Source organism: uncultured Sphingobacterium sp., from assembly GCF_964277905.1.
GTDB classification, from domain to species: domain Bacteria; phylum Bacteroidota; class Bacteroidia; order Sphingobacteriales; family Sphingobacteriaceae; genus Sphingobacterium; species Sphingobacterium siyangense.
Map to the genome: position 1 here is coordinate 1 of NZ_CAXYKD010000035.1, position 113,899 is coordinate 113,899.

Below are 113,899 nucleotides of genomic sequence, written 5' to 3' on the forward strand. Positions count from 1 at the left end.
AGACTGGCTTTAAATCCTCCATAACAAGCTTTTTATCTTTCTCAGTTACATAGCGCATACTTGTTCTGATTTGGTGAACAATACACAACTGGATCTTTGTTTTTGGAAAAATAGCTTCTATGGCCTCGGGAAACCCTTTTAGACCATCAATACAAGCTATAAGGATGTCTTCAACACCACGTTGCTTTAGATCCGTAAGAACTGAAAGCCAGAACTTAGCTCCCTCATTTTCTGAGCTATAAAGACCGATCAGATCTTTTCTACCATCCATGCCAACTCCCAGTATGTTATAAATAGCTCTTGATTCAACAGTTCCATTCTGGCGAACTTTAATGTGCATGCAATCCAGGAAAACAAAGGGATAAACAGCTTCAAGAGGCCTGCTACGCCACTCATTTACCGCTGGAAGTACACTTTCGGTAATACGTGATATTTCTGTGGCAGAGATCTCCATTGCATACATTTCGCGGATAAACTCACTTATCGCCCGTGTGCTCATTCCTTTGGCATACATGCTCAATACGTGTCCCTCAAGCTGTTCAGTAATGATTAATTGTCTTTTAGGTACTACTTTCGGCTCAAACGTGCCGGATCTATCACGACCTGTTTCCAGTTCAAATGTCCCAGTATTAAGGCCTCGGACAGTCTTTTTTGTGTTACCATTTCGCCGGTTACTATTGCCCGACGCTTTCTCTTCGTTCAAATGGTTTTCCAGTTCTCCATCCATCATTGATTCCAACAGATGCTTCATTAACGGCGCTAGGACGCCATCGTTGGGAGACAAACTTTTACCTTCGTAAAGACCTTGCATGGCTTCTCCCTTGAAGCGTTCAAAGTCGAATGGGTCTTTTTCTTTCATGACCGTGTCGTTTGAATAATTGAATATAAATAATCTTATTGAATTATTCCTCTGACACAGTTTACGTTACAGTCTCAAGTGTTCATATATTCATTATTCTTGAAATTCTTTATTCATAACCCAAGATTAGTTTAAAACATAGAATATCATAGGTCTGATAAATTTTGATGAGAGAAAAAGATATTCTTGACTTCCTCAGGTGCAGGCTCCATTTTATACCATTCTAGACTATTTGTGTTACTATCAACCAAACCTGTCCGGGCCAAATTGTCTAGAAAGACTTTTTTACCTCTAATCCTTACATGAGTAATAAAAGCTTCTTCGAATTGCAAATGTTCGTCAACTGTCTGCGGCAGCAGTGCAACATTACTTCCCTCATAATCAGTTCTAACACTTGGATAAATAATTCCATGTACACGACCTGTTTTAAAGATACTTTCTGCGTATGCAGCACTAATTTTATAATCAGCATCTGTTGTTATTTTCGGCTTAGCAAATTCCTCAGAGTAAAATTCTAAAATCGAAATAAGTATTTGCACATTCTCTTCTGGCATATTTTCACGAAAAAGTTTTAAATGAAACTGATATGCTTTTTCAATTTCAGGAGTATTAGCAATTCTATCTCTTTTGAATACCATTTCTGAAAGGTGCATATTTTTAATAATTTGCCATCTACTAATAGTTATTAAGATATCTTTATCCACCATTCCTTTTTCTTTGCCTCGAAGAACTTCTTCTGTTTCGGCAAGCGCCACTATTCTCGGAAGTTGAATAGGGCTACTAATAACAGCACCATAAAAAATAGAAGATCCTGGCGCGTTGGCTCTACCGAACGTCTTAATATTTTCAATATCAGTCCTATAGGATAGTTCATTTTTTGATGTAAAAATTTCATTTTTCCTATTTATCCTGACGCGTTCTATAAAATTCCCCGCCCTTACTTCGGTTACAACCACTGGTAGAAGAATTTCTCTATTTATAATATTGATAATCTCATTATAGGAAATAGCTCCTAAATCCATTTCTTTAAGTTTTTGCAAATTTCTTCTTATCTCATTAAGATCTATATTTTTCATAATAATGACTTCTCAATTCTTATACGCAATTTTCAACTGAAACACTTTTTTTAAGAATGGGATTAGATTTATTCTACAAAGATATTTTCCTTTACCCAAGATTGACGTTTACTCATGGTCGAAACGGCTTCATGCAACTTAAATGTGTAAAATATCTCATACCAGTACAAAGTTTGTTCAATGCCCTAAGATTTCCTGAAACTGAGTAAACATATCTATACCTTTTTCCATCTGTCTCTCATAGAAACTTCTACTTTCGTAATAATTTTTCCCTATATATCTTTCAAAATTAAAGGTGCCAATTTCTATTTCTGTAAGATCAATATTATAAGAGCTTGATTTCGATGGAGCCAGATCTCCACCCCAAATCAATCCAACTGTAAATTTATTATCCATAGCGGCCAAGTCATTAATATTTAGCTTTAAAGAAAACTGTCTCCTCAACGGTTTCCCAAAATGTAGTTGCTCAAACAAACTACTATCAAATCTTGAAGAATCATCTCTAAATAGTCCGCCACTATTAATTACATTGTACCTAAGATTTTTTTCAGAAATTAATGGAGAAAGATTGAATATCAATGTATCAAAATTCAAAATGTAGTACTTTCCATTATATGATATGTTATTAAAGCGAATCCCTCCTACTACATTTGGAAATTTCACTGATTTAAATAACGCGTCAACCAAATAGTGAGGAGCTGGTTTCGACTGCCCATCTAGTCTTATATAATACGAATTGTTCCATTGATGAGGCTTGTTTTCACTTTCAGCTACTTCAATTATATAGATACATTCGGTTTCAGAAAGATTGATTGGCTTAATTGAAATACCTGTAGGCATATAAGATACCTTTTGAATAATCTTATTAATCAACAGATCCTTGTCAGCTTTAAAGCAAGGGGTTAAATCGCCTTGACAAATTAATTTGCCATTGTTTTTTTTCATTTGCGGCGCGCCCCAAATTATTACCCCTCCAGTCGAATTGAGAAACGATGAGGCTACTTTAGTGATACTTGATTCCAGCACATCCATAAATTCTTTTTTTGCTATTTGACCGCTTTTAAATTCTAGATTATCAGTTTCTTCCCGATCTTCCACAAAATACTCTCTGATATCCTCAATAACTAATTCAAGGAGAGGCTTTCCGAAAATTTCATTACATAAATTGTTCATAAACTCTATTTTTAATACTCGATCTGTTGGATCAGTTCACCATCAAGTACGCCATCCCGTTTTTCTATAAATGCGCGAATCGTGCCCTTAAGGTGTACCGATGTTCCCACGGCCGTAATCATAAACATCTGGTTCCCCTTTTCTGAGATTTCGTCAATATCTACACTAAGCCCAATAATAGCATCCGCACGAATTGCCTGTGCACGTTGCTTGAGCGTTTCGGTAACACGCTTGTACATTTCCTGCATCTTCTTCTCATAGCTGGTAGAGCGACCTCCAAAGAAATCGACATAGCTCGCCCCTATATCGCTAAAGACAGTGGTGCCGATAACAACATTGGCAGCTATTGGATCATTATAGCGTGAAATCTCCCTCCCTTCGATGGAATTGGTCGTGGTTACTATCATGGCATTATACTTTTCAATCGGGCAAGGTTAATACCCAAGCCTAATATACATTATTTATGCTGAATTAATATGTTTACAGATATTAACTTTCAAGATTATTACAAACTGTAAGGCTAAGGTAATGGTTTGAAAGTAGGTTTGGTTACGGGAAACCGTAGCTGATTTATTCGACCCTGTTAATAAGACAATAAAATAAAAAAAGCCCCCCTTATAACCGTTAAGGGAGGCAATTTTGGCTAGATGTCCGCTTGGGCTAGATGTTAACCGGCTTTGGGCATTCATCTACTGTAAAGATCGTAAGATTAGATGAGATAATTGTTGTTCATTTCTTATAAAATGTTGTTCAAAAATTCCATTCAAATTATAATTCAATTCCAAGAGGCTATTTCACTTCATCAAATATTATTGTCGTTCTCACGAACACTCCAGATCAACCCACTCTTCGATAATGATAACCGTCTTTTATCAAAAAGTTCTTCCATGATCACCCACACCTGATCCGTCAATGTAAAATATTTTTTGGTGCTTAGATCATCTATAGTTAGAAATCCGGTAACAGAAAACTTTTTGACAGCTAGTACTCCATTTTCAACATCCAGGAATAATTTTCTATCCGTTGAATAATCAAGCGTAACATTCTTTAAAACCTCTCTCCTTTTGGTAAGCTCAGAAGCAAATTTTAGCATATACGGTTTTAAGTTAACTTCTCTTCCAGAAGCATCACGAAGTGTAAATAAATAGGCCGCACCTATCAAAGGATCAAAATGAACAATTTTATCTCCAAAAGTTATACTGGTTATATTAGCACGAGAGCGTGTGATGTTTAAACGAATATCCAAGGTTCCAAACTCTATGTCTTTTTTGTAATCCGTATCACTTTCTCCGGCTTCCCAAAGCTTAACTAGCTTTATACCTTTGTGTTCAGCATACTTTACGGTATCTTTAGTAAATCCTGATTTGCATACAATTATTCCTTTTTCTATACCCAAGTCAAGCATAGTTTCAGATAATTTCATAACAATATCCTTATTTGCTTTCTCTTTGCAGTATTTACATTCAATCGCAGTGCGAATGCTTTTCGAACCATTTAATTGCTCAGTCAAGACATCAATCTGATGCATTACACCGGATTTTCCTTTTAGCTTACATGCATTACCGTAACCTAAGACCTTGATACCATATTGCGCACCGAGGGATTCATATACGTATTTAGTAATGGCTTCATAGTCTTTCCAGTTTATTTCGGATGACTTAGACATAACTAGTTTTTAAGTTTCATTGATTATATAAAATGTAAAATTCATGTAATTGAATTAAATCGACATTGAAACCTATGCATTTTGTTCAGTCCAATAGCTAAATCATATTTTTATTTCCGATTTCTATTAATCCAACCATTGTATATTGCCAATTCTAACTCAGCTATAGAATCAAATGATTCTTTACTCATCCTAACTTTGGCAAATTCAATAAATCGTTTATAGGTTTCGACATTATCCAGTTCCGTCCATTTAAATAAGAATTTATATTTTAATGCCTGTTGAATCATTCGATCGACGGGAAAGTGAGGGGGTGGATATCGCAAATACCCCAATGTCCATAAATATTTAAGATAAAGGTTCAAGAGTTTTTGAGCGACACCGAAATTAATGTTCAGTCCAATATCGTCCTGACACCTCAGCGATAAAATATTTTGGATGTGCTGCTCATCTGAAACCACTTTATCATATTGATGAGCCAAATCTTCAATCTGTTTCCTCAATTCACGTTTTCGTTGATCTTTATTTGTATGGCCTTTATATACTTTTGCTCTCTGGAAAGATGCTTGTATGGTCATGATCCATACCTGATCAAGGTTAAATTGTTTTTGGATATCTTTTAAATTCATAAGTGGGGTATAATAACGCTTTCTTAGATTATTATTTGTCTTTAATAGATCCTAGCCTTTGACACGACAGGCATATATCCCATAACAACCTTTAATTACAATCAAATATTTTGAATCTTATAAAGCTGATCTATATCCTCTCGATTATTTAGGATGAGTCTTTCGACCAATAAAACTGTTCGCTTAGCGATCTGATATATCTCATCAAATCTTTGTTTTATATAGTCATCATCTTTATAACTATTAAAATCAAAATAAATACTAGTGATATTATACACTTTCCATGGTGTCATAGGATCTAAGCAAATCAAGCCATTCTTTGTAAATAATTGATGAATAAATTGATTCAATTCTTTATTAAAATCAGAAACACCTACAAGAAATACAATCCTTCTCTCTTCTTTTTCCATTGATATTTCGAATAAAAATGGTTCTTTTCCTTTCCATGCACGACTAGTAGTATTTTTGATAGGTTTCATGATCTTGGTAATAGGAGAAGTCGTAAATCTACTGAAACTATAATACTCAGACCCTCTTACGTAATTGGGAACATTTTGTTCTAGAAGCAGGTTAAACTGATGGGTGATATAATTGACGTCCGAATTGATATTTTCCTTTACAAAATCGAATACATCCTTGTATTGATTGTACAATTGCGCAGCAAGTAGGTTCTCAGGGTTTGTTTTCATTAAGGTAGCTTGAATTGCTTTTAAGTAATCTTCTATATATATTCTACTATGAACATTAATGTTAATTGTTTTATCTGTCAAAATATGATTCAAATGTTTGGCTATGGTAGCATAAGAATAGATCTTATACTCATTATTTGATATTGTTAATTTACCACCAGGCGTAAGAAAAACAAAAAACCGGTTTGAGATATGAAGAAAATGTTGATCGACATACTCTCGGTAATTTGTTAATTGATCAGAATGCTCACCACTATCAAACTTATTTTCGATAGCGACGATCAAATCATCAAATTGAATAAATAGATCAATATTATTAATAGACTCTCGCTTTATCCATTTGAAAGCACCGCGTTTAGAAAGCACTTCTTTTGGGATAAGATCTCCTAAAACTTTATCTAGAAATAGAGTACCAAGACCATGCTTTTCATTTGGGTTCAACAGCCAGGCAATAAAATTAGAATGTCGTATCTCATATCTATCTAATTTTAAAATTTGGAAAATATTCGGCCGCTGCAACAATGCTTTTAATTTTTGAAAATGTTCATCTTTTTCCAATTCCAGTAACTTTTCTGTAATTGTATGCATAAAAAATATCTAGGGTTAGTTTATAGCTTTATTTTTTCTCTTTCTCCGCCAGACGCTTATACCAGCTGTTATCGCATTCATAGGCTTTGTTACTTTCTTCGCAATGAGTAAAGAAAGTTTATTAAAAAATATATATTTCCATTATCCAAAAGCATACTGGAACTGAAAAGAAACGCAAATTTCAATCAACATAAATTTAAAACATAAATGCGTCTTCAATGTAAAGGAGCAAATTGTTAATTGTAGATGAATATGTTTCTTCCAATGCCTTCCGAGAGCTCTTATAGCCCCACAAATTGTCTTTTGATGAAACATTTGAAAACTCTCTTGTTTCCTTTTTATTCGATTTTATTATTGTACATGTAAGTGCTGTAATTGCATTCCATTTTCCTTTTGGAAAGATAAAAGAATTGATATTCCCTCCAACCATTCCAACTCCAGCTGAAATTTCCGTTCCAAATCCAGCGCCGTAAGATGATAGATTAATTATTATATTAAATTTACCCTCTTTTGGTGTGAGTTTATCATTAATCAAAACATTCGGAAATGCTCTTTTTACATCAGATATTATTGCTGATAAAATTTGTTTTGAATCTGTATCTGATTTGAGTTTTTCAGGGTTTACCCTCCTATCTTTTATAATTAAAAATACCGTGTCATTAGTAGATACATCATTACGAACAGCAAAATTCACTGCTGGTGGCTTCCATTCATAAAGTTTCTGAGACAATACATTTCCTATTGTAAATGTAAATGCAATAAAAAATAAAAATACTCTTATCATTTTAAAAGTGTTAGCCATATACTATTGGTAGATAAATATTTAGACAAAATTACTAGATTGCGATATCCTTAGTTTTAATAAAATCAGCTATCGGATCATTATAGCGTGAAATCTCCTTCCCTTCGATGGAATTGGTCATGGTTACTATCATGGCATTATACTTTTCAATCGGGTAAGGTTAATACCCAAGCCTAATATACATTATTTATGCTGAATTAATATGTTTACAGATATTAACTTTCAAGATTATTACAAACTGTAAGGCTAAGGTATAGGTTTGAAAGTAGGATTGGTTACGGGAAACCGTAGCTGATTTATTCAACGGTTTTACTAAGACAATAAAATAAACAAAAAGCCCCCCTTATAATCGTTAAGGGAGGCAATTTTGGCTAGATGTCCGCTTGGGCTAGATGTTAACCGGCTTTGGGCATTCATCTAATGTAAAGATCGTGAGATTAGTTGAGATAATTGTTGTTCATTTCTTATAAAATGTTGTTCAAAAATTCCATTCTAATTATAATTCAATTCCAAGAGGCTATTTCACTTCATCATATATTATTATCTGTCTTACGAAAATTCCAGATCAACCCACTCTTCGACAATGACAACCGTCTTTTATCAAAAAGCTTATCTATTATAACCCACACCTGATCTGTCAACGTAAAATATTTTTTGGTGCTTAAATCATCTATAGTTAGAAATCCGGTAACAGAACACTTTTTGACAGCTAGTACTCTATGCTCAACAGCTAGAAATAATTTTTTTTAAAACCAAACAGGATTCGCCCCTCCCAGACTCAAGGTTTTTTTATTCCTTTTATATCCTTTTTCATCGAATATCGTCCTTTATCCACTTTAATTCCCCACGTTGGATCAGGACTATATACTTTTGCACGTGATCATCGGTCAATAAGCCATTGTCTTCAAGGTGGTAATTGAACTGCTTAGTGAAGGTGTCATACTGAATACTTCCTACATAAGCATTATTGAGATAAATATGCCAAAGGCTGTATTTCTTGGCCCGAACTTCCACTACTTGGCGTTTTCCATGATGATAAAACAACTCAGGCACATCCGTATCAAAGCGAAGTATAAGGGCGTCAATGCACGCTTCCTTGATGTCATCGGCGAGTACACCGAATGCCAATTGCCACACTCCCTGAGATCGAGATTTATATCTTGCTTCCGAACTGGTTTTGACAGCTCTTCTTCGAGTTTTAGTAAATAAGATCGACCAACATAAACTTTTCAATATCAAATCCACGATCTGAAATTCAAATGGCCTGTAATCTTCAAGATTTTTTAATGAAATGATCTGCAATGGAGCCCTTAATGTAAAACGTCCAATGCTAATGGACTGCCGGCAAGCTCTATTGTGACGATTGGGCATTACGATTCACTTTCATAAACAAATCTTCGTATGTAGTTTTCCAGATCGGTAAGTTCAAAAGGTTTTGCTAAAAAACCTTCGGCCCCACATTCCAAAGAGATTCTTCTTCCGTCGATATGACCTGACATCATAATCACGGGCAGCTTATCATATTTAGCTGAACTCTTGAGATCACGCAGTATCATGTCACCATTCCGTGCATGCATATGAATATCCAAAAAGAGTATATCTGCATCTATAGTATCCAACACTTCCGTCAGGACTAAACTGTTTGCTACAGATATAACAATCGTATCCTGATTCTCTAACACCAAGGAAAATACATTTAGTATTTCTTTATCATCATCGCACACTACTATTGTCTTTTTCATCTTACGTTTTTAAGAAATATTTTTTCATCACTCATCACTTATTAAAAAATGGATCTTAGGCATAAGATCCACCTTCCTTGATTGTTGATTGGCCATTAATAAGCTTTTGCATTGAGATGGTTCTCTGCTAGGGAAGTTAAATCAGATGTGTCGTCTGTCGATTGCTTTTTCATCGAGCCATTTTCAGAGTTTTCACTTGTGGTACTCTTAGTTGTTGTTGCCATGTTCAGTAAGTTTATCGCCCTAAAGCTTTTTAAAATTGAACGTCCATCGAACAGATTTGGTTCTACTTCAAACGTCATTACCTATACTTCACGTGTATATTCAGACGAAGACGTATAAAAACATCGCTTTGTGGTGAAACTCATTTTGTTGTCAAAACAATGGGTGTAGCATCTTTAAATTTGATCATGTCAATAAACTTTAATATAATTGTTTAGTATAGAGGGACGTTAATCAAATTCAGCTTTGCAAATTAAAAAAGCGAGCAAAAGCCTGGTCTAATAATCCAGACTGTATACCCGCTTCAAAATAATCTGCCTTGTGCAAGTGCAAAAAATAAGCTACCTTCTCGATTGCCTATTTCTTTTTTTTACGGAAAACATTTTCCGTTACCTCTTTAGAGGAGCCATCTTTTTCCTTTTGATAAGAAGATTGTGCTTTCTCTTTGGTGCTTTTTTCCTTTTTAATGTCTTTACTCATGATGTATGGATTTTATAAAGTGATGGTCCTTTTACTTTCAATAGCTATGATTGATCGGAAGGAATAATATTAAGCTGAATCGTATTTGCTCTTCGAAGTACGCAAGCTGCTAATTGTTGAACTGAAAATTTCCGAAAGGTATATATCGTGGAGAATTTAAAGATAAAACAAGTGTATTTATCATATTGGATCTACTGAATGGGTTAAGATGAATAGTAGATCGCAGTAATAAATATACGCATAATAATTGACAAACAGGCATCACGTTTTTTAAAGACACTAACGAACAGGTTCATTCTTATAATCCTCCATCTTAAGCCGGGCCATTAAATAACTTATAGTGGATTCTGCGCCTTGATTGATGTTGATCGTGTGCTCTTCCAGACCGTCAAAACATCCACCGGTAACAGGATTATAAACAATCTGCCGAATATGATTCCGTCCCAAAAACCATTCAAATACGATTCGTATATTTCTCTTATACTGCTCATCTCTTGTGAACTTATAAAACCTATCTAGCGCAATAATGGTATAGGCAACGTCAATGGGCTGCTCCCCGCCCCTAGTTTTGGTTGCCGGCTGGCCCCGTTGTGACCATCCTTTGTTGGAAATCACGTGAACCTCATTGTCAACAATAATCTTGCTCAACAAGAAATCAAAAGATTGATAAGCGATGTCGCTATATCTGCTATCTCCGGTGGCCTCATAGGCAATCAACATGGCTTCGGGAATTACACTATTGCCATAGGTCATATATGATTCATACCATTGCCAATCTGCGGTGCTCTCATGTTCAAACATGGCTGCCAATCGATCGGCAAGTACTTGGATTATAGCTTTATAATTTTTGCCCTTCATAAAACTCAGTCCCTTAATCGTGAAGGCCATCGATCTTGTCGAAAAATACACTAAAGCATGTTTGGAGGCTCGCGCCATAAGTTCTATTGCAAGCTTAACTATTCTTTCCGGCAAAAGATTGGCCATGCCCACCACTTCGCCTAGAGCCCAGACTGCTCGACCGTTGGCATCTTCAAGATTCTCCTGCTGGTTTTGTATCGTGAAATTACCGTAGATATCTACATAATTCAGAAACGTGCCGTCCTCTTGCATACAATGACCTATAAAATCCAGATATTTCTGTATCAGACCAAGGTCTTCGTAGGTTTCGTACAATCTATAGTGATGTAACATGGCTATGAGCGCTCTTGCATTGTCATCCAAAGCATAACCGCTTGAAAGGTCCGGCGTGGAAATATCAGCAAATTGAACAAATCCACGCTCATCGGACATCCGAAAAATATGGTCCAGATTGATCGGTGGAATGGAGTAGATCATTTTCCCTTTTTTATCTATAAGAAGCTCAAAAAGATATACATGAGCTATAGCAACGTTTTGCCAGGAAGTCTTGACCATCTTCTCAAGGTTAACATGATGAATCTTCCTTAATTGAAGTTCATCATCCAAAATATGATTGACAGCAGCTGCGAGCTGATCAGAAGCTTGAAAATCTATTATGGTGCCCATATCTTCCTTTAAAACCTCTTTCACATGAGGGATTGGCGTAGAGATGATGGGGCATCCGGAGCTAAGCGCATAAGAAAACGTACCGCTAACGGCCTGTAGCGGATCTTTTGACGTAAAAAGGTACACATCGGTTATAGATAGATAGGCTAATAAGTCTTCCGTGGAAAGAAATTCATTAATAAAACGCACATGAGCTGAAATACCGAATTCATCAACTATTGCCTCAAGCTCGTTTCTATACGACTCTCCTCCAATTCGCAGCAGGTTGGGGTGTGTCATTCCTAAAACAAGGAATATCACATTTGGGTTTTGTTCGATAATAGATGGAAGTGCATAAAGTGTGGTTTCTATACTCTTGCTTGGCCCCAGCAAACCAAATGTACTGAGGACTTTCTTGCCCACTAGGTTAAAATACTCAAGAATGGCATGTTTATCCTTAGCCGGGGCTAAATGGGTGCCGTGCGCAATTACAGTTATTTTACTGGTAGGAATTTTGTAATTATGAATAAGGATATCGGCAGATCCCTGGGTCATCACGATGATTTGCGAGCAATGATAAGCAATGGCAGATACATGTTCGAGCATAGTGCGATCAGGTGCTGGTAACACTGTATGGAAAGTGACAACAGTAGCAAGTTGTGCTACATTGAGATCCGAAAGAAATGATATGAATTTAGCCTCCTGACCAAGGAAGAGACCAAACTCATGTTCGACACAAATTAATTTAATATCCAGATCACACAGGATATTTTGAAGGATATTATCGAATGAAAGCGGATTTAAAATATCTAGCTTCCCCAATGGGCCATCATCTTGCGATGTATTATTATCTACAATCGGTATGGGAATTAGCCGGTACGACTCTTCAAATTTACTCGCGATAGCATTTATCAGATCTGTTGTATAGGTTGCAATACCGCAGGCGCGTGGAGGAAAAGTGGAAAGGAACGCAACTCCTTTTTTTGTCTTTGAAATCATGTTGGATTTTTTAAGTGAAGTCCTTGCATACGATCTTCTTGTATCTTTGACAAGGTGCTACACGTAGGGAGGTTTATAAATGTACGAAAATAAAATGAGAGAAATGCTAACTGGAATGTTATATCTGAAAAACTATTAATGATATGTTAAACTCTGAATATCAACACCTTTTTATCCGTATTTGTCAAATTGCCTTCTAACGAAGCGTTATAAAGAATAGCAACGGCTTGCTCATTCGGTAAGTAATCAAAATAACGGAATAGCATTTCCAGTTTATCTTTTGGAGTTTGTTCTATACCATAATCCTCATTCATTGCTTTGAACACAAGTGGCACAAATTCCCTAAGGCCTGATGTAGCGATGAATTCAGCTGTATCTTTATTGATAGATTCTACCGACTTATAATTTTCTAGGATAATATCTGCTCGGACCTTTTGCTGAATCAATTCGCCATCCAATAGATCATCCTGCTTCTCCATTGGAACACGAGCAACCTCTTTAAGATGTACTGGTGTCCCCACGACAGTAATCATAAACATCTGGCTCCCTTTTCCTGAAATTTCGTCGATATCTACACTAAGCCCAATAATAGCATCAGCACGAATTGCCTGCGCACGCTGCTTGAGCGTTTCGGTAACACGCTTGTACATTTCCTGCATCTTCTTCTCATAGCTGGTAGAGCGACCGCCAAAGAAATCAACATAGCTCGCTCCTATATCGCTAAAGACAGTGGTGCCGATGACTACATTGGCAGCTATTGGAATATTGGAATTGGTCGTGGTTACTATCTTGGCATTATACTTTTCAATCGGGCAAGGTTAATACCCAAGCCTAATATACATTATTTATGCTGAATTAATATGTTTACAGATATTAACTTTCAAGATTATTACAAACTGTAAGGCTAAGGTATTGGTTTGAAAGTAGGATTGGTTACGGGAAACCGTAGCGCCGTACCGTATGTTAAAAATGATTCTGATGAAGGTCACTTTAGGTTGCAATTAAAGCTATTCATTAGGCATTATTGCTTTCAAAGAAAACTATAGCTATATTCGGGACCACCTTATTAAAGACAGGCAACCAGAAAAGTAATTTGATAGAAGTTTTTCATTTCATTTATAAATATGTGATATGGCTGACAAGGTCGTAATATTACTTCTAACTATTATTTGCCTTTACTACTTTTTTAAAACTAAATTATTATTCAATTATGAACCCGAGCTTACAAGGCTTTTCACCAAAAAACTGGTTAAATATTCCAACTGAAAAAGGCATAGATAGAAGCCTCTATAATTATGAAATAGATTCCTGAGAATGCTAAAAATATTTTAAAGCTAGAGAACCTTTGGCATTAGAATATTTGCTCAAGCTCCTGGACACGGACAAATAACAAAAGCCTAGACCAAAAATCTAGGCTTTTGTTATTTTAGTCAAGTCGTGGATCTCTTTCGTTTACGAATTTAATTGTTTTTAAAATGTAATTGCTTGAAGTCCCGCAGCTGCCAACAGCTTGAGCAGAAATAGTGATATTTTCAGACCATCCCATTGGAACGCTACCTGTTGTAGACAATTTAATAGATGTTGCAGAAAGTTTAGTCCAAGTTACATTAGGATTGTATGTTACTGACCAATTATAATCCGTATTACCATTTAATGCCAAGGTATAAGTTTGCGATTCCCCTAATTGAAGTACCGCATTTCCGCTAATTGAACCTTTTGCTACAATACCAATTTCAATATCTTTATCAAATGTTTTACCATTAGATGTCGATCTCAACTTAACAAGACCATTTGCTGTACCTATTCTAGTTATTTTCCACTGGTTATTTCCAAGTGAAGATAAAGTTGCAATACCTGAAGCATTCTCAAGTGTTATGGTACCTGGATTTGTGACACTAAATGTGCCCTCATTACATATTTGGGATGGCCCCGTGAAAGTTGCCTCTGGAAGTGTACTATTATTAAGCACAAAATTTGTGGAACCACCATTATACCAATCTGTCCATCCGTTATTATTATCAGGATGCGGGTATCCTTCTTTATAATATCTCCATTTCGCTAGAACTTCAATTTTAGGATTTGTTGTAGTCACAGTGTTTGCTGGTATTGTAAAATCTTTCACAATAAAATTTGAAAAAGTTGGCAATGACCAATCTGCACTCGAAAATGTAATAGGATCTAAGATATTTACCTCTTGGTTATTTTTGTAGTAAAATAACTTTACTTCACCTTTAACTGGTAAACTTCCCCAAGGATTCTGAACTGGCTTACTCAGCATGACTGAAACACGCATTGTTGTGGGGGCGCCATAATTTAACAAAACTTCATTATTTACCACCTGCACATAACTATATGACACTGATTCTAATCTGACCATCTGGGAAAATCCAAATTTGCAGATTATGAGAAGTAAAACTGATAATATTAAATTCTTATTTTTCATGTTTTCCAGTTTTAGCATATCTCAAATCAGGTCCAAACTTATCCATATCCATAGAAAAATTGAGATAGTCTATGTTTAGGGTATGGGTCTTAGGATTGTAGTAAATACTGTCTTTAGGTATGTTCAGTATTTTCGATGTTGTAGAGTAAACAAAATCCTTTCCGAATTCTTCTCCATCAATTAAAATAGTCTCTTCTTTAGGTTTAACAGACTCTTCTTTCTTACACGCGCCAAAGCCTAGCCCTAGCAGCGCTATAAACATTAAATATCTTTTCACTTGGTAATATAATTAGCTGATAAGGTAAGTAAAATTGAGAGGAGAGTGTAGTTGATCGGGTAGTTCTACACAAAAGTGTGGGGAAGAAAAGAAAAAGCCTAGACTAATAGCCTAGACTTAACAGTTTAATTTATATAATATCCTAAAGCAGCCCAAGAAGGCGGCAATATTGAATTACCATTGTTGGCATAATTGAACAAAATATCCCATCCCAACGAAGGAATAAGTGAAAAATTAGCTTGGCTATAAAAATGATTAATTAAATTGTTGTTGAAAACATAGCTTAAATATGAATTCATTGCTTGCTCTGGTGTTTCACCAACAGTATTAACGTTTCTAATAACGCTCAAAGCTACAGCAAATTGATATTCGAATTCAACGATCTGCTGGGATGGTGAATTTATTGAACTGATCGAAGACACGTCCAATATCTGATTGAAAGTGTAATGAACTGGTCCGTCATCGTGAGGTTCTGGGTCACCCTCTGGTGTTCCTTGTTCTTGTCCTCCTCCTGCGCCATTTCCAGCGCCACCCCCGGTACCCGGAACTTTCGAAATACAACTTTGATAATTGCTTGATGCAGATGTGTTTCCAGAGTGTGCGTCAGACAAAAAATTAGCAATACATCCTTTAATGGAATTACTTTGTGCATTTGCACTGTTGGATTGCGCAAATAGAAATAGCGCAAACAAGATTAAAATTTTTCGCATAATTTGTTATTAGGTAATATATATTTAACTGAATATATAAAAAATATTTCAAATTATTGATTTTTGTTAAAACTATTTTAACTCTCATCCGCAGTAAGCGCAGCGCCCCGAATACTTTAATCGGAGTGTTGTGCTTTGCCGTTTGGTTAATGAAAGTTTTTAAATAAAAGTTTAGTTCAAAGTAATAACTCTGATAAGGATAAAGAAATCAACAAATTGGAAACTGAACTTAATGATGCTAAAAGAGAAATTGATGAAATAAAAAAAGAGATAGTTTTATTAAAAAAGTGAACAAAAAGCATCCCCCTTTTTAATCGCTAAGTGAGGCAATGTTGGCTACATGCTTTGTCGCCGAATTCTAACCGGCTTGGAGCATTCCTCTCTTATAAAGAGAGGTAGATTATTTGAGATAATAGTTATTAATTTTATCCAAAAACTTGCTAAAATTCGAACTTCTATATTTTTTTATGAAGGAATAAGATTTGTATTGCAAATGCTGGCTATTTAGTCATAGACAGTGAAGAAAATAAAAATATTGGGCTATTCTATTTTTCGGATTCCGCTCTAGAAACCAAAAGAGGAATAAAAATATCTCATTTATTAAAGTATGGAAGTAAATTTTTTATTTTTTTTAATTTTTATAATTAAATATTAACATGCAAATTAAACCATACTAACTTTTTAATATAAACAATATGAATATGAAAAAAATTCTAATCACTTTAAGTTTGATGTTATTCTGCTTAATGTCATTTGGTCAGAGAGTTATTGTTGATAATTCTGAACCGGTTCCTGATAATCCAGATGTCTATGCGCAGGATAAAGATGCTTATGACATGGGGTATAGATTAGGTAAGATGTATGCTATAAAGATTGATTTAGACAATTACAAATGGGCGTGTAATAGTACTGCTGAGTCAAGAAATCAATACCCGTCCGAACAAGCTTTTTATGAAAATAAATTATTGGGTATCGTAGCAGGATGGATGGATAATAGAGTTCCAATTTCAAATACAACTTACATGGATGTAAAGAGTATAATGAGACAGTCTCATACATTTAAATGGGTTGTTACTGTGGATAATATCTATGGGATTAGAGTGGCGAAATATTGGCTTCCTTAATTGGAATATTACTTTAAGATCGAGTCTGGTAACTCGGCCTTTTTTTCCTCCCATCCTGGCGCATCTAAAAATATTAGACATAAACAACAAGTAAATCAATTAGTAACGTAAATTGGAAAAGTCCAATTCCAGCTGTCGGAAAAATGGGTACTTATAATGTACTTGTGTACCCACTGCAGTAATAATAAATAGCTGGCTCCCCTTTCCTGAGATTGCGTCGATATCTACACTAAGCCCAATAATAGCATCAGCCCGATTTGCCTGTCCACGTTTCTTGAGCATTTCGGGAACGCGCTTGTACATTTCCTGCATCTTCTTCTCATAGCTGGTAGAGCGACCACCAAAGAAATCGACATAGCTCGCGCCTATATCGCTAAAGACAGTGGTGCCGGTGACAACATTGGCAGCTGTTGGATCATTATAGCGTGAAATCTCCCTCCCTTCGATGGAATTGGTCGTGGTATGCTGAATTAATTGTTTACAGATATTAACTTTCAAGATTATTACAAACTGTAAGGCTAAGGTATTAGTTTGAAAGTAGGATTGGTTACGGGAAACCGTAGCTGATTTATTCGACCCTGTTAATAAGACAATAAAATAAAAAAAGCCCCCTTATAACCGTTAAGGGAGTCAATTTTGGCTAGATGTTCGCTTTACAATCCCGCTAGAAATCGAACGATAAACTACATTGCTGGAGAGTTTCATTGACTGGCATATACTGGAACAACTTATCCCTCTTGGACTGATTCCTTTCACGAGCAAGGTTAATGATGCTACATGTGGCGGAATTCAGGAACGACTGTTTCTATCCATTCCTCTCCCATGTATTCTACAACTTCATTATAATTGTCCTCTTTCGGCGAGACCATTGTAAAATTTTGGTGCCAGGTCCCTTCCAAATCCATATGCTGATAAATATAAAATACATCGCTATTTGAAAGCTTGACGAAGTAACTTGTCAATTCATCTTCTTTAATTTCTGTAATGTGCAATGAATCTTTTTCAAGTTCTTTATAAATTAGTTTATTCCAACTTCTCCATCCATCAAATTCAGGAGCATCTGTATATATAAAATTCGTCGAATCGAACAGCAGGTATAAACCATCCAAATCAAACACAACCTTAAGCCCATAATTTCCTTCTTCAAAAGTGTAATAGATATTTTTCAGATTTCTTGTCATATTATTTATTTTCTAATTCGACACGGCAATGTTGGCTAAATGCTCACTTTGTCGTCTAATTTAAACCAGCGTTGGGCATTCATCTATTGTAAAGATCGTTTGATTATTTGAGACAACGGTTGTTCATTTTATTGAACAACCTGCTAAAACTCGAGCTTCTATTCTTTTTTTCAAAAAAAAGAATAACATTTGTACTGCGAATACTGGAAATAATTGGTCAATCCACCAAAGCAGGATACATTGAAAACTACATGAAGATTAATTATCCTTCGCACCATTTTCATAATGATAATGCTCTTGATTTGCCGAAGTAAATTGTTGGATAAAACGGGGTTCCATTTGAGCTTGTTTTTTCACATTGAAAAAATCATTAAATAATGCCCAGTCGTACAGGCCTTCATCAATTGGATATACTATTAAAACTCCACTTGAAAAACCGCCCTCCTTCTCCATGAAAAACCCAAATTGTATCTAACATATTGCTTATTTTTTTAAAATTACCCTGGAAATCTTGTATGCAGGACAGTCCGACCTGGACTCTTTTCTATCTGCTCAAAATCATCTATTTTTCTACAATTATTGAAAATAACCATTTCGATGTGCTCACATTCGTTTACGTCCTTGACAGATTGTAAATTTCTGCCGTAGTCGATACGTAATGTTCTTAGATTTTTGAGCTTCTCGATACCTTCCAAACTTTGCACATTAGTATGATGGACCAATATTTCTTCCACATTGGGAAAAGCATCCACAATCGATTCTATAGATTTACCTGTAGGGTTGAAATACCATAATGTAATATGCTTTACCGAATTACTGTGATTTTCGAATTTAATACCCTTATTAAAATCCAAAATATGGACTTCTTCAAGCCTCGCAAATTTACTTAAATCGATGGTTCCCTTTGTCGATTTCCCATTGCAATAGAGTTGTCTTACCTCCAATACATTCTTAGGCAGCTCAATATCCAATAGGGATTCTGAAAAGCTAATTTTTTGAATCTTAAAATGCTGTAATTGCTCAAACAAAACAGTTTCAAGAGCTTTACCCTTATAACGATCTATTGTTAATGTTTTTAAATTTCTCTTATTGAAGGGCAACCTTCCATCATACAATGCAGGAAATACTCGTTATAGCCAGGAGGATCATCACGTCGCAGGTACTTTTCAAATTCGTGCCAATTTTCTGGTTTATAACGCTCCACGATAGCCATTACCTCTTCAAAGCTACTGATTGATAAATACTCTTCTCCTTTAAATTGACAAAGAAATAACTGGTGCATCTTTTACTATTTTATCGGCTCTAAACTTACCAAATTTCCATTGAAATAAATGTGATGGCCTAAATATTTCCGCCATTGATTTCTGTTGTAGAGCGACCACCAAATGCTATCGCCTTTTATAAAAAGAACGGCTTTGAACGAGCAGTTCAAACAGAGCCTATGTGGATCTATAAAGGTAATGATCACTGAGAGATAAGGTAGCCTGCCCAAATTCAGGCATTTGTAAAGACTGAAATGCAGGTTTATATCAATGCACAGCTTGGCGCGAATCTTGCGATAGAAGCCAATATGGTAGGAACTAACCCTGGAACTGGAGTGAAGAACTGGGATCCTAATTGTAAATAAATTCAGATGCGAAAAGAACAAATAACAGCGCAGTTAAAAGAGTATTATCCGGAGGGTCTTACCCTCGACGATATCATGGCTTATTCCGCTTCAGAAGCTTACAGTAACCGGAAACGATGTATTGAATCAGCCTGGTCAGACCGCGAGCAATGGGAACAATTAAAAAAGTCCCTTACCGACCTGTCTGCTGAAATCTGGGACTACTCCTTCTTAGGAGGAAGCCCTTCATATCACTTTTCCTTCCGCCTTGAGCAGAATGAAGACATTTTATACTCTTTATTTGTTAGTGTTATTTTACCCTATTTTGCGATCAGGATAATGAGCCTGTCCAATCGGGAAAAATCATTTAGCCCTGTAAGCGACACTGATATTCAGGTATTTGAAAATCTGAAAAAGAAAGTACAACATGTTTTCCCCAAGCATCTGATAATTAAAGATGATAGGTTGCTACAAACAAAGGTTGATATCTTCGAGGCAGATGGGGAAAACCCTCCATCAATACAGCACCTTTTATTCTCGACGATAGAAACATAGTTACAGCAATACTATTCCGCAGTATTTAGGAAGCCTTGAGATCCTCCCAGACTCAAGTTTTTTTTATTCCTTTTATATTTTTTTTCATCGAATATCGTCCTTTATCCACTTTAATTCCCCGCGTTTGATCAGGACCATATATTTTTGCACCTGATCATCGGTCAATAAAAGAATGGAATTTCTACTGTGACTTTTATTAAAAAAACAGCAGATAACATCGATTTGGCAAAATCTAGTAACTTTATAAAAGCCCGCAATATTTTATTTTCGCAGCATTGACCTTCGAGATATCGAATTCTTTGGAACAGGAAATAGAAAGTGTGACTACTTCCGCTTTGCGCCACTTTCCCTTTAGAAGAGAGCAAATAAGCGCCAAATAATCTTAAAAGGTAATTTCCGTCTACAAAAATCTTTCTTAAAAAGATTTGGAACAATAAATACAGAAGAACCACACCGAAATAACCAATTTAAAATAAGAAATTAAAATTCGATCAATTTTCCCTAATTTGACAAAAAAACGCATATGCCAAATATCTACATTATCTCTGGGTGCAATGGAGCCGGAAAAACAACCGCTAGTTACACCGTGTTACCGGAGATATTAGATTGCAGGGAATTTGTAAATGCCGACAACATAGCAGCAGGTATTTCTCCTTTCAACCCGCAAAGCGTAGCTGTATCAGCTGGACGAATTATGTTGGAGCGTATAGCGGAATTGATGAAGACTAGAGCTGATTTTGCATTTGAAACAACGCTTTCGACTCGAAGCTATAAAAATTTAGTAACCGATGCTCAAAAAATAGGCTATTTAGTCACTGTACTCTATTTTTGGCTCGACTCGCCTTCACTGGCCATTCAACGTGTGAAAAAAAGAGTAGAAAACGGGGGACACAATATTCCATCTGATGTGATAGAAAGACGATATCATCGTGGTTTAGAAAACCTGTTTAACATTTATATTCCGATATGTGATCGATGGCTGGTTTTTGATAACATGGATCTAATACCCGAAATAATTGCTCAAGGTGATAAATTTGGAGAATTCGTTTCAAATAGCGAAATTTGGTCAACACTAAAATCGAAATACCATAATGAACGATAAGGTAAATATTGAAAATATCAATCTTGCTGAACGAATTCGTTTAGGAGTGCAAAAGGCTTTACGAAAATTGGCAGAAGAAAGTGCTGCAAAGGGTGAGAGTTTGGTGGTAAAAGTTGATGGAAAAATACAAGAAGTACCTGCAAAGGAACTACTTATGAATTTACCAAAATAGTTTCTTCTGTAAACTATTTAACTAGGCCCCCGGCTATATGCCAAAAAATCTTTAATTCCTTAACGCGTATATTTATTATCTGGAGTTTCTCTTCTGTCTCTTGATTAAAATAGCCTTACCACTGCATATAAATCTCTGATATATCATACCGAGTGGTTTCATGCTTCACTGCTTTTAGATAGACCATCTATTCCTTGGCAAAAATTCCAGTCGGACTTTGACTTCGCCTGCATGTACCCCGAAATCTAAAGCGCTATTCCGTCCCTGTGGTAAATCGATAAAGTTTTCAATGCACCACCATGCTTCGTAATTTGGGGTAACTTTTGACCACACACGTCACATTCGAACTTTCTATCCTTTTTCATCGAATATCGTCCTTTATCCACTTTAATTCCCCACGTTGTATCAGGGCTATATACTTTTGCACGTGATCATAAGTCAATAAGCAATTGTATTCAAGGCTTTCTCAACTTCAAAAAATCTCAATTCCTTGTCAATAGCTAGTGGTATCTCCATAAAAATTCCGATAGCTTCAGATTCCTCATTTAATGGCGCATCCACTAAATTATAACAAGTGACTTGGCAAAACAGCTCCACTTTCGTATCTTCGATACAGCTACGACAAGTCGCCGCGCCAATTACCTACAAGCATAACACGACACATCAAGAAAACACAATTGCATTTATGACACCGACAGAAAAACTGACATCCATTTTGACAGAACAATATATTTCAGAAGATGACGACGAATATAAAGTAGAACTAAAAGAAGGTTTGACCAACCAACAGATTGACGAATTAGCCAAACGACTGCCGACAGGACAAATTCCGCCAGAGATAAGAGAATTGCTACAATTTGCAAGCGGTTTTGCATTATCACTTCCTGACAATTTTGTAATTGCAGACTTGAGAAACAAACAAATTCAGAGCGGATTTGCGTGGGGCAAATTCGGGCCGAACATTGACAAAGCAAAACGACACGAAACGGAATTAATGTGGGGAATTGAGAAGCCAATTAAAAAAGGATTTTTATCAAAACTATTTGGACGATAATGATAACAGAATAACACCTTTAATAAAATACATAATTGGATTAATTAGAAAATCTAGTCCCTGGAAACCGGGATTTCAAAATGGACGTGCTGTGAAATGTGGATACACCTCCCCCCTATCATTCAGTGATGGTGATTTAAAATTAGATAATTAAAGTGATAAAACTGACTGCAAATGACCGACAATATCGAACAATTTTTTAATGCATATCTGACCAGAGATGTAAGTTCTGTTTACACAGAAGATGTTCCAAAGGAAATGATGGCATCCGAGGTAAACGAAGATGGCTGGTACGAATGGAAGCTTATTCCTGGATCATTAAGTAATGATGATTACAAAAAAGTGGCTGCAGAATTTGGCACTTCGTTACCCGTTAGCTTTATTGAATGGCATAAGAGCTATTTCTTTGCCGACTGTGATTGTTCAATCGTCAGACTACCTCACTCCTTGCCTTCTCAACCGTTAGCTGAAATAACAGCTAATCTGGATTGGTACCTAGCTGAACAACTCATCCCACTTGGCCTGATCCCGTTTGCGAATGAAGGTAATGATACAGGGCCGCTGGTATTTGATACGAGAGGCTCCGTCGAAACAAATGATTATCCGATCAGAGTCTACGACCATGAATATGATGGTGATCTCGACGGACTGAGCGAAATTATCTTTTCGTCATTCAACAAGATGTTGGCATGCTTAACCCATTTTTTAAACGAAACTAATACAAGAAAAAATTTTGAAGTGATCGCTGACTTTTATACTATCGACCCAAACGGTGCTGGGTCTACGGGTCAATCATATTGGGAAAGCTGGATAGCAATGGGCCGGGCGAACTTTGAAGAATTTGGATATTAAAGTCAGAACACCGGAAATGAACCAGTATAAATAATATGAAGGAAACTCTTTTGGTATTGGATTTGGACGAAACATTGCTGTACGCTACAAAAGATAAACTGGAACAGCGGGAAGACTTTGTTGTAGGGCCTTATTATGTATATGTTCGTCCAAATTTAGACTATTTTTTATCAGAAATGGCTGGAGATTTTAAACTTGCGATTTGGAGCTCTGCGGATGATGCTTACGTGCATGAGCTCGTTGATAAAATAAAACCAGACGCTGTCGATTTTGAATTTATCTGGGGACGATCTCGCACAACAAAAAAACGGATCAGTGTGACTGATGAATATTATTACGTAAAAAGGTTATCCAAAGTAAAACGCAAAGGCTTCTTATTGGAAAGAACGCTTATAATAGACGACACCGCTGAAAAATCAATGCTGAACTATGGCAATGCAATCCAAATAGCTGAATTTACAGGGAACGCCAACGATGATGAGTTACTCCTATTGGCTTCTTACCTAAAACAATTAAAGAATGTACGGAATGTCAGACAAATCGACAAAAGATATTGGAGGAATCAAGATTTGCCGACATAGATGATTATAATAACGATCGGGGTTCATGAAGTAAAATCTAAAAACAGGAAAATGCAAATTATTAGAATAACCACGACTTCACTCTGCTGCATTTTGGCGGGCTTTATTTCTTCAGTTTTCATAAAATGGGATTGGTCATTTATTCTTATTCCGACATTAATATCATTAGCCGTATCATTAAGCAATCTTGATAGGATCAGCTTTCCCAAGAAATTGATAGGCATACTCCTACATTGGTTTTTGAGTATTGTTATCTTTATCATCACGATTGGCATCACTGTATTTATTCTTTCTCCGATGGGAATGCATGCGATGTATATTGGTTCGGCTTTAGCTGCCATACTATTTGCACTTATTACAAATATAAACTTGACTTTTCCAAAGTTCTGGCTGTCAATGGTGGTTATATTCGTATTGTCTTTATTAGTATGGCCGATAGCAGATTATATGCACGCCCATCCAACATTTAAATTCGCAGCATTAAATGGGCGTGAGAATATCATCACGATATGGTGCTCACTTGTTGGATTTGGAGTTGCGTTGGGTATACATCATAGGAAATACAATTCGGATGCCAACTCATGACTACAATAAATTGATTAATTTTAGAAAAAGTCATGGTATATGTCTGATTTCATAGCGCAGCTTCATTATAGAACAACACAAGAAGGCGGAAGAGAGACGCCTGCTTTCTCTAAATATAGACCACAGATCAAATTTGATTTTGATGAAATGCAAACATCAGGTGAACAAATATTTATCGATAAAGATATAGTGTATCCCGGAGAGGAAGTCAAAGCGGCGATTCGATTAGCGGCTGTCCTATATTTTAGAGGAAGACTTGCCGAAGGTATGTTATTTGAATTTCGAGAAGGCCCCCGTGTGATCGGTATAGGAAAGATCTTGCAAATATTGAATGATACATTGAAAACAGACGATGGCAGTACTATTGACAAAGATAATTAAAAATGAAAATTCATATCATTAGCGACCTACATAGAGAATTTGGATACAATGATATAAATCTACGGATAGCTGATGTTCTTGTTTTGGCCGGAGATACTGATCTAGGGGTGAAAGGGATCAGCTGGCTCAAATCACTTTCTTTGGATATACCGATCATCTATGTGCTGGGCAATCACGAGTATTATAAAGGAGCCTATCCGAAAACACTAATTAAGATCAAGGATGCTGCGAGCAATTCAAATATCCATGTGCTGGAAAATGAATCTTTGGAGGTAGACCACGTTTGTTTCCATGGCTGCACACTCTGGACTGATTTTTCCTTAAAGGGCAATCCAGCTGCATATGGATCGCTATGCCAAAGCCGTATGAATGATTATAAGAAGATCAGATTAGGTGACAATTATGCCAAATTAAGAAGCATCGATACTTTTAGAGTCCACCAAACTTCGAGGCAATGGCTGACGGAAAGTCTTCGTGTCAGTAAAGCGCAACATAACATCGTAGTGACGCATCATGCTCCAAGCATTCGATCCTTACCAATGAAGTATTTGGACGATCCGATCAGCGCTGCCTACGTCTCGGATATGGAAGACTTTATAATAAAGCATCAGCCCTCCTATTGGATCCATGGCCATATACATACTCCTGCAAATTATAAAATCGGTAATACTGAAATTATATGCAATCCACACGGCTATATCAATGAACCATATAATGGATTTAATAAGAATCTTGTCATAGAGATATGAACAAAAAATAAAAATGAGTATGGAACAAATCGAAGTCCTATGGCAGGGAAAAGTTAATAAATTTCCATATCGGATATATACATCCGCAACGAAAAACGACGTCGAAACGATGAAGGATTTTGAGGAACTAAGTCTTATGACACGTCATCACGACGGGTACATTTTGGTTACCTGGAAATGTTGACAAGGTAATCTTTATTCCTATAGATAATTCAGCATGTCAATAAGATTTTTTATTATGAAGTTTACTAAAATATTAGTTTTACTCTTTCTCTTTATTGATTTTTCAGTTGGTTTTGCACAGAAAAAAATAACTGTAAAAACAGCCAAAGAGTATTGGTTTTCTGATAGATTATCAGACAGCCTCTCGGAAAAGAAAATACCCGATCCAAGCCAAGGCTTTCCTATACAGGCATTTTTACTACAGAAAGATAGATTATATTATCAACCGGCGATAGGTGACGACCTGATTCCCGTTTCTTTAACACCTGTGAAAGGCTCGGATAAATTATATCTTAATATCGGCGAAACAATGACAAGTAACCATATGTCTGATTATTCATCAGATGGAAAGGATTTCTTATTAACAAAAAGGGCAAATGAAATGCTTCTAACTGTTAATGATAAAAGTGGAAACACTGTAGAGTCTATCAAATTTATAAGACCTACAGATTTCATGATGAATAAAGACGTATCAGAAATTTACTTTGCACATTTGATAAACGGTACTTATAGATTAGGCGACTCAAATGATGAGGTCTCATTTGATATGGACGGAAATTTAAAGTGGATTAACGGTTTCTCAAAATGGAATGTTATTAGAGCTGCGGGAAAGATAAAACCTCGGGTAAATAGTCCCCATGCGTTTATAGTCCTTCAAACCTCAGGTGTTAAGCAAAAGGAATCATTTGTTGTCATCTTTGACGAACTTATTAAAACAATGAATTTCTTTAAATATAATATTCTTAAAGATGGATCCTACAGTTTAGAAAAGGAACCCTATTATATATTGAAACAACGTTAGTTTATCCTATTTCCAGTAACACTTTAAATCACTGGAAATAGGTTTTTATTTTCCCACGTTAGAAACGTGTAAAACCATAAACGGACGATACATAAACAATTACACTTTTGTGTAATGGTTCTATTCCTCTTTTTACCTAACACTTTTTTACGTTTTCGGTCAATTAATAGATGTGCGAAAAATAGCATTTTAAACACAATGACCGGCAATCTGCTTGCCATGATGGTTTCAGAAATTTTTAACCAATTAGCGTTGTACTTACCATGTAGGATTGTTCTCCAGATCTCTTATTCAGCCATGACAGCTGATCAATGATTGCCCGGCTCCAGGAGCCTTAGGATGAGAAAAAGCTTTTAACTGATTTAATTTTAACCGGATTTATTTTATGAAAAAACTATTGGCAATATTTTGCCTGATTACCTGTTATGCCCTTACTTCCTGTGAAAAGACGCTCCCCTCAGCAATCCTGCCCACTCTGGAAAAGAATATATGAAATTTGCTTTTCTACTGGATGCCGGCGGGACGCCAAATGCGGTAATCAAACAATATATCGGCGATTTTGCGGCTCCTGAGATCGAACTGTCGATTTATACAATGGACGGTAAAAGAGTGAAAAAAGGTGTATACAATACAAAGAGCGGTAGGTTCAGGAGATGGTACGATTTTACCAAGATTAAAACCGGAGCTCCAAAATTAAAGGCAACAGCAGATCCGCAGATTATGGACGAAATTCTCATGGAATGTCCGGAAGGACTTGTATTCAACCCGCAAATCCAGGCTTGCGATTTTCCGTCTGAAGTTACTGATGATTGGGCTTCACCCTACTTTTGGATAAGAATGTATGATGATGGGTCTATCGAATATCTGCCTTATGCCAATGAACTGGAGGAAGTGGTTGTTACGCTGCCAGGAGATCCGGGAACAGGTTCCGGTGGAGGTGGTGGCGGTGCGGGAGTGGGCGGTGGATTTCCGGTCAATCCGGGAACAGGTACCGGCTCAGGAAGTGGTAGCGGATCAGGGTCAGGGTCAACCGGTGACGGTGGGTCGGGAACAGGAGGTAGCTCTGGAGGCAGCAATAATACAGGATATCTATCTGAGACTGGCTTGACTGATTTTAATCCTATAGGTGCAATAACTTATTTCGAGGATGATTATTTTAATGACAATGGTGTCAGTAGATATATTAAGTTTGCTTACTTCATTATTACCATATTTATATTTTCCACCGCTTTAGAAACCAAAAACAACTTGCATTGGCGAATCGGCAATAATATATCATATATCGTTTCATTTCCATTTACCCGAATGCAAGGTCTATAATTCTGGTTTTTTTCTTGTAGAATATTTATAAGGCTAATATTGTATCTCGACTCGATAAAACTAATCAGACGATCAATCGGCTTTAATTCTATTCTATGGCTAGAGTAGTGGTTGGTAAACTGCTTATAGATGTCTTGAAAATTTTTTTTGCAAGTTCTTTTAAGTTCATATTATTATATTTTACTCTTTGAAATATTTCAACTACTCTGAGTTACTAATGGCGCTCGTTGAACGCCAATACTTTCTAATAGTGCTTCAAATTGGTCGGGATCATTAGATTCAATACGATTTAGCACTAATGCTGATATTTGACGTATCTCTGCAATATCAAGAGGTATAAGTGACCGATCAAAATTATCCTCTAAATGTGAATATTCATTAGTAATCCTATTTATCAATGTAACTGCAACTGTATCATTATTGAAATATTTCCTTATCCTTTGATCATTACTAATCTTGTGGCTGGGATATTTATAAAATAGATATGCTTCCAAGAACTTTCTCATGTTATTACCAAAATTATATTGATGATCGTGAGATATGGTTTCTTCAGGAGCCTCTGAACAGAAATAAATTTGCTCAAATAAATAATTAAATTCGGTTACGTATTTTTTTTAAATATGTAGGAGCTACTTCAAAATCGTATAATCTTTATTTTTTCTCTCAATAAGTAAATGTTTGAGATCTCCTTTCTTATTATTACCGGTTCCAATTTTTTGGTATTGTAAGTTTTCTTAAATATTTGAAAAAATCTAGATTATGAGCGGAAATAAACAACTGAGCATATTTTTCAGGTTTTGCAATTACAGCTTCAATTAAGCTAAACATAAAGAAAATATGATTACTATCCAGACTGGACATTGGATCATCAATATATATTATGAGCTTATTTCTCTTTATTTCATCCTGCAACTCATCTTGGATCTTAGCTACAAAATAACAGAATGATATTAAGCTACATTCTCCTTCACTCAGATTGTTAGCATCTATACCTTCCCTCTGAATCTTGAATCTCACTCCTTCTTCTTCATCAAATGCTGTCAAACGAAGGGTATTATGCCCAAAGAAGTGTGAAAGATGCTCATTAACTAATTCCGCCCCCCTACTTTCATTCTTTGCTTGACTTTCTAAACTATCTTTTTCAGCTAATAAAGTATCAACTTCTGTTTTCAATCGGGCAAGGTTAATACCCAAGCCTAATAGACATTATTTATTCTGAATTAATATGTTTACAGCTATTAACTTTTAAGATTATTACAAACTGTAAGGCTAAGGTATTGGTTTGAAAGTAGGAATGGTTACGGGAAACCGTAAGAATACGAGTAGCCTCCCTTGTTATCTTACAACTGGCTTAGGGATTTGGACAGCAACGGATGTTTTTTTGTCACCGGGAGTAAGCACTGACATATCGTAGTGTCTTTCAAACATCTCAAGCACCGCTTAAAAGTATCGATATTCCAGTGGGCATCAAAAAAGCGGCAATGATCCATATATAGCCCCCACTGATCGGTATGTTACTGTTAAAATATCTTCAGAAGAAAGCGAAATACTGATGTAATCTTTAAATCTAGTACGTTTAATAAGGATGAATATTTCCCTAAAAATCAATATCTGGCACTGGATAGTAACAAAAAGGACAGCCTCATGACTGTCCCTTCAACACTTGTTTAGCAACACATAAGCACCTTTTTCTTTTAAACGCGCTTCTTATTTGATTTGTTGATTGAATAATAAAATGAGTAAACAACAGTGGTTGCTGTTACTAGTCCTACAATTATATATCTCGAAATTCCAGGATTTGGATCTAAGAAATAAAGTAGCAATACCGTGATAAAAGCGCAAAGAATATATGCCAAAAAATAAATTAAAAAATTTCTCATAAGCCAAAGATATTTGGAACTGTAATGTTGGTTGTAGATTTATCAAAAACAAATTTATCCCAATATGTAGGTATCGCCAAACCTGAAAATATTAGTTTTGTTGGTTGCACTTCTTGTTCTGCAAATGGATCTATAAAGACTCGAACAAAGTTGCCGTGCAAGCCTATATTTTGGTCTAGGCTTGTATGTTATTGTTGAGGTGGGTTTGATGGTTGTCTTGGTAAAATTCTTAAGACATGTGTGTTTTCCATTAATCCACATTCCCCATATCCTTTAACTGTTACGTACACATCGTCACCATTATAAGTATCATATAATGGATAGTTTACTGGAATAGTTATTTTCAAATTGTAAGGGTCAATTTGCAGCGAGGTGTGCGCACCCGCATCAACAGTCCAAGTTAAGTTTGTATAATTAGTCCCTGCGTCAGGTGTAAAAGTCACTATGCCACTTAATCCTTGCTTAATAGATCCAGCACCTGAAAATGAGCCTTTCATTTCAGAATTCACCAAAATAGCTTTATTATAAACTTTCCCAGAAGAAGTTGATCTAAGGTATACTGTTCCCACGGCATTTCCAATTCTAGTAATTTTCCATTGATTATTTCCCAGTGCTGTTAATGTTGCAATACCTGAAGCATTCTCAAGTGTAATCGTGCCAGGGCTAGTAATTGTGTAAGTTCCCTCTGAACAAATATTTGAAGGACCATTAAATACTGGTGTGTAAAATATATCAAATTTAAATATTTCACCCCATTGCGGACACGTAGAACTTTTTCCCGAAACGGTAATCCATTTTACCTGGTCATCCGTAATATTCAAATTAAATGAAGGATTAGTTGTTGTCGTCTGAATACCCGTATTTGTAGTCCATACAAATGATGCAGCAGGAAAATTTGAATTAACTATTTGTGCGGTATAAGTTTTATTCCCCTTAAAATCACCTGGAATTTCTTTATCTCCAGTAATAATATAACGGGAAGGTACGTTCACCTTTACATCTTTATCCAAATAGGTGGAGCCACCTGGTGTTCCATCAAATTTTATTGTTTCATATTGAACACGAAGTTTCCATTTTCCATTTTCGGTAATATTGTTATACCATTTAACGACAACGGTATTTGTATTTTGGCTAATAATTTGTCCGTCGGTTATTGACCATAAAAAATTATTACCATAAGAGGGGCCACTATAAGTGTATGTATAATTTGTTTCTGGGCATGGGTTTGCCTCCCCACTAATCACTTGTCCTATTCCCCTATTTAATAAGAGGCTAAAGAAGAATATTAATGTCAGTTTTATTTTCATTTCTCTATTATTTTTGGTGACCATTCTTCAAATTCTCTATCTTTTGCATTGAAAGAGAATACCTTATGCATGTAATATTTTCCATACTCTTTTATGGTAATTTCTTTGCTACTATAAGCTTTCTTACCCTGCCCATTCTCGTCACTCATAATTACTGCTACCAAATACTTGCCGGGAGAATAATCTTGAAATGTAATGCCAGAAGCAACTGTAATATTATCGGTGTAAACTTCCTTATTAGTTTTTGTGTCGATCGCAATTCCTTGGATTGCCTTGTCGACATCTTTTATGGTTAATGTTTTATCATGGCTTGGCCACATTACTATGGTCATTTTTTCTGGAGATACAAAGAAGTTTTGCCATTGGTTATACTTTACAATACTGGTTTGCACATGTACAACAGACATCTTTTCAGGAATTCCCAAAAATGGATCTTTAGGAGCTTGATAAATACTGTCCAACTGGCTCTTTTCCTCCGGAATAAAAGGATCATTTACCCTTTTCGAACAACCCAATAAGATTGCAAATAAAGCGGGTAATAGTAATAATTTACTCTTCATGTTAATTACAGCTTATGTTATTAATTAATTTTAAGGTTTTTTGACTTTATAATGTCCGCGCACGCAAACACTTGCGACGCAATAAACATTAAATATCTTTTCACTTGGAAATATATTTAGCCGATAAGATAAGTAAAATTGCTTTTTAGATTGTTGGTTATAGGGAAGTTCTACACAAAAGTGTAGAGAGCTTTACAATACCTTTTTTTCTAAGCATTAAGCAAAAAACAATGAACTGGCCAAGGGTTTTGCGACGTAACTTAAAAGTACAGGTTCCAACTTCTATTGTACCTATAAAATTATTCATATTCATTTCCTCTTGGAAGAATCTTAGATGCTAATATCTATTATTTCAATCCAATATCTGACTTTATAGAATACATATATGAAATGGATTCCTTAGTATAAAAAGTATTTTAAATCTAGAGATCCTTTGTCGTCTGCCAAAGAAATCTATATAGCTCGTTCGCATATCATTAAAGATATTAGTGTCGATGACAACATGGACTGCTATTAGAAGGTTGGAATTGGTCGTGGTATGCTGAATTAATATGTCTACAGCTATTAACTTTCAAGATTATTAAAAACTATAAGGCTAAGGTATGAGGTTGAGAAGAATTGGTTACGGGAAACCGAAGCCAAATATACCCAAGGATGTTTCTCAGGTAATTAAGGGAAAAATTCCTATACAAAAATGCTTTATCTTTACCATTGCTAATTCAGATTCTTAAATTACCTCACAGGATGAAAAAAATACATGTATGGCTCGGAAAGTTTAAAACGGAGAAAGAATTAAAAAAATATCTGGATCAAAAGGACTATCTGGAAGCATGGTCTGTTTACGACAACGAACCGCCAACCGGAAACGAAGAGGACGATAAAGAACCAAATACGGAGTTACGCTGTGATTTTTGCAAGGAAGTTCATTTGGATAACTATGATGAAGATCTCATGATAATGAAATATTATAAGGACTCTCTAGATATCAAAACCATTGCAAATGATATTGGTGTAGATAAAAATGAGTTAGAAACATTATTAAGAGGACATAGTTTCATTGGTTTTAACGCTGTTGTAGCTTTTGAAGACAATGACCTAGATGAAAAAGATGCTTCACGTTCTGAAACGATAAAGTACATTGGGAAATTGGCTCAGTTTTCTGACCAGTCTTTATCAGATTATGAGGTTCATTATTTATGGATAGGAGACAATAAAATCGATAAAAAGAATATTCTCCAACAAGCGGCACTAAATAAAAAGGATATTATAAAACTGAATTATTACCATACTTCAAAAAGCGAAAAACTTGACGAGATACTGATTCTCCAAATAGAAGATTACAACATTGCCGAAAAGATGATTCTCAAAGCTGAAGAGCTGAGAATGATCACAGCCCATTCCGTACTTGAACTTGTTGTAAAAGGCACAATTGAAATACATGGTGAAAAAATTGCCGATATGCTCGGTATGAAATATATTGGAAAATTTGACAAGGAATAAAATCTAATTTGTTTTTTACGGTTTGTAATCGTCGACTTTCACATATTCGCATATTTACTAGTGAAGAGTATTTGCTTAAAAATACCAACGAAAACTACAGAATAATAGATGAGCATACAGCTAAGTGTCAATAGAGATTTAAACGCAAACGACATACTAAAACTTTATGAAGCCAATAAATGGAGTGCGGCCGATAAACCAGAACTACTGATCAAAGCACTCTTAAATTCGCATTCCTTAGTTACGGCATGGGGTAGTACGACATTGGTAGGTCTAGGAAATGCTATTTCCGATGGGTATCTTGTGGTTTATTATCCGCATCTACTGGTGCTACCCTCTTATCAAGGCAAAGGTGTTGGGCGTTTGATTATGGATAAAATGCAAGAGATTTATAAGGGTTTTCACATGCAGATGCTTACGGCTGATGGAAATGCTATCAACTTTTATAAAAAGAACGGCTTTGAACGAGCTGGTCAAACAGAGCCGATGTGGATCTATTAAGGTAATGATCATTAAAATTACTTTACTCTCACTGAACAATTTGATTATGAAACACTTATTAATACTTTTAAATATTTGCACCTTATTATCCGCTTATTGTCAGGATACACCACCGATTGCGGTGTCCCCATCGTTGATTTAGGTATACGTGAAAGAAAACTAATTTTTGAAAATCTTGTTTTAAATAAAAAGAATATACAAGAGCAACTGCTCAAATTATAAGCTAATAACTCAATCTTAAAATAAATAACATAATGCAATCAAAATTAATCATACTATTCTTATTAGTGTTTGCAGCAAAATCTTACGCTCAAAATACATCTATCGTACCTATTCAAACTAACTCTACAGATACCACAGTGATATACAAACTTTTCCCTACACAAAATATGTTTACATTTATTAAATTGAATACAAGAAATGGACAAATGTGGCAGATTGAATGGGATAAGGTAAATAAAAATAGTATTCTAACTTTATCAGACACACAATTAACAAGTAAGGATAAAGAAAAAAATGGTAGATTTTTTCTTTATCCAACTACTAATATTTTTAATTTTATTCTTCTCGATCAAATAGACGGTAGAATGTGGCAGGTCTCCTGGGGAAGAGAAAAGGACAGAAAAGTGCTATTAATTGAGTAATCATGTATTTTTATTGTCTTAATAACTAGTATTCATTTTGAAACCATTAAATACATGAAAAAAGTAATTGCTATATGCACACTCATCGTGCTCGCCTTATCTTTTCAAGATTTAAGTGCTCGAACAAAATATCCTGGGAAAAGACATACGACTACATTAGTAACACACCTTCGAGAGAATTTTACATCTTCTACAACGAAGGCTCCCCCGTATTACGGTACGCATATAAAGGAATGATTATCGCGATTAAATTGGCCATTGAAGAAAACTATGGGAAATTTTTTCAGCCACAGATTTTTGTTCAAAATTACAACAAGAGAGATATATTGCTAGATCCATCCAAAATATATGCTCAATATGAAGTGAAATCCAAATTCTTCACTGCTCCAATTTTTGACTATAAAAAATACCTATCTATGGTCAAGAAAATCCAAAAGAGTGAGATGTTTTGGAATGGGCTATCTGAGGGGCTTGCAGCTGTTGCAGCTGGTTATTCTTTTATATCTTCCAACTCGAACACATATGTAACTGCAAATGGGCGCTCCCTTAATTATGGATTTTTCGGAAATAATATGTACGCTGGGACCAGTTCTACGTCCATAACAGGTTCTATAAATACAAAAATGGCTATGTAAAGATGAACACAATATTCCCAAACAGTGAGTATAGTGGTTACTGTAATATTCCGTTTAGATTAGAAATTAACTCATTTTTGATGAAAGTTGAAATTAATGGTAGCAATTTCTTCATTGAGTGGGACAATGATAAATTAAATTCTATGCTTTAGAGTATTTCGAACAGGAATTAGTTCAACTCAATACCACTCAGGAATCTAGCTCGATTTACTGTACCAACATGAAGAAATATTTACTATTTATTATATTTTTATTTTTGGCATCGACGTTAGCGATTGCTCAAAACAAATTTGCCACTACTACAGATGGGAGAACAGTTTTATTGAAAAGCGACGGAACTTGGGAATATGTAAAAGAAAGATCTACCTCATCAAATATTAATCAATTTAAAAGTACCAGCTCCTCCCCTTCGCCCCAAAAAACAAATACTTCTAAAAGAAGTTCTTCTTCCAGAAATTATATCCGTGGCCCTCGTGGAGGTTGTTATTATATCAACTCCAATGGCAAAAAGACTTATGTCGACAGAAGCATGTGTAATTGATTGGGCAAACAGGATCTATGACTATTAGGGCTATTCTCATCATATGCATAAAGATTATTACCTATATTCGGCCGATAAAGAGATTCTGTTTACCATTGAATGGGATAGCTTCTTCTTTCTCATTGCTACAGATCATAAAAAAAATGGATAAGCTTATCGCTAACGATTTGTTCGAGGGTTTTCTCTGTAATGACAAGACAGAACATTATTGGGAATACACCTTTGAGTAAAATAACAATTATAGTCTGAAACAGGATCAGTATAATATAGTACCACAGTCATTTATGAAAACAGAAACTCAAGAAAAATTTGACAGAATGATAAAAGAAAACTTTATTGAAATCTTAAAACCGCTTTGTTTTAAAAAGAAGGCTAACAATTTTTATTTGCCGCTTGAGAAAATCGGTCACATCATAAATATTCAAAAAAGTTATTATAGCACTAAAGACGATATACGTTTCACTATAAACGTTGGAATATTTCCCCCCCGAGTATTAGTTAGCGTGCTTTAACTATCATAACAAAGATTTACCGGTATATCCCACCGAACCTGAGTGTATGATAAGAGAAAGAATTAGCGGCATGAGAGGCCTACCCGATATTTGGTTAAGATAAATTTTATTTCGTTACGCTTTCTGGAATTACTATTTTTATTAAGTTTACAACCTAAAATAAAAAACTATGCTTTTTAAAATCAAATCTGTTCTATCATGTCTTTTCATATTTGCCGGTATAATAATTATAGCAATTAGTTTTAAAAAAGATGATTCAATCAAATTGAATCATGAAATTACTATAATTGATAAACAAAACGGTCTTTGTGATGCTAATTTATTGATTTTGGGAAGTGTATTTATTCTTTCGGGTTCAATAATTTTATCAAGAATAGAGGTTACTAAAAACCAAAGCGGACTGCCCAATCAAATGTCAAAATAAAACTTGCTGTGTTCAGTTATTGTCCATATAATTAAGCTATCTTGTAAATAAGTTTAGTAACTAATTTAATTATAAATTTCTGTAATTTGAATAAATCTGCAGCAGACCATGCTTTTATCATGCACGGTAATTTGAGCGGATAAGGCCTCTAGTAGATTTCTCTTTGAAGCGTTCAAAACGACGAAACCCGCTTGAGTTACTATTTTAAATTTCGAAACTCCTGTGGTGTGTTTCCTGTTTTTTGTTTAAATAGTTTACTGAAGTACTGAGGATATTCAAACCCCAATTCATAAGCTATCTCACTTATGCTTTTATTAGTCCCTAAAAGAATACGTTTAGCTTCTTCGATTAGGTAATAATGGATCGTGTCTTTAGCATTCATGCCTGTTTCCTTTTTTAGTAAATCGCTCAGGTAATTGGGCGAGAGATTAACTTTTTCAGCAAGATAAGTAACTGAAGGCAACCCGTTTTTATTGAGTTCATTCGAATTAAAATAATTCGTCAATACATCCGCTACTTTTTCAACAATAGTTCTGTTCGAACCTTTTCTGGTTATAAATTGCCTTCCATAATAGCGCTGGCAATAATTGAGCAATAGTTCGATATTTGAAACGATCAGAGTCTGACTATAATGATCAATATTCTCCTGCAGTTCTGTCTCAATTTTTTCAATGCAGTCATATAATGTTTCTTTTTCCTTATCCGAAAGATGCAATGCCTCTGACGTTTCGTAAGAAAAGAAGGTGTACTCTTTCATCTTTGAACCTAAAGATGTCCCAAGCAAGAGATCAGGATGGAAAAATAATCCCCAGCCCATCATGTCTTCCTTTTTTTCTATCTCATTGTCCATGGTGACTACCTGTTTGGGAGCGATACAGACCAAACTTCCTTCCTGAAAATCGTACGACTGCCTTCCATATCGCATGTTGTTGGCACAATAATTTTTAAACATCACAGAGTAAAAATCACAGCTGATCCGTATTCCATCTTCCATCACTTCATCCATTTTGCTGAAGTCAATTATCGTAACCAATGGATGTTTGGTTTTATGCTGTACAAACTTATTGATGTCAGAGATAGTTTTTATATTGATTACAGGCTTCATTTCTATTTACTGTTTAAAGTTTTGATAATAGCATTATAGTAAATGTCGGCCCTTTCCTGAGAAAAGTAATCAACAACCAATCCTGCCAAAGCAAAATAGCTCAATGCAATTCCGACTCCCATCCATGTTGGATTCTTGGTAATCCAAAATATAATTATAGTCAGTGTAAAAAATAGGGTCGCGACAATCTTTGAAACTTTGTATCCGTACTGAAAATCGTCTACTCGTTTTTTCTCTGCTTTTGCAAATGCTTGCTTATCTTGTTCAAATTTCTGAGGCAGCTCTACCATACGCTTAGGGTTGGAAAATAACATTCCGCCACCAATTGCCGAATAAATAAGGCCAACTATCAGTAAGGGGAAAAATAGAGCTTTCGCATTCGGTGTCGTCCCAAACCTCCAGAATAAAAATCCAGCAATCATTGTTGCCAATCCAAAGATGACAATAAACTTTGCTTCAAACAACTCTCCTTTAATCCAATCAAATGTATAGTCTAGTAGGTTCATTACATTTCTATTTATGTCGGTGAAAACTTGCTGTTTGCCCTAATAAAGAAAGCCCTAAGTATCCACGTAAATATAATTTATTATTTTTAATCCACACCTTGCAACTATAGGTATCTCCGCTTGGCGCATTATAAATTTTTCCGTCCGTATACTCTTTACCATTCCACCTTAAAGAAGTTAAACTTGTAATACCCACAATATTTCTCGTCCGAAGGTTTTTGTCGGGATTTTTTACGTCTTTTTTGGAGGTCTTTCCATCGCTTTCCACAATTTGTTTTCCCCAGATATACTTACCTTGGTAGCTATCGCTACTGCGATAAATTTCAATAATAACGTCTTTCTTGTCTGATTCCCATGCACCTATAATTTCATTTTCAGTTTGCGCATAAGCATTGCCAAATATTCCCATCATCAACAGGAATAAGAGTTTAATTGTATTCATTTTACAGTATTTTGGTTATGATTAATAAAAAGGATTTATTTCATTTGGCTCATGACGATACTGTCAAATAATTTGTCTCCTAAATAGATACGCATCCAGGGCATCATGACTGAAAACTTACCAACTTTGTATCGCGTTTTGGGTTTATTAGAATTGACGATTTTTAAAACCGCATCGGCGATGACTTTTGGTGAAGAGGAGCCGTTTCCTTTTGCAGCATCAACCGTTCCTTTTCTGATCTTATCCATCATGCTTTTGTAGGCACTGTCTTTTGGTAATTGATCAAACTGATCTAAGAGCACTGAACCAAATTCAGTTGCTATAAAGCCTGGCTCCAGCACGACCACTTTCACATTAAACGGTTTTAATTCCAATCGCAAACAGTCACTCAGACCTTCTACTGCGTGTTTACTGGCGTGATACCATGCTCCCATTGGAAAATACATTTTTCCGCCCATCGAGGAGGTATTGATAATTGTTCCGGATTTTGCTTTACGCATATAAGGTGCTATTTTTTGTGTCATTGCAGCCATTCCAAAAACGTTTACCTCCATCTGTTTTCTCGCTTCATCTAAGGGAACATCCTCAACAGAACCATAAAGTCCAAATCCTGCATTATTCCATAATACATCAATTTTTCCTTGTTCCGAAATTATGATATCGACGACCCTGTCTATATCACTTTCCGTTGTTATGTCCATTTGTATTGGATGTCCACCCAGCATTTTCAGGTCCTGCATATTCTCAATGCGGCGAGCAACAGTATAAACGATATGTCCTTGCTCGATAAGCGCCTTTGCAGATTCTTTACCCATTCCCGAACTTGCACCTGTTATAAGAATTACTTTTTTCATCTTCTCAACATTTAAAGTTTGATACTACAAAGTTGGGAATACCTTAATCTCTTGTTGTATACAAATCCACGATTGTTAAATACATTTTACAGAAAAGGAAGACTTCCCATTTTTCTAAAGCTTATATTTCAATGGATTGATTTTTTTGAAAGCTCCCGTATTATTTGAGATAATAGTTTTTCATTTCTTGGAAAACATTTTTATAGTCCTAATTGCGGTATAGCGATTTATTGTTGTGCAATTGCTTTATGATCTCGTCTACAGCATCTAAGTTCCATTGGCCTTGATTTCGGTTACAGCATTTTTAAAAGACCGATCAATATTTTTTGGTCCTTTAAATCGTTAAAATCTGCTATGAAAAATGAAGCATTGACCATAGATCATAACCATAACAAAGGAGGTGTTTAAAAAGCACCTCCATTATGAAAAGTTACTACTTCTTCCCTTGTTGTCTTTTTGGAGGAAGTAAAGAAAGGAGTATTGCCTGGAGTTTCTTTGTTGTCTCTTTGGCGTCTGTCTGGTTTACCTGTTGATTCGGCAATTCTTCCTTATATAGAGCCAACATCGTATTAAAGGGTGACGATGGATTAAATGATGAAAACAATAAACAGCTCCTACTCCATCTTTATGATTCTATAAAGAATAGTGATGCAAGCCCGAATGCATTCAGTCTATTTCTATTTCAAACGGAAGAGCACAGTCAAAGTGGTACGGGACAATGGGTCGCAAGGCTTTCAAAGGCTAAAAATGATGATGAACCTACCGTAGCTGCACAGCATTTTAAAATTCCTCCTCCAGAAAATGCACCATCTTATCGCAAATCACTTACACTTGAAATTCGAAAAGAGATATTTAAGGAGATTATCCAGGCAGAGGACAAGTCGATGCAAGAGGCCGAAAGAAAGTATCCATTGACGAGCTTTAGTAACGCAGAGAAGAATGATACTTATCAGCATCAACTGGCAAAAAAGTTCAAGGCCGAGATTCAAAGAAAATTTAAAGTAGACCAGAAAACACTTAAAACAATATCATTGGAAGGATTGGAATATAATTGGCCTATGCCAAAATATTCGAAAGACTAACAGTAGATATTTAAACAAGGTACGGCATTCTATCATGGCATTATACTTTTCCAATCGGGCAAGGTTAATACCCAAGCCTAATATACCTTATTTATGCTGAATTAATATGTTTACAGCTATTAACTTTCAATATTATTACAAACTGTAAGGTTAAGGTATTGGTCTGGAATAATGGTAGGTTACGGGAAACCGTAGCCAATATACCCAAGGATGTTTCTCAGGTAATTAAGGGAAAAATTTCTATACAAAAATGCTTTATCTTTATCATTGCTAATTCAGATTCTTAAATTACATCTCAGGATGAAAAAATACATGTATGGTTCGGAAAGTTTAAAACGGAGAAAGAATTAAAAAAATTACTTGAAGATCTAAAAATGTCTATTAAAAGTTTTAATCCGAATTTAAGTGACTATGATGCTATGGCCCTTGCAAAAGGCGGAGTTATCCAGAATTTAAATTCAGTTGAATTATCCGTAAATTATGCGAATAAACAAGGAACCACAGGAACAAAATGCCCATAAGCTTCTACTTCTTATCATACTTATAATAGTATGTTTGGGTAAAAGTCGGGCACAGGCAAAATATTTTATACTAGAGGATACGTCAGTGAACTATCAAGTCCATCAGGTCTCGATGTCTGCCAAGGAGCTATATGGTATCGAGGCAAAGGTCGAATGCTTTAATATCTTATATGATGGATATGCACTAGATAAGAAAGTGGTTAAAAAAGATTATGATCAAAATCTGATCCTATTTTCGGCTCTTCCTGATATGCAAGGTAAAGAAAGCTGGAAAGAAATAGTATTGGATTCCATTCAAAAGTCTTTAATAGATTTTGGCGCTTTAAATAAATTATTTGAGTCACATACCTACTCCCTATTTTTTGATAAATATGGTAGCAAAACTAAATTTCTAAACGACTATAAAATTATTGTGAAAAGAAATAGTAAATTATATACACCAGCAATTTGTCTATTACAGTTCTATGCAATAAGGAATCGTCCGGACATATTTACCAACCCGTTTGGTACCATAAACACGCATTTAAAAAGTATTTCAGTAAAACAGGTGGAAAAGATATATAAGGACAGATATCCCTACAGTAATTTCCCTGTTTATGGGATAGGTGAATCTCCTGAAAGACTTGAATCTTTTGACCGGATCAGAGATCGGAGAGAATATTTGTCAAAAAAGATCGACTTAAAAACGGGTGAAACTGGATATCAGTTTTGGACATTTACAGACTGGTTCCAGCACCGTCATAATTACGAATTGGAACGAGGTATTGACAGGTTCATTTATACCGCAGAAAAAGGAATTATTGGAGGGTCATTTGATTTCTATTTTTATTTCCACCGAAAAAAATTACCAATAAAATATACAGATTTCCTAAACAACATTAAGGAGGAAAAAGTTATGATGGCAGATGGATATAAATAGTGTACTATTTACTGCTTTATTATCCGATTATCATTTATTTTAAAAGGTTTATTCAAAGGGTGTAAACTGTATCATAAGGTCATAATTTTACATCTCATCTTAGAAGCCTTTCAACTATAGATAAATCTCGAATTATAGATAGAATAATGGGCTGAACAATATGATACTAGAAAAGACAAAGGAGTTACTCAAAAAGGAGTTCGCATGGCTTGCCAGCATTCTTTTATTTTGGACATTGGCAAGTTGTGCAACGAAAAAGAATCTTGACGACTTTGCTGAAATTGATCGAAACAATTGCAGTAGTTTTAATCAGCTGGGTAAAGGATATACGGAAAGCGAGGTAGCCCCATTAATACATGGAAAAGTAAGATTATGCTATAACAATGAAATAGTGCCTTACGCGAGAGTCTTTTTTCTTAAAAATGGTAGGGACACCATAGCTTCGCTTACCACAGACGAAAAGGGTGAATTTTCAAAACAAATATCGGCAGATGGATTTTGGGGAAAAGTAATTATAGAAAAATTTGGATCGAATTTGACAATTGATGAGGTTAGAATAGATGCATACTTTAATGATTACTATCTGGACATAAAATTACCAAGGCAACCTGCTTATATAAATGAAACCGGCCGAAGAGAAGATCAGAAAAAGTTAAGAAAGGAAGTTGAAAAAGCAAGTCGAAAACATCAGTAAATAATAGGGATCAATCCACTCACTAGTTCCAAGTGAGGAGGTTGATCTTATTTATTTTTTGAATGTGTAGCTTTTAAAGATCATCCACACCTGATCCGTCAATTTAATTTTTTTTTACTACTTAGATCATCTATAGTCAAAAATCCGGTAACAGAAATCTTTTTGACAGCTAGTACTCCGTGCTCAATAGCTAGAAATAATTTTTTTAAAACCAAACAGGATTCGATCCTCCCAAACTCAAGTTTCTTTTATTCCTCATAGCCCAACTCATCAAGGATAATAGCAAGTTCGTCGGTTTGACCACACACGTCACATTCGAACTTGCTATCCTTTTTCATCGAATATCGTCCTTTATCCACTTTAATTCCCCGCGTTGGATCATGGCGATATACTTTTGCACTTGATCATCGGTCAATAAGCCATTGTCTTCAAGGTGGTAATTGGCCAATTGCCACACTCCCTGAGATTTCCTGAAAACATAAAAAGCAAGACCATATTTGTTGTAAAGATGATAATCTTTCATGCCCGTGCTTTTATCATGCACGGTAATTTGAGCGTACATTACCCGATTTCGGCAAAAGATATCTAGCGGTTTCATTTCAGAATATTACTAATACTACTAATATTATTAGTAATATTATATTCAGTAAAGATATTGAGGGTTTCTCATCTTTTATATGTAATCGGATGTATTAAGCCTATCATAGCCCGATAATATCATCGCACAAATTGTCTGGACGTGTTACTTGGGAGTTTCTATGACACGATTGTACATTTCCTGCATCTTCTTCTCATAGCCGGTAGAGCGACCGCCAAAGAAATCGACATAGCTCGCTCCTATATCAGCCCCACTATTGCCAATACGATTAGGGTCTCTGACGCTCTTCACGTAATAAGTTTCATTTGAACCATTCTTGTCCGTTGTCTAATTGTTGTAAAAAGTCCGTAAAAGAGATTCCAATTTCAATATGATATTGTTTGTCTAAATCAATAAAAGGCGTAAGTACTACCCTAATTGAATTGTCAACTGTCTGTTCAATTGCAATAAATTCACTACTTCCATTTCCGCCAATTGCCAAAGTCTTTGGAAGGTTCTCAAAAATTTGATAGTCGGTATTCGCTCCAATTAATTCGTCAATGTCCCAAAGTCTCACGAACTCTGATCCTATAAACTTTTCAAAACCCGAGTAATTCTGTAAAAAAAACAAGTAATCGTTAGGAAGATTGAAGTTCAAAATTCTTTGTATTTGTTCAATTTTTGTTTTGGCTTTTTGAGGACGTTTTGGACAATTGTATTTCAATAATAGTTCATTGACTGTTTTCATATGCTAAGTTACTATTTTTTGTAAAGTTCTATTTTTCTGTTGTCATATTTTCTCGTCCTGAAAAACTTTACAGATGGTCTAATACGGTTCTTACTTTACAGATGGTCTAATACGGTTCTTACTTTACTACTATGTGCGAATAAACCGATGTACTCCATTTTAGCAACACACGGTTATTGTAAATTGAAATCTTTTCCTGTCTCGCACCAAATTCGGTTAGAGTGATATTTTTCTTCTCTACTTCAGTCTTAATGTTTGGGTCAATTGTCAGTCCGGCCGTTGAATTGTCTTTTGTCGTTGTCGTAAAAAGTTTACTCCATTATCGCTTCTTTTTCATAAATTGAAAGTTGGATTTGCCCTGTTTATAATTTATTGTTCCAGCCTTCAAGTTGAAAGTCAGCTGGATATTTGCTGGATCATATCTAAAAGTATGACCTTCATAAGCATCCAGAGGCAACGCATGTTGTCCATCGGCTTGGAGCATCAGTATATCGCCCTTTTTAAAGAAATTTAGGTTTAAAGGAATGTTCGGTTCAAAATAGTTGCCTATATATTGCGTTAACATATCATCTGTCAGCTTGAATGATTTCAAGAGGGGATCATGCAATGGCTCATCGTAAATGATCTTTCTAATTTCACTCTTCGGCGTATAGGTAAGGAAAGTCGAATTATTCTGTAAAACAATTATTGTCACATCATGATCGATGTGTCGGCCAATATAGGTATTATAGCCTGCCCAGCCTCCTGAATGATAGATCAGACGCCCATATTTCGTAGATTCTCCGATCTCCCATCCAAAGCCATAGTCTGTCTTCTCTCCGGTTGCCGTCACTCCTGATTGAAAGATTAACGCTTTATCCGCTGAATTGACCAATTGCTCTGTATACAATGCTCTATCCCATTTGAACAAATCGTCTAAGGTGGAATTGACCATACCATCTCCTACCACACCATCCAGATAATAATAATAGTGATCCTTTCCGAGGCTATCAGCAGCAACTTTGTTATCCAAACTATCTGTCAAATACCCTACAGCGTAATTTTTTAGTACACGTGGCGCATATCGACTTCGATACACGGAGGTATTCGACATATCTAGGGGATCGAATATATTATTCTTTAAAAAGGTACCGAAACTTTCCTTTGCTATTCGCTCAATTATGAGCGCCAATAGCGCATACCCTGTATTACTGTATTCGAATCGCTCACCTGGTTGGAAATGAACTACTGGTTTATGTTTTACAAACTCGGTTACAATGGTTTCATTTGTGACAAAATGACTCTTGTCCCATTTCTCAATAAACAGATCCATATAATCGGGAAGACCGCTGGTATGCTGAAGTAGGTGCTTAATGTTGATGTTACCATAATCGCTTAGTTCGGGAATATACTTGGACATCAAGTCATCATAGGCGAGCTTTCCGCGCTTCTCCAGCAATACTACTGCTATTGCCGTAAAAGCCTTTGACACAGAAGCAAGCTCAAATATAGTCTCTGGATTAAGACTTGCCCCTGTCGCCACATTAGCTATGCCACGGCTTCCTCTATAGATGATTTTTCGGCCTTTAGCCACCAAAACATTCCCATTGAACATTTCTTTATGATGCAAAGTATTTAGAAGGCTATCTATTTTTGTCGCTTGGATACTTTGTGCGAAAGTATTCACATAAGTAAATAATAACGGAGCAAAAAGCAATTGTTTGATCATCATATAATTCAATTATGGTGCGAATATATGTAATCTTTGGATGATTGGAGATTTCTGGCTTTGAGACCATCCAATTTCGAGGCAAAAATCGAATTGAACCTTCTCAGCTTAACATATAAATGATTTATGGCCATCGGATTTCGAATCAAGATGTTCAACGATATCAAAATATCCACCAATCAGACTTAGAGCCAACTTTGTTACCTCATTTGGATCTTCACTTTTATTTTATTTTGACCACAACTTTTCCTTTCGTTCTTCCATTTTCGACATATTCCAGCGCTTTATTGGTTTCTTCAAATGGAAATACACTGTCTATAATAGGTTTAATGATTCCAGCATTTATCAATTTTGTAATTTCATTGAGCTGATTTCCATCTGCCTTCATAAAAAGAAAGGTGTAATCAACACCCAATTTTTTCGCTTTTTTCTTGACCCCGAAGCTCAGAAATCTTGTTACCATCTTCACCAGCCAATTCGCATGGATAGCTTCAGCAAAATCAGGTGTTGGCGGACCGGAAATTGAAATGACCCTGCCTCCTGCTTTTAAAATATTTAATGATTTTTCAAGTGCTCTATTATCCTGACTATTTAAAGCGAGGTCATAATCTTGCAGTATTGCTTCAAAATCCTGTGTTTTATAATCAATTAAGACGTCAGCACCTATTTCTTTCAGGAAATCAAAACTTTTGGCACTTGCAGTTGCCGCAACAGTTGCGCCAAGATGTTTCGCTAACTGGATCGCAATGGTACCGACTCCTCCCGACCCCGCCTGAATAAATACCTTTTGTCCTTTTTTTAACTGACCAATTTCCACCAGAGCCTGCCACGCTGTGAGTGCGACTAAAGGAACCGATGCAGCTTCTTCCATCGAAAGATTCTTTGGTTTAAGGGCTAAATCTTCTTCCCTCACCGTTATATATTCTGCAAACGTACCTATATGAAAGTCGGTCGGCCTAGCATAAACTTCATCTCCAACATTGTATTTTTTCACATTCTTTCCCACTTCCTTTACAATTCCAGCAAGATCGTGACCTAAAATAATCGGCATTTTGTAGGGAAGAATAAGTTTGAATTCCCCTGTTTTTATCTTGGAATCCAACAGGTTTAAACCTGATGCATAAATCTCCACCAATACCTCATTGTCTTTAATTTTTGGTAAAGAAACATCTGTCAGCAGCAGACCTCCCTTTGTATATTTATTAATTAGAAATGCTTTCATGATTATTTCAATTTTATATACTCTTTTTTAGCATTGATTATATTATAGGCCGTCTTAGGCAGCTTACAACCCTATTCCTGTACCTCCTCCCGTTATCAGGATCATCTTATTTTTCAAATTCATAACGAAAAATTCAAAAAAAACTGAACCAATCTTTTAATTTCTCAAAAGACTGATTCAGCGTGCATTTATGCCTGCGCAAGTTTTGACATAGCTTCTCCAATAGCATTTGCGTAAACCTTTGTTTCACCGACAGGAATATCGAACAGATTACCTTCCAGTCCGATAATCAGTTCATCTGCAACTTCACTTGGCGCAATTCCTGCCGCTCCACCTATTTCAGCAGAAAAATCGGTGTTTACAAGTGGCGGATAAACCTCATAGACCTGAAGATTTTGCTGCTCTTCATAAGTCTTTCTCAGTGCAGTCGTGTAACTATGTAATGCTGCCTTGGACGCTCCATAAGTCGGTAGTAATTTATGGCTTCCGTAGACAGCAATTGATGAAACGTTGACCACAGCGGCGGCTTCTCTGTCCAATAAGTGAGAAAGCATTAATTCTGTAAAGTGAATAATCGCAAAATAGTTCGTATTCATCTCGATCATCGCTTTTTCGTGAGCGCCTGCCGTTTCGCTCAATAGATATGCAAATGCCGAACCGGCATTGTTGACGATAATATTAACATCAGGATAATTGGTTTTCAACTCTTCTGCGATTCTTATCCGATCTGATTCTATGGATAAGTCGCCCTGAATTGCTATAGCATCCTTTAGCTCAGTCTGCGCTTTTTCAAGGCGCTCCTTATTACGTCCGTTGATAATGATTTTATTACCGGCATCGCTTAATTTTTTGGCGATCGCTAGTCCTATACCGGCACTACCGCCACTGATGAATATGGTATTTCCTGTTGTTTTCATTTTAAAATTTTATTTAATGTTGATATATTAAGTGTTTTTCTATTTGCTCAGAAATGGATAATCTGTATATCCTTTTTTTCCAGGGGTATAAAAAGTTTCCTGATCTGGGATATTGAGTGCAGAATCTGTTTTAAAACGTTCAACCAAATCTGGATTAGCAATAAATGGAACGCCAAAGGACACTAAGTCGGCATCCTCATCCTCAAGGACCTGTTCTGCTGTCTGTTTATTGAAAGTGCGGTTAATGATAATAGTCCCTTTATAAATTTCACGAAAATGCTTTGCCACATGCTGAATCGCATTTTTATTACCCGTTACATCGGTGAAAGGCTCTATTAAATGAATGTAGGCCAGATCATAATCATTTAACAGGCTGACAATATAATTATAGGTCGCAATGGTCTCATCATCCACAGAAATCCCCATGATTCCGTCCAGAGATGGATTGAGCCGCACGCCGACATTTCCAGTATCGGCCACGTCTCTGATTGCATCTAATATCTCAAAAAGAATTCTTGCACGGTTTTCAGGAGAACCTCCGTATTCATCTGTTCTGTAATTGGCATTTTTGCTGAAAAACTGCTGCAAAAGATAGCCGTTTGCACCATGAAGCTCTATCCCGTCAAAACCAGCGCGGAAAGCATTGATAGCTCCTTGTTTAAAATCGTTAACTGTCCTTTTGATATCTTCAATTGTCATCGGCTGAGGAACAACGGTAGGTTTAAAGCCTTCTAAAGTATATGCTTTCTGCCCAGGATTAAAATCGGATGGAGCCAGAGGTAATCTGCCCTTATGCAAATCGGGATGAGAATAAGCTCCTGTATGCCAGAGCTGGGCAAAGATGCTCCCTCCTTTATCATGAACAGAATCAGTGATTAATTTCCAGCCTTCAACCTGGTTATCGGTATAGATTCCGGGAACATTCATAAATCCAATACCCTCCTCACTGATAAAAGTACCTTCGGTAATGATCAGTCCGGCTGTTGCACGCTGCGCGTAATATATCGCAGTCAGTTCGGTTGCAACATTACCCTCGTTGGCAGACCGGGCTCTGGTCATCGGAGCCATTACCATTCTGTTTTTTAACCGTTTACCATTAAGCTCGTAGCTTTCAAACAACTTGTTGCTCATATTTCAATTCATCGGTTTAATATTCAAAATATACTTTTTAGTCTATTTTGTTTCAAAAAAAATTACAGCATATACTGCTCTAATTCTTTTTTAAGGTCCTTGATAAGTTCTAGCATCAATTTTCTCGATCCCATCGTCCTGCTCAGAACAATTCCACCTTCTATCGCTGAAAACATTTTAAAGGCAAAAACTTCTGCATTTAGGTTTTCTGAAAATTCACCGTTCATTTTCCCCTCTTCCAGTACATTTGAAAGAGCGATCTGACCAGCGTTCAGAACTGCTGAAACCTTCTTTTTTATCGATGGAAAATTATCATCAGCCTCAACAGCAGTGTTAAAGATGGGGCAGCCTCCTGCTATATAGGTATCGATCGGATTCTTATAAAAATCAAGATATAAAAAGATCTTCTCTTTCGCTGTTTTACCTTTTGATACAATAGATGCCACTCTTTCGGTTATTTTTTTTAGGGAATAGTCTACAACCTGTTCCGAAAGATCCTCTTTTCCATTGAAATGCCCATAAAGACAGCCCTTGGTTAACTTGGTCGCTTCCAAAACATCGTCAATACTCACACCCGATATCCCTTTCTCATTGTAAAGCGGGCTGGCGGTTTCAAGAATAAATTGTTTTGTTTTTTCTGCCTTTGTCAACATCTGTATTATTATTTACGCTACAAATATACCAAAAAGTATATTTTAAAAACAAATAAAATATACTAAAAAGTATATTTAAAAAAATTGACTGCTGTCACATCCGCTAAGAAAACACTTTAAAAACAAAGAAATGATAGAAAAAGGGCTTAATGACGGTTACCTGAGCTGTACGATCAAAAATCTGGTAAAAGATCATTTGATTGTTAAGACAATTTCGGCGACAGACAAGCGTATATCTTATTATCTAATACTCTTGCTTTCATAAATTTTTAATATCTTCGAGAATTAATCCCCGTTTAAAAGTCAGTATTTTTTTTCCGGTGGAAGTGCGATCTCGCGTGTAAAATATTGACCGCCACTATAAAAATACCTGGCCTTTCCCGCTAAAACCTCCACTCCAATAGTCTCATCATCGACGATAACGAGCTTCAATTTGATAGCCTTGCTTTCAGCGCTGAATCCATTATTGACATGTTTAAGCTTCAAAAGATAATCTGCTTGCATCCCAAAACTAACTGCAAACGTTTGGGTATGCTCTCCTATTCGATAGCAGATCGTATCATTTAATACAATAAGTGTTCTTATGAGGGTTTTCTTTTCAAAGGTTTGCACTTTCTCTCTTCCCTTGCCAAGGGGATCCAATGAAATACTATCGACAAATTCATACACACCATTCTTTAAATGAGCTTGCGCAAATGCCACATCCAATTCCATTATCACAAAAATTAATATGCAAAACATCCACCTCATATCAGCTTATTTAAACCAATTTACAGTTAGTTTTGTAGTGTATAAGACTACTTTATAATTCGTTCGGAGACATTTATTATTCGTTATGACTTCATCATTATCTGTAAAATATCATTATGCCGATTTTCCCTTAAGGACGAGGCTTAGCTGTAGACTTCTAATAAAGGGTTCTTCCCCACTTTTGGTGTTAAATCTATCCTATATATCTAGTGGTCATTGATATCGAAATATCCAAAGAAGAAGAAAAATCAATTTTAGCTATTTAAAATATACGTTATATTTATTTGAAAGTAATAGCATCATGTAAGCCCGCTAAAGCAAATGACAGAAACAGAAAAATATCTTGCTGACTTTAAAACAGCTGTTACAAGCGTATATCCCATTTCGGATAAGGCATTTGATTTGTTTGCTGAAACGGCCTATGTTCAGCAGTTCAAGAAAAATGAAGTTTTACTACGAGAAGGGCGTGTTGCCAATGACATTTTCTTTGTTTGCAAAGGAGCCTTAAGCTCTTATTTTATTGATGAAAAAGGAGCTATCTGGAATAAATGGATTTATTTGGAGAGGGATTTTGCGAGCACAAGATTTTCGGCAATAATAAAAACGCCCAACGATTTTAAACTGCAAGCTATCGAAAACACTACTGTGGTATGTATGCCTTATCATCAAACAAGAGCAGCTATTAATCAAAATGATGAACTAAAAAACCTTTACATTGCCTATTTGGAGAAAAAATGGATAGTCATTAATGAAGAAAGAGAAATTTCTTTACTGACCGAAAGTGCAACCACAAGATATCTCAAATTGCTGGCGGCACATCCTGGAATTGACAGCAGAATTCCACTACAATATATTGCTTCGCACCTGAGCATTACCCCAACACAGTTGAGCCGAATACGTAAAGGGCTAACCAAATAAAAAAATCATTACGCTCAACCTATGTAGAGTGCGTTTTCGAAATTACTCTCTATTTTTACTTATTATCAAACAACAATAAAGTATGCTATTAAACTCTTTGAAATAGAACGCATCGTACTATTAATTGAAGTTTGGAATAGGAGAACGTAATAATTAACAATTGAAATTAAATTATGCAAACAATTTCCAAAACACTAAAAATATTTCTAACCGCGCTGATTCTTTCCAATATCGTACTGATGGCTTGTGTGGTCTACTTTTTTCTGAACAACAAGCAAAGCTTAACCGCCGAAAGAATAGATATCAAGGACAGATCTGGAAAAAATCGTGTCGTTATTGCAAACACAGATAACATTCCGCAACCTATTATCAAAGGGAACACATATAAGAGGGCTTACGCTCCCGCGGGTCTGATTTTCTATGATAAAAATGGCGACGAAAGAGGTGGCTTGGCAATTACTGATAATGAAGAGACTAACCTGAATGCACTTGCATTTGATTATCAGAATGCCGATGCCATTGGTATCTTGGCACAGGATAATAAACACGACAATTATTTCAGGGCTGGTCTATTGATTAATGATAAAGATCTATCCGGTAAACCGGGGCATAATATTAACCGGATAAACCTACTAACCGAGAATGGGAACGCTGCTTTGGTGATGAAAGATAACAATGAGATACCGAGAATTATTCTAAAGGTGGACAGTCTGGGTAACCCTTCTATCGAAATGTTGGACGATAAGGGAAAAGTGAAATGGAAACAATAAGCTATAATCGAGAACTGTGCTGTCATTGATAAAATCACTATCTCCGCTTAAGCGATCGAAGCATAAACCGAAAAACGAAAAAGCAATCTATATCAGTAATCTCATTCCACAGCAGTTTGATATTGTATCGCATGGAACCCTAACAGATTTATCCGTTTGGATGGACACGGACAAGACCACTAAAGATCATTGCTAATTTGTAAAAAAAAGCTTACTCGTCGCCCCGCTATCCGTAAATGGTTGGATCGGGGTACCTATATGGATGATGTAGCACCATTTGATCAATTATGTTTAAATTCACGTTACAATGATAACTTGCTCCTGCTCATGATCAATATACTCTATACCTTTCATGCTTTTTCGGCTGGTGCATTTCTGTTGCTCGGCACCTTGTTCTTTATGGGTGTCAACCACAGTTGTTCCCACACAGACCGGTGGCTTGGAACATGGTATTATTTGATGGCATGCTTATTTACCCAGCTTTTTCTTGAAGGTTTTCATATCGAGAGCGGGGGATTGATCCATACGCTGGAACTACCGCGATGGGCTACACTCCCCTGCTTCTACCTGGCCGTTCACTACATGGTCAAACCAACAGCAAAAATTCGGTATTGGGGACTACATTTTTTTCCATTCCTCGCTTTCGTTTTCTTCTCCATCATTTATTTAATACCCGGACTTTCTAATAGACACATCCATCCGCCTCAATTACCGCAATGGATCATCTTTGCTATCAAATATTTCTTTTTTGCACAATGTATCTTTTATTGGATTGCTTGTTATAACCTCTTTAAAATACACCAGAAAAACATTCGCCAGCTATCTTCCTATACGGAAAAGATAAACATGGCTTGGTTAAAGTACCTATTGATTGCGCTGTTATTGATGATTGTTGTCCGTCTACTCGCTATGGTTCATTTAGTTTTTAGTGCTGTCGCCCCAATTTTATATTTTATGGGCACAGTGGCACTTGGGTACGCAACGCTAACACAACGGTCAATTTACACAATTGAGTCTACAAAAAACCTCATCAACGAAGCGCAGCATAAAAAGGTTAAAGCCGAGGATCGGCTTACAGCACAACAGGTAGACACATTAAAAGAAAAATTATTACAGAAAACTACAGCTGAAAAGCTATATCTCGACCCGGGTTTAACATTATCATCCCTCGCGGAGCATATCGGAATCAATCCGCACGATCTGTCCTACATCATAAACAATGGACTGCAGAAAAATTTTTACCAGTTTATCAACGAGCTTCGCACGGAGGAAGCGAAACAACTTTTATTATCCGAAGAGGCCAAGCTACTTGATATGTTTGGAATCGCAATAAGGGCAGGTTTCAATTCAAGAACAACCTTTTATGCCAGCTTTAAAAAAGCAACAGGCATTACGCCGACAGAATATATGAAAGTCAATAGTAAACAATCAAACTAACTCGACACAATGAAGTTTGTTCGATTGCATCCATTCGGACGGTTAGCCTATCAAAAAGACCTACTCTTGTATCATATCAACAAAAGAAATTATGATACAATACACCAAACCAAGCGGGTACTCGAGAGCGATCCACCAATTTTCCAAAGCAACATATGGTCTTCTGGTGGGAGCATGTTGTCTTTTTGCTTCGATTGATACATTTGCACAGCCCAGCCCTAAAGATAGGCCCCAGCAACAACAGTTGGTTCCGCTAAAATCATTTCAAGGCTACTACCAGCTACCCAATAAAGTAGCTTTCATTGCTTTCGAGGAGCAAGATAACAACCTGTATGCGACACAGCTGTGGGATCAGAAAAAAAGATATCAGCTGGTCCGTAAAGATGATACGCATTTTGAATCCAAAAACGAAGGCTATGCCATAGAATTTTTAAAGGATGATTCCGACGATTTTAGCCAAACCAAGATACTGGGTAGGATTTTATGTGAGCGTGTGCCATTTGACCCCACTAAAATCGCGAGTTTAACCGCATCTCAACTGAAACAACTTGCCGGAACTTACCTCAAAGTAAATGACAACAACTTTAAAATTCAAATAGATCCCTCCTCAACAGGCCTAACGCTTACTCAATTGTGGGATAACAAAACAATTTCATTTACCCCACGATCGGAATTTTTCTTCCTCAATGATGATGGCACCTTTCCATTGACATTTTCTGTTGCCAATGGAAAGGTAGAGCAGATGCAGTGTTTCGAAAATGATCTTTGGCTAAAAACTGATCAATAATCCTAATAAAAAAATATTATGAACAGATTTATTGCCTGCTTATTCCTGCTGCTGGGTACAGCTCAGCTTAGCGCCCAACAGGTGGCGGATGAACAGTTTCATTATCCCATCACCGATCCGCACCACCGGATCGGTGATGGACCTCTACTCCTATTTGACGAGGCACACAACAATCCGGTTACTTTGAGAGGAGCCTACGCTCCTTTTTCAGATCTCCTTCAGGCTGATGGATATCGCCTCCGAAGTGCTAAAGAAAAAATCTCTTACGATCAATTAAAAGAAGTAAAAATCTATATCAGCATAAATGCCTTATATAATCCGGAAAACTGGAAATTACCCACCTATTCAGCCTTTACCGATCAGGAGATAGAAACTCTCCGCCAATGGGTATTTGATGGTGGAAGCCTATTTCTAGTCACCGACCACATGCCTTGTGGCGGATCTGTACAAACGCTCGGTGCAGCATTTGGTATTCATATCGTGAACGGTTTTGCCTTACCTAAGAATGGACGTCCCGAGATCTTTTCAAAGGACAGAGAAACACTGTTATCAAATTCTATAACCACTGGATCAGGTAAAGAAATAGACAGTATTATGTGCTGGGGTGGAACTGGCTTTATCGTACCAACGACGGCACGTATTATTTCTTTATTAAATGAAGAATATGACATCTACCTGCCCAATGATGCGAATCAGATAAAAAGGCCTATTCCAGACAATATTCCCCGATTGTCGGGCAAAGGGTTTGCAAACGGTGCTTACCTGCAGTTCGGGAAAGGGAGAATTGTGGTATTCGGAGATGGTGCTCCTTTTTCGGCACAACTCCATGGCATCAAAAGTGAAAAAAGAGGAATGAACCATCCGGCCGCAAAACAGAATGCTCAATTTTTGCTCAATATAGTTCATTGGCTTGACCAATGAACTGATTTGGCTAGGCTAATGCTGATTCCTCTGGGAATAAATTTGTCATATAATTGATATACGATAGTCGAGTGGACTAATTCTTGTTTTCTTTCTAAACAGTCTGGTTAATGACTGAGGTTGATTAAATTGCATTTTTTTAGCGATTTCAGCTACTGATAAATCAGTTTCAGCAAGTAATTCCTTTGCTATTTTAACAATAAAATTATCAATATGATACTGTGCTGTATTTTTAGAAGTTTTTAAAGAAACATCATTGAGAAATCGTGTTGTACAATTTAGTTTCCTGGACAATAATGTTAAACTAGGAAGTAGGGACAAGCATTTTCTTTTGCTATCAAAAAGAGTGTGCAGCTCGCTCATGAAATCTTTTTGTAACGCTCTAAACTCATTCAGCTTATCTTCCATTAACTGTTGATAAAACCTTTGCATATGTTGTAAAAGCAAATCAAGATAAGAAATAAGTATTTTAGACTGCGTTTCACTCATGGGCATCTTAGTCTCGAGGTCTATCAGTTCAAAGATATTTTTTATAAGCCTATAATCGTTATTCGATAAGATCATCGATTCCTGAATGGAGTATTCTAGAAACCCAAATTCTTTCAATTTATTTCGCAGACTATATCCTGTAAATAGATCTGAACGGAATGCAAAATAAGCCCCTTCTTTAAAATATCCTCTTATTTCTTGAACCGGAAAATACTGGCTGCTGAAAAATAATAAGATATGTTGTCCACGATGATCCTTATTTGAACATCCAAACACAATCAAGAAATATTTATCATCAATCCATCTTTTGGCAGAATCAAAAAATTGCTCCTCATTTCCAAAATTGTCAAAATAATAACTGAAGCTTGCACTGAAAGCATTTTGAAATTCATTATTATTACCAGTATTTATCATATTTTATTTTTCTTCGAGACTTTGTGCGTTATTTTTTATTGAATTATTCCCTCAAGAAAAACCCTCGTTAAAACAATATTGTTTGTAAAATAGAGGGATTTTCTAAGGGATACATCCAGTAGCTTCGTTTTCAACGTTATTTTGTCTTCTATTTAAGAAACCAGATTAACACGGATTACTATTTTTTTTTCTAAGATGGCTAAAAAAGCACGTTTGACACCTGAGATTAGCAGTTACTTCTTTTCATGAACAATTGCTTTACCCGATTTTTCGAGCTCTTTCACAAAATCCCGCCCCCAGTAATGGATATCGAAGTGCTCAATATGCTCGTACAGCCTGCGCGCCCTTACCTGAGCCTCTCCGGGTTCCATGACCAAGGCTTTCAACAGTGCATCTTTCATGCTCTTACGGTCATAGGGATTAGTCAATATGGCATAAGGCAATTCGACCGAGGCACCTGCAAATTCTGAGAGCACAAGAATCCCGGGAGTCTCCAATAACCCATGGGTCGCAATGTATTCCTTTGCGACCAGATTCAGTCCGTCCCGCAGAGGCGTGATCCAGGCAATATCACTCAGCGCATAGTGTTTGACCACTTCCTCAAAAGGCAAGGCCCTGTAAAAATATTGGATCGGGGTCCAGTTCATCGTTGCATACTTACCGTTGATCTCACCCACGGCCTGATTCACCTGATCCCGGATTTCGTCATAGATCGTCATCCCCTGTGATGGCGGCGTACAGACATTGACCAGTTCGATCTTGCCCCTAAATTCTGGGTATTCGGCCAGAAATTCACCAAAAGCCTGGATTTTTTCCAAGGGGCCTTTGACGTAATCCAGGCGCTCGATGGATATGATACGCGTTATTCCCGATCCGGCTTTGTTTTCTTTGAGGGCATTGATCTCGGTCTTAACCTTATCATCTGTCAAAATCTGTTCGATATGATCCCTGTTCACCCCCACCGGCTGAGCGCCAAACCTAATCTGCCGGCCATCCACCTCTATGATCTTGGTCATCTGATCGACGCCGAGCGCACAGCTATAGGTCAGGAACTGATTGGCGACATCAACTTTTTTGCCCACTTTAAATGGTGTATGGCTACGGATCACATCCACAAAATTCTCGACATAACGCGGGATATGAAAACTGATAAAATCACAGAGCAGCAGGCTGCCGATAATCTCTTTGCGCCAGGGAATAATATTGAAAATATCTGCTGCCGGAAAAGCCGTATGATGAAAAAAGCCAATTTTCAGATCCGGGCGCATGGTCTTTAAAAAAGAAGGCACCATCCACAGATTATACTCATGGATCCAGACCAGCGCCTCCTCGTCGGCCTCGCGGGCAATCCGCTCAGCAAAGCGTTTGTTGATCATCAGATAATGTTCCCAGTCCTCGTGGTTGAACTTTGCCCGGTCCACAAAGGAAAAGATCGTTGGCCAGAATGCCTCTTTGGAGAATACTCGATAGAACTTATCGATATCCTCTTTTGACAACGATATGGTGGAAGCGACCAGATTAGGATACCGGCTTTCGTCCACCAGCTGATTTGGGACCGACTTTCCGTCCTGCTGGATGATTTCCTCCCCGATCCAAAGACCGGAGCGTCCCTTTTCAAATAAGCCCAGCAGCGAAGGAATGATGCCGTTCGGGCTTTTGGGCGCTACTCTTACCGTCTTACCATTGACCGACTCCTTTTCAAAAGGAAGCCGATGATACACCATCACCAGCTGATCTGATTTTTTGGATTTTCTTTTTTGAGGCACCGCTTTTTGTTCCCCGCGGATCAGCTGCTGAAACGGGCGGTATTTTCCCATATACTCCAGTATACCGCCCGCTCCGGCGGCCTCTGCGCTGTATGCTGTATCCAACTGTTCAATAGCCTGCAGCAGCCCCGGCTCGGATTTTCCGACAGCAACACCACGAAAGCCGATCTCAAACAAGGCCAGATCATTCAGTGTATCGCCAGCTACCATCACATCATCGGGTTCAACGGCCAAAAATTCAACCAGCTTCTTTAATGTCGTCCCCTTATTGACCCCTCTGGGGAGTAAGTCCAGGTATTTATCGGCTGAAGTAATGATGTCGCAGTCGTACCTGTCCGCTACCTGCTGCACCAGGGTATGGTCCACGCCGGCTTCAAAATAAAAGGAGCTGCGGCGCTGCTGCGGTACATGCTGGTAATTCAACTGCGGTATTTCCTCCAACGCCGCCCGGATGGCATAAGTCTGCGGCCATTTTTCCTCGATCTCACTCTGCAGCGGCTCAATCGCTTCCAGGCTATGGCCGTTAACGACAGTGGCGCCCACATCCGCAATAATGAAATCCGGCACCGGAATAAGCGGATCGCTCAGCAGCGGCAATACCGACTCCAGCCCTCTTCCGGTAACAAAGACCAGCTGCATATTCGGGCTAGTTTTTATCAATCTATATAATCTGAGGCGGTCTTCCATCTTTCCACCCAAAAAAGTTCCATCTAAATCTGTTGCTAATAGCATAATATTTTATATTCCTTTCTAAAAGTTTAAATTCATCAATTGCGGCCATATGGTTGTATAGCACACGATATGTTGTCTGTAAGAGGGGCAAATTGAGCCCGAGGCTCGAGACCGTCGCCATCAGCCCCCGGGTTGCAAAATATCCTTCAGCGACCATGCCCATGAGTTGAAGAGCTTCGAAAACCGAATATCCCTGGCCAAGGTATTTACCGAAAGTCCGATTACGGCTATGCGCGGAGTAGCCCGTCACCAATAGGTCGCCCAAATAGGTGGAGCTGCCCAGCCGGACATCGGGGGGCGCACCAAGAGAACGAAGCAAAAGCCCCAATTCGTCAATCGCATTGGCCACAATGACCGCCATAAAGTTGTCACCGTAATGCAGTCCTTCGGCCATGCCACAGACGATGCCGACGACATTTTTGTAAATAGCGGCGTACTCCACGCCCAGCATGTCGGCGTTATAGTTTACCTGCATATAGCTTGAAGCGAATCCCTTGGAAATCTTACTGATAAAGGATTTATTGGGACCGCACAGGGTCATATAGGTTTTCTTGCTCCGTGCGATTTCTTCGGCATGGCATGGTCCCGCGATGATTGCCTGCTGCAAATCTTTCAATTCAAAATACCTAGCGAGATGAGCACTGGGGAGCAGGTTGTCCGGGCCGACGGTTCCTTTAATAGCGGTGATCACAAACTTTTCGGCAAGGTCCTCTTTGGGTATTGCGGCGCAAACTTTGTCCAAATGCGCACTGGGCACGACGAAAAGGATTACTTTCGATCGGGCCACGATCTCGTCCAGCTGATCGGACGCATAAATTTTTGTATTGTCAAGTTTTAAAAACGATAGGTAGTCAGGGTTAACAGCATCCCGGTTTATCGAGCGCACCTGCTCTGAACGCCGCAAGTACCAATTGATATGAATGCTATTTTCTGTCAAAATTTTAACCAGGGCCGTGGCCCAACTCCCACCACCTATCACACTAATCTCATTCAAATCGTTGGGGGTTTTAAAGACGCGAAACAGAAAATTTTCGCCATCAGGTTATCTATTAATTTACAAAAATACGTAAAAATTAATCAATAAGCAAACTTTACGCACAAAAGCTGGGTTAAAGGGGTATTTTCCACGCCAAAATCCGTGTTTATATTTCTTCGTAAATTTGTCCGTTCATATGAAAAATTTAAACATGCTTAATTTCAGTGAACAATCATCAAGTTCAATTTATCAGTACATTTTTAATCTCTTTGCCAAATTGGGTTTACCCGAGCAGCAGGCACATATTGTTACGGCCGCCGGATTACTTTTTGCTTTTGCGGTGCTGCTTTATGCACTCGATTACATCATGCGCAAGATATTTTATTCCGCATTGAACCGGATTGCACGGCGGACCTCGACCAAATGGGATGATTATCTGTTGGAAAACAAGGTGCATGTACGCGTGAGCCGTACCCTACTCGTGCTGCTCACACGACAGCTGCTTCCGGTGATCTTCATTGGTTTTCCGGTGCTGATAGCGGCAATTGTCAAATTTCTAGATATCGTGGTATTATTCACCATCTACCATTTGGCCAATAGCTTGTTAAAAACCTGCCGCGATATTTTTCGTGAGGCAAGTGCGTTTAAGGACAAACCCATCGACAGCTACCTGCAGGTGGTACAGATCTTTTTAATTTTTGTGATCGGTACACTGGTCGTTTCCCTGCTTACCGGCAATTCGCCCTGGTCCTTTCTGGTCTCGCTTGGGGCGGCGTCCGCCATCCTCATGCTCGTCTTTAAAGACACTATCCTGGGCTTTGTGGCCAGTATTCAGGTGTCGGCGAATAACTCGGTCCGCGTGGGAGACTGGATAGAAATGTCCAAATACGGTGTGGACGGCGACGTGCTGCAGATCAACCTGAACAATGTGAAGATACAGAATTGGGACAAGACCATTGTTACCATTCCGACCTATACCCTACTGAGCGATTCATTTAAAAACTATCGTGGGATGCAGGAGACCGGTGGCCGTCGGATAAAACGGGCATTGAACATTAAAATGTCTTCGGTGCGTTACCTCAGTGCGGAGGAAATCACGGCATTAAAAACAATCCGGCTGCTGGCTCCCTATATCGAAAAAAGAGAGCGCGAGATTGCCGAGCACAATAAAACCTGGCATACAGACAGCTCCTCGCCTGTCAATGGTCGCAGGATGACCAATATCGGCCTGTTCAGGGCCTATGTACTCGCTTATGCCAAACATAATCCCAATATCCATCAGGAACTTACTTTATTGGTCCGTCAGCTAGCTCCCAGTGAATACGGTATTCCGCTGGAACTCTACATGTTTACCAAGGGGACACAATGGGCCTATTTCGAAGATACGATGGCCGATATTTTTGACCATCTACTGGCTGCCATTAAACACTTTCACCTGCAGGTATTTGAACTGCCGGCATCTGACGACCTGCGGCTGCTCGGCGCGATGGAACCTCGCTCCTAACAGTAGCTCCTTTATTGCGATAAACCTAAGCTTGCCCGGTGGATTCAATCTTATTGCCGCTGGGCAGCTATCAAAAGACCGGCATCTTACCAAACTGCCTGTTACCTGCCGTTTCTTATCTTCGCAACGTTTTTGTTCATCTTGTGCCTAACGATATTTTTGAAAACAAACCTTTCAAAAACGTTTAATTTTTGTTGATGTTGTTCGTAAAATTCGTCAGGCGTATCGAATAAACCAAAATCCTGATTGATTCCTTTGTCTTGAATAAAAGTATTGTTTAAATTCCAATCAATTGGCGGATTTTTAAAATTATCAGTGTAAGCTCCATAACCACAAAAAGTAGTTTTACAATCGCTATTTTCCTCTTGTAGCTTGGCTAAATATATTTTGTCCAAAATCACACCTTCTAAAAAATACCATTGTTCATCGACCAATATTTCAACCCAACTATGCAGAATGTTTTTAGGCGAAAGTTTATACCAAATTCCCGTAATCGCTCCTTTTTGTAATGCTTTATCAATTGTAAATCCGTGAATACGATTCGGTATCTCGGTAGCTCTCAATAATGCCATTAACAAAGTGGCTTTCGTATTGCATTGTCCATATCCGTCTTTTAAAACAGCTGAGGCTGAAATGTTATCCGAAAGATTATAACCGAATTTTATTTCATCTCTTACAAAATTATAAATCGCTTTTATCCTTGAAATCATATCAAGTTGATTCCATTCGCTCTCGTTGACTAATTTCTGAATCGAATCGTGAGAATAGTCAAGAATTTTAGTCTCTTTAAGGTAATTGTTCATATTGCTTTTTTACACTACAAAGATGGACAGCAACAATAAAACAAACTTGTATAAAGTGGCTATTTTAACGATGACAAAAATTTTGGCGTGAGTCCAAATGTCTCTTTAAATGTTCTGCTGTAATGAGAACTATCTGTAAATCCAAACTGATGTGCAGTTTCGGTAATCGAATGTTCTTTTAAGTAAGGTAATGACTTTATGAGTTTATTCCAAAGTTGGTACCGTCTGAAATTAAGATTTGTTTTCTCTTTGAAAAGATGTAAAAAACGTGCTTCGGAAAGAAAACAAATATTCGCAATTTCTTTAAGCGATACAATTCGGTCAAAATTTTGTTCTAAATATTGAATTGCTTTGTAAATTCTTTCGTCTTCAAAGTGATTTTTAAGTTCACATTCGCATCGGAAGTTTACGAAATAATTGTTGATCTTATTCGTCAAATTGATAAAGTCAGAATCATTTTGTGAATAATCTGCAAAAATTTCTACAAGTTGTTCAAAGTCTTCATCCAAACTCGTAATCTTAATGTTTCTGTATTTATTGTATAATTGATGACCTATACTACTAATCGGGTTTATAAGAATAATCAACGAAGTTTCATTACTTTTAAATTGGTGTAGTACATTGCTGTTAATGAAACAAGTCGAGTAAGAATTTTGGTTATCTTTCTCTTCTGTGATTTTAATTTTTCCCTGTGAAGCAACACTGATTTGCAAAGCAAAATGTTTATGCAAAACGTTGTCGTTAAACTGTCCAACGAACACTCCCATTGTTCTTTCGATATGTATTTTATTTTGAGCGGTGTCGTTCATTGAAATGGCGGGTGACAATTGTATTTGCGAAATCAATATACAAACTATTTTTTAAAGCGTTTTACTAAATGAACTGATCGTAAAATCAGCGAATTATTAGTATTTGATAAATGAAATTTATTTGAGAATCACTATGTTTGAGAAGATCAAATTACAGTATTATGCAGAAGCTAATAAATTCTAAAGATGGGACGCTTATAAACTACGATATTTCAGGGAATGGTACAACAGCATTGGTTTTTGTTCACGGCTGGTTAGGAAATCTCCGATGGTGGGACTATCAAGAACAATATTTTAATGATAGCTATACGGTTATTCGGCTAGATTTAGGTGGTCATGGGAAATCAGGTAAAGAGAGAAAAACATACACACATACTGACTACGCGGAAGATATAATTACTGTGGTTAATGATTTAGATAGTAAAGACATTATACTTGTCGGACACTCAATGTCTGGGCCATATGTTCTGGAAGCCTCACTCAAACTAGCCGCTGTTAAAGCTGTGGTTCTAGTGGATACAATTAAGGACCTGGACAAAATTTTTACTCCTGAACAAGCTGAGAAATTAATGTTTAGTAGTTACAGACAAGATTTTAAATTGGCTGTAAAAGAGCTACTTCCACAATTCCTATTTGTAAAAGAAACTCCAAATGATGTAAAATTGCGATTACAAGAAGAATTTCTAGAAAACTCTGGTGAATTTGCTTCAATTGTTTTGGAACCATTATATAAAGTTGATGTCCAAAAATTAGCTAAAAAAATAACTATTCCAGTAAGAGCAATTAATTCGGACGCAAATCCTACAAGTATAACAAACAACCAAAAATATTTTAAAGATTTTGGCTGTAAAATTATACAAGGGACCGGACATTATCCAATGCTAGAAAAACCTGAAGGTTTTAACTTATTACTTGAGGAAGTACTTCAAGAATTTAAATCTTAAATATTTGTAACCTTTTTATGGTCATCAATATTCAATAAGATAAACTAACTATAGGATATAAACTTAGCAAAAGCAATTAGTTACTCTAATTGCTTTTTATTATACCTTAAATCGGTAATGAAAATCTAAATAATTTGCAAATTAAGTGGCATAAGAAAGAGAAGGCTTTTTAAGAATAAAACGGATATTACGCCTCACATTTATCTGAATACCGTTAGTTTTAACAGAGGTGCAGAATCTAATTAAAAGGAAAAATGGAAAATTACAATCAATATATGCTTGAATGCATAGAACTGGCAAAACAGGCTCTGGAAAAAGGAAATCCGCCAGTAGGTTCTGTCTTAGTTTTTGAAGATAAAATTATTGGCAAAGGTATTGAATCGGGAAAATCAAGTGGAGATATTACGCAGCATGCTGAGATTTTAGCAGTAAAAGATGCGTTGAAAAGTGGTTATCGAGATATTTTAGAAAAATCGGTTATGTTTACCACGCACGAACCATGTATAATGTGTTCCTATCTTATCAGACACCATAAAATTGCGAAATTGGTTTTTGGAGTTTCCGTTCCATTCGTTGGTGGGCAGTCTTCGGAGTTTAAAATTCTTGAAACGGAAAATGTTCCGAAATGGGGAAATAGACCTGAAATTGAATCGGGAATTTTACAACACGAGTGCGAGATGTTGAATCAACAATTTATAGAATATCTTTCGAAGCAAAAATAACTAAAAACTTATCTAACCATTTACGACTTCTCCTCCATTGGGATGTAAAACTTGACCGCTCATAAAATGTGAATCTTCGCTAGCTAGAAATAGAAAGCTTGGCGCAATTTCATTAGGCATTCCTGCCCTGTTCATTGGAGAGTCGCTTCCAAATTCGGCGTTCTTTTTAGGATCAAAAGATGATGCTATCAATGGTGTCCATACCGGACCTGGAGCAACAGCATTGACCCGAATTCCTTTAGCTATAAGATTTGCTGACAAGCTCCGTGTAAACGAAATTATTGCACCTTTTGTTGCAGAATAATCGATTAACTTTGGACTGCCTCGATAGGCAGTCACCGAGGATGTATTAATTATGCTTGCTCCCTTCTTAAGATACGGTATGGCATACTTCGTAACCCAGAAATAGGAAAAGAAATTATTCTGAAAAGTCTTGATTAACTGCTCAGTGGAAATTTTTTCAATTGATTCTGTTTCCCAGTGAAGCCCCGCATTATTAACAATAATATCAATTTTCTTATGCGCTTTTACTGCAATTTCAATGACTTTTTTACAATGATTTTCTTTTCCCAAATCACCTTTAATCAGCGTACATTTTCGAGAGAACGATTCAACCTCTTTTTTGGTTTGTTTTGCATCTTTTGCTTCACTAAGATAGGCTATAACAATATCGGCTCCCTCCTTCGCAAATAACAGAGCTACAGCTTTGCCGATACCACTATCTCCGCCCGTAATCAATGCTACCTTATTTTTTAATTTTCCTTCTGCAGGATACTTTAACGGAGAAGTGTCAGGAACTGGTACCATATTTATTTCCAGTCCCGGTCGCTTTTGCTTTTGCAACGGTCGAATCTTTTTACTTGCTTCTTTTTTCATGCTACTTCTTGTAAATAATTATAAGCAATTGCTGATTTCCAGTCCTACTTCTATTCGACTGTAAAACAAATAGTCCTTCTACCGAAGAACTATTTATTGTATATCAAGAAATCAAGAAGGCACCTTTCTTGATTTTTCTCTTTCCCAAACACGGTGGCCTTTCATTACCGCTATAAAATCGGCTGTTAAATTGTCCTTGCTTTCGAAAATAACGCCTTTATCTTTTTTAATAAATGACTGTTCAGCTAAGCCTTCAGCATCTTTGGCAAATGCCAGGGCCTTACAGTGTCGGTAGCCTTCATTGATAAAATGGAGATAATCGGCATTTTGCGCAAGAGTCTTTACTGATTCGCCTGCTGGTGTGAAGAATGCATCGTAACAAACTGAGGCCTCTGTAAGATAGGAATGTTGGATATCTTCTTCTGCCCCTTCCATGAACCGGATCTTTCCGACATGAGATGCAATTAACACGGCCTGCGCTCCTTCGCTTTCAAGTGCTGTTTTCATTTTATCTATGGAAGATTTGCTGGCTCCATTATCAACAAGGAAAGCGATCTTCCTGCTCTTGATTGTACCCTCGCCGTCTTTTACTTTCATACTCAAAGCAGCAGACTTGTCAACTTCTGGTTTGACTGGTTTAAGTGGATATTGAGGATGGTTCTGCCGTGCGAATTTAAGGGTTAATGGATCGAGTTCTTTTGGCGGGGTAAGCCCGAGGTTTGTACCAACATTTTTTGCTAATCCCTGGTCTATCTGATTCAAAATAGCCAGTTCTCGCTTTCGTATATTGACATCATTTACTTTCGAAAGCTCAAAACTCAGGGCATTGACCATGTGATCCTGTTCTTCTGGGCTCTGTGAATTAAAAAATAGTCTCGCTTGTGTAAAGTGGTCTGCGAAGGAATCTGAGCGGGCCCTAATTTTCGAGCCATCAATAGGTTGCTTATGGGATTCAAATCCTACCCCATCATTGAGCATTGCATGATAAGGACAGCCTGCAGCTTTACTATTGGGGAAATAACTCACAGCACCTTTAGGAATCTCAGACCGCGCAAAACCATCTTTTTGGTTATTATGTTTGCCGGTCACGGGACGATTGATAGGAAGCTCATGGAAATTCGGACCACCTAATCGATAATTTTGGGTATCCATGTACGAAAATATTCGCCCTTGCAAAAGCGGATCATCCGAAACATCTATGCCTGGCACTAACCTTCCGGGGTCGAAAGCGGCTTGTTCGGTCTCTGCAAAAAAATTCTCTGGGTTGCGGTTTAGTGTCATCGTTCCAATAATCTGAACAGGCACCAGTTCCTCTGGGATAATCTTTGTTGCATCAAGAATGTCAAACGAGTATTTAAATTCATCGGCCTCAGGAATTAATTGAACGCCGAGATCCCACTGCGGAAAATCGCCCCTTTCAATAGCTTCATAGAGATCTCTTCGATGAAAATCAGCATCAAATCCTGAGATTTTTTGAGCTTCGTTCCATGCGACTGAATGTACTCCTAATCTGGGTTTCCAATGAAATTTAACGAATGTGCCTTTACCTTGAGCATTCACAAATTTAAATGTATGGACACCAAAACCTTCCATCATCCTTAAACTTCGGGGTATGGCACGATCTGACATCGTCCACATGATCATGTGTGCAGATTCGGGCATCAGTGATACAAAATCCCAAAAGGTGTCATGTGCAGATGCCGCCTGCGGCATTTCGTTATTTGGCTCTGGTTTTACCGCGTGAATGAGATCTGGAAAATTCATCGCATCCTGAATAAAAAAAACTGGAATATTATTCCCCACAAGATCGTAATTGCCTTCTTCGGTATAAAATTTAACAGAGAAACCTCGTACGTCTCTAGCAAGGTCGGTAGAACCTTTGAAACCTGCTACTGTGGAAAATCTTGTAAAAAGAGGTGTTACTGTTCCTTTTTTTAAAAATGCTGCGCTTGTATATTGAGATACGTCAGCGGTCGCTTCGAAAATTCCATGGGCTCCTGATCCACGCGCGTGAACGACACGTTCTGGTATACGTTCGCGGTCAAAATGCATCAGCTTATCAAAATAAATATGATCCTGTTGTAATGATGGCCCCCGCTCACCCGCCTTTAATGTATTGTTGTTGTCGGAAATAGGAACACCATCATTGGTGGTCATAATCTGCTCTGAATTGTCCACTAAATGCTGATCTATCTCAGCAGTTTTTAAATTCTTTTCTTTTTTCATATCCAATGCTGTTCTGGTTTGATCCATCAGGTGAACAAAACCAAAGTCTGAAAGGTTTGGCAGGTATTTACATTTGCCAGGATTACCGACAATTCTGACGCTATGGTCTTGGAGATGACGTTTTTGATTGTTCGCCAAAAGGCATGTATATGATCATTCTGGTTGAATAATCACAAAGTGTACAAACTCAAATTCATTTTTTATATCCTCACGAATCCGGCGTATCGCCTCGGTGATTTCCTCTGTTTCAAGATGATCTTCAAAATCAATAATAAGCATCAATACAACGTACTCTGGCGATTGATAAGTGGATAGTATGTTTTTAGTTTTTACAACAGCCGAATCCTTTTCGGCAAGCTGGGCGATTTTCAATCTTGTTTCTGAAGCAATTCCCTCTCCCATTAATAAGCTTCTGCTTTCTCTAGCCAATATAAAGGATACAAAAACCAACAACAAGCCTACGATTACTGAAGCTAGGCCATCTAATTCAGGAATCTGCAAGTAATGACTTAGTCCCATGAGTACCATAACGATTATTAACCCTGCCACAGCTGCACCATCTTCAAAGACCACAAGGAAACTGGAAGGATCTTTACTCTTAATAATTGCATCCCACCAACCCATGCCATTGCGGGTTTTATTGAATTCTTTTAAAGCAATAAAAAAAGAAGTTCCTTCAAAAATTAAGGAGAGTATGAGCACAATATAATTCCAAAAAGGATCGCTCATTAATTCGGGTTCCATGATATGAGCTATACCCTGGTAAATAGATAATGCCCCTCCAAGCCCAAAAATAAGAATGGAAACAACAAAAGACCAAAAGTATAGTTCTTTACCATAACCAAAAGGATGAGACTGGTCGGGCGGCCTCTTACTTCTTTTTAAGCCATAAAGTATGAGCAATTGATTTGCAGTATCTACCGTTGAGTGAATACCCTCTGAAATCATGGAGGAACTATTTGTAAATGCTCCCGCGATGAATTTAGTTAATGCAATTAATACATTCGCCGCGAGTGCACTGTATATTGATTTTTTATTACTGGTTTTTAATTCCGGATTATCCATGGAGGTTTAAATGCATTTATTTGGTATATTTTTCAATTACTTTTTTAAGATCAATACCTTTACCAAGGACAGGCTTAAAAATATCACCTTCGCTATTCATCCTTTCTAACGTAATTCTGTTCCACTTGGTTTCCCGCCAAAGGGTTCCGGGGTTTTCTCTTCGGTACGCTTTTGCCGATATTTAGCTAATTCCGTAACTGTATCTTTAGGGGATCTATTTCTAGCTGTTTTTCCTTTTTTTGATTTATTATCGGCCATGATCGGTATTTTAAAAATTAATATATTGGTAAATAATAAAATGCATATTACGCTACCAGTTAATTCGATTTTGATATAGCACAAAACTCAATACGAAATGGTTTTCTCTCATTTAGCAAATTGCTTTTTATGGCCTGATAAATATTAATCTGAACAATATTGGAGTGCGAAAGGTTTCGCTAACAGGATTGTACCAAACCTTAGAAGAGAATATCGCTTTCGCTTTTATATGATAACAGTTAAATATCTTTTATTGAACTAAAGTGGTTTGGGCTGGGTTATCTATGCAATAACACTTAAAATTTTTATTATGGCAACTACGAAATCTGTACCGGCAAAAAATGCCACAAAAAAACCTTCTGGTAATACCGGAAAAATGAAAGACAGTGAATTCCACGAGTTTTTCGTCGATGAACTAAAAGACATTTATTGGGCCGAGAAACACTTAGTGAAAGCTTTACCCAAAATGCAGAAAGCGGCAACTAGCGAAAAACTCGCTGCTGCTTTTGAAAAGCATACCAAGGAAACTCAGAAACATATAGAAACTCTTGAACAAGTATTTGAGCAATTGGGAGAAAAAGCTGTTGCTAAAAAATGTGACGCTATGCAAGGACTACTTGATGAAGCCGATTCGATCATTTCGGACACAGAAAAGGATACTTTTACCAGGGACGCAGGCCTCATCCTTGCAGCACAGAAAGTAGAACACTACGAGATCGCTACTTACGGTACTCTTCGCACATTTGCAGAAACGATGGGACACGACGATGTTGCTACACTGCTCCAAAAAACCTTAGACAATGAGAAGGATACCGACGAAGCATTAACAGGGATAGCAGGCGGTTTCGTAAACGACAAGGCTGCACAAGAATAGTTGAAATACAGCAAAAACCTTGGCCAACAGCTAAAGGCATTTTACGAAAACAATGCGAGGTATATCGTTGTTATTTATATTCTCAACTATATTAAGTAAAATTCATGTGTGAAGGTCGGGCTTGATAATCCGACCTTCATTAATTTTTAGCAAAAGCCGAAAATTAGAATTCCAGAAATGAGCCGCCTTTAAGACTCGTCTTTCGTGTTCTTCACAAGACTTATTCCTGATGAGAAGAAAATAAGCGCCAAAATGCCGACTACTGCCAAATTCGTATAGGCATTACTTTTCATGATCAGTTCATAGCCGGTATAGATTAGTCCTACAATACCCAATACTGTGAGAATAGTTCCAAATATTCTTTTTACGTTCATGATGAATATATTATTTTTTTGAATCCTTTTTGCCTGAAAATTTTTCTATTTCACCCTCAAGCTCCTGCTTTTAATTACTGATATAACACGTCTCAAAAACAAATAGATTGCTTTTGCAAAATAAATTATCGGATCGCCAAAAAAACAAAAATGGTATACGACTGTTAAAATTATCGCAGATCAAAATTCCAAAATTTATGATCTGAGATAAGATCACTATAACTTTAACTTTCAATTTGTAAGATTATGAATGGTATTATTTTTCATGGTACTGAGATTCATTATGGCGGCATAGCTGAGTTCTTATTCAGCCCGGAAATTGGTTATAATGCGATGCCAGCGATTATCGAATTCCTCGGTGGCGAAAAAGCCTATGCCGAAATTATCCACGCTCTTCCTTCAGAGATCACGATTACAGTGGGTGAACATTCAACCGGGAAGGAAGAGAAAGTCCCCCAGGAAACCTGGCTACTTCGCTATGATAAAAAAGAGGACAATTGGAAAATAGTTGAAAAGCTGCAGCCGGGATGAACCTTCGTCGGAGTGCAATCATATTCAGTTGATGAACATACGATTTCCGCAAAGGAACTATTGCTTTGAAAGTATACGAAAGAAAGGCTGACCTTAAAAAGTCAGCCTTTCGCAAAAATCAAGCTAAACTGAAACGTTAGCGCTTGTTTTATTTATTGGGATTGTCAATTTAACCGGTAGACCTTAAGCTGTTTTTGCAGCTTTTTTCTTACCATATGGATTCGAGTTTTTATTGTACCTTCTGGCATATCAAAATAGGATGCAATTTCATGGTATTTATAACCATCTAAAAACAAACGGAAAATTTCATAGTTTTCTGCCGTTAAGCTGTTCATCGCACGTTCGATATCTTCGGCCATAAACTTATTGATTCCTTTGTTGAGTTCTGTTGTATTTGTACTTTCCAAGACCACATATTGATCTTGAATCTCGGTGCTACGCTTTGCTTTTCTATACTTATTGATGTAAGTATGTTTCATAATTACATATAACCAGCTCATTAGCTTCGGATGCTGAACAAAATTGTCTATGGACTTCAATGCGCGTATCCACGTTTCTTGGATCAGGTCTTCCTTTTCATCCGGATCAGCTGTAAATTTAGCAGCAAAATGATGAAGTAAACTTCTTTTTTCGTTGATGAGTACATTTAAATTGTGGTTGTTCATAACTTATCCTCTTTCTTTATTCAACTGATTGTTTAAAATGATTTTACAAGAAAAGGATAACAAGAAGAGTGCTAATTTTGAGGGCCAATTTGCACGTAAAATAAATAGCATTGCTAGCGGTAAAAATACGTTGTCCTTATTTACAAAGCCTATTAAGCAAATTTTAATGGATTTTTGCGCTTAATTTTAAATACAGATAAAAAAATAAGCAAATAATAAAAAAAGACAATAGGGTATTTATATATGGGGAAATGTTATAAATACGTTTATTCTAAAGTGTTATTTGCAAACCAGTTTGGTGTTCGGTCGCTGAAAACTGTACACCTTATTAATAACTAACAACTAACGATTGATAACGAACAACTAACGTTTAAATTTTATCCATTCAAACCATAATCCATCGAAGGCTGTTCTACTGCAAAAACAAATATATTATGGGAAATTTATTATATATCATTGCTGTTATTTTAGTCATTATTTGGGCGTTTAGTTTTTTTGGAGGTTATGCTACAGGGAATATAATTCACGTTTTATTGGTTATCGCCATTATTGTCGTTCTGTTACGTGTCATCCGAGGGGCTGCTTAACGCGATATAAAAACCTGATGTATGGTATATAAATTTTTTATATACCATACATTTAGATAGAAATATAGACCTGACCTGACCAGGGCTTTAGCGATGCGACAGTGATTTGAGCATAATCAGTATCTGACAAAACCGCGGCATTCATTTCATTCGTATTAAATATCATTTTCCATTGCAGATCTTCAGGCAGCGTTACCTGTTGTACAGTGGCAGAAAAATTCATCAGTACAACTAAAGAACTATTGTTTTTTCTCATCGATAAGATAAGTACTTTTTGATCTGGGAGACATTTAGCCGTCATTTCATCGCGCTGTATATTTTTCAGCACAGGATTGGTTTTACGGAATGCTATCAGGGATCTATAATAAGATAAATGTTTCTGATGGACTTCGCTATCCTGTTCGTCCCAATTCAAAACGGTATTCCTAAATGTCGTCTCGTCCTGCGGATCGAGAAATTCTGAATCTTCAAAAAAATCTTCAAACTCTTTTTTCCGTCCCTCTCTCACCTGCTCTACAAGTTTGGGGTCACTATGACTGGTAAAATAGGGAAAAGCTCGTCTTGTACCCCATTCTTCTCCCATGAACAGTAAAGGAAGATACGGTGATATGAGCACGGCAAAAGCCATAAGTCGCGTAACTTCTACAGGATAGAGTGAAGCCGCGCGATCGCCCATCATCCTATTGCCGACTTGATCATGATTCTGGCAGAAAACTATAAAGTGATCCCCTTTGATACCGAGAGTGTCCGTTCCAAAGAATTTTTCCCGATGGGGAGAATAGTTGCCATCGAATACATATGCTTTTTCATAAGCTTTTGCGAGATCGGCCAATCCATTAAATTCCTCATAGTACCCTTTTTTGGGTTCGCCCACGCTTACTCTTAAAGAGTGGTGAAATTCATCTAGCCATTGTGCGTCCATCCCGAAACCATTTTTCGCCAATGGGTCTAAAAATCGTCTATCGTTGAGATCGCATTCAATAAATAGAAAATGGTTTTTTTCGGATTTAGCAATAATTTCATCCGTTTCCTTACGAATTTGCTGAAGGATATGAACAGCGTTAAAATCCTTGATTGCATGTACTGCATCCAAACGCAGCGCATCGATATGAAAGTCTTCAAACCACATGCGTACATTGTTCAGTACCAGATCCCGCTGTCCATGACAATAGCTATCGTCATAATTCAGCGCATTACCCCAAGGCGTATGGTATTTGTCGGTAAAATATGGGCCATAATTCGAGAAATAGTTTCCCTCCGGACCGAGATGATTATAGACGACATCCAAAATTACCGCAATATTGGCCTCATGACAGGAATTCACAAGCCTTTGGAATTCCGAAGCGCCACCATAGGAATGCTGCACTGCAAAAGGAAAAACACCATCGTAGCCCCAATTTCTCTCACCAGGAAACTGTGCAACAGGCATAATTTCAATAGCAGTGATCCCCAAATCTTTCAGATAGGGAATCTTTTTGATAACACCATCAAAATCATGGGATGAGGTAAATGTTCCTACATGAAGCTCGTAAATAATAAAATCAGACAATGCTGGCGGCCGATAATCTTTATCGGTCCAAGAAAAAGTGAGATCAACGATTTTTGAGGGACCATGTACACCTTCTGGCTGGGAAAGCGAAATCGGATCCGGCAATTCGTTGCCATCGACACTGATCCAGTATAAATCTCCCGCTGCTAATAAATCGTTCTCTGCGTACCAATAACCATATTGCTGGGGCTTAAGCGCGATCTCTATATCTTTTTGATAAAATCGGCAAAGCACATTCTTTGCCATTGGTGCCCATACGCGAATCTGCCAAAGGTCACCATTGCGAAGAATACCCAATTGTTCAATTCCTGTCTTGCTCATCAGTATCCCCCACTTTATTGTGATTGAAATAAAAGTATGGAACGTGAGGGCACTAAAATAGAATCTCCTGCTGAATAGTTTCCAAAGCTTTCTATCGTATCATTATTCGTATCTAAGATCTTGAACCAACCAGCCCCATAATTTTCACCGGGGAGCGTGTAGGTTACATCTTCCCAATACGCATTAAATATCAGGTAAAAATTAGCATCCACGATTTTCTTTCCATTGGTATCTACTGATCTAATTGCCGCACCGTTTAAAAACACAGCGAGTGAGCGCGCATAGTCTTCCTGCCAGTGATGATCATCCATCTCAGATGCATCTGGAAGAAACCATACGATATCTTCAACACCTGTACCGCGGATAGGCAATCCTTGAAACCATTTGCGACGACAGAATACCGGATGTTCTCGCCTAAAATGGATCAATTTTTTAGTGAAGTCCAATAAAGATAGGTCTACATTGGCCCAGTTGAGCCATGAAATCTCATTGTCCTGACAATAGGCGTTATTATTGCCCTGCTGTGTTCGCCCCTGTTCATCGCCAGCGACAAGCATAGGTACTCCCTGGGAAAGAAATAATGTGACGAGCATGTTTCTTTTTTGTTTTTCTCTCAGGTTATTTACCGTAGAATCCTCTGTGGGTCCTTCTGCCCCACAGTTCCAGGAGCGGTTGTGGCTTTCTCCATCTTTATTATCCTCACCATTAGCTTCATTGTGCTTTTCGTTGTACGATACCAGATCGTGGAGCGTAAATCCGTCATGTGCAGTAATGAAATTTATACTGGCGGAAGGTGTACGATTGTCTCCCCGGTATAAATCGGACGATCCAGTCAGGCGATTAGCAAATTCAGCGATCATACTGTCCGCTCCAATCCAATAATCGCGGATACAGTCACGATACTTTCCATTCCATTCGGCCCAACCGGCGGGGAACTCGCCGACCTGATACCCCCCTTCTCCAATATCCCATGGTTCGGCAATTAGTTTAACCTGTGAGATCACGGGATCCTGATGGATAACGTCAAAGAAAGAGCTCAATTTATCTACGTCATGGAGCTCCCGCGCTAATGCTGATGCCAGATCAAAACGGAACCCATCAACGTGCATTTCCTGCACCCAATAGCGTAAACTATCCATGATCAACCGTAGTACGTTAGGCTGGCGGGTATTTAATGTATTGCCTGTTCCAGTAAAATCCATATAATAACGTGGATCTTCAGCCAAACGATAATATGAAGCATTGTCAATTCCTCTAAAAGAGAGTGTTGGCCCCATTTCATTCCCTTCGCCTGTATGATTGTAAACGACATCAAGGATAACTTCTATCCCTGCACTATGAAGTGCTTTTACCATTTCCTTGAATTCCAAGACCTGTTCTCCATGGGTACCCGAAGCAGAATAGCGTACATCAGGGGCAAAAAAACCGACACTGTTATATCCCCAATAGTTAGTTAGTCCTTTATCTTGTAGGTGACGGTCAGTAATAAAATGGTGTATAGGCAATAATTCAATTGCAGTGATCCCCAGTTCCTTTAAGTAATTTATGGTGACAGGATGCGCCAAGGCAGCGTATGTTCCTCTTATTTGTTCGGGAATCTCTGGATGAGTTGCTGTAAAACCTTTTACATGTGTTTCATAAATCACACTTTGGTGCATCGGTACACGCGGAGGATGGTCGTCCCCCCAATCAAAATGACCGTCTATAACCACGGATTTCGGGACGAAAGGAGCGCTATCAGTTGTATCCAAACTTAAATCGTCCTCTCCTATATTGTACGCAAATAAAGCATCATTCCATTGTACGACACCCGAAATTGCTTTTGCATAGGGATCAATCAGTAATTTATGGGGGTTGAAACGATGTCCCTGGGCCGGATCGTAAGGACCGTGCACGCGATAACCGTACAGTTGTCCTGGTTTAATTCCCGAAACATAAATATGCCAAACTTGATGCGTCTTCTCCGTTATTTTAAATTTCTCGATTTCTTGTTGGTTCGAACTATCATAGAGATAAAGTTCGACAGCTTCGGCATTTTCGGAGAAAAGGGCAAAGTTAACCCCTTCTCCATCGTAAGTTGCGCCTAAAGGATAAGGGCTTCCTGTATTGATTTTTGTTTCCATCTTTATGTTTAACGGTTGTATAATTTTGTATAGTCATTTAATCTCGCCTGAAGTTTTGGAGAAAAAGCTCTTTTCTGCATGCGCCACAACCAATTTCCGGTCGTACTGGCAGGTCGGTTCATACGACATGATCCATCAAGATTGAGGATATCTTGCATCGCAACAATGACTGTATCTGCGACAGAAGCGTAAAGTGATCGTATAAGGACCTCATTTACATTTCCACTGTCAACAATTTGTCCAAAATAGGTATTGATATTTATTTTACCCGATGAATTAAGATCTTCACGATACCAAGAAAGTGTCGTATTATTATCGTGTGTTCCAGGATAGGCAACAGAATTTCTGCAATAATGATGTGGAATATGGGGTGAATGTGCCATATCGTTATCAAAAGCGAACTGTAAAACCGCCATGCCCGGAAAGTTGTATTGATCGCGCAGATCGTATACCTTCGCATCGATGTCTCCAAGATCTTCAGCGATAAAAGGCATGTCATCTAAATGAACTTTTACTTGATCAAAAAAATCCGAACCAGGGCCTGTTGACCAACGTCCATTCTTAGCGGAAGTTTCTTCAAAGGGAACTTCCCAATAGGAAGAAAATGCCCTAAAATGATCAAGCCGTAGTCTATCAAACAGCGCGCAATTGTGTGAAAGGCGCTCAATCCACCATCTGTAGCCATCTTTTTTGAGTGATCCCCAATGATAAGTCGGCATTCCCCATAATTGCCCCGCTGCATTAAAGTAATCAGGCGGAACCCCAGCAACATTTTTAATAGTACCATTTGCTTTTATTGAAAAATAGTGCGGATTGGCCCAAACATCGGCAGAATCATAGGCAACATAAAATGGGATATCACCGATAAATCTTACTCCATAATCGTATGCGTAGTTTCTTATGGCATCCCATTGTCTGAAAAATAGGTATTGAAACCATTTTTCCTTTCGCAATTCATCTGCGAATTCAATTGCGAAATCGTTAAGTGCAGTGCTGTCGCGATGTTTGTATTGTGTTGGCCAATCGTACCAAGGACGATTCCCATGTCTGTTTTTTAGAACTTTGAAAAGTGCATAATCCTTAAGCCACGAAGATTCACGGTCTACAAATTCGGAGAAATCAAGCGCATGTTGAACAGAAAGACGATTAAATGCCTTCTCCAAAAGTTTGTATTTTGTGAAGACTATATCAGCAAAATCTATTGTTTTAGAACTATTTCTTTTTAAAGCCTTTAGTTCCCCTCTTTCCAATAAGCCAAATTCCAGCAATTCGTTTAAATCGATGAATAATGGATTACCTGCTCTACTACTTAGGGTGCTGTAAGGAGAATGGTTTTGCTCAACATCTGTAGGCCCTAAAGGAAGTACCTGCCACCAGCTTTGGCCGCTATAATGCAGTTGTTTAACAAAACGACGAGCTCCGGATCCCAAATCACCAATTCCATAGGATAATGGCAATGAGCTGATATGCATTAAAACACCCGCACTTCGTTTAGGTGGGGTACTTTTGTATTTTAAAATAGCCATTGGAAGATCCCTAAAAATGGCATTCACTGAAATTTCTGTGCCTTCGCCCGCTATGTCAAATAGCATGTGATGCCAGGCCACGGAATGATTTACGGAAAGATGAACGCTCGTATCTGCCCAGTCAAATGAGCCAGTTACGAATTTGGAGATTTTACCGATAGCAGCGAGGTGTAGCGGAAGTACTATGATCATCCAATCATCTCCAGATCTACGCGCGAATGCCAAAATATGTTTACGGTAACGACCGCTTACTTTTAATGGAATATAACTGCTATCTGAGGCAAGTGCAGGATCATGCTTTCTGAGTTTTACCAATTTCTTAACTAACCATAGTTTAATTGTCCCATCGTATCTATTTTGCCATAATTGTCTAATTCGACTGTCGTTGGGCATATTTTCAATAGCCTTCAGCAGATTTTCACTTAATTGATAATCTATCGGTCGTCGATTGTCGGGATCAACAAAACTATGGTTCCAGAGTTCCGACCCCTGGTATATATCAGGTACACCTGGACAAGTAAATTTCAAGATTTGCTGTGTGAGCGAGTTTAAAATCCCGAAATCAACTACCGCTTCAATAAATTGATAAAAGCTCGTAAAAAATGGACGATCTTTATCAAGCAAAAAAGAGGCAAATTCCCGAACAGCGTCTTCATAGATTAAATTTGGATTTTCCCAGCTCGAGCGCTCTTTCCCTTCGCGTAGATACTTAACCAAGTAGTCCAAAAAACGTTTTTCAAAGGCGACATAAGCTTCTTCATCCTGTTTTTCCATTGGAAAAGAGGCTACCAGCGACTGATAAATAAAATATTCATCATTCGGATGTGGGAGGTCTTTTCGATATTCATTCCAAACCACATCTTGCCAAATCTGAACCTGTTTAACCCATTTCTGAGCCATAGCGGTGAGGACTAATAAGCGACTTCGCGAATCCTCACCACGTTTGGTATCGTGTGTAGAACTTGCATTGATGGACAGTGGCCAAAATTTTTGCCTTTCCTGCATTAATTTGTGGAATTTCTTTTTACTTAGCCCCCAGTTATCCGGATGATCGCCGACTTCATTGTGTCCTATAAAACGGTTGTATGTATACATTAACGTATCTTCCACACCCTTAGCCATTACCGGGCCGGCCAACTGCATACATCGGAGAAAAAAATCAGCCACAGCAGTATGGCTCAGCGATTTTGAATCTACCTGTGCTTGCTCAAACAGTTCTCGAAATTGATTAACCAGCTTTTGATCGAGCTCGGGCTTTCGGGTCAACTTTTTAAAAAGAGAAGACAGCAGATCAAAATTGTTTGCCAACAGTGGAAAGCTTTCTTCATATAATCGATAAACAGGGAAAAATCCCAAAAAAGAGCTTAGAATATCTCTTAAAGGACCTAGCTTATTCGGACTTTTAACTGCTAAAAGAGATGCCAATGACCGGGCTAGGTTATTAAGCTCGCCCTGCATGTGCTCATTGAGAATTATGCTCTTTTTTCCATACTGTTGTTTTTTAATGGATAGATTTTCTCCAATAACTTTTCTATAATACTTATCTAATATATTCTTTCCCGATTTACAGGAGCAAACATTATTGGAAACCGACAAAAAATCGTAGCCTGTTGTACCCTGTATAGGCCATTCGAGTGGAAGTTTCTCCCCCTGTTCAAGTATTTTTTCAGCAACTATATAAGTTTGTGGACCGATTAATTTCCTCAAATTAAATAAATAGTCAGTAGGCTTATAAAGTCCATCAATATGATCAATCCTTAATCCGTCAATCAGTTCTTCATCGACAAGCTTTTTTATCAGCTTATGGGACTGCTCAAATACATTTTTGTCTTGTACATTTAAACAAATCAATTCATTGACCGTAAAAAAACGTCTAAAATTTATACGTTGATTTGTAAACCACCAAGGACAAAGCTCATAACTCTGACTAGCCACCAGTTCGTGAATACTTTCCAGATTATTATTAAATTGGTAAAGGACATGCTTTAATTTCTCATTGGGAAGGTTCTTAAAAATATCGGCACGCAGCTGTCTCCATTCCTCGACATCTCCATTAGCTTGAGCTGTATTTATTTGAACCAGAAGTCCACTAAAATCCGATTGGCTCTCTTTTAAATAATCATTAAGGACGAAAAAATAGGATTCAGGCGAAAGTGGATAAAGGTTTTCCTGATAAGAAAGATGAAGACTATCATCTGAGAAAACGACAGCAATTTCTTGGTTTGAAATCGTTTCGCCTAAAATCTTAGACAAGATAGGCACCATTAACTTTCCTTTCTCGAATAAATTGGAACTATAGCAGGTATCAAAAAAATGGCTAAATTTTGATGTCTGTCCAAATTCGAGCAGATTCATTAGCCATTCATTCGAGGGATGAAACGCCATATGGTTAGGAACAATATCCTGTAACCATTTGATATGATATTCACTTAGCTCTTTTTTAATGGATCTCAGCTCGTCCAGCGTACCAAGCTCACTATTTATTTTATTCAAATTTGTGCCGTCATAACCATGCATACTCCCTGGTGTTGACTGAAAAATAGGTGCAGCATAGATTGTATCGATGCCCAGATCTCTTAAGTAAGGAATAATTCTCTTGAAATCCGAAAAGTTAAATTCTTTATGAAACTGAATTCTGTAAGTAGTGTTTGGCGTATTTATGGATACATTTCTATTCATCTGCATGGCTCGCTGAATTTCATTTTAGATCAGAACGCCGGCCAGCAATTTTAGTTCATATGAATTTCAAAAAAGAAAGATGGAAAAAGGTCCAAGAATTCTGAAAATACTGCAGTAAAAAAATAATTTAAAATTAAAACGAATCTTTTTGAGCTACGTTCTAACTATACTTCTTCAATAATTGCAGTTTTAAACTAATATAAAATGAAAAAAATAGGAATTACGTTTTCTGCTTTTGATCTGCTCCATGCAGGTCACATTAAAATGCTCGAAGATGCCAGAGAACATTGCGACTTTCTGATCTGCGGCCTACAAACCGATCCAACACTTGATCGTCCAGAGAAAAACAAGCCAACACAATCTGTATTTGAACGCTATATGCAATTAAAGGCATGTAAACATGTAGATATGATTATTCCATATGCAACAGAACAGGATCTGGAAGATGTATTACGTTCGTTCAAAATACATGTGCGGATCTTAGGCGATGAATATATGGATAAAGCATTTACAGGAAGGCAATATTGCGAAGAAAAAGGAATAGAATTGTATTTCAATAGACGAGAAAACAGGTTTTCGAGTTCTTCTTTACGCCGAATAATTGCATCGAAAGAAAGAGCCAGTCCGGGTTCAGTCGTGAACATAAATGAGGGAGTTAACTACGCCTTAAAGCGTATAAATGCATAAACTAATAATGAATATATGAACGTAGGTATTATTTTCGGCGTATTCGACATGTTACATGTGGGCCATATTGTTGCACTACAGGAAGCTAAGAGCAAATGTGATTATTTGGTTGTAGGACTTAAAACCGATTCAAACATACAGAATGCTGAATCCCAAGATGCAGCACAAACAATGGTCGAACGGTTTATCAAATTGGAGGGTTGTCAATTTGTTGATGAAATTATTCCCTTTGAATCAGATAAAGACATCACGGATATGCTTCAGTCGCTGCCCATTCACAAGTATTTTATAGGTGAAGAATATAAATTGGTTGATTTTTCAGGAAAGGATTATTGTATCTCGGAAGGAATCGAAATATGCTATACCAAAAACAAAAATAGGTTTTCGAGCCAATCACTTCGTAAAACTGTAAGTGATAAAGAAGCCGAAAAGGGAGAAAATGCTTTTCAGCACAAATCTGAGATGCTATCCCTAAATCAACGTATACCTCAATTTTAAAGGTAGCATTATATCGGTAGCGATAAGTAGAAAGCTTGTAAATAACAATAATATCGTTAGGTATGGAAAAAATCAATATTGGTATTATTACGAATTTGAGAAAGCTACTATTCGCCTACCGTATACTTTTTTCTGAGCATATACAAAGTCCGGCAAATATTGTACTTGAATCAACATCTATTGATTCTATCAGCAGCAATTCTTACGTCAATGAAAGGCCAGAATTGCTGCTGATAGATTATCGCCTCGTATTTAAAGACACGGCACTTTTCTTTTCGTTTGTAAATTATTTTTATCCCGACACGGTCATTTTACTTATTGTACATCAAACTTTTCTTGGGGAAGCAAAGCGATGTACAAATTATGTTCACTCGGTTTTATCCCCTAACCTGGACATTAAACAACTTTTTATGCTTATAAGAAATTCAATTTTACAGTCTAACATTGTTAAACAGTGAACTCACTTTTTTTAAACTAGATCATAATTCACAAAGAGTTAGATAATCATTTTTTATAAAAAAATAGATGTGTATTGGCTCTAAACTCACCAAATTTCCATTGAAATAAATGTGGTGGCTAAGACATTACCTGCATCTTCTTCTCATAGCAGGTAGAACCATCACCAAGTAAATCTACATAACTCCCCTATATCGCTACAAACAGTGGTGCCGATAGCAATATGGGCAGCTATTGAAATGTTGTAATTACAAAACACCCGATCCCTTGGTTTTAAATATTCGTTTTTTTTGGAAACACACTTTTGATTACTGACATTCAATTGTCACAGACCAGATTTAAATTTGCCTCATGACAATTTTATCAAACAATAAAAACATGAGCGACATAACATCCGATGCAGCATCCGATCAGATCGATTTTCCAAAGCCTACGCTGATTTCAGTTAATAATGTGGTATTAGAAGTATTTGAAGCAGGAAGACAAAATTCGGGGAAACCGATTATTCTCTGTCACGGTTTTCCGGAACACGCATTTTCCTGGCGTTATCAGATACCAGCTCTGGTCGCAGCAGGTTACCACGTAATTGTCCCCAATCAACGGGGCTATGGTAACTCATCCTGCCCGACCGAAGTAACGGATTATGATATAAAGCACTTGACGGCTGACCTTGTCGCGCTACTTGATCATTACGGATACGAGAATGCCACCTTTGTTGGTCATGACTGGGGTGCCAATGTGGTATGGAATTTAGCTCTATTGTATCCTGAACGGGTAAATAAAATAATAAACTTAGCGCTGCCTTATCAGGATCGCGGAGAACAACCATGGATTGAATTGATGGAAATCCTATTTGGAGAAGACTTCTACTTTGTTCATTTCAATAAGCAAACCGGAATTGCAGATGCTATAATGAATGAAAATGTACACCAGTTCCTGCGTAACATATTTCGCAAAGATATCCCTCCCGCTCCCCCTGCTCCCGGCATGCTAATGATCAATCTCGCAAGAGCAGTAGAACCCGTTGGGAAGCCTTTAATGGACAAAACCGAACTGTCTGTATTTGTTTCGGTCTTTGAATTATCTGGATTTACTGGCGCCATAAACTGGTACAGAAACCTTGATCGAAACTGGCACCTGATGGCGGATATCAAGCCGCTCATTCATCAACCGACGCTGATGATATACGGAGAACAGGATACGATTCCAAAGTCTGAAAATCTTAAAAATATCGTTCCCAATCTGGACATTGTCAGTCTGGATTGTGGTCACTGGATTCAACAGGAAAAACCGGAGGAAACAAACCGTTCAATTTTAAAATGGTTAGCCCAACAAAATGTACAATAAGGATATAGATACCTATTGTCCGCAAAACCAAACAGATTGGAGACAATGGTTGGATGAAAACCATCTGTCCAGACAGTCTGTTTGGCTTGTCTTTTATACAAAAAAGTCGGATATTCCTTCATTAAGTTGGAGTGAGGCCGTTGACGAAGCACTTTGCTTCGGCTGGATTGACAGCACAAGAAAGACGATTGACGATTCCTCTTACACGCAATTTTTTACCAAACGTAAACCAAAAAGCAACTGGTCAAAAATCAACAAAGAAAAAGTTAAGCAACTCAGTGAAAGTGGGCGAATGACAGAGGCGGGTTTAGCATGCGTAGAAGTTGCAAAACAAAATGGATCATGGACAATTTTAGATGAAGTTGAAGATCTGATCATTCCAAATGACTTAGAAATTGCTTTCGAAAAACATACTGGCTCGAGAGATTATTTTCTAAGTCTGAGCAAATCAACAAGAAAAATAATATTAGGCTGGATTATCCTCGTCAGAAAACCGGAAACTAGACAAAAGCGCATAGCTGAGGTTGTAGAAAGTGGAGCACTACATCTAAAACCAAGACATTTGCGGTAGAGAGATAATTATATGCTAATAGAAGATTTGTTTTAACATGATTTTCCATGTCTCACTGTATGATTGGCGCAAAAACAATACATCCTTTTATTTTAGCTATCGAAATGTCAGAAGTAAGAGATTAATCTTATAATAAAAAAGCTTCGAGAACAATTCTCGAAGCTAAACCACTATTTAGTATTTCAAAAATCCAGAGAGATGGAACGGACTTAAGAAATTAAGCTTTTTTTATTCATTATTACTTGTTTGGTTGTTGTGGATACCCAGTTGTATAACGTTCACCAACAATCTTTACCGAAGACAGTTTTTGGGTCAGTTCTTTAAATTCTTTCGCCGAAAACTGATAATCAGCTGACCATAAATTTTCCTGGAGGTGTGCCAGTTTCGTTGTGCCAGGTACTGGAACGATAAAAGGCTTATTTGACAAAAGCCAGGTTAAAGCTACTTGTGCGACGGTTATACCGCGATGATCGCCAAACTCCTTCAGTATATCAATGATCCCCCAATTTGCAATGATATTTGCTGGCTCATAGCGCGGTAGTGAAGTCCTGTTGTCATTAGCAGGATTGTATGTTGTCCGCTCATTGATATAACCGCTGATCAGTCCGCGGCTCAAAGGACTATAAGGAACAAACCCTATTCCAAGGTCTTCACATAAATCAAGAACGCCATGCTCCGGATTTCGTGTCATCACTGAATATTCACTCTGTATGGCTGTTACAGGTTGAACGGCATGCGCTTTACGAATGGCATCTAAACCATCTGCACTGGTATTAAAATCCCTTTCACTTAGACCGAAATGTTTTACTTTTCCCTCCGCTATAAGATCTTTTACCGTACCAGCTACCTCCTCCATCGGGATTTTGGGGTCGATACGATGCTGATACAACAGGTCTATATAGTCTGTTCTTAAGTTTTTAAGGGAATTTTCAACAACCTGTCTTATTCTTTTGGGACTACTGTCAAGACCTATTTCAGGTCTGCCGTCTATAAAGCCGAATTTTGTGCACACCAAAATCTCTTTCCGTATAGGTTCCAGTGCTTCCCCGACCAGTTTTTCATTTAATACCGGACCATAGGCTTCTGCCGTATCAAAAAGATTCACTCCTAAATCAGCCGACTTGCGTATAAGCGCTATCATTGCCTTTCTGTCAGGAATAAAACTGCGATGATAGCTCATACCCATACAGCCAAGACCAAGGGCTGATACCTCTATACTGTGAGCACCCTTCCCAAGGACGCGGGTCAGTGACTTCTTTGGCTTTTCTTTTTCGCTGTTGGCAGCCGGAATATCCGTATTGCCAGCCGGAATATTTCCGAATCCTGAAGATGCACATAGTGCTAATCCCGATAATAGTCCTGCTTTAAGGAAATGTCTACGATTGTTGTTCTCCATATCTTTCTATTCGCTAAAAGTTTTATAATTCACTGCTTATCAAAGTTCTTAATATTGACCGAAAGGAGCCTTATACAAATTACTGTATTAACTACCAAAATTACTGATAAAGGCGCAAAGGCAAATTCAAGGCTTAAAATTCTTGCCGGAATGCATTGAATACATACCGAGCATAGCAGAAATAATTAATAATACCATTCCAATAAGCAATATACTATCAAAAGAAATAAAGCCGACCAGGTAGCCCCAACCACCGGACATGATCGCTCCACCGCCAGACAGGGCTATCGATATATTGGAAAATAGCTTAGCATAGTCTTTGGTACCGAAGACTGTACGGACAAGCAGAGCAGTCTCCACGGTCACTGCTGCATATGCCCAACCATAGAGAAAGCCTCCGGCCACCATAAATGCGAGTTCTTTTTTACCAATGAGCAAGAAAGTCAGCCCTATCATACCAAAGACCGAAAATGCAAGAATACCAAGCTTTGCACTCCTGTCATTGATCCACCCAAGGGCCACTTTGCCCAGGGTAACACCAAGCATAATGGAAGACGCAACAAAAGAGGACTGTTCTATGGTAAATCCAACACTGGTAATATAAGTTGGTATAGACTATCGATTCAATTTTGAAAACCACTCGACACGGTCGGCATCGCGATGATCAAAAAAACTACTAGCTTTCCGATCGAGGCTTTTTATCGCTAACATTTCTTCTTCTGTCAATTCAAAATTAAAAACCTCAAAATTCTCCCTGATACGCGCTGGTGTAACCGATTTTGGGATGACAACAATGTCCCGCTGGATCATCCATCTCAAAGTGACCTGGGCAACTGATTTCCCATATTTCGCCCCAATATTTCCAAGTAATTCATTTGTAAAGAAATTATGCTGGCCCTCGGCAAAAGGAGCCCAGCTTTCATGCTGCACCCCGTATTTTCTCATAGTCAGCTGGTCTTCATAACGCTGGTGAAAAGGATGAGTTTCTATCTGGTTTAAGGCAGGGATGATTTCATTGTACGCTATCAGGTCGACCAGGCGGTCAGGATAAAAGTTGCTCACACCTATGGCTTTTATAATACCCGCTTTATTTAATTCTTCCATAGCTTTCCATGAACCGTAAACGTCATTGTAAGGCTGGTGCAAAAGATAGAGATCCAAATAATCCAACTGGAGTTTTGCCAAGGATTGCTGGAACGCATTTTGGACTTTGTGGTACCCATAGTCTGAAATCCATAATTTTGAGGTTATAAAGAGTTCGCTACGAGGGATGTTACTCTCTCTGATGGCATCCCCCACAGCTTTTTCATTACCATAGGCCTGTGCGGTATCAATGCTCCTATAACCAATTTCCAAAGCAGTCAATACACTTTTTTTACAGTCATCATAAGACGGAATCTGATAAACTCCATATCCCAGGGTAGGCATTTTCACACTATTATTCAATATTACATTTTTCATATTTTTATCATTCTTTTAATTCAATTAATTCGGTTTACTGATGCCCAGATTTTCCCTTAAATGACTATCGGCCGATTTTACTAACGTGGCAACAAATGACGCGATGCTTTTTCTGGAAACTGCTGAACCTGTTTCTGGCTCTCCCTTCTGTGTTAATGCATAATCCACTTCGTTTACATTAGTAAACCAGTCAGGACGGAGAATGGTATAATCTAAGCCTGAAGCCTCAATGATATCTGCCAATTTGCGATATGGAACTAAAATCGGTTTTACTCGTTCATCATAAATACCTTTTGAGCTAATAGCAATTACCCTTTTCACGCCTGTTTCTGACATTGCCTTTACGATGTTACTGGACATTTTCTCCAAATCACCGGCCAGGTTAATGTATACTATATCTTGTCCCTGAATAGCAGTCTTTAGCGCGGAATAATCCAGGACATCCGCCTCTATAATTCTACAGCTTCTCGTATCGTTGGAAATGTTATAGCTGTTTCGGGCGAGCAGCGTAAGTTCAATATCCTCTTCTTTTTGAAGAGCATCGATTACATACTTGGAAAGGCTACCACTAGCACCTATTATGATTACTTTTTTCATATTTAATAAATTCAAATCCCCGTACCTAATTTCGGGAGAATGTCTGATTTAGGATATACATGTATTACTGTATTAACTACCAATTTTACTGTTATCGTTACAGCATGAATTCATATTTTTACTTTTCTGTATTATTCTGATAAATTCAATAAATCTTTGTTTAGCCTTTCACCCTTAATATTAATTTTGGAAAGACCATTTTCAATTTCCGAAAGGTCGTCATTGGTCAACAGAACATCAGCCGATTTAATATTGTCTTCGATATATTCAATTTTGTCCATACCCGGTATAGGTACAATGAAAGGCTTCTGGGCTAACAACCATGCGAGGGCAATCTGTACCGTAGACACCCCTTTCCTTTCGGCAATATTTTTTAACATTGTGACCAGTGGCATATTGGCCGTCATCGCTTCTTTGGTAAATCTTGGAAATACTGCCCTAAGATCAGTTGCTGAATCAAAAGTATCCTCCGGAGAGATCGCTCCCGTAAGAAATCCTGTACCCAATGGTCCCCAAGGTACAAAGCCTATTCCCAATTCTTCACAAGTAGGAATAACGGATAATTCAGGTTCCCTTGTCCATACCGAGTATTGGTTCTGGACTGCAGTTACCACTTGAACCTGATGGGCTTTTCTTACTGTTTCGGCGTTAGCTTCTGAAAGCCCAAAGTATTTTACTTTTCCCTGTGCAATCAAATCTTTTGCCGCACCAGCAACCTCTTCAATCGGGACATTGGGGTCTACCCTGTGTTGGTATAACAAATCGATATAATCTGTTTTCAGTCTTTTTAATGATGCTTCTACTACGTTACGGATATGTTCAGGTCTGCTATTAAGGCCTCCTTCTTCTGAAATCATTCCGAATTTCGTAGCGATCATGACATCTTTTCTAAATGGCTTTACAGCTTCACCAACCAACTCTTCGTTTGTGAAAGGCCCATAGGCCTCTGCCGTATCAAAAAAGTTGATTCCCCTTGCGTAGGCCAAACGTATCACCTGTATACCCTCTTTGATATCCGCGGCTTTTCCAGTACCAAAACTGAGGTTCATACACCCCATACCGATGGAAGAAACTTCGAGACCAGCATTTCCTAATTTTCTTGTTTTCATATCATAAAATATATACTGCAAAATTCAATAGATGATTTCAATTATGCCTTAACCATATTACTGCATTGTTTACCAGTATTACTGCTTTTTAAATCAGTAGACACCTTAAATTTCAACCACTTATCTGTATTACTGTTTTTCATACCAAAATCACTGAATTGCGCAAAGCAAAAATAAAACGAGAAATCTTTTCACTAAATTTGAGACATGGTTGTAACCCATGAATAAGGAATGGACATCAAAAGAATAAATAGTGTTTGGGAATACAGTTCTCTGCGGGGAGCAGAAACTTTACACCCGTTGATAAATGTTTTAGATTATGATAATCTAAGCCTATTGGAACCTGCATCCTACAATTTTGGATTCTACTCCATTTTTTTGAAAGACACAAAATGTGGTGATCTGCGCTATGGAAAGGAGTTATACGATTATCAGGAAGAAAGCCTAGTTTTCGCAGCCCCAGGGCAGGTTCTGACCGTTGAGAAATACTTGCCCAATGTGCACCCCAAAGGTAAGGTGCTGATCTTCCATCCCGATTTTTTGAAGGGAACACAATTGAGCAGCATATTGAACGACTATAGTTTTTTTTCCTATACATCAAATGAGGCATTACATATGTCCAGAAAAGAGAGAGACCTGATTTTGGGCATGTTCGTTATAATCGAAGATGAATTGCACCAGAATCTGGATAAACACAGTAAAACGTTGGTTATTTCACATTTGCAGGTTCTATTAAACTATTCTACACGTTTCTACGACAGGCAGTTTATTACAAGGGAGCATGTGAACAAAGGTATACTACAACGCTTTGAATCGATCCTAAACAGTTATTTTATTTCCGAAAAACTCCAGATAGAAGGGGTCCCAACGGTGGCATACTGCGCTGAGCAGTTGAATTTGTCTGCCAACTACTTTGGTGATCTTATAAAACGGGAAACAAACATGTCAGCTCTGGAATATATCCAGGCAAAGGTTATCGATTTGGCGAAAGAGAAAATTTTTGATATCACAAAGTCTATTAGTGAAATAGCCTATGAATTGGGGTTCAAATATCCGCAGCATTTTACGAGACTTTTTAGAAAGAAAGTGGGTATGTCCCCTATTGAGTTCAGAAATCTCAATTAGCAAAATACTACTTTTGATTCCATACATTCAAAAACTTGCGTTAACAAACAGTTAGTTATAAGTAAATTATTTGATAAAATTTGGCGGCATTCGAGATTGCTTTTTCACATTAAAAAAGCTATTAAATATAATCAGTGCTACAACTATTAATCGGAAGTTATCTGTTAAGGATATTCTTCAAAATGTGCAGATTCTTTTCTGTCAATCCGCTATAAGGAGATGTCAATACTAACCTTGATTTTAATACTTGTGGCAATTCATTTAATGATTTATCATCGTCTATAATAACTATTTCTTCGGTTTGCAGGCCTCGACGCACAATCTGACCCAATATTTCATCCTTACGCGTATAGCGATGGTTGACTTTCGCCACAACATCTTCCAACAGCGTAAGTGAATCTATTCGAATATCTCTATCACGAGATGTCTTTTTCCATTCTGCTACTGTATATCTAGAACGGTGCGAGCTAGAAAGGATTACCTGATCTTCCTCTGCAATGAATATAGTATTAAATGTTTTAACAGCTGCTCTACTGAATACATAAAAGCCATCGGTTGCCTGCGCCACTTGCCTATGTGGATTGGCATGTAAAGTGCAGTCGATGCGATTGCACGTACCGCAGCTACTGAACTGGCAGACAGAAAAATCAGAGTAAATGTGGTTGCTCTCGGATTGACCGATACACCTATAAATCAGCAAACACCTGCAGATATAAAAAATGCCATAACAGCAGCAGTCCCATTGAAACTAATCGGACAAGCGGAAGAATTTGCTAACGCAATTGTTTTCTTGTCTTCAAACGAAACCTCTTATATTTCAGATTCATATCTGGCGGTAGATGGCGGTTTTACCATTCGCGGATAAATATGCGTAGTTTATGATATACTTAGTGTTATACACTAGGTATATCATATCTAATCTTGGAATTAACATTTGAAACGCCATCCGCTGGAGCTATGATTTAGTATTACTTAGCAATCTAACAAGTTCCTTTACAGATTCATTAGTTGGTGCGGCAAAATCTTTTATTCCGTCAATTGTTTCCATGCAAAGAGGCGCAGCCCTTTCAAACATGATATCTTCATAAGCTGAAATTGCCACTTTAAGGTTGGCTTGCCTTCCACTGGTTAGGCATTCACACAGATCCAAAGCGTCCAGCATGGCCAGATTTACGCCTTCACCATTCGGAGGCATTAAATGCGCGGCATCTCCAATGAGGGTAAGATTACTTTTAGAAGCCCACCTTATCGATAAAGGAAAATAGTTAAGTGGGCGCCATGTGAAATGTTGACTGGCTTCAAAAAGCATGAAGAAGACAGGATTCCAATTTCCAAAATGTTTTTTAAAATACCCGCTAACTTCTATAGGATTACCGAAATCTATACCACTGGATATACCCCAGTTTTCCGGATACATTGAGGCTGCATAAAAAGTGAATCCGCCATCACCTCTAGGCTGGACAACCAGGGTGGCCCCATCTCCCATAGCCATCAGATTCCCTTGATTAACGAGTTCGTACATTTCCGGGCATGCAATCTCGGGATGATCTATTTCGCCCTGGATAATTGCTGCTCCGGAATAAAGAGCTTTCAAATCTGTCAGATAGGGACGGACCTTGGAGCGGTAACCGTCTGATCCGATGACCAGATCAGCAGCCGCGGTCATTCCCTTCTCAAATTTTAATTCCCATTTATCTTCAATTTCCCGCAAACCTATAAGCTGGCTATCCCATACTACGGTACCAGGAAGCAGTCCGTCGATTAGGAGATCTCTCAGCGCTCCTCTATCAATTTCTGGTCGGAAATGTTCATCTCCGAATACGGGTTCTTCTTCTCGCTGACTCTCATCCATCAGCATATTTCCCTGCGGATCAAGCAGACGATATTTGTCGGCACCCTTCATGTAGTTTGCTTTAAAAGCCTCCATAAGTCCGGTCGCCTCCATCGCTTTAAGACCTGAATCAAAGTGCAGATCTACAATAGCTCCCTGTACGCGTGCGGCTTGACTAAAATCTCTTTCATACACTTTAACCTGTGCACCTTTCATTTGCAGCAGCCTGGCCAATGTCAGACCACCTGGACCACCTCCAACGATGGCTATATTTTTTTCGCTCAACATTTCTATCTTTTTTAATGACACAAAGGAACGGCGGAAAGAAAGGCGATACAATAACGAGATGCTGTAACTTTAGGACTATTCGCGGTTTTTAGCAAGAAAGGCAGTCGGTGACATTCCTACCGCTTTGCTGAACAGCCGTGTGAAGTAGGAAAAGTCATCGTAGCCTAGTTCATCCGCAATCTCTTTCACTGACTTCCCGGAATGATAAAGCAGCCGTTTGGCCTCCAGTATAATCCGCTGCTGAATATGGATAGAAACAGGTTTACCAGTCGTCACTTTGACACATTCGTTGAGGTAAGAAGTCGATAGGTTTAAAAGTCCGGCGTAATCCCTTGGATTTTTAACCTTCTTATAATTCTTTTCCAATGTTGTTTTAAACGCTCTTGTGATATCCTCAAATCGGGTATGATATACTGTCGGTTTTTCCAAAGCCAAATATTGTGAAATAATCAGCGCAATCAAGGTATTACAGCTTTCTTTTAAAATGGAATGATACAAAATCTCCGTTTTATTTCCAGACAATTTCATACATAAGGCAACGGCGTCTGACAGGATATCAAGGGTCTCAGGCTTTACAGACAATATGTCTGCCGGTGTAAAATCTTGCAACAAGCTCAGATATGCTGCGCTGATGTTTTCTTCGGTAACGATCCAGGTACTGAGCATTGCTCTGTCGAATGAGATCACGCGATGCACCTGATGGGGATTGATGTAGACAATGGCCGGGGCTTTGATGCAATATGTTTGAAAATCAATTTCAATAGTTGTATTTCCTTTTTCCTGAATGATAAACGTATAGCCTCCATCGCGATGGGCTCGTTCAACTTCGGAATCTGGTGATCCATGAAATGATTCACGCATCATCATAATACCCTTCGAAGTTCCTTCAGGCAATGTGTTAACAGGAATATTTTTGTCTTTTTTTCTCATTATAAAACAGGCTTAATAATAACAATCTCTTGAAAAGAGAATACATTTCCTCAATAAAAGTAAGCATTGTCATCTTCCGCCTGCCGCAGTTTGCGCAATTAAGGAACGCCCAAAACCACCGTATTTTTTCTTCCAATTGAAAAATGTCTCCCTGTGAAACTCCCATTGCCGGCATATTTCTACCACTCGGGTGCCGGTCTCGGACTGACGTACCGTAAAAGCTATCTGTGCCTCGGTAAACTTTGATCTTTTCATCGTCTTTCCTCCTATTTAAAATTAGTAATTCACACCTAATTCTCTATTTTTAAAATGTCCTGTTTTGCGGGGGGAGGTCAATTTGACAACTGTACAAATGTTTATAAATGAAAACTATGAAGGGTTTTGATGATGTTGCTAGTTTGATACCAATCGTTATAGACCAATTCAAGGGATTGTACGTTCATATCTCCAAATTCAGCTGTTCTGTAATCTCGCAACAGATTTCCAAACTTATAGGGGGAACACAATTCCTTCCTAAAACGCACAGCAGTCATATGTGCAGTAATCAGCTTGTATCTCGAATCTATGCTCTGTTGCAAATCAGTGGACTTGAAATTATTCCTTAAGCAGTTACGTAAAATATTAAGCCCTTCACCTACCGGAAAACCCTGGATCATCACAGCATCTCGTGAAGCTGTGATGCCTTTAAATTGCAGTCTAAGTTTTGGTATCTTTTCGAGACTTTTAAAAATAATCTGCTCATAATCAAAGACATGTACCTGACTTAAATCAAAACCTTCGTAACATGAAATGATCGAAAGTGCCGTCACATGTAGATCTGAGACGGGTTGGTAATACTGCTGTCCATCAATATCCAACATTTCTTCCTGAAATTCCCTTACTCGAGCTTTAATATCATCATGGGGTCTTATCAGTAAAGTTAGGCCACGACGTCTGTCTTTATCATTATATATTTGCCGATCAATTTCAATCTCTCCTCTACTAATCTGTCCAATGGACCGATCGAACAAATTATCATAAAGCTGTGCGAGTTCTATAGACATCTTGGTTAGACAATCATTACTTACTTATTAATTCCTGTAAATTTAGTGCACGCATTTAAGAAACAGAAAATTATCTAGTATAAAAGTGTAAATAATATGGTAACCAACTTCAATATAAGGAAGTAGGAGCAATAAATATTATTTAAAGATAGGTATTCCAAGTCTTTGGAATACGATTGAAAATCATGTAGATTTGAAAAACGGATTGGAGCTTTCTTTACCTCATAGAAAATACGAAGCTGAGACTAACGCTAACTCTAGAGCTCAAAAATGGTTCGGACCGGGCGCCCTTATAAAAACAGAACCCAATAAAGCACAAAAAGTATATAGGAACAATACATGGTATGAACGACTACTAATTAATACGATGTATGGTTCTTACAGGTTAAGCTATGATCATACATATTTAAAATAACATTCGTACTATGAAAACTTTAGCGATAATTATATCTTTTTTTTTCATTTTGATTTCTTGTGATGATGTTGATTCAAGATTTTGTGTTTTAAATAGAACTAATCAAAATATATATGCCTATCTAACAACTGATTCTTCATCAGAGGAGGCAAGAGCTTTTTTTATTGATAATGGAAAGCCTAATCAAAAGTTAAGAATATATAAGGCGATAAAACAGCATGATTCTGTTTGTTTTTCGATTATTGGTAATTGGAACCAAATCAGCAATTTTGACAGAGATGGAAATATTTTTATCTTTTCAGTTGATTCAATTGAATACGATAAGGAACAGTTGAAAGCAAATTCTTCTCAGCTTATAAAAAGGTATCAAATAACACGGAAGAAACTTAATCAGCAGGGGTGGCGTTTATTAATTCCGGCAACAATTCATACAACAAACCTGTACTGATTAAAGAATAATACTTGATATGAAAAGTTAATAATTAGTACCTTTTATAGTTCGTATAAATTGAAATTTGATAAATGCTAGCAGGATGAAAGTATTAAAAATAGCAATTGTAGCTTCTATCGCTTTGGTTTCTTGTGATAGAATTGATTCAAGATTTTGTGTAGTCAATAAAACAGATAAAAACGTTTGTGTTTACCTTACAAAGGATTCCTCCACCAATAATGCTAAACTATATTTTAGTGAATATGGTAAAGTCGATAAACAGTTGAGACAGTATTATTTTATTAAATTGAACGATTCAACCCACTTCTCTGTTATGGGCGATTGGGACTCTCGCTCGAATTATAGGTTTAATGATAATAGAATGATATTTATCTTTTCAGTTGATTCTATACAGTTAAAAACAGAAATGTTGGATAAACATCCACAAACTGTTATTCGGAAATTTGAAATAGCTCAAAAGACATTAATTGATAACAATTGGCGTTTTGAAATCAAGTAGTACCTCACTGCCTGCATCGTAAGCAACTGTTAAGTCTCATTTGACATATAGAAACTATTGTTTATCCTGTTTTCAAAAAGACACAAATTTCTTTAACAAGCTCATTAACAGATATTTTTTGTATTTTTTTTTATTAATATATAAGGTATGTCATTATCGCCATTTTCTCTCTCAAATTCTACATAACATAAGATTTCGGCAGATGATTCATTATTCATATCCCAAGTCGATACATATATCAACTTGTCTCCTCTAAGTATCCCTAAGGCAAAATTGTCCCCATCCCAAAAGTCGACTATTCTAAAATAATCAATTCCAAAGACAGATACAATTGTATTCCAAATTACTTTTATTGATTTATCCTTATTTTGCAAATCTTCCATCTATTAATAACTTTCTTTAATTCTTCAGGCTGTTTATTAAATAATGGAAGCGAAATCATTTAATATCCCAATTTATCATAGCATATTTCTTTGGTCAATTTGTCACACAGCGCCACATCATAAAAATAAGGACGCTCTGTGGCACTGGATATACCAGAACTTCCATTTCTATCCATGCCAAATTCCAAAATACCGATAAAGTAAACCTCTGGCAGGTAATAATCACTACCCTTCTTACCTCGCGCTAAAAAACCTCTGCCACCATTTGCTCAGTCCGACATTATTCTTTAATGCTCCTGCTTGCATAAATTTTTAATATCTTGAGGAATTAATACCCGTTTAAAAGTTAATAATTTTTTTTCAGGTGGAAGTGCGATCTCGCGTGTAAAATATTGACCGCCACTATAAAAATACCTGGCCTTTCCCTTTAAAACCTCCACTGCAATAGTCTCATTATCGACGATATTGAGCTTCAATTTGACAGCTTTGTTTTCAGCGCTGAATCCATTATTAACATGTTTAAGCCTCAAAAGATAATCTGCTTGCATCCCAAAACTAACTGCAAACGTTTGGGTAAGCTCTCCGATTCGATAGCAGATCGTATCATTTAATACAATAAGTGTTCTTCTAATGGTTTTCTTTTCAAAGGTTTGCACTTTCTCTCTTCCTTTGCCAAGGGGATCCAATGAAATACTATCGACAAATTCATATACACCTTTCTTTAAATGAGCCTGCGCAAATGCCACATCCATTTCCATTATCACAAAAATTAATATGCAAAACATCCACTTCATATCAGCTTATTTAAACCAATTTACAGTTAATTTGGTAGTGTATAAGACTACTTTATAATTCGTTCGGAGGTATTTATTATTCGCTATGACTTCATCATTATCTGAAAAATTTCATTATGCCGATTTTCCCTTAAGGACGAGGCTGCGCTTTAGATTTCTAATAAAGGGGTTCTTCCCCACTTTTGGTGGTAAATCTATCATATTTATCTAGCGCTGGGCGTTTGAATTTTAATGACTGCATCAAAACTTGTTTTTTCGGGAGATGGCTATACCTTTTGGGTTATATCAGATTTTGTTGATTCTACTTTCAAATCATCAGTAAATAATGCTTTTATAGCTTTCGTTTATTGCTTTCAATGACAATAAATTCTGGTAAATATTCAGGTGTACAACCTTTTGAAACCATTTTACCTTTATAAAGTCCAGATTTTTCGCCAAGTGCTATACAACGATTTCGATATTTTTTTTCATAAACTCCAATCCAACCTGTTGTGAAATTCATTGCCCATTGCACTTCCGGCTCTTCATTTTCAATTTTACTTTCAATTTTAGTAAGCAATTCTTCGCTGTTGGGATGTGGTTGTCCAGTCCAACGCAAACGACCTTGAAAATACCAATAAATTCGTCTTTTTAGCGAGGACTGGTTATCTGCCCAACTTTCTATTAAAGCTATTGTCTTTTTGTCTTTTGTTAGTTGGTTCGCCATGAGCCAATCAATCATTTGAAGTTTCTCACTTTCGTTATGTTGCTTAATGTCCGTAATTAATTGATCAATCACTTCTTCGGTTAAAAGTTTCTTGTCCATAATCAAGATTGCCAATTGACGAGCAAAAAAAAGCTTGGATGACCAAAGTTCCATTGCCAATTCGTGATCTTTTTTAATATCCTTGGCAATAATTCGCAAGTCTCCAAGTTTCGTGTTCTTTTCTGTGATCTTTGTCAGTATATTTTCTACTTTTTGTGAAAGTTTCATTCCAGTCCTGTTATTTGTTTGACATCATTTTCAGGGTTGCTTGTAGCGGTTCGTCAGCTTACCGAAGGCGGGGCTTTCACAGCACCAACCTGTCAAGCTACGACAAAAGTTTATTCGGAGCCGAAAAGTTTCTGCCCCCACCTCCGTCTCCCTTTTGGCAATACTATTCTATTTCATCAGAATTGGATTTAGTAAATTTTCTAGATTCTTTAAATCAACTTCTTTGGTTGATTTATCACTAAACTCTCTTTCTGTTAAAGAAATCACATTGACGTAATTATAATAATGTCCCATAGTTTTTTAGATTTAAATTGTGAAGATATTATTTATTTTGGTTGAGCTTTGGTTTAAAATTACAGCCAACGGGCCGCGTATTAGCGATAGCGGCGGATCACAACCCTTCAATCTTTCAATAACCTAAGCAACAGCCTTTTATTACCTTTTAAATTTATAAAAAAGGAACGATAAAAAGCCATTTCGACTAAAAAAGAATAAAATGATAATGTTCAGTATAAATATGCAAATCTTGCCATAAGATAAGAGTATTGATTTAGCATTTTGATTACTTTGTATAGGACCTAAAGTCACAAAATATGAACACAAAATTTGAGGTAGGAATTAATATTGCCCTAAAAATTCCCAAAAGCAAATATGAAAAGACAGTCGTTTTTTATAGGGATGTTTTAAAGTTTAACGTGGAGGAAAAGCCGATTAACACCCCAACTGTGTCGAGGACATGTGAAGTAAAATTTGGCAATAATATTATATGGCTTTACTGTGTGGACAATTACACACATTCTGAAACTTGGTTACAGCTTACGGTTCCTGGCGTAGAAATGGCGACAGCATATTTACTATCCAATGGGGAGGAAACCTGTGATGAAATTGAAGAATTACCGGAAAATATGCATTGGATTACTGACCCAGCCGGGACGGTATTCAACCTACAACAAACGCAAAAAAAATAACGAAATCCACTGGGTAGCGTATTTTACAGATTTAAACAATTTTATTGCTGAATGGTATTATTTTTCATGGTACCGAGATTCATTATGGCGGCATAGCTGAGTTCTTATTCAGCCGGGAATTGGTTACAATGCGATGCCAGCAATAATCGAATTCCTTGGTGGCGAAAAAGCCTATGCCAAAATTATTCACGCACTTCCTTCAGAGATCACGATTACGGTCGGTGAACATTCAACCGATAAAGGAGAGAAATCTCTCAAGAAACCGGGCTACTTCAATAGGATAAAAAAGAGGACAATTGGAAAGAAAGTTATCTGTTAAGGATATTCTTCAAAATGTGCAGATTCTTTTCTGTCAATCCGCTATAAGGAGATGTCAACACTAACCTTGATTTTAATGCTTGTGGCAATTCATTTAAGGATTTGTCATCGTCAATAATGACTATTTCTTCAGTTTGCAGGCCTTGACGCACAATCTGACCCAATATTTCATCCTTACGCGTATAGCGATGGTTGACTTTCGCCACAACATCTTCCAACAGCGTAAATGAATCTATTCGAATATCTCTATCACGAAATATCTTTTTCCATTCTGCTATTGTATATCTAGAACGGTGCGAGCTAGAAAGGATCACCTGATCTTCCTCTGCAATGAATATAGTATTAAATGTTTCAACAGCTGCTCTACTGAATACATAAAAGCCATCGGTTGCCTGCGCTACTTGCCTATGTGGATTGGCATGTACCATGACACCGTCTATATCTAAAAAGAAAATCATATTGCACGAAGCTAATAATTAAATGGGCACTTCGACTCCCCCGTTTGCGATTTAATAATAAAAAATATTAGCCATAGATTGATAGTCCAGCCTAATTTTGTAAATTCAACGCATAAGCCATAGCATGAAACAGTTCATAAAACTATTCCAGATCTCTGCCCTTACTATCCTTTTTGCCGGGTGTAAGGATCCTTCTCGCACAAAGACAATGGATTTTGGTCTATTTACGCTTGAAGTTCCTTATAAATGGCAGCAGGTCAAACAAAATGGAACCGACAGTTATGTGGGCGCAATTGCTGTTGGCAATACGGATACGCTCTACTTTGATCTGGGTTTGTATTCAAATAGTTTGACAGAACCAAATATTCAGGTTATCACGCGAGAGATGATAGAGGAAAATAACTTGGACTCCTCGGATTTTGTTGTTGTTAACGATATCATGTCAATGAATATTGATGCCGATCTATACAGAAAACAAAATGTGTCCTGGGATACGATCGATAATAGAAGAGCGAAAATCGTATTTCCGAGAATATCCGGGAAAGGAATGACTGGAGTGTACATCGGCAGCCTATGGGGAAACTCTTCAAAAGTCCGATTTAATCTTCACGGTTCAAACCTGAAAGCGCAAACAGAACAAGATCTTCTTAAAGCGATAAAAACATTGAGATTCCACAAACGTAAAATGGATAATGAAGAGAATTAACGCTCCCCTATTTGTACATCTCAGTTTTATGGTTTTGACATTTTATGTAGTATTAGCAGACAATGATTGGCTGAGAGATATTACGAAGAATCTAAATTTTAACCTGATTATTTTTGGATTGCAAGTTGCAGGACTTATTTATGCAGGATACCTACAAGCGGAAAGAAATAAAAAGATATTCTCCATATTCCGGCCAGCATTGACTGGCTTGATAATACTTATATCATGTATACTCATTACGGGAAATTATCAGTTTAATAATAATATAGATATCACCATTTTATGGGTGATTCTTGAGGCCTATTACATAGCATATGATGTTTTAATAGCTGGTCTCTTCAAGGAAATCCCGCTCCTATTGAATATAAGTCGGCAATTCCAAGTCACATGCATTTATATTATTCTCTCAGCCATATTTCCCTTGATCGGGTACTCGGTCTTTAAATTGAAAAGAGGTACTTTCAACATGTAAATTAGGAATCTATGGAAGATAATTGCAATAAATATGATCTTTCAAGTGCCATGGGACCAAAATTAAAGGAGCTAGTAAAAATCCAACTTGCTGATGAACTAAATAGTTTATTGGATATGAACTTTAAATTTGATTTTAACTGGTCAGAATCCTGTAGATTTTTTCCAGACTTATTGGGATCAAATAACAGTTTGGCAAAATGATAGGGAACTATTCTTAAAAGGGCTTTTTCGCAATGGCTACATACCAGGAGGAGTGCGATAGGTCATGATTTCCGTACCATTAGACTTTTTCACAATCTCCTTTGTATTTCTAAGTATTAATGTATGACTTCCAAGTTTGCTATATGATACAAAGTCTCCATCAGGAGTTTGTTTGCATATAACAAACATATGCCAGCCACCGTCTGCTGGAAGTGAGATAATAACCTTTTTCCCAGACTTCAATTCATTTTCTATCGTTTGAAAAAGGCTGTCCACAGGAAAGCTAGAATCTCGGGGTAAAACAAATTTTTGAGAAAAAGTAATACCGTATAATTCTTTATTGTCAAAATCTCGGAAAGAACCATCTGCTTTGTTTTGCCATTCCTTTTGTAAGCCGTAAAAATCAAAATCCACCACTTTATAATACTTTAGGATCATTTCGACAGCAGATGGAATGCAGGACATTTGAAAGAGTTGATTGTGGTTATTTATGACGGTATCAAAAAACTCAAGATTATCGTCTTTTTGTGTTTGAGCCTTCGAATGAAAAACAAAAGATGTGGACATGAACACAATTATACTTAAGAGAACCTTTTTCATAATTTAAATTACTTTTGATTGTAAGATAAGATAATACTTCACTACAAATGAGGTACAATGCTGTACGTCATGATTTCTGTACCCTTAGACTTTTTCACAATTTCTTTTGTATTTCGAAATATCGTTGTATGGCTACCGTGCTTGCTGTAAGAAACAAATTCGCCATCCGGAGTTTGTTTATAGACGACAAAAATGGACCAACCTATTTCCACCTGAAGTGCGATAATTACCTTTTTCCCAGATTTCAATTCATTTTCTATCGCTTGAAAAAGACTATCCATGGGAAAACTTTCATCCCGCGGCAAATTAAATTTCTGGGAAAAAGTAATTCCGTATAATTCCTTTTTATCAAAGTCGCGGAAAGAACCATCTGCTTTGTTTTGCCATTTAATTTGCAAGTCATAAAAATTAAAATCCAGCACTTTGCAATACTTTAGCACCATTTCGATTGCTGAGGGGATACCTGAAGCCGGAAAGATTTGATTGTGGTTGTTTACAACAGTATCAAAAAAATCGTAATTGCTGTTGTTCTTTGTTTGTGCCTTCGCATTAAAAATAACCGCTGTGGATATTAGCATGACTAAAATAAAGAGCATCTTTTTCATAATCTGAAGTATTTTTGATTTATAGAGCCTCCACGTGGTAGATAAAAACTTTGATGCGCGGAAGTAACAAAATGGAACAGCTGGCTTTAAAATCTTCATTGGTTATCTGATGTTTTCTCAAATATTTTGAGATATCGTTTAAAGTTTTACAATTATAGAAAAATACATTAAAAGCAAAAATTTTAGTAGCCTTTCTGTCTCAATTTTTTGTCGATTTTTATCATTATTAAGCCGTTGTGAAGGACAAATAAGAATGCATTGTTCAGACAGTCAAAAGTGGAGTTTCGGGCTTTGTCTCCCTTTGTCAGGAAAAATACTGGGAGGGTTATAAAGGAATAAAGAGCTTTTAAATAATCCAAACTATGAGGGTCAAAAACATAGATTTTTCTTACATTGGTAGGTATAAATGAAACCAAAGGAAGAAACATATCGTAGTTTCAGAATTTCTGCTCCTAAAGAGTTTGAAACAGTGTTCTCTCATTTCTATTATGCTGAAAACAAGTCTGAACATACCATAACCAAAACCCTTCTCCCTTCTTTTCAAACCATTATGGTTTTTAATTTCGGAGCTCGGGCATTTTTGGTTTCCAAGCAAAAAACAAAAATTGAAGTTGACAAATGTATCGTTTTGGGCCCTATTAAATCAGCATTTGAATACAGCCTTCCCCCCGATTCCATTATCCTAGTTGCTAATTTCAAGGCTGATGCATTTTATCGTTTTTTTGGCAAAGCATTTCTATCTGATCATTTGCCTATTCACCCAGATGAAGCTATGGAAGAAAATTGTTTTACCCGTTTATGGTTTCAATTAGATCGTATTGCCTCCACAGAAGAAAAGGTAGACCATATTCTTAATTTCTGCAAACCCTATCTCAGTCAGCAGAATGCCACCTCTACGCTATTGGCCAATTTCAGATCGGATACGATGGACTCCATTAAATCCATTGCTGAAGAAGCTAGACAAAGTGAAAGAAACATCCAATTGATCCATAAAAGGCACTTTGGCTTCAGTGCGAAGGAAGTGAATCGATACCATCGTTTTGTTAAAGCCATTGAATTGATTCAGAAGACAGATTTTTCTAAAGAAAAGATCAACTGGTTTGAAATCATCGATCAATGTGGTTATTATGATCAAAGCCAGCTTATTCACGACTTTAAACATTTCATTAATCTTTCGCCTAAGAATTACTTAAAATTCCAGCAGGATATTTGTCGGGCTGATGAATAACCCGTTTCGTTTTCTTACAATTTTTGAGGTGTTCCCTATTTTACTTTTGTACTGTTCAATCAATTAAAAGTAACAGTATGAAACATCTTATTATTTACGCCCACCCCAATCAGGAAAGTCTGAATGCTCAATTTGAACAATCTATTGAAAACGTTCTGCAACAACAGGAGCATAAAGTAATTACCAGAGACCTGTATCAACTGGGATTTGACCCGGTATTATCTCTGGAAGATATGGACGGACAACGAAAAGGTTACGTTAATGAACTTATCAGACGAGAACAGGAGTATATTTCCTGGGCAGATGTGGTCACCTTTATCTATCCAATTTGGTGGACCGGCATGCCGGCCATTATGAAAGGGTATATCGACAGAGTATTCAGCTACGGGTTTGCCTATCGTTATGATCAGGGAATACAAAAAGGATTATTAGCCGGAAAACAGGCTATAATTCTCAATACCCACGGAAAATCCAACGAAGAATATACCTCTATCGGTATGGATAAAGCATTATTACTGACATCTGATAAAGGTATCTATACCTACTGCGGTTTTCAGATCAAAGAGCATCTCTTTTTTGATAAAGCTGACGGGGCCACTCCTGAAGTCGTTGAAATGTGGCTTGCTATAATCAGGAATGTATATACGATTATGGATCCTCAACTTTCTAATCATTAAAACTGATGTATTTTGCTTATGAGGATTCATGGCTTGGGAGTAATGTAACACTTGCCCAAAAACATCGAAATAGAAGGCAGGATTTTGAAGATCCTGCCTTTTTTCTGCTTATATGATCAAGATCCCCTGCCCTTTTGAACAAAGTTAATTAGGCCTTTTGAACAAAACAGAACACATTGATCCTCCCTAATTTTGTCTCAGTAATAACAATTAAATGTATCCAAAATGGAAAAGAATAATTATCAGGGAGCTCAACAACAACCTATTGGTTCGGGCTTCAATGCAAAATCAACAGCTAATGATGTAATTCAAAACATCGATCTTACCGGGAAAACAGCTCTCGTAACAGGCGGCAACACAGGGATTGGACTGGAAACCACAAGAATACTCGCCGCAGCCGGAGCTACCGTAATTGTCGCTGCACGTGATATCGACAAAGCAAAGAAAAATCTGGAAGGAATATCCAATATTGAAATTGCAGCAATGGATCTAATGTCTCCCGCCTCCATTAATACTTTCGCAGAAAATTTTGTCGCTTCAGGAAGACCTTTACATTTACTCATTAACAATGCAGGTATTATGTGGGTCCCTTTACGTAGAGATGAACGGGGTATAGAATCACAACTCGCTACCAACTATTTAGCCTTGTTTCAGCTCACCTCCCGATTGTGGCTTTCCCTTAAAAAAGCCAACGGAGCGCGAGTGGTTAATGTTTCCTCTCATGGCCACTATTTCGCACCATTTAATTTTGATGATCCTAATTTCCTGCACAGAGAATATGAAACATTACAGGGCTATGGACAATCCAAGACTGCAGTCAATCTTTTTTCAATGGAATTGGACGCACGAGGACAATCTGCTCATATCAGAAGTTATGCGGTTCATCCCGGTTCTATCGGTGGAACAGAATTGGGCAGAGAAGCCCCATTGGAGCTATTCCAAAAAATGGGGTTTGTGGATGCAGACGGTAATATGCTACCCCAAGTTGCTGCATCACTAAAAACGATCCCACAAGGAGCTGCCACAACGGTATGGTGCGCAACAAGCCCTAAGCTTGATCATATCGGCGGCGTTTATTGTGAAGACGGAGATATCGCAGTAGTCTCATCAGATATTACCGCCCAAAAAGGGGTACATCCCTATTCACTGGATGAAACCAATGCCAAAAGACTTTGGAAACTCACCGAAGAGATGACAGGTATCCGTTTCAATCCATAAATCCATTTAAATCTACTCATTAAATGTGCTATTTAACTTATTGTGTTACGTATTTTAAAAAATTTAAAAGATAAAGTAGCGGTAATTACCGGTGGTAATAGCGGTATTGGCTATGCTGCCGCTAAAAAGCTAAAAGAAAACGGCGCTTATATGATCCACTATTTAACAAGCGAAAATGCAGGTTTCCTGACCAGAGCCAACTTTCTGGTGGATGGCGGACAATCTATCTAGAATTAATTTCAAGCATAAAAGAGAGGCAAGATGGCCCTCCTGCCTCTCTATTTTCAACAATGAACTTTTAAACAAAGTAAATTATGTTATTTCTTATCTTTACCTTATTGATTTCTTTCATAAAAAAGCAAAAATCATGGAATACCAAGCCCGATACATCACCGAAGATATAAAGCTTTCCAGCTACGAAGACCAATTTTTTAAATCGGACATTATGTTTGACCAACATATGTTGGTCTGGTTTCTTTCCGGAGAAACCAAGATTGTACAGGCTGATACCACCTATCTATTTAGAAAGGGGGATATCTTTTTAATTCCCAGAAACCAATTGGCTACAATAATTAATTACCCTAAAGATGGCGAACCTCACAAAACGGTAGTCATGCATTTATCATTAGAAACATTAAAAAATTTTTATGCTGGTAAGACCATAGATCCCCAACCACAAAATTCACCGAAGATTTTTTGTTTCAATAATCATCCTCTCCTGGAAAGCTGCCTAGCTTCGCTTATCCCTTATTTTGACATGAAAGATATCCCTGAGGATATTGCTGCGATTAAAATTACCGAAGCCATCAGCATTCTCAGAACCCTGGATAAAAGGATCGATCAATTACTTGCTAATTTTGAAGAACCCGGAAAGATCAACCTAGTCGATTATATGGAGAAGAATTTTATGTTCAATCTTCCACTGGAAAAGTTTGGTTACCTCACTGGCAGAAGTCTCACAACATTTAAACGGGATTTCAAAAAAGCATTTACCATGACCCCGCAACGATGGTTAACTTATAAACGTTTGGAGCTTGCCTATTATCAACTAACAGAAAAGAAAAAAAAGCCTTTGGAAGTTTGCTATGAGGTAGGATTTGAAAACCTTTCCCATTTTTCATTCGCCTTTAAGAAGCAGTTCGGGTTTTCACCAAGTCTGCTGAAAAGTATTTCCTGACGCCAATTGAATTTGAATTGATCAAAATCCATTGCTTAATCCCTACTACGCTTTTCGAATACTGGAACAGATCCAGTTATTTCGCAAAAATTTGTATGAAACCATTGGAACAATATTCCCATTATTCTTTATTTTTAGACTATGAGTGACTATACTATTTCGCTTGTGCCTAGCGTGTCCAGGTACGCTTTTGCTGAAATTGCTGTAGATGATATTTTAAAGTGGTTAGTTTCGAAAGATATCGTCAAAGCTGAATTATCGGAATGCACACTGGCCAACCTTGGATATGCATTTTCTGACGGTGCTCAATACATTGTATTAGAGCCTCATTTCCTTCCATACCAACTTGATATAAATGGTCTGGAAATAACAACTGAGCGTACTATATTTAATACCGGACAAAATGGTATCGATCGTATAGTATGCCCCAATTGTACTGAAAATATTGCAGACAATGAATGGGATCTGGATCCCTGGTACCAGGGTTTTACCGATAACTTGTTGTGTCCGATATGCGGCACTGAAAGTGACATCCATCAATATGTTTTCGAACCACAGTGGGGATTCAGTAATCTTGGATTTACATTTTGGAACTGGCCTGAATTGAAACCTGAATTTATAGTTGAATTGCAGGAAAAGTTAAACTGTGACCTGGTAGTTGTAGGGTCCCACATTTAGTCATCATGGAAAAAGACAACAATGAAGGAAGAAGTATCATTAAAGGAAGTGGTATGCTCCATGTCAATTGGGGTGATGAAAAAAATGGATCAGTACTATTTTTTCAGGGGGAAACGATCTTATTAGGAATTTGTAATGTTCCTTTTGCTTTATACACAACAACTCGGTTTGATAGAAATACCTTGCCAAATGAACATGTAATACACCTTGACCAGCTTGAAAAACTATTTCTAACAGGTGATTATAGCAGTAGAAAGGTAAAAGAAAATAGTCCATATGATATCCCGTTATGGATAAATGACCTTGAAAATATAAGTTTGTTGTATTTGGATCATTTTGATTTAATTGGTTTGACTAACCTAAGGATAAAAAACTTAAAAACACTGGTTCTTAAAAATGCTTATATTATTGATATTCCAAACCTTCTAATTGAGCTATTAACTTACAACAACCTAACTCATATTGCTTATGATGCGTCTTGTATTCCGTTAATCGACCAATTAAGAAAGCATCATGCTGGCGGGATTACTTTTGAGCTCTTAGATGGTACGAGCTAAATTTTTCCACCAATCTAAAAAGTGACCCTACAAATTTGATTGCAAATGACTGATAAGCTCGATATCTTTTTAAATGAGAAAATAAGTTAAAAAAACGCTAAGAATTATGATCTTGGATAGCACCAAAAGTAAGAAAGAAAATTTCTTAGCGATTTTTTAAATTAAGATTCTTATTAGCTACTACAATCTATTTTTTATACTTTTATCGTTAGGATTTAGAGAAATAACCGTTCACTTTCAAAGATGAAAAGTATCACGAATTCAATCACATCTTCTCATTATATACAGAGTTTTGCATTTGACCAGGTTGAGACCTATTCCCTCCAGCGCGGAGAGGAATACAATACGGTGATCCAAATGCTAAAACCAGAACGTAATGGGTTAAAAGTGAGAAAGGAGAAACGAAACAATCTGACCGAAACCGAAGAAATTCGACTGAGCGAATTGGACAAGCTATTGGGTGTAACACAGTATTTAATTGATGATACAGGGCAGTTTCATTTTTCGAGTCAAAGAATCAATACTTTTCAGTATGATAATAAGGTAGTCGGTCTACTAAAGAATATTTTACTTACGAAAACAACTGACGTGTCCAATTGGATGTGTGCCCCCATTTACAGGGATGCTATCGTATTCTATAATAGTTTGGGCGAAATTGTATCAGCACTGAATATCTGTTTAAGTTGTGAAGCAATGGCAATAGATAGCTCCAATCAGGTTGTCGCTGATTGCAGCACATATGAAATGCTCAGAAAGTTTTTTCAGGAGGTGGCTCATCCTATAGAGATATGAACTAAATAAAGAAAATTATTTCCCATGCACAAAATAACAATAACAATATGTCTGATGGCCGTTGTGCTATTTTTATACATTTCAAGAAACAAAGTTCCAAGTAATACTAACGATGTCATTGTACAAACAGCCAAATTTGACCTGACGGATACCATACCGAAAATAACCATTAAGGATACATCGCTCACATTCCCACAGATATTTGAGGGAAGTTTCGCGAAGGCCACAAAAATAGCGCAATTCGGTACGGAAATAACTTTTGATAAGATAGCTTTAGGAAATCTAAAGGTATCATCAGGCCAGATTATCGCAACTGATCCCGTTACCTTAAGGGATGCGGCAGCTTTTAGTGAAAATTTTCCTGTTGGTGAGTTTCCAGTCGAATTGGCAATGGCCAATATTAATGCCAATAAGGATCGAAGGGTCGCATTTGCACGCGTAAAATTTTCAGATAAGCCCATCCAGAAATGGGAGTTTGCGTTATTACCTGGAGAGACTTCTATCCCCCTCAAATCCAAAGAAATATATGGATATGGAGTAGATGCAGGACTAGGCCTTTTCGTTGATCAGGCAGCTAAGAATAGTCTGAATACGCTGCTCGGTAAAAATTGGGACATTATATTCTCCGAAAAATTCGAGGATTATTTAAATTACAGCTTTCAAAATCACAATGCCATCTTTTTCTCCACGGGGTATGGAGATGGTTTTTATGCGACGTACATCGGAAAGGACAGCGAGGGTAAAATTTGTCAGCTGTTGACTGACTTTAATATTGTACTGTGGCGGAATGTTGCAGAATATTGATATTTATTATAGTCCGTAGTTTAGCTGGAGATTTCAGGCATTGAGACTATGCGATTCCGAGGCGAATTGATTGGTCATCAGTTTTCGGATTTGGAGGGTCAATGGTATCGAAATATCCAGCTAAGCCACTAAAGTCACCGTAATATTTCAATTCATAGCGATTACTCCAATGAACAATTACTGATCAAATTTTTAATCACTTCGTTATCCAGATTTTGCCGCTGATCTGAAACAACTGAGAATGAAAATAAAACGCCGTCTTTTTCTACTAAGATGAGTTTCAGGAATTTTAAATTTTCGAAATCATTTATTTTGACCTACATGCCTTTACTGACGGCAAACCAATAAACTTACAATAAGCGTATTGGCAAAACAGCTCCTCTTTCGTATCTTCGATACGGCTACACTACTTCGCCAAGTCGTTGCGCCATTGCCGATAATTTTATCTGAATTCATAACTGAACATAGCACCTTAAAATGACAAAAATATTTTTACTACTTTTTTGTATGCTAACATCAATAATTGGAAAAGCTCAAACGGAAAAGATTTACTCAAAAGCATACGGAAAGAGCGAAAATCCGACAATAATTTTCATTCACGGCGGACCAAGAGGAAACTCGACACTCTTCGAGGGAACAACTGCAGAAAATTTAGCCGGAAAAGGTTTTTATGTTATCGTTTATGACAGACGTGGTGAAGGTCGTTCAATCGACACAACTGCAACATTTACTTTTCAAGAAGCAATTAGTGATTTAAATAGCATTTACGAAAAATATAACATAAAAAGAGCAAATATCATAGCTCATAGTTTTGGTGGTTTGGTTGGAACACTTTTTACAGAACAAAATCCTGAAAAAGTAAGTTCATTAATTCTTGCAGGTGCACTTTTTTCCCAACAAGAAACGTATAACCATATTTTGGAAACGACACGAAAAATCTACAAAAAAAAGAATGACACTTTAATGCTTTCCAAAATTTCTGCAATTGAAAGATTAGCTAAAAATTCGGCTGAATACAGAAAGCAATGTTATGAAATTGCAAGTATGAATAACTATTTCAAAATGCCATTTCCGACAAATGAAGCAAACCAATTGCGGGAAAATTATGAAAATAGTGAATATGGAAAAAGCAATATCCGAAATGACGACGCTCCTATTTTGTTCTATAAAAATGAAAGCAAAAATAATATTGACACCAAATCTATTTTAAAAAAACTAGAAAAAGAGAATGTAAAATTATTTGCACTTTATGGTTTGCAAGACAAAATCTTTTCAGAAAAGCAATTAAGTGATATGAAGAAAATAGTTGGAAAACAGAATTTCAAGACAATTGACAATTGCTCGCATTATCCATTTGTTGACCAGCAAAACCCATTCATTGAAATAATAGAAAAGTGGATTAAATAAAAAACTACCACCAACAAGGTATTAGCAAAAAGTTAGCTGCAAGCATAACAAAACACACCGAGACAACAAAATTGAATTTATGACACCGATAGAAAGACTAACATCCATTTTGACAGAACAATATATTTCAGAAGATGGCGACGAATATAAAGTAGAACTAAAAGAAGGTTTGACCAACCAACAGATTGACGAATTAGCCAAACGACTGCCGACAGGACAAATTCCGCCAGAGATAAGAGAATTACTAAAATTTGCAAGCGGTTTTGAATTTTTCGGACTTGAAGAAGTCACATTTGACGGAGTAGCTCAATTTGGGTTTGAAGAGTTTTTTCCTAATTCAGTTCAACTTGCGGGAGACGGATTCGGAAATTTTTGGATTTTAGATGTTGACAACAGTGGAAGTTGGGGAAGCGTGTTTTATGTGTGCCACGCTCCAGCTGTAATCGTAAAACACTCGGACAACTTAACTCAGTTTATAGAACACATCGACGATTTTGGAAAAAATGGGAATAAGTCAAACCTTGATATTATTCACGAAAAAGTGGTTATGGATATTTGGAGCAAAGGAAATGGATTTATTGAACTTGAAAATGCAAGACAATCTAAAGACACAACTTTGAAAAACTTTGCACTATCACTTCCTGACAATTTTGTAATTGCAGACTTGAGAAACAAACAAATTCAGAGTGGATTTGCGTGGGGCAAATTCGGGCCGAACATTGACAAAGCAAAACGACACGAAACGGAATTAATTTGGGGAATTGAGAAGCCAATTAAAAAAGGATTTTTATCAAAATTATTTGGACGATAATGATATCTGACAATTTTTAGGCGTAGCCAAAGTCAGATCAAGTAGTGGTTTTTACAATTAAAAAATACTAGACAATACCAGTCTACAATTTCCTTCGGGTATTAATTTAAACCTAGTTACGTTTCTATTCCATACAACCTAGCTATATCAAAATATACACTAGCAAGCTCCAGATTTTTATTAACCCCAATGCCATAATAATAGCACCGACCAACCTCGTAAATAGATTGTTTCTCACCAAGTAAAATAGCTTTCGAATAAAATAAGAAAGCTTTTTTTGTATTCTTTTTTACGCCAAAACCGTTCTCATAACAAACGGCTAAATCGAAACAGGCCAGTTCATTGTTCTGAACGGAGGAGTCTAACAACAGCTCTACGGCTACTTTATAATCTTTTTTGACGGTTTTTCCATATAGGTACCATGTCGCTAAAGCATATTGCGCTTTACTGTTATTCTTGTCGATCGCTTTCTGTAATAACTTAAGTGCATTTGAATCTCCTATCTCAGTATTTTTGCTCGCTTCTTTGAGAGCTTTAAAATATAATTTATCTCCTTTCGCCATATTAAATAATTATTTTTTTGGAAGCCAAGGCCCATTCCAATTAGGTAGTCTTTTTCTCCCCCCTATCTCTTTTCTTATAGCTAAGAAGAACCATGTTGCATCAAGATACAAAATGAGTATGTAATTAGCGCCAACTAGTTACATATTTTGCCTATTTAAGGACTGTTTTGTAAATTCAGTAACTAGTAAGCCATAGCATGAAATTTTTAAACATCATCCAAGTCTGTACCGCAGTAACCCCTTTATTGGGGTGTCTAAATCAATCGCGTACAAAGACTATGGATTTTGGTCTATTCACAATTGAGGTCCCTTATAAATGGTAGCTGCTCAAACAAAATGGAATAGACAGTTATGCAGCGATAGCCTAGAAAATCACTCGGGTATTCCTGGCTATATTTACATTCAATCGCAGTGCTTTTATTTTCAAATTTGGAATTTTTCAAAGCATATATATAAGTGTAAACGTTGAAAAATTTTCTAATCAAATTGGGAAAGAGACGGTTGATTATTGATAAATAAATGTTCAATTATAAGTAGTAGTGCAATGAGACAATTAATTACGGCTATAAAACAAAAGCACGAGAAAGATGGAATTGATATCTATCCTGGAGCCATGCTCTCGGAGATTGATACGTTTGAGCAAAAAATTGGATTCCCTTTGTCGGATGAGTTTAGAAGATTCTATCTCCTATGCAATGGTTTCGGTTGTAATGAAGATATTTTCAATATTATACCACTTGCTGGAATAATGGAGTACGCAAACAATTATGGCGATAATTGGTTTTATTTTTCAGAATATATGATTTATTCAGATATATGGGGATTAAGGTATTTAGGAGATTGCCGATATGAAATATTTAATGCAATACACCCTACAATAGCATTAACTTCCTCCCTCACAGAATTTTTGCAACGTTTTTTAAAAGGGAATGTCTTCGACCCCGGAGGATTATATCAGTGGCATCAAGAATTGGGTATTCCATCCTGAAATTTCGTCGATATCTATACGGAAACCGTAATTAATTCAATAGAATGAGGATTTTGCCTTTGGGATGTTTAATTTTGTTTAATCCGCTTTCTCAATCAATAGCATAAGTGAGATTAAATAATTACAGATGAAAATATATCCTTTAAAAGACGGTGATTTCAGTGTAGATAAGAATAAAAATTTCACCTATCTGGAAGATACTGAAAACGATAAAAATTTAAAAATGGCGGTGCAGCCTTTTCTTATTGAAACAGCTGGCAATCTAATACTACTAGATGCAGGATTAGGCTGGGTGGAAAACGGTATTCCGAAAATTCATAAAAACATGATAAAAGCAGGTTTCCAACCAAAAGATGTCAAGCTAGCTATGCTTTCTCATTTGCACAAAGATCACATTGACGGACTTGTGAATAGAGAGAAAAATGAATGGACGCTTAATTTTCCAAATGCCGAAGTCTATCTGCAAAAGCGTGAATATGATTTTGCGCTTTCAAAAGAAGGGAGTCCTTCTTTTGATTTGGATGTTTTGAAGTTCATTGTTGAGAATGCCAATATTGTCTGGATGGATTCTGATAAAGGAAGTATTACTTCCGAAATTGATTTCGAAGTTACTGGCGGACATACCCCTTATCATCAGGTTTTCTGGATTAAGGAAGATGGAGAAACCGCTTTTTATGGTGCAGACAATCTTCCTCAAATGGGATATCTAAACTATCAAATAGCATTTAAAACTGATTGTAATGGCAAAAAAGCAATGGAAGAACGGATCATTTGGAAGCAAAGAGCAAAAGAAGAACAATGGAAAATACTGCTTTACCATGATATTGAAAATGAAATAATTAGTCTTGGCAAATAGTCGCCTGTTTCAAATCCGCACTCATTAAAGTTAATTTTTTTAGGAAAGACAATAAAAAATCATCTGTATCGTTACCTGATATTTAAATCAACAAGTAGTTTTGTATCCCTATTAATTTTCTTTTTTTTACAAAAAAGGAAATGGGATCATGAGAAAAGAAAAAGGAAACGGAAATATGTCATAGCCTTTTGACCATTTCGTATTGTTTTCCAACTGGTTCAATATTCACGGATTTGAGGAAAGCTGTTATAGATTCACAGCTAATGTCTGCATTGATAATTTTTATAGAGTCAGTTTGCTTAGTCTCTATTATATGCTGAAGCAATAGGCTACCAGCACCTTTTCTTCTGTGTTCTTTGCTTACCGCCAGTTGGGTAATATCTCCCGATCCTGGCTCAAAAACACAATATCCAATCAGCTTATCCTCTGAAAAAACGCCTGTGCTAATAAAATTGTCGAAAGACCTACGGATTGAGTCAATGCTATTTTGCCAGGATGGTTTAAAATCCCAGAAAGTTTCAATTTCTGGATATTCAAAAATATCTATTGTTTTTATATTAAAGTTTGAACTCTTAGCCAATAAAGTAATTGCCTCAATCTTTTGCCTAAAATAAAAGAACTCTCGGACCATAGTAAAGCCGATCTTTTTATAAACCGATACGGCACTTTTATTATGCTGCAGTACTTCCAGTAGATAATTATGGACTCCAGCCTTCTTCAGATAGGGAATCGAATAATTAAATACCGATGTAGCAAGTCCTTGTCCCTGATAATTTTTAAGAGTACCTGTCCCGGTATCATAAGCCGTTAAAACCTCATCGAAATCACCGATCCCG

At 37.2% G+C, this 113,899-nt stretch carries 131 protein-coding genes and 1 pseudogene (1 of these 132 cut by a window edge); 60 read left to right on the forward strand and 72 right to left on the reverse strand.

From position 1 onward, the window contains the following. From ACHWSC_RS15585 to ACHWSC_RS15665, 17 genes are all read right to left on the reverse strand, one after another. Window positions 1-811: IS256 family transposase (locus tag ACHWSC_RS15585; protein WP_394677338.1), on the reverse strand; the 811-nt coding region annotated here is incomplete at its 3' end. Window positions 812-1,005: 194 nt separating this feature from the next. Beyond that, complete coding sequence (locus tag ACHWSC_RS15590; protein ID WP_394677339.1) at window positions 1,006-1,935, reverse strand: RES domain-containing protein; 930 nt, start codon at window positions 1,933-1,935, stop codon at window positions 1,006-1,008. Window positions 1,936-2,112: 177 nt separating this feature from the next. Further along, the gene (locus tag ACHWSC_RS15595; protein ID WP_394677340.1) at window positions 2,113-3,108 is read right to left on the reverse strand and encodes a helix-turn-helix domain-containing protein; all 996 of its coding nucleotides are present in this window, start codon (window positions 3,106-3,108) and stop codon (window positions 2,113-2,115) included. 11 nt (window positions 3,109-3,119) lie between these two features. Further along, window positions 3,120-3,515 (reverse strand): YbjQ family protein, encoded by a 396-nt coding sequence (locus tag ACHWSC_RS15600; RefSeq protein ID WP_394677341.1) that lies wholly within the window; start codon window positions 3,513-3,515, stop codon window positions 3,120-3,122. 395 nt (window positions 3,516-3,910) lie between these two features. Continuing rightward, entirely contained in the window at window positions 3,911-4,774 is an 864-nt protein-coding gene (locus tag ACHWSC_RS15605) for a restriction endonuclease (protein WP_394677342.1), read from the reverse strand. A gap of 110 nt (window positions 4,775-4,884) precedes the next feature. After that, entirely contained in the window at window positions 4,885-5,403 is a 519-nt protein-coding gene (locus ACHWSC_RS15610; RefSeq protein ID WP_394677343.1) for a hypothetical protein, read from the reverse strand. A gap of 101 nt (window positions 5,404-5,504) precedes the next feature. Beyond that, window positions 5,505-6,680 (reverse strand): PD-(D/E)XK nuclease family protein, encoded by a 1,176-nt coding sequence (locus tag ACHWSC_RS15615; RefSeq protein WP_394677344.1) that lies wholly within the window; start codon window positions 6,678-6,680, stop codon window positions 5,505-5,507. A 196-nt stretch (window positions 6,681-6,876) separates the two neighbouring features. Beyond that, window positions 6,877-7,464, reverse strand: a complete 588-nt coding sequence (locus tag ACHWSC_RS15620) for a hypothetical protein (protein ID WP_394677345.1) — start codon at window positions 7,462-7,464, stop codon at window positions 6,877-6,879. 828 nt (window positions 7,465-8,292) lie between these two features. Next, on the reverse strand, window positions 8,293-8,853 hold the full coding sequence (locus ACHWSC_RS15625) for a hypothetical protein (protein ID WP_394677346.1): 561 nt from the start codon (window positions 8,851-8,853) through the stop codon (window positions 8,293-8,295). Continuing rightward, entirely contained in the window at window positions 8,853-9,224 is a 372-nt protein-coding gene (locus ACHWSC_RS15630) for a response regulator (protein ID WP_120333768.1), read from the reverse strand. Before ACHWSC_RS15630 ends, ACHWSC_RS15625 begins: the two co-directional genes overlap by 1 nt. 95 nt (window positions 9,225-9,319) lie before the next feature. Beyond that, entirely contained in the window at window positions 9,320-9,448 is a 129-nt protein-coding gene (locus ACHWSC_RS15635) for a hypothetical protein (RefSeq protein ID WP_262707333.1), read from the reverse strand. A 355-nt stretch (window positions 9,449-9,803) separates the two neighbouring features. Then, the gene (locus ACHWSC_RS15640) at window positions 9,804-9,926 is read right to left on the reverse strand and encodes a hypothetical protein (RefSeq protein ID WP_262707334.1); all 123 of its coding nucleotides are present in this window, start codon (window positions 9,924-9,926) and stop codon (window positions 9,804-9,806) included. A 279-nt stretch (window positions 9,927-10,205) separates the two neighbouring features. Next, the gene (locus tag ACHWSC_RS15645) at window positions 10,206-12,428 is read right to left on the reverse strand and encodes a glycosyltransferase (protein WP_394677347.1); all 2,223 of its coding nucleotides are present in this window, start codon (window positions 12,426-12,428) and stop codon (window positions 10,206-10,208) included. A 146-nt stretch (window positions 12,429-12,574) separates the two neighbouring features. Next, window positions 12,575-13,237, reverse strand: coding sequence for a YbjQ family protein (locus ACHWSC_RS15650; RefSeq protein ID WP_394677473.1), 663 nt, complete (start codon window positions 13,235-13,237; stop codon window positions 12,575-12,577). 617 nt (window positions 13,238-13,854) lie between these two features. Then, complete coding sequence (locus ACHWSC_RS15655) at window positions 13,855-14,871, reverse strand: hypothetical protein (RefSeq protein ID WP_394677348.1); 1,017 nt, start codon at window positions 14,869-14,871, stop codon at window positions 13,855-13,857. Next, on the reverse strand, window positions 14,861-15,148 hold the full coding sequence (locus tag ACHWSC_RS15660; protein ID WP_394677349.1) for a hypothetical protein: 288 nt from the start codon (window positions 15,146-15,148) through the stop codon (window positions 14,861-14,863). Before ACHWSC_RS15660 ends, ACHWSC_RS15655 begins: the two co-directional genes overlap by 11 nt. A 125-nt stretch (window positions 15,149-15,273) precedes the next feature. Next, the gene (locus ACHWSC_RS15665) at window positions 15,274-15,858 is read right to left on the reverse strand and encodes a hypothetical protein (protein ID WP_394677350.1); all 585 of its coding nucleotides are present in this window, start codon (window positions 15,856-15,858) and stop codon (window positions 15,274-15,276) included. Window positions 15,859-16,559: 701 nt separating this feature from the next. On the opposite strand from ACHWSC_RS15665, the gene ACHWSC_RS15670 reads away from it, so the two are divergent. Further along, window positions 16,560-16,982, forward strand: coding sequence for a hypothetical protein (locus ACHWSC_RS15670; protein ID WP_394677351.1), 423 nt, complete (start codon window positions 16,560-16,562; stop codon window positions 16,980-16,982). Window positions 16,983-17,081: 99 nt separating this feature from the next. Here ACHWSC_RS15670 and ACHWSC_RS15675 read toward each other — a convergent pair whose 3' ends face one another. From ACHWSC_RS15675 to ACHWSC_RS15695, 5 genes are all read right to left on the reverse strand, one after another. After that, window positions 17,082-17,480 carry a YbjQ family protein gene (locus ACHWSC_RS15675; protein ID WP_394677352.1) on the reverse strand — a complete coding sequence of 133 codons (399 nt, stop codon included), beginning with the start codon at window positions 17,478-17,480 and terminating at the stop codon, window positions 17,082-17,084. 275 nt (window positions 17,481-17,755) lie between these two features. Continuing rightward, complete coding sequence (locus tag ACHWSC_RS15680) at window positions 17,756-18,163, reverse strand: hypothetical protein (RefSeq protein WP_343566602.1); 408 nt, start codon at window positions 18,161-18,163, stop codon at window positions 17,756-17,758. Window positions 18,164-18,421: 258 nt separating this feature from the next. Further along, window positions 18,422-18,616 carry a hypothetical protein gene (locus ACHWSC_RS15685; RefSeq protein WP_394677353.1) on the reverse strand — a complete coding sequence of 65 codons (195 nt, stop codon included), beginning with the start codon at window positions 18,614-18,616 and terminating at the stop codon, window positions 18,422-18,424. Between the two features lie 44 nt (window positions 18,617-18,660). Next, entirely contained in the window at window positions 18,661-19,191 is a 531-nt protein-coding gene (locus ACHWSC_RS15690) for a hypothetical protein (protein WP_394677354.1), read from the reverse strand. 47 nt (window positions 19,192-19,238) lie between these two features. Further along, window positions 19,239-19,445, reverse strand: a complete 207-nt coding sequence (locus ACHWSC_RS15695; RefSeq protein WP_394677355.1) for a hypothetical protein — start codon at window positions 19,443-19,445, stop codon at window positions 19,239-19,241. Window positions 19,446-19,796: 351 nt separating this feature from the next. Between ACHWSC_RS15695 and ACHWSC_RS15700 the strand changes: the two genes are divergently transcribed. From ACHWSC_RS15700 to ACHWSC_RS15755, 12 genes are all read left to right on the forward strand, one after another. Further along, window positions 19,797-20,324 (forward strand): hypothetical protein, encoded by a 528-nt coding sequence (locus tag ACHWSC_RS15700; protein WP_394677356.1) that lies wholly within the window; start codon window positions 19,797-19,799, stop codon window positions 20,322-20,324. A 523-nt stretch (window positions 20,325-20,847) separates the two neighbouring features. Further along, on the forward strand, window positions 20,848-21,426 hold the full coding sequence (locus ACHWSC_RS15705) for a zeta toxin family protein (protein ID WP_394677357.1): 579 nt from the start codon (window positions 20,848-20,850) through the stop codon (window positions 21,424-21,426). Further along, a complete protein-coding gene (locus tag ACHWSC_RS15710) occupies window positions 21,416-21,598 on the forward strand; it encodes a hypothetical protein (protein ID WP_028069684.1) in 183 nt (60 codons plus the stop codon). The genes ACHWSC_RS15705 and ACHWSC_RS15710 overlap by 11 nt, the downstream gene beginning before the upstream one ends. A gap of 685 nt (window positions 21,599-22,283) precedes the next feature. Further along, window positions 22,284-22,652, forward strand: coding sequence for a hypothetical protein (locus tag ACHWSC_RS15715; protein ID WP_394677358.1), 369 nt, complete (start codon window positions 22,284-22,286; stop codon window positions 22,650-22,652). Between the two features lie 174 nt (window positions 22,653-22,826). After that, window positions 22,827-23,504: a hypothetical protein gene (locus ACHWSC_RS15720; RefSeq protein WP_394677359.1), complete on the forward strand. Its 678-nt coding sequence runs from the start codon at window positions 22,827-22,829 to the stop codon at window positions 23,502-23,504. 35 nt (window positions 23,505-23,539) lie between these two features. Next, window positions 23,540-24,085, forward strand: a complete 546-nt coding sequence (locus tag ACHWSC_RS15725; protein WP_394677360.1) for an NIF family HAD-type phosphatase — start codon at window positions 23,540-23,542, stop codon at window positions 24,083-24,085. Between the two features lie 51 nt (window positions 24,086-24,136). Next, window positions 24,137-24,670: a hypothetical protein gene (locus ACHWSC_RS15730; RefSeq protein ID WP_394677361.1), complete on the forward strand. Its 534-nt coding sequence runs from the start codon at window positions 24,137-24,139 to the stop codon at window positions 24,668-24,670. Between the two features lie 39 nt (window positions 24,671-24,709). Beyond that, window positions 24,710-25,051, forward strand: coding sequence for a hypothetical protein (locus ACHWSC_RS15735; protein ID WP_394677362.1), 342 nt, complete (start codon window positions 24,710-24,712; stop codon window positions 25,049-25,051). A 2-nt stretch (window positions 25,052-25,053) separates the two neighbouring features. Beyond that, window positions 25,054-25,800 (forward strand): metallophosphoesterase, encoded by a 747-nt coding sequence (locus ACHWSC_RS15740; protein WP_394677363.1) that lies wholly within the window; start codon window positions 25,054-25,056, stop codon window positions 25,798-25,800. A 19-nt stretch (window positions 25,801-25,819) separates the two neighbouring features. Further along, on the forward strand, window positions 25,820-25,984 hold the full coding sequence (locus ACHWSC_RS15745) for a hypothetical protein (protein WP_394677364.1): 165 nt from the start codon (window positions 25,820-25,822) through the stop codon (window positions 25,982-25,984). A 54-nt stretch (window positions 25,985-26,038) separates the two neighbouring features. Further along, window positions 26,039-26,824, forward strand: a complete 786-nt coding sequence (locus ACHWSC_RS15750; RefSeq protein WP_394677365.1) for a hypothetical protein — start codon at window positions 26,039-26,041, stop codon at window positions 26,822-26,824. A 489-nt stretch (window positions 26,825-27,313) separates the two neighbouring features. Further along, window positions 27,314-28,144, forward strand: coding sequence for a chitin binding peritrophin-A domain-containing protein (locus ACHWSC_RS15755; protein ID WP_394677366.1), 831 nt, complete (start codon window positions 27,314-27,316; stop codon window positions 28,142-28,144). Between the two features lie 197 nt (window positions 28,145-28,341). Here the strand turns inward: ACHWSC_RS15755 and ACHWSC_RS15760 are convergent. The 4 genes and pseudogenes from ACHWSC_RS15760 to ACHWSC_RS15775 form a co-directional block, all read right to left on the reverse strand. Continuing rightward, window positions 28,342-28,746 (reverse strand): annotated as a pseudogene (locus ACHWSC_RS15760) (AAA family ATPase); the annotation flags it as partial. 97 nt (window positions 28,747-28,843) lie between these two features. Beyond that, window positions 28,844-29,317, reverse strand: a complete 474-nt coding sequence (locus ACHWSC_RS15765; protein ID WP_394677367.1) for an AAA family ATPase — start codon at window positions 29,315-29,317, stop codon at window positions 28,844-28,846. An 895-nt stretch (window positions 29,318-30,212) separates the two neighbouring features. Beyond that, window positions 30,213-31,331: a hypothetical protein gene (locus tag ACHWSC_RS15770; protein ID WP_394677368.1), complete on the reverse strand. Its 1,119-nt coding sequence runs from the start codon at window positions 31,329-31,331 to the stop codon at window positions 30,213-30,215. After that, entirely contained in the window at window positions 31,328-31,891 is a 564-nt protein-coding gene (locus ACHWSC_RS15775; RefSeq protein WP_394677369.1) for a hypothetical protein, read from the reverse strand. The genes ACHWSC_RS15770 and ACHWSC_RS15775 overlap by 4 nt, the downstream gene beginning before the upstream one ends. A 744-nt stretch (window positions 31,892-32,635) precedes the next feature. On the opposite strand from ACHWSC_RS15775, the gene ACHWSC_RS15780 reads away from it, so the two are divergent. From ACHWSC_RS15780 to ACHWSC_RS15805, 6 genes are all read left to right on the forward strand, one after another. Beyond that, a complete protein-coding gene (locus ACHWSC_RS15780; protein ID WP_394677370.1) occupies window positions 32,636-33,391 on the forward strand; it encodes an immunity 22 family protein in 756 nt (251 codons plus the stop codon). Window positions 33,392-33,499: 108 nt separating this feature from the next. Next, window positions 33,500-33,892, forward strand: coding sequence for a GNAT family N-acetyltransferase (locus tag ACHWSC_RS15785; RefSeq protein WP_394677371.1), 393 nt, complete (start codon window positions 33,500-33,502; stop codon window positions 33,890-33,892). A gap of 254 nt (window positions 33,893-34,146) precedes the next feature. Then, on the forward strand, window positions 34,147-34,536 hold the full coding sequence (locus ACHWSC_RS15790) for a hypothetical protein (protein WP_394677372.1): 390 nt from the start codon (window positions 34,147-34,149) through the stop codon (window positions 34,534-34,536). A 74-nt stretch (window positions 34,537-34,610) separates the two neighbouring features. Next, window positions 34,611-35,171, forward strand: a complete 561-nt coding sequence (locus ACHWSC_RS15795) for a hypothetical protein (RefSeq protein WP_394677373.1) — start codon at window positions 34,611-34,613, stop codon at window positions 35,169-35,171. 220 nt (window positions 35,172-35,391) lie between these two features. Next, the gene (locus ACHWSC_RS15800; protein ID WP_394677374.1) at window positions 35,392-35,712 is read left to right on the forward strand and encodes a DUF3157 family protein; all 321 of its coding nucleotides are present in this window, start codon (window positions 35,392-35,394) and stop codon (window positions 35,710-35,712) included. 284 nt (window positions 35,713-35,996) lie between these two features. After that, window positions 35,997-36,224: a DUF4304 domain-containing protein gene (locus ACHWSC_RS15805; protein WP_394677375.1), complete on the forward strand. Its 228-nt coding sequence runs from the start codon at window positions 35,997-35,999 to the stop codon at window positions 36,222-36,224. Window positions 36,225-36,847: 623 nt separating this feature from the next. On the opposite strand, the gene ACHWSC_RS15810 is transcribed toward ACHWSC_RS15805, so the two are convergent. The 5 genes from ACHWSC_RS15810 to ACHWSC_RS15830 form a co-directional block, all read right to left on the reverse strand. Then, window positions 36,848-37,753, reverse strand: a complete 906-nt coding sequence (locus ACHWSC_RS15810; protein WP_394677376.1) for a helix-turn-helix domain-containing protein — start codon at window positions 37,751-37,753, stop codon at window positions 36,848-36,850. 2 nt (window positions 37,754-37,755) lie between these two features. Next, complete coding sequence (locus ACHWSC_RS15815) at window positions 37,756-38,259, reverse strand: hypothetical protein (protein WP_394677377.1); 504 nt, start codon at window positions 38,257-38,259, stop codon at window positions 37,756-37,758. A 7-nt stretch (window positions 38,260-38,266) separates the two neighbouring features. Next, complete coding sequence (locus ACHWSC_RS15820; protein WP_394677378.1) at window positions 38,267-38,701, reverse strand: DUF2147 domain-containing protein; 435 nt, start codon at window positions 38,699-38,701, stop codon at window positions 38,267-38,269. A gap of 35 nt (window positions 38,702-38,736) precedes the next feature. Beyond that, entirely contained in the window at window positions 38,737-39,555 is an 819-nt protein-coding gene (locus tag ACHWSC_RS15825; RefSeq protein ID WP_394677379.1) for an oxidoreductase, read from the reverse strand. Window positions 39,556-39,988: 433 nt separating this feature from the next. Continuing rightward, the gene (locus ACHWSC_RS15830; RefSeq protein WP_394677380.1) at window positions 39,989-40,120 is read right to left on the reverse strand and encodes a hypothetical protein; all 132 of its coding nucleotides are present in this window, start codon (window positions 40,118-40,120) and stop codon (window positions 39,989-39,991) included. Window positions 40,121-40,439: 319 nt separating this feature from the next. Here ACHWSC_RS15830 and ACHWSC_RS15835 point away from each other — a divergent pair, with 319 nt between their 5' ends. From ACHWSC_RS15835 to ACHWSC_RS15845, 3 genes are all read left to right on the forward strand, one after another. Further along, window positions 40,440-40,637, forward strand: coding sequence for a hypothetical protein (locus ACHWSC_RS15835; RefSeq protein ID WP_394677381.1), 198 nt, complete (start codon window positions 40,440-40,442; stop codon window positions 40,635-40,637). 480 nt (window positions 40,638-41,117) lie between these two features. Next, entirely contained in the window at window positions 41,118-42,077 is a 960-nt protein-coding gene (locus ACHWSC_RS15840) for a hypothetical protein (RefSeq protein ID WP_394677382.1), read from the forward strand. A gap of 160 nt (window positions 42,078-42,237) precedes the next feature. Further along, window positions 42,238-42,771 (forward strand): hypothetical protein, encoded by a 534-nt coding sequence (locus ACHWSC_RS15845; RefSeq protein WP_394677383.1) that lies wholly within the window; start codon window positions 42,238-42,240, stop codon window positions 42,769-42,771. Between the two features lie 334 nt (window positions 42,772-43,105). On the opposite strand, the gene ACHWSC_RS15850 is transcribed toward ACHWSC_RS15845, so the two are convergent. The 8 genes from ACHWSC_RS15850 to ACHWSC_RS15885 form a co-directional block, all read right to left on the reverse strand. After that, window positions 43,106-43,294: a hypothetical protein gene (locus tag ACHWSC_RS15850; protein WP_394677384.1), complete on the reverse strand. Its 189-nt coding sequence runs from the start codon at window positions 43,292-43,294 to the stop codon at window positions 43,106-43,108. A 219-nt stretch (window positions 43,295-43,513) separates the two neighbouring features. After that, window positions 43,514-43,660 (reverse strand): hypothetical protein, encoded by a 147-nt coding sequence (locus ACHWSC_RS15855; protein WP_394677385.1) that lies wholly within the window; start codon window positions 43,658-43,660, stop codon window positions 43,514-43,516. Window positions 43,661-43,670: 10 nt separating this feature from the next. After that, the gene (locus ACHWSC_RS15860; RefSeq protein WP_394677386.1) at window positions 43,671-44,096 is read right to left on the reverse strand and encodes an SMI1/KNR4 family protein; all 426 of its coding nucleotides are present in this window, start codon (window positions 44,094-44,096) and stop codon (window positions 43,671-43,673) included. Between the two features lie 319 nt (window positions 44,097-44,415). After that, complete coding sequence (locus ACHWSC_RS15865) at window positions 44,416-45,807, reverse strand: serine hydrolase domain-containing protein (protein WP_394677387.1); 1,392 nt, start codon at window positions 45,805-45,807, stop codon at window positions 44,416-44,418. A 220-nt stretch (window positions 45,808-46,027) separates the two neighbouring features. After that, window positions 46,028-47,026, reverse strand: a complete 999-nt coding sequence (locus ACHWSC_RS15870) for an NADP-dependent oxidoreductase (RefSeq protein WP_394677388.1) — start codon at window positions 47,024-47,026, stop codon at window positions 46,028-46,030. Between the two features lie 188 nt (window positions 47,027-47,214). Continuing rightward, window positions 47,215-47,943 carry an SDR family oxidoreductase gene (locus ACHWSC_RS15875; RefSeq protein WP_394677389.1) on the reverse strand — a complete coding sequence of 243 codons (729 nt, stop codon included), beginning with the start codon at window positions 47,941-47,943 and terminating at the stop codon, window positions 47,215-47,217. A 39-nt stretch (window positions 47,944-47,982) separates the two neighbouring features. Continuing rightward, window positions 47,983-49,074 (reverse strand): alkene reductase, encoded by a 1,092-nt coding sequence (locus ACHWSC_RS15880; RefSeq protein ID WP_394677390.1) that lies wholly within the window; start codon window positions 49,072-49,074, stop codon window positions 47,983-47,985. A 62-nt stretch (window positions 49,075-49,136) separates the two neighbouring features. After that, the gene (locus tag ACHWSC_RS15885; protein WP_394677391.1) at window positions 49,137-49,727 is read right to left on the reverse strand and encodes a TetR/AcrR family transcriptional regulator; all 591 of its coding nucleotides are present in this window, start codon (window positions 49,725-49,727) and stop codon (window positions 49,137-49,139) included. 130 nt (window positions 49,728-49,857) lie between these two features. Between ACHWSC_RS15885 and ACHWSC_RS15890 the strand changes: the two genes are divergently transcribed. Continuing rightward, window positions 49,858-49,992 carry a hypothetical protein gene (locus ACHWSC_RS15890; protein WP_394677392.1) on the forward strand — a complete coding sequence of 45 codons (135 nt, stop codon included), beginning with the start codon at window positions 49,858-49,860 and terminating at the stop codon, window positions 49,990-49,992. A gap of 38 nt (window positions 49,993-50,030) precedes the next feature. On the opposite strand, the gene ACHWSC_RS15895 is transcribed toward ACHWSC_RS15890, so the two are convergent. After that, entirely contained in the window at window positions 50,031-50,441 is a 411-nt protein-coding gene (locus ACHWSC_RS15895) for a hypothetical protein (protein WP_394677393.1), read from the reverse strand. Window positions 50,442-50,798: 357 nt separating this feature from the next. Between ACHWSC_RS15895 and ACHWSC_RS15900 the strand changes: the two genes are divergently transcribed. From ACHWSC_RS15900 to ACHWSC_RS15920, 5 genes are all read left to right on the forward strand, one after another. Beyond that, window positions 50,799-51,395: a Crp/Fnr family transcriptional regulator gene (locus tag ACHWSC_RS15900; RefSeq protein WP_394677394.1), complete on the forward strand. Its 597-nt coding sequence runs from the start codon at window positions 50,799-50,801 to the stop codon at window positions 51,393-51,395. A gap of 173 nt (window positions 51,396-51,568) precedes the next feature. Then, window positions 51,569-52,165: a hypothetical protein gene (locus tag ACHWSC_RS15905; RefSeq protein ID WP_394677395.1), complete on the forward strand. Its 597-nt coding sequence runs from the start codon at window positions 51,569-51,571 to the stop codon at window positions 52,163-52,165. A 189-nt stretch (window positions 52,166-52,354) separates the two neighbouring features. Beyond that, entirely contained in the window at window positions 52,355-53,602 is a 1,248-nt protein-coding gene (locus ACHWSC_RS15910) for a helix-turn-helix domain-containing protein (RefSeq protein ID WP_394677396.1), read from the forward strand. 91 nt (window positions 53,603-53,693) lie between these two features. Then, on the forward strand, window positions 53,694-54,389 hold the full coding sequence (locus tag ACHWSC_RS15915; RefSeq protein WP_394677397.1) for a hypothetical protein: 696 nt from the start codon (window positions 53,694-53,696) through the stop codon (window positions 54,387-54,389). Between the two features lie 18 nt (window positions 54,390-54,407). Continuing rightward, entirely contained in the window at window positions 54,408-55,310 is a 903-nt protein-coding gene (locus ACHWSC_RS15920) for a hypothetical protein (protein WP_394677398.1), read from the forward strand. Between the two features lie 45 nt (window positions 55,311-55,355). Here the strand turns inward: ACHWSC_RS15920 and ACHWSC_RS15925 are convergent, their stop codons facing one another. The 3 genes from ACHWSC_RS15925 to ACHWSC_RS15935 form a co-directional block, all read right to left on the reverse strand. Beyond that, the gene (locus ACHWSC_RS15925; RefSeq protein WP_394677399.1) at window positions 55,356-56,213 is read right to left on the reverse strand and encodes a helix-turn-helix domain-containing protein; all 858 of its coding nucleotides are present in this window, start codon (window positions 56,211-56,213) and stop codon (window positions 55,356-55,358) included. A 233-nt stretch (window positions 56,214-56,446) separates the two neighbouring features. Next, complete coding sequence (gene ggpS, locus ACHWSC_RS15930) at window positions 56,447-58,711, reverse strand: glucosylglycerol-phosphate synthase (protein ID WP_394677400.1); 2,265 nt, start codon at window positions 58,709-58,711, stop codon at window positions 56,447-56,449. Beyond that, a complete protein-coding gene (locus ACHWSC_RS15935) occupies window positions 58,641-59,705 on the reverse strand; it encodes an NAD(P)H-dependent glycerol-3-phosphate dehydrogenase (protein ID WP_394677401.1) in 1,065 nt (354 codons plus the stop codon). Before ACHWSC_RS15935 ends, ggpS begins: the two co-directional genes overlap by 71 nt. Before the next feature lie 178 nt (window positions 59,706-59,883). On the opposite strand from ACHWSC_RS15935, the gene ACHWSC_RS15940 reads away from it, so the two are divergent. Further along, complete coding sequence (locus tag ACHWSC_RS15940) at window positions 59,884-61,191, forward strand: mechanosensitive ion channel family protein (protein WP_394677402.1); 1,308 nt, start codon at window positions 59,884-59,886, stop codon at window positions 61,189-61,191. Window positions 61,192-61,292: 101 nt separating this feature from the next. On the opposite strand, the gene ACHWSC_RS15945 is transcribed toward ACHWSC_RS15940, so the two are convergent. Together ACHWSC_RS15945 and ACHWSC_RS15950 are read right to left on the reverse strand one after the other, a co-directional pair. Further along, window positions 61,293-61,994 (reverse strand): transglutaminase family protein, encoded by a 702-nt coding sequence (locus tag ACHWSC_RS15945; RefSeq protein WP_394677403.1) that lies wholly within the window; start codon window positions 61,992-61,994, stop codon window positions 61,293-61,295. A 59-nt stretch (window positions 61,995-62,053) separates the two neighbouring features. Continuing rightward, window positions 62,054-62,803 (reverse strand): helix-turn-helix domain-containing protein, encoded by a 750-nt coding sequence (locus ACHWSC_RS15950; RefSeq protein WP_394677404.1) that lies wholly within the window; start codon window positions 62,801-62,803, stop codon window positions 62,054-62,056. Between the two features lie 161 nt (window positions 62,804-62,964). Between ACHWSC_RS15950 and ACHWSC_RS15955 the strand changes: the two genes are divergently transcribed. Together ACHWSC_RS15955 and ACHWSC_RS15960 are read left to right on the forward strand one after the other, a co-directional pair. Beyond that, window positions 62,965-63,747 carry an alpha/beta fold hydrolase gene (locus tag ACHWSC_RS15955; RefSeq protein ID WP_394677405.1) on the forward strand — a complete coding sequence of 261 codons (783 nt, stop codon included), beginning with the start codon at window positions 62,965-62,967 and terminating at the stop codon, window positions 63,745-63,747. A 254-nt stretch (window positions 63,748-64,001) separates the two neighbouring features. Continuing rightward, the gene (locus ACHWSC_RS15960; RefSeq protein ID WP_394677406.1) at window positions 64,002-64,469 is read left to right on the forward strand and encodes a nucleoside deaminase; all 468 of its coding nucleotides are present in this window, start codon (window positions 64,002-64,004) and stop codon (window positions 64,467-64,469) included. A 12-nt stretch (window positions 64,470-64,481) separates the two neighbouring features. Here the strand turns inward: ACHWSC_RS15960 and ACHWSC_RS15965 are convergent, their stop codons facing one another. The 4 genes from ACHWSC_RS15965 to ACHWSC_RS15980 all read right to left on the reverse strand — a co-directional run bounded on the left by ACHWSC_RS15965 (window position 64,482) and on the right by ACHWSC_RS15980 (window position 68,894). Next, window positions 64,482-65,345, reverse strand: coding sequence for an SDR family oxidoreductase (locus ACHWSC_RS15965; RefSeq protein ID WP_394677407.1), 864 nt, complete (start codon window positions 65,343-65,345; stop codon window positions 64,482-64,484). Window positions 65,346-65,456: 111 nt separating this feature from the next. Then, window positions 65,457-67,571, reverse strand: coding sequence for a catalase (locus ACHWSC_RS15970; RefSeq protein WP_394677474.1), 2,115 nt, complete (start codon window positions 67,569-67,571; stop codon window positions 65,457-65,459). Window positions 67,572-67,724: 153 nt separating this feature from the next. Next, window positions 67,725-68,636 carry a cation diffusion facilitator family transporter gene (locus ACHWSC_RS15975; protein WP_394677408.1) on the reverse strand — a complete coding sequence of 304 codons (912 nt, stop codon included), beginning with the start codon at window positions 68,634-68,636 and terminating at the stop codon, window positions 67,725-67,727. A 105-nt stretch (window positions 68,637-68,741) separates the two neighbouring features. Further along, window positions 68,742-68,894 (reverse strand): hypothetical protein, encoded by a 153-nt coding sequence (locus ACHWSC_RS15980; protein ID WP_394677409.1) that lies wholly within the window; start codon window positions 68,892-68,894, stop codon window positions 68,742-68,744. Between the two features lie 310 nt (window positions 68,895-69,204). Between ACHWSC_RS15980 and ACHWSC_RS15985 the strand changes: the two genes are divergently transcribed. Further along, window positions 69,205-69,768 carry a ferritin-like domain-containing protein gene (locus ACHWSC_RS15985; RefSeq protein WP_120333747.1) on the forward strand — a complete coding sequence of 188 codons (564 nt, stop codon included), beginning with the start codon at window positions 69,205-69,207 and terminating at the stop codon, window positions 69,766-69,768. 188 nt (window positions 69,769-69,956) lie between these two features. Here ACHWSC_RS15985 and ACHWSC_RS15990 read toward each other — a convergent pair whose 3' ends face one another. Then, window positions 69,957-70,142: a hypothetical protein gene (locus ACHWSC_RS15990; protein ID WP_075993108.1), complete on the reverse strand. Its 186-nt coding sequence runs from the start codon at window positions 70,140-70,142 to the stop codon at window positions 69,957-69,959. A gap of 246 nt (window positions 70,143-70,388) precedes the next feature. Between ACHWSC_RS15990 and ACHWSC_RS15995 the strand changes: the two genes are divergently transcribed. After that, window positions 70,389-70,673 (forward strand): hypothetical protein, encoded by a 285-nt coding sequence (locus ACHWSC_RS15995; protein WP_394677410.1) that lies wholly within the window; start codon window positions 70,389-70,391, stop codon window positions 70,671-70,673. A 164-nt stretch (window positions 70,674-70,837) separates the two neighbouring features. Here ACHWSC_RS15995 and ACHWSC_RS16000 read toward each other — a convergent pair whose 3' ends face one another. After that, window positions 70,838-71,338, reverse strand: a complete 501-nt coding sequence (locus tag ACHWSC_RS16000) for an RNA polymerase sigma factor (RefSeq protein WP_120333749.1) — start codon at window positions 71,336-71,338, stop codon at window positions 70,838-70,840. Between the two features lie 434 nt (window positions 71,339-71,772). Here ACHWSC_RS16000 and ACHWSC_RS16005 point away from each other — a divergent pair, with 434 nt between their 5' ends. Beyond that, entirely contained in the window at window positions 71,773-71,925 is a 153-nt protein-coding gene (locus ACHWSC_RS16005; RefSeq protein WP_120333750.1) for a lmo0937 family membrane protein, read from the forward strand. A gap of 52 nt (window positions 71,926-71,977) precedes the next feature. On the opposite strand, the gene treZ is transcribed toward ACHWSC_RS16005, so the two are convergent. The 3 genes from treZ to treY are packed head-to-tail and all read right to left on the reverse strand — an operon-like array spanning window position 71,978 to window position 80,129. Continuing rightward, window positions 71,978-73,795, reverse strand: coding sequence for a malto-oligosyltrehalose trehalohydrolase (gene treZ, locus ACHWSC_RS16010; protein WP_394677411.1), 1,818 nt, complete (start codon window positions 73,793-73,795; stop codon window positions 71,978-71,980). Window positions 73,796-73,809: 14 nt separating this feature from the next. Continuing rightward, window positions 73,810-75,918: a glycogen debranching protein GlgX gene (glgX, locus tag ACHWSC_RS16015; RefSeq protein ID WP_394677412.1), complete on the reverse strand. Its 2,109-nt coding sequence runs from the start codon at window positions 75,916-75,918 to the stop codon at window positions 73,810-73,812. Between the two features lie 8 nt (window positions 75,919-75,926). After that, window positions 75,927-80,129, reverse strand: a complete 4,203-nt coding sequence (treY, locus tag ACHWSC_RS16020; protein ID WP_394677413.1) for a malto-oligosyltrehalose synthase — start codon at window positions 80,127-80,129, stop codon at window positions 75,927-75,929. 198 nt (window positions 80,130-80,327) lie between these two features. On the opposite strand from treY, the gene ACHWSC_RS16025 reads away from it, so the two are divergent. From ACHWSC_RS16025 to ACHWSC_RS16040, 4 genes are all read left to right on the forward strand, one after another. After that, the gene (locus ACHWSC_RS16025; RefSeq protein ID WP_201668003.1) at window positions 80,328-80,810 is read left to right on the forward strand and encodes an adenylyltransferase/cytidyltransferase family protein; all 483 of its coding nucleotides are present in this window, start codon (window positions 80,328-80,330) and stop codon (window positions 80,808-80,810) included. 15 nt (window positions 80,811-80,825) lie between these two features. Next, window positions 80,826-81,308, forward strand: a complete 483-nt coding sequence (locus tag ACHWSC_RS16030) for an adenylyltransferase/cytidyltransferase family protein (RefSeq protein ID WP_394677414.1) — start codon at window positions 80,826-80,828, stop codon at window positions 81,306-81,308. 834 nt (window positions 81,309-82,142) lie between these two features. Further along, entirely contained in the window at window positions 82,143-83,111 is a 969-nt protein-coding gene (locus ACHWSC_RS16035; protein ID WP_394677415.1) for an alpha/beta fold hydrolase, read from the forward strand. Further along, window positions 83,101-83,682, forward strand: a complete 582-nt coding sequence (locus tag ACHWSC_RS16040) for a YdeI family protein (RefSeq protein WP_394677416.1) — start codon at window positions 83,101-83,103, stop codon at window positions 83,680-83,682. Before ACHWSC_RS16035 ends, ACHWSC_RS16040 begins: the two co-directional genes overlap by 11 nt. Window positions 83,683-83,920: 238 nt before the next feature. Here the strand turns inward: ACHWSC_RS16040 and ACHWSC_RS16045 are convergent, their stop codons facing one another. The 5 genes from ACHWSC_RS16045 to ACHWSC_RS16065 all read right to left on the reverse strand — a co-directional run bounded on the left by ACHWSC_RS16045 (window position 83,921) and on the right by ACHWSC_RS16065 (window position 88,245). Further along, the gene (locus ACHWSC_RS16045) at window positions 83,921-85,078 is read right to left on the reverse strand and encodes an aldo/keto reductase (protein WP_394677417.1); all 1,158 of its coding nucleotides are present in this window, start codon (window positions 85,076-85,078) and stop codon (window positions 83,921-83,923) included. 126 nt (window positions 85,079-85,204) lie between these two features. Next, on the reverse strand, window positions 85,205-85,690 hold the full coding sequence (locus tag ACHWSC_RS16050) for an MFS transporter (RefSeq protein WP_394677475.1): 486 nt from the start codon (window positions 85,688-85,690) through the stop codon (window positions 85,205-85,207). A gap of 3 nt (window positions 85,691-85,693) precedes the next feature. Further along, window positions 85,694-86,539: an aldo/keto reductase gene (locus ACHWSC_RS16055; RefSeq protein ID WP_394677418.1), complete on the reverse strand. Its 846-nt coding sequence runs from the start codon at window positions 86,537-86,539 to the stop codon at window positions 85,694-85,696. Between the two features lie 24 nt (window positions 86,540-86,563). Then, window positions 86,564-87,136, reverse strand: a complete 573-nt coding sequence (locus ACHWSC_RS16060) for an NAD(P)H-binding protein (RefSeq protein ID WP_394677419.1) — start codon at window positions 87,134-87,136, stop codon at window positions 86,564-86,566. A gap of 131 nt (window positions 87,137-87,267) precedes the next feature. Further along, a complete protein-coding gene (locus ACHWSC_RS16065; RefSeq protein ID WP_394677420.1) occupies window positions 87,268-88,245 on the reverse strand; it encodes an aldo/keto reductase in 978 nt (325 codons plus the stop codon). 231 nt (window positions 88,246-88,476) lie between these two features. Between ACHWSC_RS16065 and ACHWSC_RS16070 the strand changes: the two genes are divergently transcribed. Then, complete coding sequence (locus ACHWSC_RS16070) at window positions 88,477-89,370, forward strand: helix-turn-helix domain-containing protein (RefSeq protein ID WP_394677421.1); 894 nt, start codon at window positions 88,477-88,479, stop codon at window positions 89,368-89,370. Between the two features lie 157 nt (window positions 89,371-89,527). On the opposite strand, the gene ACHWSC_RS16075 is transcribed toward ACHWSC_RS16070, so the two are convergent. Continuing rightward, on the reverse strand, window positions 89,528-90,070 hold the full coding sequence (locus ACHWSC_RS16075; protein WP_394677422.1) for an HAD domain-containing protein: 543 nt from the start codon (window positions 90,068-90,070) through the stop codon (window positions 89,528-89,530). Here ACHWSC_RS16075 and ACHWSC_RS16080 point away from each other — a divergent pair. Next, window positions 89,978-90,235 carry an SDR family NAD(P)-dependent oxidoreductase gene (locus ACHWSC_RS16080; protein WP_394677476.1) on the forward strand — a complete coding sequence of 86 codons (258 nt, stop codon included), beginning with the start codon at window positions 89,978-89,980 and terminating at the stop codon, window positions 90,233-90,235. The two genes, ACHWSC_RS16075 and ACHWSC_RS16080, sit on opposite strands and share 93 nt — an antisense overlap. 90 nt (window positions 90,236-90,325) lie before the next feature. Here the strand turns inward: ACHWSC_RS16080 and ACHWSC_RS16085 are convergent, their stop codons facing one another. The 4 genes from ACHWSC_RS16085 to ACHWSC_RS16100 form a co-directional block, all read right to left on the reverse strand. After that, window positions 90,326-91,489, reverse strand: coding sequence for an FAD-dependent oxidoreductase (locus ACHWSC_RS16085; protein ID WP_394677423.1), 1,164 nt, complete (start codon window positions 91,487-91,489; stop codon window positions 90,326-90,328). Between the two features lie 75 nt (window positions 91,490-91,564). After that, a complete protein-coding gene (locus tag ACHWSC_RS16090) occupies window positions 91,565-92,419 on the reverse strand; it encodes an AraC family transcriptional regulator (RefSeq protein WP_394677424.1) in 855 nt (284 codons plus the stop codon). A gap of 69 nt (window positions 92,420-92,488) precedes the next feature. Then, window positions 92,489-92,674 carry a transposase gene (locus ACHWSC_RS16095; RefSeq protein ID WP_394677425.1) on the reverse strand — a complete coding sequence of 62 codons (186 nt, stop codon included), beginning with the start codon at window positions 92,672-92,674 and terminating at the stop codon, window positions 92,489-92,491. A 101-nt stretch (window positions 92,675-92,775) separates the two neighbouring features. Beyond that, complete coding sequence (locus ACHWSC_RS16100; protein WP_394677426.1) at window positions 92,776-93,462, reverse strand: mutarotase; 687 nt, start codon at window positions 93,460-93,462, stop codon at window positions 92,776-92,778. Window positions 93,463-93,887: 425 nt separating this feature from the next. On the opposite strand from ACHWSC_RS16100, the gene ACHWSC_RS16105 reads away from it, so the two are divergent. Both ACHWSC_RS16105 and ACHWSC_RS16110 read left to right on the forward strand, forming a co-directional pair. After that, window positions 93,888-94,325: a hypothetical protein gene (locus ACHWSC_RS16105; protein WP_394677427.1), complete on the forward strand. Its 438-nt coding sequence runs from the start codon at window positions 93,888-93,890 to the stop codon at window positions 94,323-94,325. A gap of 85 nt (window positions 94,326-94,410) precedes the next feature. Then, a complete protein-coding gene (locus tag ACHWSC_RS16110; protein WP_394677428.1) occupies window positions 94,411-94,827 on the forward strand; it encodes a hypothetical protein in 417 nt (138 codons plus the stop codon). Between the two features lie 104 nt (window positions 94,828-94,931). Here the strand turns inward: ACHWSC_RS16110 and ACHWSC_RS16115 are convergent, their stop codons facing one another. The 3 genes from ACHWSC_RS16115 to ACHWSC_RS16125 all read right to left on the reverse strand — a co-directional run bounded on the left by ACHWSC_RS16115 (window position 94,932) and on the right by ACHWSC_RS16125 (window position 96,977). After that, window positions 94,932-95,210, reverse strand: coding sequence for a hypothetical protein (locus tag ACHWSC_RS16115; RefSeq protein WP_394677429.1), 279 nt, complete (start codon window positions 95,208-95,210; stop codon window positions 94,932-94,934). Window positions 95,211-95,497: 287 nt separating this feature from the next. Further along, complete coding sequence (locus ACHWSC_RS16120; protein WP_394677430.1) at window positions 95,498-96,004, reverse strand: hypothetical protein; 507 nt, start codon at window positions 96,002-96,004, stop codon at window positions 95,498-95,500. 331 nt (window positions 96,005-96,335) lie between these two features. Next, the gene (locus ACHWSC_RS16125; protein ID WP_394677431.1) at window positions 96,336-96,977 is read right to left on the reverse strand and encodes a DNA alkylation repair protein; all 642 of its coding nucleotides are present in this window, start codon (window positions 96,975-96,977) and stop codon (window positions 96,336-96,338) included. Between the two features lie 593 nt (window positions 96,978-97,570). On the opposite strand from ACHWSC_RS16125, the gene ACHWSC_RS16130 reads away from it, so the two are divergent. Both ACHWSC_RS16130 and ACHWSC_RS16135 read left to right on the forward strand, forming a co-directional pair. After that, window positions 97,571-97,945 carry a hypothetical protein gene (locus ACHWSC_RS16130; protein WP_394677432.1) on the forward strand — a complete coding sequence of 125 codons (375 nt, stop codon included), beginning with the start codon at window positions 97,571-97,573 and terminating at the stop codon, window positions 97,943-97,945. 133 nt (window positions 97,946-98,078) lie between these two features. Continuing rightward, a complete protein-coding gene (locus tag ACHWSC_RS16135) occupies window positions 98,079-98,264 on the forward strand; it encodes a hypothetical protein (RefSeq protein ID WP_394677433.1) in 186 nt (61 codons plus the stop codon). Here ACHWSC_RS16135 and ACHWSC_RS16140 read toward each other — a convergent pair. Further along, window positions 98,254-98,721 carry an HAD domain-containing protein gene (locus ACHWSC_RS16140; RefSeq protein ID WP_394677434.1) on the reverse strand — a complete coding sequence of 156 codons (468 nt, stop codon included), beginning with the start codon at window positions 98,719-98,721 and terminating at the stop codon, window positions 98,254-98,256. The two genes, ACHWSC_RS16135 and ACHWSC_RS16140, sit on opposite strands and share 11 nt — an antisense overlap. 124 nt (window positions 98,722-98,845) lie before the next feature. On the opposite strand from ACHWSC_RS16140, the gene ACHWSC_RS16145 reads away from it, so the two are divergent. The 3 genes from ACHWSC_RS16145 to ACHWSC_RS16155 are packed head-to-tail and all read left to right on the forward strand — an operon-like array spanning window position 98,846 to window position 100,102. Then, window positions 98,846-99,427 (forward strand): hypothetical protein, encoded by a 582-nt coding sequence (locus ACHWSC_RS16145; RefSeq protein ID WP_394677435.1) that lies wholly within the window; start codon window positions 98,846-98,848, stop codon window positions 99,425-99,427. Continuing rightward, window positions 99,414-99,899: a hypothetical protein gene (locus ACHWSC_RS16150; RefSeq protein ID WP_394677436.1), complete on the forward strand. Its 486-nt coding sequence runs from the start codon at window positions 99,414-99,416 to the stop codon at window positions 99,897-99,899. The genes ACHWSC_RS16145 and ACHWSC_RS16150 overlap by 14 nt, the downstream gene beginning before the upstream one ends. An 11-nt stretch (window positions 99,900-99,910) precedes the next feature. Beyond that, on the forward strand, window positions 99,911-100,102 hold the full coding sequence (locus tag ACHWSC_RS16155; protein ID WP_394677437.1) for a hypothetical protein: 192 nt from the start codon (window positions 99,911-99,913) through the stop codon (window positions 100,100-100,102). A gap of 36 nt (window positions 100,103-100,138) precedes the next feature. Here ACHWSC_RS16155 and ACHWSC_RS16160 read toward each other — a convergent pair whose 3' ends face one another. Together ACHWSC_RS16160 and ACHWSC_RS16165 are read right to left on the reverse strand one after the other, a co-directional pair. Beyond that, window positions 100,139-100,702, reverse strand: coding sequence for a hypothetical protein (locus tag ACHWSC_RS16160; protein ID WP_147420843.1), 564 nt, complete (start codon window positions 100,700-100,702; stop codon window positions 100,139-100,141). A 41-nt stretch (window positions 100,703-100,743) separates the two neighbouring features. Next, window positions 100,744-101,307 (reverse strand): hypothetical protein, encoded by a 564-nt coding sequence (locus ACHWSC_RS16165; protein ID WP_394677438.1) that lies wholly within the window; start codon window positions 101,305-101,307, stop codon window positions 100,744-100,746. 406 nt (window positions 101,308-101,713) lie between these two features. On the opposite strand from ACHWSC_RS16165, the gene ACHWSC_RS16170 reads away from it, so the two are divergent. The 11 genes from ACHWSC_RS16170 (at window position 101,714) to ACHWSC_RS16220 (ending at window position 110,656) form a co-directional block, all read left to right on the forward strand. After that, window positions 101,714-102,535 carry a helix-turn-helix domain-containing protein gene (locus ACHWSC_RS16170; protein ID WP_394677439.1) on the forward strand — a complete coding sequence of 274 codons (822 nt, stop codon included), beginning with the start codon at window positions 101,714-101,716 and terminating at the stop codon, window positions 102,533-102,535. 77 nt (window positions 102,536-102,612) lie between these two features. Further along, on the forward strand, window positions 102,613-103,212 hold the full coding sequence (locus ACHWSC_RS16175; protein WP_394677440.1) for an NAD(P)H-dependent oxidoreductase: 600 nt from the start codon (window positions 102,613-102,615) through the stop codon (window positions 103,210-103,212). Between the two features lie 225 nt (window positions 103,213-103,437). Beyond that, window positions 103,438-104,430, forward strand: coding sequence for an SDR family NAD(P)-dependent oxidoreductase (locus ACHWSC_RS16180; RefSeq protein WP_394677441.1), 993 nt, complete (start codon window positions 103,438-103,440; stop codon window positions 104,428-104,430). A 42-nt stretch (window positions 104,431-104,472) separates the two neighbouring features. After that, window positions 104,473-104,661, forward strand: a complete 189-nt coding sequence (locus ACHWSC_RS16185) for an SDR family NAD(P)-dependent oxidoreductase (protein ID WP_394677442.1) — start codon at window positions 104,473-104,475, stop codon at window positions 104,659-104,661. Window positions 104,662-104,797: 136 nt separating this feature from the next. After that, window positions 104,798-105,607: a helix-turn-helix domain-containing protein gene (locus ACHWSC_RS16190; RefSeq protein WP_394677443.1), complete on the forward strand. Its 810-nt coding sequence runs from the start codon at window positions 104,798-104,800 to the stop codon at window positions 105,605-105,607. A gap of 141 nt (window positions 105,608-105,748) precedes the next feature. Then, entirely contained in the window at window positions 105,749-106,285 is a 537-nt protein-coding gene (locus ACHWSC_RS16195; RefSeq protein WP_394677444.1) for a hypothetical protein, read from the forward strand. Window positions 106,286-106,290: 5 nt separating this feature from the next. Further along, window positions 106,291-106,842: a hypothetical protein gene (locus tag ACHWSC_RS16200; RefSeq protein WP_394677445.1), complete on the forward strand. Its 552-nt coding sequence runs from the start codon at window positions 106,291-106,293 to the stop codon at window positions 106,840-106,842. Between the two features lie 243 nt (window positions 106,843-107,085). Then, window positions 107,086-107,634, forward strand: a complete 549-nt coding sequence (locus tag ACHWSC_RS16205; protein ID WP_394677446.1) for a hypothetical protein — start codon at window positions 107,086-107,088, stop codon at window positions 107,632-107,634. Between the two features lie 24 nt (window positions 107,635-107,658). Next, entirely contained in the window at window positions 107,659-108,438 is a 780-nt protein-coding gene (locus ACHWSC_RS16210; RefSeq protein ID WP_394677447.1) for a DUF4241 domain-containing protein, read from the forward strand. 507 nt (window positions 108,439-108,945) lie between these two features. Further along, on the forward strand, window positions 108,946-109,845 hold the full coding sequence (locus ACHWSC_RS16215; RefSeq protein WP_236582823.1) for an alpha/beta hydrolase: 900 nt from the start codon (window positions 108,946-108,948) through the stop codon (window positions 109,843-109,845). A 79-nt stretch (window positions 109,846-109,924) separates the two neighbouring features. Further along, complete coding sequence (locus ACHWSC_RS16220) at window positions 109,925-110,656, forward strand: SMI1/KNR4 family protein (protein WP_201667951.1); 732 nt, start codon at window positions 109,925-109,927, stop codon at window positions 110,654-110,656. Between the two features lie 116 nt (window positions 110,657-110,772). Here ACHWSC_RS16220 and ACHWSC_RS16225 read toward each other — a convergent pair whose 3' ends face one another. After that, window positions 110,773-111,219, reverse strand: a complete 447-nt coding sequence (locus ACHWSC_RS16225) for a tetratricopeptide repeat protein (RefSeq protein ID WP_120332861.1) — start codon at window positions 111,217-111,219, stop codon at window positions 110,773-110,775. A gap of 544 nt (window positions 111,220-111,763) precedes the next feature. Here ACHWSC_RS16225 and ACHWSC_RS16230 point away from each other — a divergent pair. Continuing rightward, entirely contained in the window at window positions 111,764-112,207 is a 444-nt protein-coding gene (locus tag ACHWSC_RS16230; protein ID WP_394677448.1) for an SMI1/KNR4 family protein, read from the forward strand. 127 nt (window positions 112,208-112,334) lie between these two features. After that, the gene (locus tag ACHWSC_RS16235; RefSeq protein WP_394677449.1) at window positions 112,335-113,063 is read left to right on the forward strand and encodes an MBL fold metallo-hydrolase; all 729 of its coding nucleotides are present in this window, start codon (window positions 112,335-112,337) and stop codon (window positions 113,061-113,063) included. 178 nt (window positions 113,064-113,241) lie between these two features. On the opposite strand, the gene ACHWSC_RS16240 is transcribed toward ACHWSC_RS16235, so the two are convergent. After that, on the reverse strand, window positions 113,242-113,899 hold the 3' portion of the coding sequence (locus ACHWSC_RS16240; protein WP_394677450.1) for a GNAT family N-acetyltransferase. 149 nt of this gene lie beyond the right edge of the window; only the last 658 of its 807 coding nucleotides appear in the window; the start codon falls outside the window, past its right edge — the gene reads right to left on this strand; its stop codon occupies window positions 113,242-113,244.

Coding starts and splice junctions, on each gene's coding strand:
- ACHWSC_RS15590 (WP_394677339.1), bottom strand. CDS start 1,935: ATGAAAAATATAGATCTTAATGAGATAAGAAGAAATTTGCAAAAACTT.
- ACHWSC_RS15595 (WP_394677340.1), bottom strand. CDS start 3,108: ATGAACAATTTATGTAATGAAATTTTCGGAAAGCCTCTCCTTGAATTA.
- ACHWSC_RS15600 (WP_394677341.1), bottom strand. CDS start 3,515: ATGATAGTAACCACGACCAATTCCATCGAAGGGAGGGAGATTTCACGC.
- ACHWSC_RS15605 (WP_394677342.1), bottom strand. CDS start 4,774: ATGTCTAAGTCATCCGAAATAAACTGGAAAGACTATGAAGCCATTACT.
- ACHWSC_RS15610 (WP_394677343.1), bottom strand. CDS start 5,403: ATGAATTTAAAAGATATCCAAAAACAATTTAACCTTGATCAGGTATGG.
- ACHWSC_RS15615 (WP_394677344.1), bottom strand. CDS start 6,680: ATGCATACAATTACAGAAAAGTTACTGGAATTGGAAAAAGATGAACAT.
- ACHWSC_RS15620 (WP_394677345.1), bottom strand. CDS start 7,464: ATGATAAGAGTATTTTTATTTTTTATTGCATTTACATTTACAATAGGA.
- ACHWSC_RS15625 (WP_394677346.1), bottom strand. CDS start 8,853: ATGCCCAATCGTCACAATAGAGCTTGCCGGCAGTCCATTAGCATTGGA.
- ACHWSC_RS15630 (WP_120333768.1), bottom strand. CDS start 9,224: ATGAAAAAGACAATAGTAGTGTGCGATGATGATAAAGAAATACTAAAT.
- ACHWSC_RS15635 (WP_262707333.1), bottom strand. CDS start 9,448: ATGGCAACAACAACTAAGAGTACCACAAGTGAAAACTCTGAAAATGGC.
- ACHWSC_RS15640 (WP_262707334.1), bottom strand. CDS start 9,926: ATGAGTAAAGACATTAAAAAGGAAAAAAGCACCAAAGAGAAAGCACAA.
- ACHWSC_RS15645 (WP_394677347.1), bottom strand. CDS start 12,428: ATGATTTCAAAGACAAAAAAAGGAGTTGCGTTCCTTTCCACTTTTCCT.
- ACHWSC_RS15655 (WP_394677348.1), bottom strand. CDS start 14,871: ATGAAAAATAAGAATTTAATATTATCAGTTTTACTTCTCATAATCTGC.
- ACHWSC_RS15665 (WP_394677350.1), bottom strand. CDS start 15,858: ATGCGAAAAATTTTAATCTTGTTTGCGCTATTTCTATTTGCGCAATCC.
- ACHWSC_RS15670 (WP_394677351.1), top strand. CDS start 16,560: ATGAAAAAAATTCTAATCACTTTAAGTTTGATGTTATTCTGCTTAATG.
- ACHWSC_RS15680 (WP_343566602.1), bottom strand. CDS start 18,163: ATGACAAGAAATCTGAAAAATATCTATTACACTTTTGAAGAAGGAAAT.
- ACHWSC_RS15685 (WP_394677353.1), bottom strand. CDS start 18,616: ATGGAGAAGGAGGGCGGTTTTTCAAGTGGAGTTTTAATAGTATATCCA.
- ACHWSC_RS15695 (WP_394677355.1), bottom strand. CDS start 19,445: ATGCACCAGTTATTTCTTTGTCAATTTAAAGGAGAAGAGTATTTATCA.
- ACHWSC_RS15700 (WP_394677356.1), top strand. CDS start 19,797: ATGCGAAAAGAACAAATAACAGCGCAGTTAAAAGAGTATTATCCGGAG.
- ACHWSC_RS15705 (WP_394677357.1), top strand. CDS start 20,848: ATGCCAAATATCTACATTATCTCTGGGTGCAATGGAGCCGGAAAAACA.
- ACHWSC_RS15710 (WP_028069684.1), top strand. CDS start 21,416: ATGAACGATAAGGTAAATATTGAAAATATCAATCTTGCTGAACGAATT.
- ACHWSC_RS15715 (WP_394677358.1), top strand. CDS start 22,284: ATGACACCGACAGAAAAACTGACATCCATTTTGACAGAACAATATATT.
- ACHWSC_RS15720 (WP_394677359.1), top strand. CDS start 22,827: ATGACCGACAATATCGAACAATTTTTTAATGCATATCTGACCAGAGAT.
- ACHWSC_RS15725 (WP_394677360.1), top strand. CDS start 23,540: ATGAAGGAAACTCTTTTGGTATTGGATTTGGACGAAACATTGCTGTAC.
- ACHWSC_RS15730 (WP_394677361.1), top strand. CDS start 24,137: ATGCAAATTATTAGAATAACCACGACTTCACTCTGCTGCATTTTGGCG.
- ACHWSC_RS15735 (WP_394677362.1), top strand. CDS start 24,710: ATGTCTGATTTCATAGCGCAGCTTCATTATAGAACAACACAAGAAGGC.
- ACHWSC_RS15740 (WP_394677363.1), top strand. CDS start 25,054: ATGAAAATTCATATCATTAGCGACCTACATAGAGAATTTGGATACAAT.
- ACHWSC_RS15745 (WP_394677364.1), top strand. CDS start 25,820: ATGGAACAAATCGAAGTCCTATGGCAGGGAAAAGTTAATAAATTTCCA.
- ACHWSC_RS15750 (WP_394677365.1), top strand. CDS start 26,039: ATGAAGTTTACTAAAATATTAGTTTTACTCTTTCTCTTTATTGATTTT.
- ACHWSC_RS15755 (WP_394677366.1), top strand. CDS start 27,314: ATGAAATTTGCTTTTCTACTGGATGCCGGCGGGACGCCAAATGCGGTA.
- ACHWSC_RS15770 (WP_394677368.1), bottom strand. CDS start 31,331: ATGAAAATAAAACTGACATTAATATTCTTCTTTAGCCTCTTATTAAAT.
- ACHWSC_RS15775 (WP_394677369.1), bottom strand. CDS start 31,891: ATGAAGAGTAAATTATTACTATTACCCGCTTTATTTGCAATCTTATTG.
- ACHWSC_RS15780 (WP_394677370.1), top strand. CDS start 32,636: ATGAAAAAAATACATGTATGGCTCGGAAAGTTTAAAACGGAGAAAGAA.
- ACHWSC_RS15785 (WP_394677371.1), top strand. CDS start 33,500: ATGAGCATACAGCTAAGTGTCAATAGAGATTTAAACGCAAACGACATA.
- ACHWSC_RS15790 (WP_394677372.1), top strand. CDS start 34,147: ATGCAATCAAAATTAATCATACTATTCTTATTAGTGTTTGCAGCAAAA.
- ACHWSC_RS15795 (WP_394677373.1), top strand. CDS start 34,611: ATGCACACTCATCGTGCTCGCCTTATCTTTTCAAGATTTAAGTGCTCG.
- ACHWSC_RS15800 (WP_394677374.1), top strand. CDS start 35,392: ATGAAGAAATATTTACTATTTATTATATTTTTATTTTTGGCATCGACG.
- ACHWSC_RS15805 (WP_394677375.1), top strand. CDS start 35,997: ATGAAAACAGAAACTCAAGAAAAATTTGACAGAATGATAAAAGAAAAC.
- ACHWSC_RS15810 (WP_394677376.1), bottom strand. CDS start 37,753: ATGAAGCCTGTAATCAATATAAAAACTATCTCTGACATCAATAAGTTT.
- ACHWSC_RS15815 (WP_394677377.1), bottom strand. CDS start 38,259: ATGAACCTACTAGACTATACATTTGATTGGATTAAAGGAGAGTTGTTT.
- ACHWSC_RS15820 (WP_394677378.1), bottom strand. CDS start 38,701: ATGAATACAATTAAACTCTTATTCCTGTTGATGATGGGAATATTTGGC.
- ACHWSC_RS15825 (WP_394677379.1), bottom strand. CDS start 39,555: ATGAAAAAAGTAATTCTTATAACAGGTGCAAGTTCGGGAATGGGTAAA.
- ACHWSC_RS15830 (WP_394677380.1), bottom strand. CDS start 40,120: ATGTTGGCTCTATATAAGGAAGAATTGCCGAATCAACAGGTAAACCAG.
- ACHWSC_RS15835 (WP_394677381.1), top strand. CDS start 40,440: ATGCAAGAGGCCGAAAGAAAGTATCCATTGACGAGCTTTAGTAACGCA.
- ACHWSC_RS15840 (WP_394677382.1), top strand. CDS start 41,118: ATGCGAATAAACAAGGAACCACAGGAACAAAATGCCCATAAGCTTCTA.
- ACHWSC_RS15845 (WP_394677383.1), top strand. CDS start 42,238: ATGATACTAGAAAAGACAAAGGAGTTACTCAAAAAGGAGTTCGCATGG.
- ACHWSC_RS15850 (WP_394677384.1), bottom strand. CDS start 43,294: ATGAAAGATTATCATCTTTACAACAAATATGGTCTTGCTTTTTATGTT.
- ACHWSC_RS15860 (WP_394677386.1), bottom strand. CDS start 44,096: ATGAAAACAGTCAATGAACTATTATTGAAATACAATTGTCCAAAACGT.
- ACHWSC_RS15865 (WP_394677387.1), bottom strand. CDS start 45,807: ATGATGATCAAACAATTGCTTTTTGCTCCGTTATTATTTACTTATGTG.
- ACHWSC_RS15870 (WP_394677388.1), bottom strand. CDS start 47,026: ATGAAAGCATTTCTAATTAATAAATATACAAAGGGAGGTCTGCTGCTG.
- ACHWSC_RS15875 (WP_394677389.1), bottom strand. CDS start 47,943: ATGAAAACAACAGGAAATACCATATTCATCAGTGGCGGTAGTGCCGGT.
- ACHWSC_RS15880 (WP_394677390.1), bottom strand. CDS start 49,074: ATGAGCAACAAGTTGTTTGAAAGCTACGAGCTTAATGGTAAACGGTTA.
- ACHWSC_RS15885 (WP_394677391.1), bottom strand. CDS start 49,727: ATGTTGACAAAGGCAGAAAAAACAAAACAATTTATTCTTGAAACCGCC.
- ACHWSC_RS15890 (WP_394677392.1), top strand. CDS start 49,858: ATGATAGAAAAAGGGCTTAATGACGGTTACCTGAGCTGTACGATCAAA.
- ACHWSC_RS15895 (WP_394677393.1), bottom strand. CDS start 50,441: ATGGAATTGGATGTGGCATTTGCGCAAGCTCATTTAAAGAATGGTGTG.
- ACHWSC_RS15900 (WP_394677394.1), top strand. CDS start 50,799: ATGACAGAAACAGAAAAATATCTTGCTGACTTTAAAACAGCTGTTACA.
- ACHWSC_RS15905 (WP_394677395.1), top strand. CDS start 51,569: ATGCAAACAATTTCCAAAACACTAAAAATATTTCTAACCGCGCTGATT.
- ACHWSC_RS15915 (WP_394677397.1), top strand. CDS start 53,694: ATGATACAATACACCAAACCAAGCGGGTACTCGAGAGCGATCCACCAA.
- ACHWSC_RS15920 (WP_394677398.1), top strand. CDS start 54,408: ATGAACAGATTTATTGCCTGCTTATTCCTGCTGCTGGGTACAGCTCAG.
- ACHWSC_RS15925 (WP_394677399.1), bottom strand. CDS start 56,213: ATGATAAATACTGGTAATAATAATGAATTTCAAAATGCTTTCAGTGCA.
- ggpS (WP_394677400.1), bottom strand. CDS start 58,711: ATGCTATTAGCAACAGATTTAGATGGAACTTTTTTGGGTGGAAAGATG.
- ACHWSC_RS15940 (WP_394677402.1), top strand. CDS start 59,884: ATGAAAAATTTAAACATGCTTAATTTCAGTGAACAATCATCAAGTTCA.
- ACHWSC_RS15945 (WP_394677403.1), bottom strand. CDS start 61,994: ATGAACAATTACCTTAAAGAGACTAAAATTCTTGACTATTCTCACGAT.
- ACHWSC_RS15950 (WP_394677404.1), bottom strand. CDS start 62,803: ATGAACGACACCGCTCAAAATAAAATACATATCGAAAGAACAATGGGA.
- ACHWSC_RS15955 (WP_394677405.1), top strand. CDS start 62,965: ATGCAGAAGCTAATAAATTCTAAAGATGGGACGCTTATAAACTACGAT.
- ACHWSC_RS15960 (WP_394677406.1), top strand. CDS start 64,002: ATGGAAAATTACAATCAATATATGCTTGAATGCATAGAACTGGCAAAA.
- ACHWSC_RS15965 (WP_394677407.1), bottom strand. CDS start 65,345: ATGAAAAAAGAAGCAAGTAAAAAGATTCGACCGTTGCAAAAGCAAAAG.
- ACHWSC_RS15970 (WP_394677474.1), bottom strand. CDS start 67,571: ATGAAAAAAGAAAAGAATTTAAAAACTGCTGAGATAGATCAGCATTTA.
- ACHWSC_RS15975 (WP_394677408.1), bottom strand. CDS start 68,636: ATGGATAATCCGGAATTAAAAACCAGTAATAAAAAATCAATATACAGT.
- ACHWSC_RS15980 (WP_394677409.1), bottom strand. CDS start 68,894: ATGGCCGATAATAAATCAAAAAAAGGAAAAACAGCTAGAAATAGATCC.
- ACHWSC_RS15985 (WP_120333747.1), top strand. CDS start 69,205: ATGGCAACTACGAAATCTGTACCGGCAAAAAATGCCACAAAAAAACCT.
- ACHWSC_RS15990 (WP_075993108.1), bottom strand. CDS start 70,142: ATGAACGTAAAAAGAATATTTGGAACTATTCTCACAGTATTGGGTATT.
- ACHWSC_RS15995 (WP_394677410.1), top strand. CDS start 70,389: ATGAATGGTATTATTTTTCATGGTACTGAGATTCATTATGGCGGCATA.
- ACHWSC_RS16000 (WP_120333749.1), bottom strand. CDS start 71,338: ATGAACAACCACAATTTAAATGTACTCATCAACGAAAAAAGAAGTTTA.
- ACHWSC_RS16005 (WP_120333750.1), top strand. CDS start 71,773: ATGGGAAATTTATTATATATCATTGCTGTTATTTTAGTCATTATTTGG.
- treZ (WP_394677411.1), bottom strand. CDS start 73,795: ATGAGCAAGACAGGAATTGAACAATTGGGTATTCTTCGCAATGGTGAC.
- glgX (WP_394677412.1), bottom strand. CDS start 75,918: ATGGAAACAAAAATCAATACAGGAAGCCCTTATCCTTTAGGCGCAACT.
- treY (WP_394677413.1), bottom strand. CDS start 80,129: ATGCAGATGAATAGAAATGTATCCATAAATACGCCAAACACTACTTAC.
- ACHWSC_RS16025 (WP_201668003.1), top strand. CDS start 80,328: ATGAAAAAAATAGGAATTACGTTTTCTGCTTTTGATCTGCTCCATGCA.
- ACHWSC_RS16030 (WP_394677414.1), top strand. CDS start 80,826: ATGAACGTAGGTATTATTTTCGGCGTATTCGACATGTTACATGTGGGC.
- ACHWSC_RS16035 (WP_394677415.1), top strand. CDS start 82,143: ATGAGCGACATAACATCCGATGCAGCATCCGATCAGATCGATTTTCCA.
- ACHWSC_RS16040 (WP_394677416.1), top strand. CDS start 83,101: ATGTACAATAAGGATATAGATACCTATTGTCCGCAAAACCAAACAGAT.
- ACHWSC_RS16045 (WP_394677417.1), bottom strand. CDS start 85,078: ATGGAGAACAACAATCGTAGACATTTCCTTAAAGCAGGACTATTATCG.
- ACHWSC_RS16055 (WP_394677418.1), bottom strand. CDS start 86,539: ATGAAAAATGTAATATTGAATAATAGTGTGAAAATGCCTACCCTGGGA.
- ACHWSC_RS16060 (WP_394677419.1), bottom strand. CDS start 87,136: ATGAAAAAAGTAATCATAATAGGTGCTAGTGGTAGCCTTTCCAAGTAT.
- ACHWSC_RS16065 (WP_394677420.1), bottom strand. CDS start 88,245: ATGAAAACAAGAAAATTAGGAAATGCTGGTCTCGAAGTTTCTTCCATC.
- ACHWSC_RS16070 (WP_394677421.1), top strand. CDS start 88,477: ATGGACATCAAAAGAATAAATAGTGTTTGGGAATACAGTTCTCTGCGG.
- ACHWSC_RS16085 (WP_394677423.1), bottom strand. CDS start 91,489: ATGTTGAGCGAAAAAAATATAGCCATCGTTGGAGGTGGTCCAGGTGGT.
- ACHWSC_RS16090 (WP_394677424.1), bottom strand. CDS start 92,419: ATGAGAAAAAAAGACAAAAATATTCCTGTTAACACATTGCCTGAAGGA.
- ACHWSC_RS16095 (WP_394677425.1), bottom strand. CDS start 92,674: ATGAAAAGATCAAAGTTTACCGAGGCACAGATAGCTTTTACGGTACGT.
- ACHWSC_RS16100 (WP_394677426.1), bottom strand. CDS start 93,462: ATGTCTATAGAACTCGCACAGCTTTATGATAATTTGTTCGATCGGTCC.
- ACHWSC_RS16105 (WP_394677427.1), top strand. CDS start 93,888: ATGAAAACTTTAGCGATAATTATATCTTTTTTTTTCATTTTGATTTCT.
- ACHWSC_RS16110 (WP_394677428.1), top strand. CDS start 94,411: ATGAAAGTATTAAAAATAGCAATTGTAGCTTCTATCGCTTTGGTTTCT.
- ACHWSC_RS16115 (WP_394677429.1), bottom strand. CDS start 95,210: ATGGAAGATTTGCAAAATAAGGATAAATCAATAAAAGTAATTTGGAAT.
- ACHWSC_RS16120 (WP_394677430.1), bottom strand. CDS start 96,004: ATGAAGTGGATGTTTTGCATATTAATTTTTGTGATAATGGAAATGGAT.
- ACHWSC_RS16125 (WP_394677431.1), bottom strand. CDS start 96,977: ATGAAACTTTCACAAAAAGTAGAAAATATACTGACAAAGATCACAGAA.
- ACHWSC_RS16130 (WP_394677432.1), top strand. CDS start 97,571: ATGAACACAAAATTTGAGGTAGGAATTAATATTGCCCTAAAAATTCCC.
- ACHWSC_RS16135 (WP_394677433.1), top strand. CDS start 98,079: ATGCCAGCAATAATCGAATTCCTTGGTGGCGAAAAAGCCTATGCCAAA.
- ACHWSC_RS16140 (WP_394677434.1), bottom strand. CDS start 98,721: ATGATTTTCTTTTTAGATATAGACGGTGTCATGGTACATGCCAATCCA.
- ACHWSC_RS16145 (WP_394677435.1), top strand. CDS start 98,846: ATGAAACAGTTCATAAAACTATTCCAGATCTCTGCCCTTACTATCCTT.
- ACHWSC_RS16150 (WP_394677436.1), top strand. CDS start 99,414: ATGAAGAGAATTAACGCTCCCCTATTTGTACATCTCAGTTTTATGGTT.
- ACHWSC_RS16155 (WP_394677437.1), top strand. CDS start 99,911: ATGGAAGATAATTGCAATAAATATGATCTTTCAAGTGCCATGGGACCA.
- ACHWSC_RS16160 (WP_147420843.1), bottom strand. CDS start 100,702: ATGAAAAAGGTTCTCTTAAGTATAATTGTGTTCATGTCCACATCTTTT.
- ACHWSC_RS16165 (WP_394677438.1), bottom strand. CDS start 101,307: ATGAAAAAGATGCTCTTTATTTTAGTCATGCTAATATCCACAGCGGTT.
- ACHWSC_RS16170 (WP_394677439.1), top strand. CDS start 101,714: ATGAAACCAAAGGAAGAAACATATCGTAGTTTCAGAATTTCTGCTCCT.
- ACHWSC_RS16175 (WP_394677440.1), top strand. CDS start 102,613: ATGAAACATCTTATTATTTACGCCCACCCCAATCAGGAAAGTCTGAAT.
- ACHWSC_RS16180 (WP_394677441.1), top strand. CDS start 103,438: ATGGAAAAGAATAATTATCAGGGAGCTCAACAACAACCTATTGGTTCG.
- ACHWSC_RS16190 (WP_394677443.1), top strand. CDS start 104,798: ATGGAATACCAAGCCCGATACATCACCGAAGATATAAAGCTTTCCAGC.
- ACHWSC_RS16195 (WP_394677444.1), top strand. CDS start 105,749: ATGAGTGACTATACTATTTCGCTTGTGCCTAGCGTGTCCAGGTACGCT.
- ACHWSC_RS16200 (WP_394677445.1), top strand. CDS start 106,291: ATGGAAAAAGACAACAATGAAGGAAGAAGTATCATTAAAGGAAGTGGT.
- ACHWSC_RS16205 (WP_394677446.1), top strand. CDS start 107,086: ATGAAAAGTATCACGAATTCAATCACATCTTCTCATTATATACAGAGT.
- ACHWSC_RS16210 (WP_394677447.1), top strand. CDS start 107,659: ATGCACAAAATAACAATAACAATATGTCTGATGGCCGTTGTGCTATTT.
- ACHWSC_RS16215 (WP_236582823.1), top strand. CDS start 108,946: ATGCTAACATCAATAATTGGAAAAGCTCAAACGGAAAAGATTTACTCA.
- ACHWSC_RS16220 (WP_201667951.1), top strand. CDS start 109,925: ATGACACCGATAGAAAGACTAACATCCATTTTGACAGAACAATATATT.
- ACHWSC_RS16225 (WP_120332861.1), bottom strand. CDS start 111,219: ATGGCGAAAGGAGATAAATTATATTTTAAAGCTCTCAAAGAAGCGAGC.
- ACHWSC_RS16230 (WP_394677448.1), top strand. CDS start 111,764: ATGAGACAATTAATTACGGCTATAAAACAAAAGCACGAGAAAGATGGA.
- ACHWSC_RS16235 (WP_394677449.1), top strand. CDS start 112,335: ATGAAAATATATCCTTTAAAAGACGGTGATTTCAGTGTAGATAAGAAT.